Here is a 113,285-nt window from a genome sequence, read left to right as displayed (position 1 = left end):
TCCAGCTTTCCGGCCTGATCCTGCTGGTCGCGATGATCGGCGCCATCGTGCTGACGCTGCGCAACAAGCCCCAGGCCAAGCGCCAGGATATCGGCAAGCAGGTCTCCCGCATGGGCAGCGTCAACCTGCGCCAGGTGCGCAGCGGCGCCGGCCTCGCGGAACTCGGCATCGAGCGTCCGCCGGTGGATGCGCCGGCCGAGAAGCCGAAGCCCATCGCACATGACCACGCCCATGGGGGGCACCACTGATGCTGGCCATCGGCCTTGCGCACTACCTGACGGTGGGCGCCATCCTGTTCGTGCTGGGGGTGCTCGGCATCTTCCTGAACCGGAAGAACATCATCGTCATCCTGATGTCGGTGGAGCTGATCCTGCTGGCGGTGAACCTGAACCTGGTCGCCTTCTCGGCCCAGCTCGGCGATCTCACCGGGCAGATCTTCGCCATGCTGATCCTGACGGTCGCCGCCGCCGAGGCGGCCATCGGCCTCGCCATCGTCGTCATCCACTTCCGCAACCGCGGCACGATCGAGGTGGACGACGTGTCCACCCTGAAGGGCTGAGCCCATGTATGTCGGCGCCATTTTCTTCCCGCTGCTCGGGGCCTGCATCGCGGGCTTCCTGGGCCGCTGGATCGGCGACAAGCCGGCCCAATGGGCCACCGTGTTCTTCATGGCGCTCGCGGCCGTCTGCGGCTCCGCGGCCTTCATCGATGTGGCGCTGGGCAGCGCGCCCGGCGTCGTGCCGCTGTTCACCTTCATCGATGTCGGTGGCTTCGAGGTGTCCTGGGCGCTGCGCTACGACACGCTGAGCGTGGTGATGGTGGCCATGGTCACCTTCATCTCGACGCTGATCCACCTGTATTCCGTGGGCTACATGTCGCATGACGCGACCATCCCGCGCTTCTTCGCCTATCTCTCGCTGTTCACCTTCATGATGCTCATGCTGGTGACGGCCGATAACCTCGTGCAGCTGTTCTTCGGCTGGGAAGGCGTCGGCCTCGCGAGCTATCTTCTGATTGGCTACTGGTATGAGAAGGAAAGTGCCAACCGCGCGGCGATGAAGGCCTTCATCGTCAACCGCGTCGGCGACGTGTTCTTCATGCTCGGCCTGGCGCTGACCTTCTGGACCTTCCAGTCCGTCGAGTTCGAGACGATCTTTGCAGGCATCGAGGCGGCGCAGGGGCAGACCTTCCTCGGCCTGCCGGCCTTTGAAGTGATCGGCGTGCTGCTGTTCCTCGGCGCCTGCGGCAAGTCGGCGCAGATCGGCCTGCACACCTGGCTGCCGGATGCGATGGAGGGGCCGACGCCGGTTTCCGCGCTGATCCATGCGGCGACCATGGTGACGGCCGGCGTCTTCCTGATGGTGCGCATGTCGCCGGTGCTGGAATATGCGCCGACCACGCTGACGGTCATCACCATCGTGGGCGCCACCACGGCGATCTTCGCGGCTACCATCGGCTGCGTGCAGAACGACATCAAGCGCATCATCGCCTATTCGACCTGCTCGCAGCTCGGCTACATGTTCTTCGCGGTCGGCGTCGGCGCCTATCAGGCGGCGATGTTCCATCTGTTCACCCACGCCTTCTTCAAGGCGCTGCTGTTCCTCGGCGCGGGTAGCGTGATCCACGCCATGTCGGATGAGCAGGACATTCGCCGCATGGGCGGCATCTGGAAGAAGATCCCACTGACCTATGTGATGATGTGGGTCGGGTCGCTGGCGCTGGCAGGCGTGCCGTACTTCGCCGGCTACTACTCGAAGGACATGGTGCTGGAGGTGGCCTATGCCGCGCATAGCGGGGCCGGGATGTACGCCTTCGCCATGGGCCTGCTGGCCGCCTTCCTGACCGCCTTCTATTCCTGGCGGCTCATCATCCTGACCTTCCATGGCGCGCCGCGGGCGGACCACCACACCATGGAACACGTGCATGAAAGCCCCTGGACCATGATGGTACCTCTGCTGGCGCTGTCGGCCGGTGCGGTGATGACGGGCTACTACTTCTACGACATGTTCGTCGGCCATCATCAGACCTACTTCTGGAACGGCGCGATCTTCACCTCCGCTACCAACCAGGTGCTGGAACATGCGCATCATGTGCCGTCCTGGGTGCCGCTGGCGCCGACCGTGGTCGGTCTGTCCGGCATCGCCCTGGCCTATGTGATGTACATGTTCGCGCCGAAGCTGCCGGCGATGCTGGCGAATGCGCTGCCGGGCGTGCACCGCTTCCTGCTCAACAAGTGGTATTTCGACGAGCTGTATGACGCGATCTTCGTCCGCCCGGCGATGCACCTCGCCCGGGTGTTCTGGAAGACCGGCGACACCCGCATCATCGACGGCATGCCGAATGGCGCGGCGTCCCTGGCTGTCGGGGTCGCGGGCGGTGCGGTGCGGCTGCAATCCGGCCGGGTCGCCAGCTACGCCTTCACCATGATCATCGGGCTTGTCCTGTTCGTGAGCCTCATCCTGGTCGGAATGCCCCGATGAACACCGCCGGTTTCCCCTTGCTGAGCCTCGTCACCTTCCTGCCGCTGGCCGGCGCCCTCATCATCATGATGGTGCGGGGCGAGGAAGCGGTGGTCGCCCGCAATGCCCGCTGGACCGCGCTCTGGGCCAGCCTCATCACCCTGGCGCTGTCGCTGCTGCTCTGGACCGGCTTCGACCAGTCCACGGCGGAGTTCCAGTTCGTCGAGCAGGTGGACTGGCTGCCGGAATATGGTGTCGGCTACCACATGGGTGTCGACGGCATCTCGGTGCTGTTCATCCTGCTGTCGACCCTCCTGACGCCGCTCTGCATCCTGGCCTCGTGGGAGAGCGTGCAGACCCGCGTGCGCGAATACATGGTCGCCTTCCTGGTTCTGGAAGCGATGATGATCGGCATGTTCGCGGCGCTGGACTTCGTGCTGTTCTACATCTTCTTCGAAGCCGTGCTGATCCCGATGTTCCTCATCATCGGCATCTGGGGCGGGGCGCGGCGCGTCTATGCGGCGCTGAAGTTCTTCCTCTACACCCTGGCGGGCAGCCTGCTGATGCTGCTGGCGATCCTGGCGGTGTGGTACGAGGCCGGCACCACCGACATCCCGACGCTGATGGAGACGGCCTTCTCGCCGCGCATGCAGTTCTGGCTGTTCCTGGCCTTCTTCGCCTCCTTCGCCGTGAAGGTGCCGATGTGGCCGGTGCATACCTGGCTGCCGGATGCACACGTCGAAGCGCCGACCGCAGGTTCCGTCATCCTGGCGGGCGTGCTGCTGAAGATGGGCGCCTATGGCTTCCTGCGCTTCTCCCTGCCGCTGCTGCCGCAGGCCTCGGCCGACTTCGCGCCGCTGATCTTCGCGCTGAGCGTGATCGCGGTGATCTACACCTCCCTCGTCGCCTTGGCGCAGGAGGATATGAAGAAGCTGATCGCCTATTCCTCGATCGCCCATATGGGCATCGTCACGCTGGGCATCTTCACCTTCACGGCGCAGGGCCTTTCCGGCGCGCTGTTCACCATGCTGAGCCATGGCGTCGTCTCCGGCGCGCTGTTCCTCTGCGTCGGCGTGCTCTACGACCGGGTGCATTCGCGCGAGATTGCCCGATACGGTGGCGTGGCGAAGATCATGCCGGCCTATGCGCTGGTCTTCATGGTCTTCACCATGGCGAGCGTCGCGCTGCCGGGCCTTGCCGGCTTCCCGGGTGAGCTTCTGGTGATCGTCGGCGCCTTCAAGGTGAACCCCTGGGTGGCGCTGGGCGCCTGCATGGGCATGATCCTCGGTGCGGCCTATGCGCTGTACCTCTATCGCCGCGTCATCTTCGGGAAGATCGTGCGGGAGGATCTGAAAACGCTGCTGGATCTCAGCCCGCGCGAATACGCCACCTTCGCCCCGCTGATCCTGCTGACCATCTGGATGGGGGTCTATCCCTCCTCCTTCCTCAACTTCTTCGAGGCGACCGTGGCCGCGCTGGTCGCGCGCCATGAAGCCGCCCTCGGCGCCGCGCGACTGGCTGGGATGTGATGAGCCCGATGAACTGGACCCTTGCCACGCCCGAGATCGTCCTCGGCATCGCCGGCCTGCTGATCCTGGCCGCCGGCGTGATCCCGAAGAAGGAGACCTTCTTCCCCGTCTCCATGGCCGTGATCGGCGCCTTCGTGCTGACCGCGGTGCTGGTGATCGGGCAGGGGGAGGGCACGGCCTTCCTCGGCCAGTATGTCTCCGACGCCTTCAGCCGTTTTGCGAAAGTGCTGATCCTGCTGGGCGCGGCGCTGGGTGTGGTGCTGTCGCTCGACTTCAACGAGAAGGCGGGCATCGGCCGCTTCGAATATGCGGTGCTGATGCTGTTCGCGACGATGGGCATGCTGGTCATGGTCTCGGCCAATGACCTGATGTCGCTCTATATCGGGCTCGAACTGCTGTCGCTCTCGCTCTATGTCATCGCCGCTTTCGACCGCGACAATCCCCGCAGCGCCGAGGCCGGCCTGAAGTATTTCGTGCTGGGCGCGCTGGCCTCCGGCCTGCTGCTCTATGGCTCGTCGCTGGTCTACGGCTTCGCCGGCAGCACCAACTTCGACCAGTTGGCGGATGCGCTGGCGGGCGGCACGGTGGGCCTTGGCGTCGTTGTCGGGCTGGTCTTCGTCCTCGCCGGGCTGAGCTTCAAGATCTCCGCGGTGCCCTTCCATATGTGGACGCCGGACGTCTACGAAGGTGCGCCGACTCCGGTCACGGCCTTCTTCGCCACGGCGCCGAAGGTGGCGGCCATCGCGCTGCTGATGCGTGTGCTGGCCGGCCCCTTCGCCGATCTGGCGGCGCAGTGGTCGCAGGTGATCTGGGTGGCCTCGGTCGGCTCCATGCTGCTGGGCGCCTTCGCCGCCATCGGCCAGCGCAACATCAAGCGGCTGATGGCCTATTCCTCCATCGGCCATGTCGGCTACGCGCTGATGGGCCTGGCGGTCGCCAGCGATATCGGGCTGCGCGGCGTGCTGGTCTATATGGCGATCTACATGGTGACCTCCGTCGGCACCTTCGCCGTGCTGGTCGCCATGCGCCGCAAGGGCCGGGCGCTGGAACAGGTGGACGACCTGGCGGGCCTTGGCCGCACCGATCCGGCGATGGCCATGTGGATGGCGGTGTTCATGTTCTCCATGGCCGGCATCCCGCCGCTCGCCGGCTTCTTCGGCAAGCTCTACGTCTTCCTGGCGGCCGTGCAGGGCGGCTACTGGGTGCTGGCCGCGGTGGGCATCGGCACCTCCGTCGTCGCGACTTACTACTATCTGCGCATCGTCAAGGTGATGTATTTCGACGCGGGCGATGAGGCGCTGGATGCCCGCCCGGCCGGCCTGACGGTGGTGATGACGGCGACCGGCATCCTGACCGTGCTGTTCTTCCTGTTCCCGGCGCCGATCATCGCCGCCGCCCAGGTGGCGGTCGCGGCCCTGGCGGGATGACAGTATCCGTCGCGCCACCGGCCGGGTGGCGCCTGCGCGTCCATGAAAGCTTGTCCTCCACCTCCGACTTGCTGAAGCAACTGGCCGAGGCTGGGGAGCCGGAGGGGCTGGCGGTGCTGGCTCGGCGGCAGTCGGGCGGGCGCGGCCGGGATGGGCGGGTCTGGGAAAGCCCGGTGGGCAACCTCTACTTCTCCCTGCTGCTGCGGCCCGGCGGGCCGGCGCGGGATGCGGGCAAATGGGCCTTGCTGGCCGCGCTGGTGATGGCTGAAGGCGTCGCCCCCTTCACCCCAAACCCCGCCGAGCTGCGCCTCAAATGGCCGAATGACGTGTTGTTGGGGGAGGCCAAGCTGGCCGGCGTGCTGTGCGAAAGCGCGGCGACGCCGGCGGGCGAGCTGGATTGGCTCATCATGGGTATCGGCGTGAACCTGGCCGCCCCCCCCGCATTGCCGGACCGCCCCACCGCCAGCCTGGGTGCCATCCCGCCCGAACAGGTGGCAGTGAGCATGCTGTTCGCGCTGGAACGGCTGCGGGGGCTATGGCGCGTGGAGGGTTTCGATGCCGTGCGCGCCGCCTGGATGGCACGCGGCCCGGCCCTGCAGGCGCCGCTGACGCTGCGCGGCGGGCGTTCGGGCCATTATGCGGGCCTCGCCGAGGATGGCAGCCTGCTGCTGGCGACGGAGGGCCGGGTGCAGGCCGTGACCACGGGCGAAGTCGCGTATCGGGAGGCGGGCTGAAAGACATGCTGCTGGCGGTGGATGCGGGCAATACCAATGTCGTCTTCGCGGTGCATGACGGCACCGAATGGCGGGGCCGCTGGCGCATCCGCACGGATGCCGAACGCACCTCGGACGAATACGCCGTCTGGCTGCTGACCCTGCTTCAGCATTCGGGCCTCAAGCCCTCCGACATCACCCGCTGCGTCATCGGCACGGTGGTGCCGGCGGCGCTCTACAATCTGCGCCGCCTGTCCCGCGAATGGTTCGACTGCGAGCCCCTGGTGGCCCGCGCCCATCTCGACTGGGGTTTCGATATCCGCGTCGATGCGCCGCATGAGGTCGGTGCCGACCGGCTGCTGAACGCGCTGGCCGCCCACCACACCTATGGCGGGCCGCTGATCGTGATCGATTTCGGCACGGCCACCACCTTCGACGTGGTGGGCCGGGACGGCGCCTATCTCGGGGGTGTGATCGCGCCCGGCATCAACCTGTCGATCGAGGCGCTGCACCGCGCTGCCGCCCGTCTGCCGCGCATCGGCATCGGCCGTCCGCAGGCCGTGGTCGGGCGGAATACGGTGGCCGCCATGCAATCCGGCATCTATTGGGGCTATGTTGGTCTTATCGAAGGCATCGTGGCCCGCATCCGGGCGGAGCAGGAGGAGTATCCGGTCGGCGATCTGAAGGTCATCGCCACCGGGGGACTCGCCCCGCTTTTCGCCGAAGGCACGACCGTGATCGAGACGACCGACCAGGATACGACCCTGGATGGCCTGCGCCTGTTGGCGGCACGCAATCCCGCCCCCATCTTCACCCGAACCGCGCGACGCGACGACCCCTGAGCCACCCCGCCTGGCGCCCTGCATGGCGACGGGCAGCCGGCGGCAGGGTCGGGCGACGCGCCCCGAGACGACGAACGCTGTATCAAGACTGGAACAAGAAGAATGACTGGTGACCTGGCCTTCATCCCGCTCGGCGGGACGGGGGAAATCGGACTCAACTTCAACGTCTACCGCTGTGATGGCGCCCTGCTGGCGGTGGACCTCGGCCTCGGCTTCGGCGGATCGGAGCATCCGGAGGTCGAGGTGATGGTGCCCGACCCGGCCTGGCTGGCCGAGCGGCGGGACAAGCTGGTGGGGCTGGTGATCACCCATGCGCATGAGGACCATGTGGGCGCCGTCGCCCATATCTGGCCGAAGCTGCGCTGCCCGATCTATGCCAGCCCCTTCACCGCCTCCGTCCTGCGCCGCAAGCTGGGCGAGGCGGGGCTGGGTCAGCAGGCGGAGATCATCACCATCCCGCTCGGCGGCCGCTGGCAGCTTGGCGTCTTCGACCTGGAATTTTTGCGGGTCGCCCATTCCATCGTCGAGCCGCAGGCGCTGGCGATCCGGACCAAGTACGGGACCATCCTGCACACGGGCGACTGGAAGCTGGACCCCAATCCGCTGATCGGCCCGCCGACGGATGAGGCCGCCTTCGGGCGCCTGGGCGATGAGGGCGTGCTGGCCATGGTCTGCGACAGCACCAATGCCATGGTCGAGGGCCACTCGGGCAGCGAGGCGGAAGTCCGCCGCAACCTGGCGGCCCTCATCAAGGGGCTGAAGGGCCGCGTCGCCGTCTCCTGCTTCTCGACCAACCTGGCGCGCATCGAATCCATCGCGCTGGCGGCCAAGGGCGCCGGGCGTCAGGTGGCGCTGTTCGGGCGGTCCTTGCGCAATGCCGATGCCTCGGCGCGGGAATGCGGCTATCTGCGCTCCATCGCGCCCTTCCTGTCGGAAGACGATGCGGAGGATGTGCCCGACAACCAGCTCCTCATCATCTGCACCGGCAGCCAGGGGGAGCCGCGTTCGGCGCTGACCAAGATCGCGGGCGACACCCATCCGCATATCTCGCTGGGGGAGGGGGATTGCGTGATCTATTCCTCCCGCATGATCCCCGGCAACGAACGCGCCATCCTGCGGGTGCAGGACGAGCTGTCGCGCGCGGGGGTCAAGGTGATGACGGCGGATGACCACATGGTCCATGTCTCCGGCCATCCGGCGCGGGATGAGCTGAAGCGGCTGTACCAGCTGGTCCGCCCGAAATACGCCATCCCCGTGCATGGCGAATGGCGCCACATGAACGAGCACGCCAACCTGGCCGAGAGCCTGGGCGCCATCGCCTATGTGATCGAGGATGGCGACGTGCTGCGCTTCGCCCCGGGCAAGCCGGATGTGGTGGAAAGCGTGCCTGTCGGGCGGCTTGCCATCGACGGCGACCGGTTGTTGCGCCTGGACGGCGATGTGCTGGCGGCGCGGAAGAAGATGCTGCTGAACGGCGTCATCGTCGCCTCCTTCGTGGTGGACGGCAACGGCCGCGTGCTGGGCAAGCCGCAGGTCTCCGCCCCCGGCCTGTTCGAGGAGACGGGGGAGGAGCCGGGGCAGATCGCGGCCGACCTGGTGCGCGCGGTGGCCGAGATGCCGGGCAATCTGAAGCGCGAGGACGGGCTGCTGCGGGAAGCCGCGCGCACCGCCGTGCGCAAGGCCGTGGGGCGCCGGCTGCGCAAGCGGCCCTCGGTCGAAGTGCATCTGATGCGGGTATAGGGACGCTCCCATGGGCTGGTTCACGGGCGTCATCGTCTATCTGCTGATCTGGTGGACGGCGCTGTTCATCGTGCTGCCGATCGGCACGAAGCCTGTGGACCTGCCGCCGGAGGATGGCGGCTGGCGCGGTGCGCCGGAAAAGCCGCTGCTGCTGCGCAAGCTGGCGGGCACCACGATTCTGGCCGCGATTCTCTGGCTCGGGGTCTTCGCGGTGATGGAAAGCGGCTGGGTGAGCTTCCGGGATGGCTGGTGGGCCTATACCGGCCCCGGGAGTTCGGCGGTGCTGCCGGGACGTCCTGCACAAAATTAAGGCGGCAAACCCGCCTCCCCGCGGGTGCCGCCCTAAAAAAAGGCACATTAGTTTTGGAAGCCTGTTTTTTGGCTTCCGATAGCGGCGATTGCTGTTGTGCCGCCTTGGGTGCCGAGGCCAATCTAGGTTCCAGAGAGAGGTTGATCCTCTCTCTGCCGTGTGACTGGCGTTTCCTCCCTAAACTCGGGCCGTACCCTCACGGGTGCGGCCCTTCTTTTTTACTCCGGTGACGGATCGGTGCAAGCACTTTCTTAAGGGGCGAAGCATTTTTCCGCTCTTTCCTTACCCAAGGGGCGGGCTGCGCGTATTTTTATTGCTGCGGTGCAGCAGGGCACGCATTGCATCGCACAAATGACCCAGATGGCTGGCGCCAGGGCCCCGGGAACATTAGGTTCCCCCTCCCGTCCCTCTAGGAGCCGCCACTTGCGCCTCTCCCGCGCCTTCCTGCCCACCCTGAAGGAAACCCCGGCCGAGGCGACCATCGCCTCGCACCGCCTCATGCTGCGCGCCGGGCTGGTGCGGCAGACCAGTGCCGGCATCTATGCCTGGCTGCCACTGGGCTGGCGCGTGCTGCAGAAGATCGAGCAGATCGTGCGGGAGGAACAGGACCGGGCCGGCGCCCAGGAAATCCTGATGCCGACCATCCAGTCGGCCGAGCTCTGGCGTCAGTCCGGCCGCTACGACGCCTATGGGCCGGAAATGCTGCGCCTGCGCGACCGGCATGACCGGGAGATGCTGTTCGGCCCGACCAATGAGGAGATGGTCACCGACATCTTCCGCGGATTTGCGAAAAGCTACCGGGACCTGCCGCGCAACCTCTACCACATCCAGTGGAAGTTCCGGGACGAGGTGCGGCCGCGCTTCGGCGTGATGCGCGGGCGCGAATTCCTGATGAAGGATGCCTATTCCTTCGACGTCACCAAGGAAGGCGCCCAGCACAGCTACCGCCAGATGTTTTTGGCATACCTCCGCACCTTCGCCCGGATGGGCCTCAAGGCGGTGCCGATGCGCGCGGATACCGGGCCGATCGGCGGCAACCTGTCCCACGAATTCATCATCCTGGCCGAGACCGGCGAGTCCCAGGTCTTCGTCAGCCAGGACCTGCTCGACATGAACGCGCTGGAAGGCGCGCCGGACTACAATGCGGACCTGGCCCCGGCCGTCGACGCCTGGACCAGCCACTACGCCGCCACCGAGGAAATGCACGACCCCGCCGCCTGGGAACAGGTGCCGGAGGCCAAGCGGGTCTCCGCCCGCGGCATCGAGGTCGGCCACATCTTCTATTTCGGCACCAAATATTCCGCGACCATGGGCCTTTCGGTGCAGGGCTCGGACGGCAAGCCGGTGGTGCCGGAGATGGGCAGCTACGGCATCGGCGTCTCCCGCCTGGTCGGCGCGACCATCGAGGCGAATCACGACGAGGCCGGCATCAAATGGCCGGATGCGGTCGCGCCTTTCAAGGCCGTGGTGATCAACCTGAAGCAGGGCGACGCCGCCTGCGACGCGCTGAGCGAGCGGATGTATGCCGCGATCCCGGAGGCGCTGTATGACGACCGCGCCGAGCGCGCCGGCCCGAAATTCGCGGATGCGGACCTGATGGGCCATCCCTGGCAGGTCGTGATCGGCCCGCGCGGCGTCGCGAACGGCGTGGTGGAGCTGAAGCGCCGCGCCACGGGCGAGAAGATGGAAGTCTCGCCCGAGGATGCGTTGAAGAAGATTCTCGGCTGAACATGTTCAACGCCTTCGAACGCGCCATCGCCTTCCGCTACCTGCGCGCGCGCAAGGGGGAGCGCTTCGTCTCGGTCATCGCGATCTTCTCCCTGGTCGGCATAGCGCTTGGCGTCGCCACGCTCATCATCGTGATGTCCGTGATGAACGGGTTCCGGATCGAGCTGCTGGGTCGCATCCTGGGGCTGAACGGTCATCTCGGCGTGCATGGCATCGAGCGGCCGCTGTCGGATTACGACGCCATCGCCGGGCGCATCCGCGCGCTGCCCGGCGTGGTTTCCGCCACGCCCATCGTGGAGGGCCAGGTGCTGCTGACCAGCGAGGCCGGCGGTGCCTCCGGCGGCCTGGCGCGCGGCATCAAGCCGGAGGATCTGCGCGCGCGGGGGCTTGTCGCCGAGAACATCATGGAAGGCTCGCTGGCGCGCTTCACCGGGGATGACGCCATCGTGGTCGGCACAAGGCTGGCCCAGAAGCTGCGCATCGGCATTGGCGACAAGCTGACGCTGGTCTCGCCGCAGGGGCGCACCACGGTCTTCGGCACGGTGCCGCGGGTGCGCGCCTATACCGTCGTCGCGCTGTTCCAGGTGGGGATGCAGGAATACGACAGCAGCTTCGTCTTCCTGCCCATGCCGGCGGCGCAGACCTTCTTCCAGACCGGCGACGCGGCCAGCCAGATCGAGGTCTTCGTGCAGGACCCGACCGGGGTGCGGGCGGTGACGCGGGACATCCGCACGGCGCTTCAGGGCACGCCGGTGCGCATCGTCGATTGGCAGGATGCCAATTCCAGCTTCTTCGCGGCGGTGCAGGTGGAGCGGAACGTGATGTTCCTGATCCTGACGCTGATCATCATCGTCGCCGCCTTCAACATCGTCAGCTCCCTCATCATGCTGGTGAAGGACAAGGGGCGGGATATCGCGGTGCTGCGCACCATGGGCGCCACGCGCGGCTCCATCCTGCGCGTCTTCCTGCTCTGCGGCGCCTCCGTCGGCGTGCTGGGCACGCTGATCGGCTTCACCGTGGGCCTGGTCTTCTGCCTGAACATCGAGGGCATCCGACAGGCGATCCAGTCCCTGTCGGGCACGGAGCTGTTCAATGCGGAGGTCTATTTCCTGACCCGCCTGCCCGCCGTGGTGGATCCGAAGGAGGTGATGCAGGTGGTTGGCATGGGCCTCGGCCTGTCGCTGCTGGCGACGATCTATCCGAGCTGGCGCGCGGCCAAGACCGACCCTGTGGTGGCGCTGCGCAATGAGTAATACTGCATCGTTGGAACTGCGCTCGGTCACCCGCCGCTTCAAGACGGAAGCCGGCGTGCTGGAGGTGCTGTCCGGCGCCGACCTCACCCTGGTGGCCGGCGAGATCGTGGCGCTCGTCGCCCCCTCCGGCACCGGCAAATCCACCCTGCTGCATCTGGCCGGCCTGCTGGAAAAGCCGGATGCGGGGGAGGTCTATTTCGCCGGCCAGGCCGCCGGCACGCTGGGCGACGATGCGCGCACCGCCATCCGCCGCACCGGCATCGGCTTCGTCTACCAGTTCCATCATCTGCTGCCCGAATTCTCGGCCATCGAGAACATCGCCCTGCCGCAGATGGCCAATGGCGTGGCGAAACCCGCGGCCGATGCGCGCGCGCGCGAATTGCTCGCCGATTTCGGCCTGGAGGGGCGGGAGCAGCATCGGCCCGGCAAGCTCTCGGGCGGCGAGCAGCAGCGGGTGGCCATCGCGCGCGCGCTGGCCAACCGCCCGCGCGTGCTGCTGGCGGATGAACCGACCGGCAATCTCGATGTCGGCACCAGCGACCGGGTCTTTGCCGAATTGCTGGAAGCCGTGCGCGGGCAGGGGATGGCGGCGCTGATCGCGACGCATAATCCCGAGCTGGCGCGGCGCATGGACCGTGTGGTGACGCTGCGGGATGGCAAGGTGGTGGCGGGCTGATCCTGCCCTGTCTGTTTCATGGCGTTTCGTTCACTGCCCTGTCATCGGACGTCCAGAATTGATCCGTTCATGATCCCGGACTGATCGACGGCCATCTCGCCGGCGAGTCGGCGGGGCACGGATTTGAAGCTGGTCCAGGACTATCAGCGCTTCTCCTTCATCGGCCTTTCGGCCTGGATGCATGGCGCGGCGCGCGCGGAACGGCCGCAGCCCATTGTCGCCGAATTGCCGCCCGATCTGCGCGCCGAACTCATCGCCCGCCTGACGCCGGTGGCGGAACGGCTGGAGGCGGCGCGGCTGGACGCCGTGGCCAATGCCGATGCGCAGCTTCGCGTGCTGCTGCCGGGCGCCGTGGCGGTCGGGCTGTTCTTCGGCCTGTCGGGCGGCTCCGTCATCGCCTTCCTGCTGGTCAGTCTGCTGCTGCTGGTGCTTGCCTTCCTGCTGGTCGATGGGCGCACCGCCACGCAATACCGCGCAGCGGCCAAGGGCCAGGTTACCGGCCTGATGGCCAGCTTCCTCTCCGGCTTCCGGTACGAGCCCGATGCGGCGCTGGGTCCGGCGGCGGTGGATCGCTGGAAGCTGCTGCCGGAGGTGCGCGGCGTCGTCGTCGAGGACCGGCTGCTGGGCCATCGGGATGGCCGCCAGGTCGCGATCTCCCGCCTCACCATCACCCTCGGCCCGCCCAGCCGGCGCAAGGCCGCGAATGATGGCGTGAGGCTCGCCGTGACGGCGGTGGAGATGGACCTGCCCTGGCGCACGACAGGCGGCGCGACGGTGGCGATCGGCCGCGACAGCGGGTCGGAGCTGCGCGGCGCGCCGCGGGCGCGGCACGGGCTGCGGCCTGCTCCGGTGGGCGATGCCACTTTCGACGAACGCTATCTGGTGCATGCCGAGGAGCCGCGTCTGGTCGCGCCGGATCTCAACGCCGGGGTCCGCGCCGGCCTGCCGCGGGTCGAGGCGGAATGCCGCAGCGGTACCATCCGTCTCGCCCAGTTGATGCCCGGCGCCCAGGGAGAACGCCCGATGCTGAGCATCCAGGCCGGCTATGCCGTGGTGCTGTTCCCGCGCCCGCTCGACGAGCCGGTGCTGGAGCCGGGGCCGCATTGGCGGAAGCTGGATCTGGAGGCGACGCTGACCGCCTTCGCCTCCGACCTCGCACGGCTCAACCACATGCTGGGCTCGGCCATGGCCCTGCCTTTCGGGAAACAGGAGACTGCGCCTTGAAAGCCCGCTTCGCCCTTGCTTTGCTCGCCGCCCCGCTGCTGCTGGCCGCCCGGCCGGTGGCGGCCGAAAGGGTCAGCGTGCTGGTCTTCGATGCCTCCGGGTCCATGTGGAACCGGCTGGAGGGCAACCGCACGCGGATCGAGGTGGCGCGGGAGGTGGTGGGCGACTACTTCACCCGCCGCGACGCCGCGGTGCCGCTCTCCGTCATCGCCTATGGCCACAACCGCCGGGGCGATTGCCGGGATATCGAGGTGGTGGCGCCGATGGGCCGCGCCCCGGGCGCCGCCCTTTCGGACCGCCTGCGCCGCCTGGTGCCGCGCGGCATGACCCCGCTGACCGAGAGCCTGCGCCAGGGCCGCGCCCAGATCCCGGACACCGCTGAATCCGCCGATATCATCCTGGTCACCGATGGGCTGGAAACCTGCGAGGGCGACCCTTGTGCCCTGGCCGCCGAATTCGCCGCGGAGGGGATCGCGATCCGCGCCCATGTGGTCGGCTTCGGCCTGACGCGGACGGAGGTGCAGGCGCTGTCCTGCATCACCGAACAGACCGGGGGGAAGCTGTTCGAGACGAATTCCGGCGCCGAACTGGCCGAGGCGCTGCGCGAGGTCAGCCTGCCCACGCCCGCGACACCGCCGCCAGCCCCACCCCCCGCGCCGGCGCGTGAGGCCGCCTTCGACATCCAGGACAAGGCCGAGGCCGGCTTCACCTATCGCATCCGCTGGCGCGGCGAGGCACGCTTCGTGGATTACATGGGTTTCGTGCCGCGCGGCGCGGCGCGGGGGGTCGTCGGCCCCAGCTACGGCGTGATCGGCGGCGCGGACCGGCGGCCGAACAACCCGGTGGGACGCCAGGCGCCCACGCAAATTGGCGAATACGACCTCATCATCCGCGCCGCGAATGGCGCCGTCATCGCCCGCCAGGCGGTGGAGGTGGTGGCGCCGAATATGGGCTTCGAGCCGGTGGGCTCGGTCGCGCCCGGCAGCCGCGTCGTCTTCCAGTTCCGTGCCCCGAACCGGCTGGAGGAACGGGTGGTGATCGCCCGCCCCGGCGACCCGCCGAATCAATATGGCGACGACTGGGCCTTCGCGCTGGCCAGCAATGGCCGGCGCCAGCTTCGGGTGCCGACGGAGCCCGGCGAATATGAGGTGCGCTACATCAATGCCCGCCGCACCGAGGTGATGTTCGCCCGCCGCTTCGGCGTCGGCGTGCCCTTCGAGGATGCGGACACCACCAGCGTCGCCGCGCTCGCCGCCCAGGCCGCCACCGCCACCCGCGCCGCGCCCGGCCAGGACGCGATGCCGGAGGTCGAGGTCACCTTCAACCTGCCGGAGGGCGTGCCGCCCGGCCCCGTCACCTGGTCCGCCGTGCCGCTCGACCCCGACCTGCCGCCCGAGGCCTGGGCGCCGCAGGCGCCGAGCGCGCAGGGGCGTGGCCGCTTCCTGCCGGGTCGCTACCGGGTGACCGCCATTGCCCCCGGGGAGGTGACCTTCGAGGCGGAGGTCACCATCGCCCCCGGCGCGCCGGCCAGCTTCACCATCCCGGTCGTGCCGGTGGCGGAGGAACGCCATGGCTCAACCCTGACCGGCCCCTGGCAAGTCTTCCTCATCACCCCGCCCGCGGTGCCGCAATCGCCGGTGCCGATGCTGGGCCTGCAACTGGCGCGGCAGACGCCGGATGGGCCGGTGACCGGAAACTGGACCGCCCGACCCTCCCTGCTCGGCGTGCAGCGGGCTGGCGAGACCGGGCCGGTGCAGAGCGGCAGCCTGGCGGCGGATGGGCTGCTGCGACTCAGCTTCAGCCCGGCGGCCCCACCGGGCGGGGAATTCCTGCTCTCCGTCCGGCCCTATGGCATCGGCTATGCCGGCTCGCTCTCGGTCGGCGGGCAGGGGGTGCGGGTGGCGCTGTGGCCGGCGGATCACGATCTGCCGGAGCTGGGGCCGCTGCGGGCGGCGCTGCATGGCGCGGGGCCGTAATACCAGCGGACCGGTCTCTTGACCGGTCCGAGCGGCCGAATGGCCGCCGCCGCTAATGCGGCGAAGCCAAGGAAACCGGAGGTTTCCGCGTCACGCCGCAGGCGTGCCTCCGGCACGACCGTATGAGGGCGGCCCGGAGCGGTCACGCGGAAGGGCCGTTGGAATGAGGCCGCTATCCCCAGGCGCCCCGATGGGGCGCCTCCGCCTCCGCCTCCAGCAGCGGCCCCACCACCTCGATGGGCCGTTGCCCGGCGGCGAAGACGTCGCGGCAGGGCAGGTCCATGGTCAGGTTCTCGGGATGCGGGCCGATCAGCGCCTTCAGGCGACGTTCCGACAGGCCATAGACCACGCGGCCGATGCCGGCCCAGTAGATGGCGCCGGCGCACATGGCGCAGGGCTCGGCGCTGCTGACCAGCGTGGCGGTGGCGCGGGCCTCGGGCGGCAGTTCCCGGCAGGCGCGGGTGGCCAGCAGCCGCTCGGCATGGGCGGTGCCGTCGCCATGCGGCCAGCCCGGCACATGGAAGCCGTTGCCCTGTTCCATCAGCACCCGGCCTTCGGCATCGGCCAGCAGCGCGGCGAAGGGGTGCTGGCCCGAGTCGCGCACCGCCGCCGACAGCGCGATGGCGCGGCGCAGCAGGGTTTCATCATCCGTCATGCAGACCCCCATCTTGCGTGGTAGGAACCGGGCATGAGCTCCTTCGTCCATCTCCACACCCATTCGGCCTATTCCCTCAGCGAGGGTGCGATCAAGGCGGAAAAGCTGCCGGCGCTGGCGCGGGCGGCGGGGATGCCGGCGGTGGCGCTGACCGATTCGGGCAATCTGTTCGGCGCGCTGGAATTCTCCCAGGCCTGTTCCGGCAAGGGCATCCAGCCGATCATGGGCTGCCAGTTGTTCCTGTCCCGCGCCATCACGGATGAGGGTGGGCGGAGCAACGATCCCTCGCGGCAGCGGCCGGACCCGATCGTGGCGCTGGCGCGGGATGCGGCGGGGTTCGACAATCTCCAGCGGCTGTCCTCCGCCGGCTATCTCGGCAGCGATGTCTCCGGCCTGCCCTGCATCTCGCTGGCCACGCTGGACGCGCATCGGGCGGGCATCATCCTGCTGACCGGCGGCACCACCGGGCCGCTCGGGCGGCTGCTCTCCGAGGGCCGGCGCGACGCGGCGGCGAAGCTGCTGGCGCAGCTCAGGGACATCTTCGGCCCCGACGACCTGGTGGTGGAATTGCAGCGCCACGGCCTGGCCATGGAGAAGATGGTGGAGGCCGGGCTGCTGTCTTTGGCCGACGAGGCCGCGCTGCCCATCGTCGCCACCAACGATGTCTATTTCGCCGAGGCCAGCATGCACGCGGCCCACGACGCGCTGCTGTGTATCGCCGAAAGCCGCGTGATCGCGGAGCCCGACCGCCGCCGCGTCACCGCCGAGCACTTCTTCAAATCCGCCGACGCCATGCGGAAGCTGTTCGCCGACCTGCCGGAGGCCTGCGACAATACCCTGGCCATCGCCCGGCGCTGCGCCGTGATGGCCGAATCGAAAAAGCCCGCTCTGCCGGTCTGCCCCAAGGTGATGCCGGGCATGACGGAGTCGGAGACCGTCGCCACCATGGCCAAGCGCGGCCTGGAAGGCCGGCTGGATGTGCTGGGGCTGGAGGCGGCGGCGCGCGCGCCCTATCGCGAACGCCTCGACTACGAGCTCTCCGTCATCGAGAGCATGGGCTTTTCCGGCTACTTCCTGATCGTCGCCGACTTCATCCAATGGGCCAAGGCGCAGGGGATTCCGGTGGGGCCGGGGCGTGGTTCGGGCGCCGGTTCCGTCGCCGCCTGGGCGCTGCTCATCACCGACCTCGACCCGATGCGCTGGGGCCTGCTGTTCGAGCGCTTCCTGAACCCCGAACGCGTCTCGATGCCGGACTTCGACATCGACTTCTGCCAGGACCGCCGCGACGAGGTCATCGACTATGTCCGCCGCGAATACGGCCTGGACCGCGTCGCCCAGATCATCACCTTCGGCAAGCTGCAGGCCAAGGCGGCGGTGCGCGACGTCGGCCGCGTCATGGGCCTGCCCTATGGCCAGGTCGACCGCATCGCCAGCCTGATCCCCTTCAACCCGGCCAAGCCCGTGACGCTGGCCCAGGCGATCGAGGGCGAGCCGAAGCTGCAGGAGATGCAGCGCGGCGACGAACAGGTGCACCGCCTGCTGGAAGTGGCGCAGGAGCTGGAGGGGCTGTACCGCAACGCCTCCACCCACGCCGCCGGCGTCGTTATCGGGCGCGAGCCCTTGGTCGATATCGTGCCGCTGTATCGCGACCCGCGCAGCCCGGACCTCATCACCCAGTACTCGATGAAATATGTCGAGCAGGCCAGCCTGGTGAAGTTCGACTTCCTGGGCCTCAAGACGCTGACGGTTCTGCAGCGCGCGGTGGAGCTGCTGAAGGGGCAGGGGGTCACCATCGACCTCGACACGCTGCCGCTGGATGACGCCAAGACCTACGCCATGCTGGCGCGCGGCGATGCGGCGGGCGTGTTCCAGTTCGAAGGCCAGGGCATGCGCGAATGCCTGCGCATGATGCGCCCCGACCGCTTCGAGGATCTGATCGCGGCGGTGTCGCTGTACCGGCCGGGTCCGATGGCCAATATCCCCGCCTATTGCCAGCGCAAGCATGGCGAGAACTGGGCGGCGCCGCATCCGAAGATGGCGGAGATAGTCGGCGAGACCTACGGCATCCTCGTCTACCAGGAACAGGTCATGCAGATCAGCCAGGAGCTGGCCGGCTATACGCTGGGCGGCGCCGACCTGCTGCGCCGCGCCATGGGCAAGAAGATCCGCTCCGAGATGGAGGCCCAGCGCAAGATCTTCGTCGAGGGCGCGACGAAGAACGGCGTTCCCGACGCGAAGGCGGGCGAGATCTTCGATCTCATGGAGAAGTTCGCCGAATACGGCTTCAACAAATCCCACGCCGCCGCCTATGCCCTGGTCAGCTACCAGACCGCCTGGCTGAAGGCGAACCATCCGGTCGCCTTCCTCGCCGCCTCCATGTCGCTCGACCTCGGCAATACCGACAAGCTGGCGGGGCATATGCAGGAGGCATCCCGCCTCGGCATCGCCGTGCTGCCGCCGGACATCAATCGCAGCGGCGCCGAATTCCGCATCGAGGCGAAGGAGGACGGCACACCCGCCATCCGTTTCGCCCTCGCCGCCGTGAAGCGCGTCGGCATGACAGCGATGAAGGAACTGGTGGCCACCCGCGACGGCACATCGCCCTTCGCGTCGCTGTCGGATTTTGCCGGCCGCGTCGATCCGAAGCTGCTGAACAAGATGCAGCTCGAAAACCTGGCCCGGGCCGGCGCCTTCGACAGCCTGGAGCCCAATCGCGCCCGCATGGTCCAGGGCATGGAGTTCGTGCTTCGCGCCGCGCAGGAAGCCGCCGAGCGCCGGCTGAATCCCACAAGGGACATGTTCGGCGCCGAGACCGCGCCGCCCCCGCTGCGCCTGCCGGAGGCCGAGGACTGGCCGGAGCTGGAACGCCTTTCCTATGAGGCGGAGGCGGTGGGCTTCCACCTCTCGGCCCATCCGCTGGACACCTACAAGCGCGTGCTGACCAAGCTCGGCGCCGTCTCCTCCGCCCGCATCACGGAGAAGGCACAGGCAGGCGCGGGGCGGATGCGGCTGGCGGGCACCGTGGTGGCGGTGAAGTCAGGTCGTACCAAGTCCGGCAACAAGATGGCCTGGGTCCGCTTCTCCGACGCCGAGGGCAGTTTCGAGGTCACCTTCTTCAGCGAGACCCTGGCGCGTGCCGACGGCATGCTGACCGAGGGCACCGCCCTGCTGGTGACCACCGAGGTGCGGCTGGATGGCGACACCGTGCGCCTGACGGCGCAGGAGCTGGAGCCGCTGGAGAAGGTGGCGCAGTCCCAGGGCCAGGGCATCCGCCTCTGGCTCGACCAGAGCAGCGTGGTGGAACGGATACGGGAGATGCTGGGCCGGGAAGGCAAGGGCCGCGGCGAGGTGCGGCTGGTGCCGATGACCGGCCCGGGGCAGGAGGTGGAGATCGTCCTGCCCGGCCGCTTCAACGTCTCCCCACGGCTGATGCAGGCGATGAAGGTGCTGCCCGGCGTGTCCGACGTCGCGGAGCTGTAGCCGCGCGGCCTGCCCTCGGCTACCAATGCAACGCCCGCAGGAGGGGGCCTATCCTGTCGCACGGCCAGCATCCCTTGCTTGATCTGTCACCCGATCGCCGCGCCGCCGCGCTGATCGAATCCGCTTTGCTGCATGCCCAGGCGGCGCGGATGCGGGAAGTGGCGGCGCCTTTCCTGGCGCGGCTCGACCCCGATGCCCGCCTGTTCGGCGAATATCTGGTGGAGGAAGTCGCGCGACTTTCCGCTCAGGTGGAAGCCCTGGCCCAGCTTCGTGAGGCCGATGCGCTGTCGCGCGAGGCGCGGATGCGCATCGACCCGCTGCGCTTCATCCCCGCCGAGCGCCAGCACGCCGCCGCCGAGGGCGAGGCGGTGCCGGAGGCGGGACCCGTCGCCCTCGATGTGGCCGCTGAGGATTTCATCGGCTTCGGCTGGTATCCGGCCGAGGTGACCGATACCGGCGCGCTGCGCTGGTCCGGCCCCTCGCGCTGCGCCACGGTGCAACTGCCGGCGCTGGGTGGCGGCCCGCTGCGCGTCACTTTGGCCCTGCGCGCGCCATTCGGCGCGAAGCTCGACCTCTCGCGGCAGGATGTCTTCCTGGACGGGTTGAAGCTCGACCTGGAACAGATGGCGCAGGAGGGGGCGGTGGCCACCTGCCAGGGCGTCGCCATCCTGCCCAACCTGCCCGCCGGCGCGCGGTTGACGCTGCTGCTGCATGGCGAGCGCTACACCGACCCGGCGACCGGGCCCCTGCGGGATACGCGGACGCTCGGCCTCGGCCTCGGCTGGCTGCGGATCGAGCGCGCGGCCTGAATGACGCGGCGCATCCTCGTCACCGGCGACCTGCTGCGGCCGCAGGACAAGGCCTTCAAGCCCTCCCAGAACGGCAATATCCAATGGTTCCACCGCCTGGTGCGCCGGCCCCTGGCGGCGGCCAGCGGGCTGCCGGTGCAGGCGCTGCTCTGGGATGAGCCGGACCTCCCGCCACCAGGCGGGGATGTGCAGGGCTTCGACACGCCGGGCTTCTATGCGGCGGCCGGCGCCGTGCCGGATGTCCAGGGCTGGGTCGGGCTGTTCGACGCGCCGGACCTGCCGCGCGATGCCCTGGCCATGATGGCCGCGCCCTTCGCCGGCGTCGCGGCCGTGGTGGGGTTCGAGCTGACGGAGCTTCAGAAGCGCCTGTTCACCTGGCTCGGCCTGCCCTGGATCGATGTGAACATCCACCCCTACCGCTTCGGCCCGGATGTGCTGTTCGCCATTCAGACCGACCATCCGGAGATCCTGGCGCGGCTGCTGCCGCATCATGCCGAGGACCATGTCTTCGAGCCCTGGGCCGACCTGCTTGCCGCCACCGCGGTGAAGATGCCGCCGCGCCAGCCGATCACGGCATCCCATCTGCTGGTCGGCCAGACCCAGGTGGACCGCGCGCTGATCCGCGATGGCCGGCTGCGGGACCTGTCGCATTTCGCCGCGCAACTGCATGCGGCGATCGGGCCGGAGGGTCCGGTGCTCTACAAGCCGCATCCCTACAATGCGGATGGCTTTGGTCTGCACCAGGTGGGCCTGCGCCTGTCCCGGGTGCAGGAGACGCGGGAGAATGTCTATGTGCTGCTGGCGCAGGACAGGCTCCGCAGCGTCGTCGGCGTCTCCTCCTCGGTGGTGGCGGAGGCGCGGTTCTTCGGCAAGGAAGGCATCTTCCTCGGCACGCCGCCGATGCGCATCGCGCCGCGCCGCGCGGACCTCGCGCCGGGGCGGCATGCCAGCGTGGTGGATGCCTGGCTGTCGGCCGATTTCTGGCGCGACCTGCTGGCCCCGGTGCTGCCGGTGACGGCGGCGGACTACCGCCGCCCGGTGCTGCCGCCGAATGCGCTGCGCACCTCCCTGCGGCAGTTCTGGGGCTGGGACGAGATCTTCTTCCAGCTGCCCTGGGATCTGGCGCAGGGGCGGGCGCAGGCGCGGGGCTAGACGGCCCCTTCGGTTGGTTCCTGCCCACTGAAGAAGGGCAGGAAGGCGCCGAGGATCAGGTCCGGCCGCTGCTCCGCCGGATAATGCCCGGTCGGAATCGCCCAGCCGCGCAGGTCCGGCGCCCAGGGCGTCCAGGCCTCCATCACCGCCAGGTGCCGGCCGACATGGCTGTTGCTGCCCCAGAGCACCAGCACCGGGCAGGCAATGTGCTTCTTGCCGAAATCGGCGCGGTCCATCTCGTAGTCCAGCGTCACCGTCGCGCGGTAGTCCTCGCAGACCGCGTGGATCTGCTCCGGCGTGGTGCAGCGGGCATATTCGGAAAAGGCCTCGGGCGCGAAGATGGAAAGCCCGACGCCTTTCTTGTTCAGCTTGTAGTTGATGTAATAGTCGAGGTCGGCGCAGAGCAGCTTCTCGGGGAAGGGCGCCTTCTGCGCCATGAAGAACCAGTGGTAGCTCTCCAGCCCCCAGCCCAGGGTGATGTTGGAGAGTAGGTGCCAGGTCGGCACGATGTCCAGTGAGGCGAGCTGCGTCACGCAATCCGGATGGTCGAGCGCCATGCGGAAGGCCACCCGGGCGCCACGGTCGTGCCCGGCGACGCCGAATTTCGCGAAGCCGAGGGATCGCATCACCTCCACGCCATCCTGCGCCATGGCGCGGAAGCTGTAGGCGGCGTGGTCCTCGCCACCCTCGGGCTTGCTGCTGTCGCCATAGCCGCGCAGGTCGATGGCGACCACGGTGAAGCGCTTCGCCAATTCGGGCGCCACCTTGTGCCAGCTTACATGCGTCAGCGGATTGCCGTGGATGAGCAACAGCGGCGGGCCGGCGCCGCCGATGGCGGTCATGATCTCCGCGCCGGCGGTGCGGATGCGCTGGTGCCGGAAGCCGGGCATCAGGGCGGCCGCCACGGGGCTGGGCGGCTGCGCCGCGGGGGTGCTGGCCGGCTGCGAGTCTTGGGACATGGATGGTTCCTCCGCCGGCAGGCTTGGCCGGCGGGGCAGCAGGGTCAAGGTTCCAGCGATGGATTTCATGGAGATCGCGCGGCGTTCCGACGAGCCGGATCGCCTGGGATTGTCCACTCCTGAGTGGTCGGGCGATGATCCGGGATATCGGTATGGGAGATGTCGATCGTGCGGGACGATAGTCGGGACGAGCCCCTGTCCCCCCCCCCGCTGCGGGCGCCGTCGATCTGAACGCGATCGGTCTCAAGCACGGCAGCGACAAGTCCTCACGTATCCATGACTATCTCCGGACCTACGAATTCTTCCTGCGGGATCAGCGCGAGGCAGAGATCGAAGTTCTGGAAATCGGCGTCAATGACGGCGCCTCCCTGAAGACATGGGCGGAGTATTTCCCCGCCGCCCGCATCATCGGCGTGGACCGTGACCCTGCGCACAGCCGCCATGCCTCCGATCGTGTGCGGATCGAGATCGGCAATGCGGGGGATGCGTCGTTCCTGCTGAAGCTGGCGGGTTCTGCGCGTCCGAACGTTATCCTCGACGATGGCACGCATCTCTGGGCAGAGCAGATACTCGCGCTGCGCATGCTCTACCCGGTGCTGCTGCCCGGCGGACTCTTCATCATCGAGGACATTCACACGAGCTTCGGCGATGCGCATCGCAAGCGCTATGCGGGCGGCGCCGCATTCTCCGCCTTCGATGAGGTACGAAGGCTTGCGGAAGGACTGACCGGAGGCGCTCTCGTCACGGAGCCGCCGAAGGATGAGTTTCATACTTACTTCAAGGCCACCGCGGAGATGGTGGTATTTCTGCGGAACGCCGTCATCATTCGAAAAGCGCCGCAGGCACCCCGTCCCCGGCTGCCTGCCAAGCTGCGACTACGGCATCTGGCGCAAGCCGTGCCGGATACACGCGACTTGGACTCAGGAGGCGCCTATACGCGTATCACGCCACGCATCTTCACCGCGCCCGCAGTCATCGTTCGCACCATTTCGGCGCAGAGCGGGCAGATTGTGGAGCCGCCAAAGGCGCAAGTCGCCAGCTTGCAGAATTGTGTCATCCTGGGCGATGGCGTGGTGGTCACCCGGAAAGGCGTCATCATCCGGGAAAGCCTGATCAACCAGCAGCAGGCGCTGCGTTTCGCAGGCTGCTTCCGCCCGAGCCCGAAAGCCGGATTCGCCACGTTGGAGGGCTCACCCGGTATTCGTCCCCTACCGGCCGATACGACCCATGTGCTGCTCAAGCAGCGCTGGGACTCGAATTACGGACACTGGTTGGTGGAGAGTTTGCCGCGGCTGGACCTGGTGCGAGAGATCGCCGACCTCACCCGGTGCCACTACATCGTCCGCAAACACATATCCGAACAGATGCGCCAGGTCGTGCTCGACAGTCTTGCGATCTACGGCATCACCGAAGCACAGGTGATCTTCGCGGATGATTCCCCGCTTTCGGTCCCATCCCTGATCTACCCGGCGCCGCTGACCGTACAGCCCTGGGTCAAGGCGCCTCGCGTGGTTCGCACGCTGGAGCGATTGGCAGCCGAGGCGATCGGCCCGGTGCCTCCGGGTGAGCGGCGGCTCTATGTGCAGCGCAGTGGCCCGCTACGACGAAAGATCCTTAACCAGGATGAGGTGATGGCCATGCTGACCCCCCTCGGATACGAGGTGGTCTCGCCCGAGGCGATGACGCTGCGAGAGCAGATGGCGCTGTTCGCCTCGGCCTCTCATATCGTCGGCAACCTTGGCGCCGCGCTCACGAATATCGCCTTCGCACCCGCCGGGGTCCGGTTGCTGGCGCTCACCACCGAATTCATGATGGATGACTTCTTTTACGACCTGATATGCCACAAGCGTGGCGCGTACTGGAGCCTGCATGGCAAGGCGGATCGGCCACAACTCGGCATGCAATCCGACTTCACCATTGATCTGGCGGCGCTGAGGCCGTTGCTGGACCAGTTCGACGGTCTGGGTTGAGGCAGGACAAGGCGAGGCGACACCTTTCGCGCCAGCGTCGCCAGTCCATCGGCGCGTATAGCCCACTGACCAGCATCAGCTCCGCTGTCGTGCCATGCCCGTCGCCGCATCGAGCGCCGCGAGGAATTCCGCGCGGCCCATGACATCGCGGATGCTCGCGCCGAGCGCGGCGCGCAGTTCCGGGTCGGTCGCCTGCACCATCACCCGCGCCAGGTCGACCGGCGCGGCGCGCTTGAAGTGCAGCCCGTCCACATCGCGCAGCACCTTCTCCGCCATGCCGCCGATGTCGGAGACGATCAGCGGCGTGCCGGCGCGCCGCGCCTCCTGGATCACCACCGGCGAATTCTCCCACCAGATGCTCGGCACCACCACCCAGCCAACGCTGCGCATCAAATCCACCGCATCGGTCGGGTCGTAGCGGCCGGCGAAGGTCAGGCTGGGGCCGGCGGCCTCCACCATCGTCTCCAGCGTCGGGAACAGCCGCAGCACATCCTCCCGCTCCGCGCCGAACACCGTCAGCACGATGTCCGGATTGCCGCGCAGCGCCATTGGCAGCGCCCGCAGCAGAACGTCGAGCCCCTTGAAGGAGGTGGGCTGGCCGAAGAAGCCGAAGCGATGCGCCATGGTCGCGGCATCGGCGGGCAGGCGCGGCTGGTCGAGGATGGCATCGCCCAGGTAGTTCTCCACCACCGGGTCGTGCGGTGCGGTCAGGCCCCAGTCGCGGTAGCGGGCGCGGATGAATTCGCTGGGGTGGATCACCGCATCGAAGCGCGACAGCACCGAAAGCAGCGTGGCCTTGCGATAGGCGAAGCGTTCCAGGGTCTGGTCCGGGAAGCAGGCCAGGCAGCGCAGCGGCGATTCCTTGCGGCACAGCTCCCGCGACCTGGTCTTCACCATCTGGCCGTGATGCAGGCAGATGGCCAGCATCTCATGGGTGGTCAGGACGAAGCGCGCCTTCGGCCGCGCCTGCATCAGCGCATCGATCAGGTCGATGCCCAGCCGCCAGTAGTGGTGGAAGTGGTAGACCTCGCAATCCAGCCCGGCGAGAAAATCGACCAGCACGCCACGCTGGAACGGGTCGTCCCAGGCCAGCCGGTCCTCCGCCATGCCGGCGAAGGAAAAGACGTATTCGCCCTCGCCGAAGGGCATCACCGTCTCGATGTCATGGGTCTCGGCATAGAGCGTGCCGATCTCGCAGGCGCCGACGAACAGCACGTCCCGCCCCGCATGGCGCATGGTCTCGAATTGTCGGTACGCCGCCAGCTCGCCGCCGCCCTTGGAGAATTCCGGATGGGAATGGGCGACGATGCAGACCCGGCCGGCCGGGTTCCTGGCCTCAGACATGCGCCGCCAGCCCTTCCGTCCTCAGGCCCTGCGTCTTCAGGCCCGCCGTCCATAGCCGCGCCAGATGGGCGTTCACCAGCTCCGCCGCATGCGGGCTGCTCCAGCCGCGCGGCACCGGCAGGAAGGCGGCCTCCCCGGGCCTGTGCCGTTCCAGGCGCAGCAGCCGGACCAGCGAATCCTCCAGCCCCGGCTCGCAGCCGGCCGCGCCATGCAGTGCCAGCAGCCGCGCCAGGTCCGCGGCACCGAGGGGGCGGGAAAAGGCCTCCGCCGGACGGCCCCTCGCCACCGCCTCGGCGAAGCGCGGCGCCTCCACCACCAGCACCGCGGCGACACCGCCGGCCTGGCGCAGCGCGGCCACGGCGGCCGGCCCGACCAGGACCGGCAGGCGGCCGCGCCGCAGGAAGGCCTGCGCCACCTCCTCCGCCGCATCGCCCAGGATCAGCAGTTGGTCGCAGCGTCCCTCGAATTCCGGGGCGGTGACCTGGAGCAGCCGGGTTGCGACCGGGTCGTCGGCGCCCAGGATCAGGCCGATGCGCGGCAACTGGCCGCCTGCATCCGCATCCTGGGGGCACTGGGCGGCGAGGCTGGCCAGCATAGGCTCGAAGGCGGCTTCCCGCCGCGCCGTCAGCAGCCGCAACAGGCCCAGCGCCTCGGTGCTGCCAGCTTCCCCCGCTTCCGCGAGAAGGGTTGTGCGGCAGACCGCATCGAGCAGATCCGGCACCGTCGCGGCGCGCGGCCGGCAGCGCAGGAGATGCACCTCCTCCGCCCCCATCCGCAGCTGCAGCACGACTTCCAGCGCCGACAGCCGGTCGAGCCAGGCGGGGTCGATGCGCCCATGCAGCACCAGGGCCTGAGGCAGCGCGGCCGCATGCCCATCGAACAGCGGCAGCGCCACGGCGCGCGACGCCAGCGGGCCAGCCCCTGGCAGCAGCCCGACCAAAGCGAGTTCCAACCGCGCCTCGGGCGGGAAAGCCGCGCCGCCGCGCACGACCACCAGTATATCCCCGCCGAGGGAATGCAGCGCCTCCGCCTCCTCAACGCCGGGCAGGTTCTCCACGGTCCTGCCGCGCACCGGATGCAGGCGCGCCATCCATTCGGCGAAGGCGCCCAACGGGGCACCGCCCAGGGTCATCAGGCTGGCCAGCGCGGCATGGGTGCCGGCGTCGCGCAGCAGGGCGAAGCCCAGCGCCGGCGGCTGATCGGCCAGCAGCTTTGCCAGCCCCGATGTGCCGGCCGCCTCCGCGGTCTCGAAGATATGTTCGACGCTCTCCGCGCTGGCGGACCCCCCACCGGCACGCAGGACCAGGCGGGGTGACTTGGGCACGCGGTCGGCGATCAGGGAGAAGCCATGGGCCGGCGCGGCGCCCGAACCCTCCGTCCCGTGCTGCGCGGGCAGGGGGTAGAAGGCGCCATGCGCGATCGGGCAGGCGGTGTCCCCCTCCATCAGGGCCAGCTCCGCACCGACCGCCGCCGGAGCGCTGGCCCGGCCGAGGAGCAGGCAGCGGCCATCCGGCAGGGGGATGAGGCATTTCAGGCTGAGTTGCAGACCAACCTCCAATGGGGCGCACGCCCATATGTCACACCTGCCGGGTGGTCGCCCCCCGACAGGTTGTCCCAACCTGGCAGGACCGGGACGGGCCTTGGCCTGCCATCTCGCGCCGTCCTGGCCCGACCACAACGCGTCCAGACCGGTTCTTGCCAGACCTGTTCTTGGAGGCCAGACCTTTTGTTGGCGGCCAGACCTCCGGCATGTTCCGTGGACCGGGGCAATTTATGCACCGCTTCCCGGTCCAGGCCAAGCAATGGTCGGCCGCCAGCAACAGGCGGATCCCATCATCCCGGAACCGGGCGGCGCCGGGCGCGGGGGATCAGCCGGCGCCCCAGGCGATGAAGCTGCCATTGCGGAAGCCGCCCTGCGCCTTGCCATAGGTGAAGGGCGCGCCCTCCGGCGTCTCCACCCGGCCGCCGGCCGCCTCCAGCACCGCCTGGCCGGCCGCCGTGTCCCATTCCATGGTCGGGCCGAAGCGCGGATAGACATCCGCCACCCCCTCCGCCAGCAGGCAGAACTTCAGGGAGGAACCGATGGCGCGATGCTCGCCGATCGGCAGCCGGGCGAGATAGGCCTGCGTCTCCGGGTCCATGTGCGACCGGCTGGCCACCGCGGTCCAGTCCGCCGCCGGGCAGGGCCTTGCGCGGATCGGCCGCCAGGCGGCGCGGGCCGGATCGGCACCGGGCGGCAGCGTCGCCATGGCCGCGCCCAGGCCGAGCGCGCCGCGCCAGATGCGGCCGAGGGCGGGCGCATAGACCACGCCGCAGACCGGCCGCCCGTCCTCGATCAGGGCGATGTTCACCGTGAACTCGCCGGAGGGGCCAAGGAATTCCCGCGTGCCGTCCAGCGGGTCGACCAGGATGAAGGGCGCGCCCGGTGGTGGCGCCCTGCGCTGCGCATCTTCTTCCGACACCACGGCGATGCCGGGGGCGGCGGCGGGCAGGGCGGCGGCGATCACCGCCTCCGCCGCCAGGTCGGCCTCGGTCAGTGGAGATCCATCGGCCTTGGCGGTCACGTCATGCGGCCGGGCGCGCACCTCCACGATGCGCGCGCCAGCCTCCGCGGCGATGGCGGCGAAGCGGGCCAGCAAGGGGGCGTGATCGGTCATGGTCGTGGGGCTCCCGTCGGTCGCCGCGCATCTTGCCCCGGCAAGGCCGGCCATGGGATAGCCGAACGACAAGATTGGGTCAGACGGACCAGATGACCGACACGCCTCGCCACGCCGCCTCCCGCCAGGACGTCGAACAGCGCGGCCTGCTGCGCTTCCTGACCTGCGGTTCCGTCGACGACGGCAAGTCCACGCTGATCGGCCGCCTGCTGTTCGACAGCCGCCTCATCATGGAAGACACGCTGGCCAGCATCACCAAGGACAGCCGCAAGCACGGCACGCTGGGGGAGGAGGTGGACCTCGCGCTGCTGGTCGATGGGCTGGAGGCGGAGCGCCAGCAGGGCATCACCATCGACGTCGCCTACCGCTTCTTCGCCACGCCCCGCCGCAGCTTCATCGTCGCCGACACGCCGGGGCATGAGCAGTACACACGCAACATGGCGACCGGCGCGTCCAATTCCGACCTCGCCATCATCCTTTGCGACGCACGCCGCGGCGTGCTGACCCAGACGCGGCGCCATGCCTATATCTGCTCCCTGCTCGGCATCCGGCATGTGGTGCTGGCGGTGAACAAGATCGACCTGGTGGGCTTCGACCAGGCGGTCTTCGACCGCATCACCGGCGATTTTTCCCATTTCGCCGCCGGGCTCGGCTTCCACACGATGCAGCCGATTCCGGTCTCCGCCCGCTTCGGCGACAATGTCTCCTCGCTCTCCGGCAACACGCCCTGGCATCGCGGCCCGACGCTGATCGCGCATCTGGAACAGGTGGAGCCGGAGGCCGAGGCGGCGTCGCGGCCCTTCCGCTTCCCCGTGCAATGGGTGAACCGGCCGAACCAGGATTTTCGCGGATTCGCCGGCACTGTCGCCTCCGGCCGCGTGGCGCTGGCCGATCCCGTGGTGGTCGCGGCCTCGGGCAAGGCCAGCACCGTCGCCCGCATCCTCGGCCCCGATGGCGACCAGCCGGAAGCGGTGGCGGGGGAGGCGGTGACGATCTGCCTGGCCGATGAGGTGGACGTGGCCCGCGGCGACGTGCTCGCCCCGCCGGCCGAACGCCCCGCCGTCACCGACCAGTTCGCCGCCCATATCCTGTGGATGGACGAGGAACCGCTGCTGCCCGGGCGGCAGTACCTGATGCGCGCCGGCCATCTCTGGACGCCGGTCTCCGTCACCTCCATCCGCCACCGCGTCGATGTGAACACGCTGGAACATCAGGCGGCGCGGCGGCTGGAGCTGAACGAGATCGGCTTCTGCAACCTTTCCGCCGCCCAGCGCGTGCCGCTCGACCCCTATGCCGAGAACCGCCAGACCGGCGGCTTCGTGCTGGTGGACCGCTTCAGCAACCGCACCGCCGCCGCCGGCATGGTCAGCTTCAGCCTGCGCCGCGCCACCAATATCCACCAGGAGGAATTCCTGGTGGACAAGGCGGCGCGCGCCGCGCTGGACCGGCAGAAGCCGCGCGCCATCTGGTTCACCGGCCTGTCGGGCTCCGGCAAGTCGACCATCGCCAAGCTGGTGGAACAGGCGCTGCACGCCGAGGGCCGCCACACCTACACGCTGGATGGCGACAACCTGCGCCACGGCCTGAACCGCGACCTGGGATTCACCGATGCCGACCGGGTGGAGAACATCCGCCGGGTGGGAGAGGTGGCGAAGCTGTTCGTCGATGCCGGGCTGATCGTGCTGTGCTCCTTCATCTCCCCCTTCCGCGCCGAGCGGCAGATGGTGCGGGAGATGATGGGCACGGAGGAATTCATCGAGGTCTTCGTCGATACCCCGATCGAGGCCTGCATCCGCCGCGACCCCAAGGGGCTCTACGCCAAGGCGATCGAGGGCACGATCCGCAACTTCACCGGCATCAGCAGCCCCTATGAGGCGCCGGAACATCCCGAGCTGCGCGTCGAGACCGAAGGCCAGACCCCGGCCGAGGCGGCGGAGCAGGTGCTGGCGCATCTGCGCGGCCTGATTTCCGACTGATCCGAAGCCAAGCGAGGCCTGCCACCGATGTCGATGCCAATGTTGTTCGCGGGTCTGACCAGCGACTACCTGCGGGCGGCGCGGCTGGACCAGGGCCCCTGCATCTTCGTGCATGTGCCGAAGACCGCCGGGACCTCGCTGCGCGCCGAACTCGCCGCGATCCTGCCGCCCGACATCAACATCCATGTCGACTACACGGATACCACGCGCAGCTTCAGCGATCGCATCGATGATGCGGTGGAGCGCTTCCTGGACCAGGCCGGGCCGCGCGGCATCCGCTTCGCCTCCGGCCATATCCTGGCCCGCCATGTGGCCCGCATCGCGCAACGCCTGCCCCAGGCGCGCTTCATCACCCTGCTGCGCGACCCGGTGGCACGGGTGGTGTCGGACTATCGCCACCAGCGATCCGCCCGCCACCCGGGCTTCGAGGCCTTCCGGACCCGGGTCCCGACGCTGGAGGCCTATCTCGACCTGCGCTGGGAGATGGACAAGGCGGCCGTGCACCTGCTGCCGCGGGACATCCTGGTGAAGCGCGACGCCGCCGCCGCCATCGCCCATGTGATGGATCGCTTCGCCTTCGTCGGGGTTCAGGAGATGTATGACCTGAGCTTCCGCACCCTCACCACCCTGGCCGGGTCGCCCCGCACGCCGCGGCTGCGGGCCAATGTGAACACGGATGACGATGGCGGGGAGGTGGTGAGCCCGGAGCTGGCCGACCGCATCCGCGCGCTGAACCCGCTGGACTGCGCGCTGCATGACCATGTGGCGCAGCGGCTGCGGGCCGCCGCGCCGGCCCTGGTCCCGGCCCTGGTCACCGCATGACCCCGCTGCAGGCCTTTTTCGCCGGTGATTTCGAGCACTGGATGGCCTGCGCCACGCCCGCGCCGCCGCTCTGGCTGTTCGTGCACGTGCCGAAGACCGCCGGCTCCTCGCTCTCGGCCGAGTTGGCGAAGGATCTGGCGCCCTATCGCAGCCTGCATATCGATCATCTGGACCGCGGCCGCCCGGCGATGCAGCGCTACGACGTCGCGGTGGAACAGGCGCTGGACGCCTATCGCCTCGCCCCCTTCCGCTTCGCCTCCGGCCATGTGCAGCAGCGCCAGGTCGTGCGGCTGGCGCAGGGCGTGCCGGGGACCCGGCTGTTCACCATGCTGCGGGACCCGGCCGCGCGGCTGATCTCCGACTATCTCTACCAGCGCTCCCGCATGCATCCCCTGTCGGAGGAGGTGCGGCGGCGCGTGCCGGATTTCGACGCCTTTCTCGACCTGCCCGGCCAGCGCAACCGGGCCGCGCGGCACCTGGTGCCGAAGGCGATCCTGGATGCCGGGGATGCCGCCGCCGCCATCGCGCATGTCGAGGCGCATTATGCCTTTCTCGGGTTGCAGGAGCGCTACCCGCTGGGCTTCCGGGCCCTGACCCGGCTGCTGCTCGGCCAGGCCCGCGGCCCGGCGGCGCGGCTGCGGGTGAATGAGGAAGGCGCGGAGGAGCGTGTCGGCATCACCGCGCGCCTCTCCGACCCGAAGCTGGTCGCGCGGATGACGGCATTGAATGGCGTGGACTGGGCGCTGCACCGCCACTTCGCCGCGCGCTGGGATTCCGTGGCGGCGCGGCTGGCGAGCTGGCTGGGCTGATCAGCCTGGCCCGACGCTCGGGCGTTGTGGCGCGCCGCGGGTGGCATCCACCGCGGCGGACATGATGCGGCCACGCTCGGCCCAATTGTCGTGCTCTTCCGGCGGCAGGCCGGCCACCCGGGCCGCGTGGCGTGCCAGGCCCGGCAGCAACTCCATCAGCGCGGCCAGCATGGCGCGGTCCTGGGCGGAGGTGAGCTTGCTCATCGCCTCCGCCGTGCCCTGGGTCTCCACCCGCCAGAAGGGGCCGTACTGGTCGCTGCCGCCATGCGGCCAGGCTTCGAACATCGCCGGCCAGCCCTTGATGCGGCGGAACTCCAGCCCGACGGTGCCGCGGCGGTCGAACAGTTTCAGCCGCGCCTCCCGCCACACCCCGGCCGGCGCCACCAGCCCGGTCAGGCTGAGATCGATGTGCTGGTAGGAGCCATCGGTATTCGTCGTGTGCTGGTGCAGCTTGATGTCCTGGAAGTCGGCCCCGCCGGGTGCCATTTCGCCGGCCACGACAGGCACCGCGACGGGCGGCGCCATGGGCATGACGGCGGCCGGCGCTGGTGGCGGCAATGGGGCGCCGGCCTCGCCACCCAGCAGCGGCGGTGGAGCGGCGGGGGGGTTTGGCGCCGGTCCCGGCAGGCCGATGGCCAGTGGCGCGGCCTCGATCGGCGCGGGCGGGGCGTCGCCGGGCAGGGGCACGGCCAGGCGCAGGGGCTGGGTGGCCGCGGCGAATGCCGAGGCGCCAAGTCCCGGCGGCGGGCGACGTGGCACACCCGCGGCGCCCGCCATCAGCGCCAGGGTTGAAACCTCGACCGCCAAGGGCGCCGTGCCGGTGTTGCGCAGCACCAGCGTCAGCCAAAGCCCGCCACCCAGATCCGCGGGAAGCGGCAGGCTGATGCGCAGCGCTCCGTTGGGATCGGCCAGTCGCCAGCCGGAATCGCGCCCCGCGCCCCCCTCCGGTCCCGCCTGGAGGCTGGCCCGCAGGCTGGAGGGATCGCCGAGCCGGCAGGTGAGTTCGGCCAGGGCCAGGTCGGCCGCGCCGGGCGACAGGCTTGGCGGCTGGAGCGTCGCGGTCGCGCCGGGCTCGATGTCCAGCATCATCCGTGGCGCCTCGGATCCCGCTGCCACCATGCGCTGGCTGGCCCCGGACAGCGACGCCGCCTGCATCGCCTGTGGCGCCAGTGGCATGGCGACGCCCGGCACCAGCGCGTGCAGGTCGCAGGCCGCCCAGTCGAAATGGCGCGGCAGCACCAGGTGATGCAGCTCCGCCACCTCGGCGCGGAGCGCCAGCGGCGCGGTGGCGCCCAGGCCGCCGGCGGACAGTACCAGCGTCTCGCCGCTCGCCGTCTCCACCGCCACATCCAGCACGGCCTCCGCCGGGCCGGGCGGGGCCGGGCGCGGCAGGTCCAGCGCCAGCCAGCCGCCCTGGACCTCATCGCCGGGCACCACCCAGGCGGCGAGCACCCGGCCGGCGGCGAGCAGGCGCACGCGCAACTGGCTGGCGGCCGTGGCGCGGGCCGCGGCGACATGCAGTGCGATGCTGGCCAGCCCTTCCGCCGGCCGTCCGAAATGCTGGGCGATGCGCTGCGGCAGCGACGCTTCCTGGGGGACCGGCGGCAGATCGATGAGCATCCTGCGGGCGGCGGGCGGGCGGCTGCCGGGGGCACCCAGCAAGGCCAGTCGCTCGGCCCGCAGATCGGCCATCGTCTGCACCAGCAGCGCCATCAGCCCGGGCATCGGATCGTGCCCGATGAGAGGGGGAATCCCGAAGGGCAGCCCGGCGACAAGGGGCGCCGCCGCATCCCCATCCGGGGCCAGGATGGCCAGCGGCCGCAGGCCCGGGGGCAGCGGCACCGCTGCCCCCGGGGCGGCGCCGTCGAGGCGCAGGACGCCGTTGTCCGGACGCAGCACGGCCAGGGGCAGGGCCTCCAGCCCCGTCATCCCGGGGGCCGCGACCACGGTCGGATGTCCGGCGGCGAGGCTGCCCCTCGCGGCGTCATCGATGAGGAAGGCGGTCATGCGGTCGTCTCCGGTCGATGGGCTTTGTGCCGGGCGGCGGCGGCGCGCAGCAGGCCGAGCCATTCGGGCAGGATGCGATCCCAGGACCTGCGGGCGGCCTCGTCCCGGGCCAGGCGGACACGGCGCGCGGTGGCGGCCGGGTTGGCCAGCACCTCCCGCGCCGCCGCGGCGAAGGCCTCGGCGCTGGCCTTCGGCACCAGCCGCGCCAGGCTGCCAGCCTCGTCCCCGAAGCCCTCCAGCGCCGACTCCGTGGCGATGACGGGGCATTGCGCCGCGGCGGCTTCGAGGAAGACCAGCGGCAGCCCCTCCAGCACCGAGGGCAGCAGCAGCGCATCGGCGGCCTGGTACCAGGCGGTGGGGTCGGCGAGGTGGCCGAGCATCCGCAACCGCCTGGCCGGATCGACCGCCGCCCGGCGGTCCAGCGCGGCGCGCAAGGGACCGCTGCCGGCACAGGCCAGCACCATGCCGGCATCGGCGGCGATGGCGGGCAGCAGATGCGCGCCCTTGGCCTGTTCCAGCCGGCCGACGAACAGCAGCAACGGCGCGCCCGGCGCCAGGCCGAGCGCGCCCCGCAAGGCGGCGCGCACCATCGTGACGTCCGCCCGGGGCGGGGTGGGTGCCGGATTGTCGATCTGCGCCACGCTGCCCGGTGGCAGGTCGAAGATCCGTTCCGCACGTCGGGCACCCGGGTCGGAGACGGCGCACCAGCCGGCATCGGCGGCGGCGATGTCCGGCAGTGCGTCGGCGATGCCGAGCGGGATGGCGCCATCCGGGGCCAGATGCAGCACCACCAGTCGCGGCAGATGCGCCGCGGCGCGCAGCAGGCCGATCCCCGCATTCGGCCAGGGCAGGGGCAGCAGCACCAGGTCCGGCGCGACCTCCGCGATCAGGGTCGCCGCCGCCGCCTGCTGTCGCGCGCCATTGTCCTCGGGCGCCACGCCATCCTGCCAGCCGATCGCCGCGGCGCGAAGAACCGCGCGGTCATGGCCCGCCGGCATGGCGGCGCGGAGCGCGGGATGGAGCGCGGGCTCCGCCGCCAGGGTCACCCGCAGTCCCGGCTGGCTCGCGAGGCGGGCCGCGAGCTGCGCGCTATGACCTTCGGTTCCGCCGAAGCGGGTGGAGGGCAGGGGCAGCAGCAGATGGGTGAGCCGGTTCATGTGCCCCCCGCTGCGGCCTGGCCGCCAGGCATGGCCCCGGGACCCCTATCGCCTTCTGACGTTCCGTTCACGATGGTCGAAGCTCTACAGTATGAGCAGCCCGGATGGAATTGCCGGGGTCGCATCGCGATGTCCTGAGGCCGGCATTGCCGCGCGGCGGTTTCGGCAAGCTTGGGGCGGTCCCCGCCAGGCCTGTCGCGTCACGCGGCCGGACCCGCCGCGACCGGATTCGGCATTGTCGGGGCTGAGGCCGCGAGCGGAGCCTGTGGCATGGGGCGGGCCACGCCGCGGGCCAGGCCCGCCAGGCTGCGCATGGCCGGCGCCAATGCCGCCGGACCGAAATGCCGCCGGCCGAAGGCCAGCGCCGCATCCCCCATGCGCGCCCGCCTTGCCGTGTCCAGGACCAGCTCCGCCAGCGCCGCGACGAAGCCGCCACGATCCGATGCCAGGTGATAGGCGGTGCCGGCCCCGCCGGAGATGCCGTACAGCGCTTCCGCCGTCAGCACGCTGGGCAGGCCGTGGCAGAGGTATTCGACGGTCTTGATCTTCAGCCCGCCGCCGTAGAACACCGGGTTCACGCCGATATCGAGGGTGGCGAGGAAATCCTCCGGCCGTTCCACGCTGCCATGCAGGACGACGCCCGCGCGGCCCACCGGCATGGCGGTGCAGACCTCGCCCGCCACATGCAGTTCCGCCCCGAGCGGCGCCACGGCCGGCCAGACCTGGTCCAGCAGCCAGGCCAGCCCGTCCCGGTTCATCGGGCTGTCGCCGCCGATGAAGCCGATGCGCAGCTTGTCATCGCCGTTGCCGGACGCGCGGCGGCCCGGCGGCAGCACATGCGGCGCCATCAGCACGCGGTTCGGCAGCAGCGCCTCCAGCCAGCGGAACTCCTCCTGCTGGATGGCCAGGATCAGGTCGAAGGCGGAGAGGATCTGCAATTCCTCCGCCGCGCCGATCTGGATGAAATGCCGGCGGCCGAAATGGTCGAAATTGCGAACCCGCGTCGACATGATGTCGTGGGTATCGATCACGGTCATCACCGGCTGGGTGATGGCGTGGCGCAGCCAGGACAGGCGGATGTATTCGAACACCACCGCATCGGGCGGGTGCGTCGCCAGGTGCTGCGCGAAAATTGGCAGGGCGGAGGCGATGGTGGAGCGCCGCTCGAAGGGCGTCATGCCGCGCGGCAGCTTGGCATCCGGCGTCGGTGGCAGGGGGCCGGTGGGAAACAGCCGGGCGCGGCCACCCAGCAGCGCCTGCGCCTGGGCCCGCTCCGCCTCCGACATGCTGCCGAGGAAGAACAGGTCGAGGTCCATCTCCGCCCGCGCGGCGCGGGCCAGGGCGGCGATGCGGGCGTGGTTGCCCAGCCGCTCCTCCCAGAAGCGCAGGTCGGTGACCAGCAGGGTGCGGGGACGCAGCGCCGCGTGGCGCAGCGCGGCAGGGCTGGCCAGGCGCCGCTGCTCAGCCGCGACCTGGGTCGCATAGCGGGTCCACAGCCGGGCGGAGTCCTCGGCGATGCGGGCGCGCAACGCCGGCTCCGCCACCGCGCGCATCGCCAGGGCGGCCAGCGCGCGGGCATCGGCGGCGGCGTGCCAGGCGGCCTGCGGCTCCAGCCCCGCGAAGGCCTCCGCCGTGCCGATCACCGGCCGGCCGCGGGACAGCGCCTCCACCGTCTTGATCTTCAGCCCGGTGCCGCCCTCATGCGGGTTCACCACCAGGTCGACCTGGGCATAGAGGTCGTCCGGGTCAGCGACGAGTCCAAGCGGCACAAGGCCGGGACCCGCCACCAGATGCCGCGCCGCGCTGCCGGCGACGCGGATCTCCGCCCCGGCGGCGGCCAGGGCCGGCAGGTCCAACGCCGCCAGGAAACGGTCCAGCGCGCGGGTGTTCATCGGATTGGCGCTGCCCAGGTAGCCGATCACGAATCGGCCATCCGGGGCGCGCGGCGGCAAAAGCGGGCGGTCGCCGGCCGGGATGTGGCCGAGGGTCAGCACTGGCGCGGGGCTATAGGCCTCGAAGGCCTGGCGCTCCTCCTCCTGGATCGCCAGCACCAGGTCGGCACGGGCGAAGCCGCGCGCCTCCTCCGCCTCCGTGGTGAAGAAGAAGGAGGGGGCGAGGCCGATGGCGCGCAGGTGATCGTCCCGCCCGCCGAACTGGTCGTGCGTGTCCAGCACCTTCAGCACCGGGGCGGGGAAGCGCAGGTTGGGCTGGGGGAAGAAGGTGAAGGCGCGGCTGAGGAAGACGTATTCCACCAGCACCATGTCGAAGGCCGGGCGCCGCGCGGCCAGTGCCACCAGCGCCTCCTCCAGCGCCGGCTGGATCCAGTCGTCCAGGCCGAAGCGCCCGCCGAGGCTGGGTTTTTCCAGGCCGCGATCATGCGGAACGAGGATCAGCTCATCCCAGTCCCGCCGCATGGAATCAAGATGTTCCGCCGCGACCTTCTCACGGTCCAGCAGGCAGAGCGTGATGCTGTGGCCGGCGGATTTCAGCCCTGTCAGCACGGCATGGATGCGCGCGCGGTTGCCGGCATCCTGCGGATGGCTCGGCGTGGGGGAGACGACCAGGATTCGCATGCGGGCGGGCTGTCTCCGGATTGTCTGGTCTCGGTATAGGGGGCGCAGGATAGGGGCCGGACCAGGATAGGGAAGGGGCCAATCGCCGGGGTTGCGGCGCGGCGGCGGCTGGGGCATATCGCGCCGGCCGGTCCGGGGTGATCCCTCGGGGCGGCAAATTCGCACGCGATGCACCTTCCGGGGGTCCCACCCCGAAGGTCCGGTCCCCACCCCGCGGTCTCACGGGCGGGGGCGGCAGCGCGGAGGCTCAACCGGACCACTGGAAGTCAAAGGATCCGCCCCATGGCGATGCCCGACGTTACCCTGCGCGGCCTGCTCGAAGCCGGCGTGCATTTCGGCCACCACACCCGCCGCTGGAACCCCCGGATGGCGCCCTACATCTTCGGCGTGCGCAACCAGGTCCATATCCTGGACCTGCAGCAGACCGTGCCGATGATGGACCGCGCGCTGCGCGCCATTCGCGACGTGGTGGCCGCCGGCGGCCGCGTGCTGCTGGTCGGCACCAAGAAGGCGGCGGCGGAATATGTGGCGGAAAGCGCCGCGCGCTGCGGCCAGTACTATGTGAACCACCGCTGGCTCGGCGGCATGCTGACCAACTGGAAGACCATCCAGGGCAGCATCAAGCGCCTGAAGCAGATGGAAGAGCAGCTGGCCGGCAACATCCAGGGCCTGACCAAGAAGGAAGTCCTGATGCTGACGCGGGAGCGCGAGAAGCTCGACCGCGCGCTCGGCGGCATCAAGGACATGGGCGGCCTGCCCGACATCATCTTCGTCATCGACACGGTGAAGGAGAAGCTGGCGATCGAGGAGGCCAACAAGCTCGGCATCCCCGTGGTCGCGGTGCTGGACAGCAATGCGGACCCGATCGGCATCGCCTATCCGATCCCCGGCAATGATGACGCGATCCGCGCCATCCACCTGTATTGCGACAGCGTCGCCGGCGCGGTGCTGGATGGCATCTCCGCCGAGCTGGGCTCCTCCGGCGCCGATCTCGGCGCGCGTGAGGACCTGCCCGCCGAGGCGCTGCCGGACATCAGCGAAGTGCTGCCGGAAGAGGTCGCGGCCGAAGTGACCGCCGAGCTGGCGGCCGAAGCCGCGCCTGCCCCGGTGGCGGAAGCCGAACCGGCGAAGGACGCTCCGGCGGCCTGACATGCGGCGCCCCCGCCTGGCGGGGGCGGCCCGGGCCGGATGCGCTGTGGCCATCCGGCCCCTGATATCCTGATGCCGCCCCGGCGATGACCCGGGTGCGGCCGTGACTCGTAGGACGGGGACGATCGAAATGGCCGAGATCACCGCGGCGATGGTGCGCGATCTGCGCGAGAAGACCGGCGCCGGCATGATGGACTGCAAGAAGGCGCTGGTGGAAGCCGGTGGCGACATGGAAGCGGCCATCGACTGGCTGCGCAAGAAGGGCCTTTCGGCCGCCGCCAAGAAGTCCGGCCGCGTCGCCGCGGAAGGCCTGGTGGGCGTCGCCTCCGGCCCCACCGTCGCCGCGATGGTCGAGGTGAATGCCGAGACCGACTTCGTCGCGCGCAACGACAGCTTCCAGGCTTTCGTGTCTGAAGTTGCGGGCCTTGCCCTGTCGGTGGGCGACGATATCGAGGCGCTGAAGGCGGCGACCTATCCGGGCACCACGCACTCCACGCAGGAGGAGCTGACCCGCCTGATCGCCACCATCGGCGAGAACATGACCATCCGCCGCGCCAAGGTGCTGCGGGTGCCGTCGGGCACCGTCGCCACCTATATGCACAATGCGGTGAAGCCGGGTCTCGGCAAGATCGGCGTGCTGGTCGCGCTGGAGGCCGAGAGCGAGCTGGAGGCCCTGGAATCCCTGGGCCGCCAGATCGGCATGCATGTCGCCGCGACCCGCCCGGATGCGCTGGACGTCTCCGCCGTCGACCCCTCCGCGCTGGAGCGGGAGAAGGCGGTGCTGCGCGAGCAGGCCGCGACCTCCGGCAAGAAGCCGGAGATCATCGAGAAGATGATCGAGGGCCGCATCCGCAAGTACTACGAGGAAGTGGTGCTGCTGGAGCAGGTCTGGGTGCATGACGGCGAAAGCCGGGTGAAGGAAGTGGTGAAGAAGGCCGGCGGCAAGCTGACCGGTTTCGCCCGCTTCCATCTGGGCGAGGGCATCGAGAAGGCGGCCAGCGACTTCGCCGCCGAGGTTGCCGCCGCCGCCAAGGGCTGATCGCCCGCCTGCGGTAGGGGCAGGTCCGCCACAGTGGCGGGCCGCCCTGGAAGCAGTGCGTCGGCGCGTGAGGGCCTCCGGGCCCAGCTGTGAGGCAGGCGCTGCCTTCGCCTTGCGGCTGCCATCATGCGCCGCTTATGTTGCGCCACGTTAGCCAACGGGATTCCCGGGACAAAATGAGCAGACCTCCTCTCTACAAGCGCGTCCTGCTCAAGCTGTCCGGCGAAGCGCTGATGGGCGACCGCGACTATGGCCTCGACATCGCGGTGCTGAAGAACATCGCGGCCGATATCCGGGACGTGACGGCGCTGGGCGTCGAGGTCTGCATGGTGATCGGCGGCGGCAATATCTTCCGCGGCGTCGCCGGCGCCTCCGCAGGCATGGAGCGCAGCCAGGCCGATGCCATGGGCATGCTGGCCACGGTGATGAACGCGCTGGCCATGCAGAACTGGCTGGAGAAGCTGGGCGTGCCGACCCGGGTGCAATCCGCCATCCCGATGGCCAGCCTCTGCGAGCCCTTCATCCGCCGTCGTGCCATGCGGCACATGGAGAAGGGCCGGGTGGTGATCTTCGCCGCCGGCACCGGCAACCCCTTCTTCACCACCGACACCGCCGCGGCATTGCGCGCCAATGAAATGGGCTGCGAGGCGCTGCTGAAGGGCACGCAGGTCGATGGCGTCTATTCCGCCGATCCGCGCAAGAACCCGAATGCGGAACGCTATACGACGATCACCTATCTCGATGTGCTGTCCCGCGACCTTGCTGTGATGGACGCCGCGGCGATCAGCCTGGCGCGGGAGAACAAGCTGCCGATCGTCGTCTTCAACATCCACGAACCAGGTGCCTTCACCGCCGTCATGCAGGGCGAGGGCAAGTTCACCACCGTGATCGATCCATAGACCGCTGTTTGACGCATTTTCCGAACTGTCAGGCCTATTCGCCCGACCTTAAGATGCTAGCGATTGTTTGCCGCATTTTCCGAGTCGTCTGGCGCATCCGCGTGACTTGAAAGTGCTTGAGAGGGAATCCGGGCATGGCCGCCGACTTCGCCGAGTATAAGCAGGAGCTGCAGCGCCGCATGGACGGCGCGCTGGAGTCGATGAAGAAGGAGTTCCAGGGCCTGCGCACCGGTCGTGCCAGCCCCGCGCTTCTGGAGCCGATTCGCGTCGAGGCCTATGGCAATGTGCAGCCGCTGGTGCAGGTCTCCAACATCTCGGTGGCCGGCCCCGGGCTGCTTTCCGTCCAGGTCTGGGACAAGTCCGTGGTCAAGGCCGTGGAGATCGCCATCCGCGATTCCGGCCTCGGCCTCAATCCGATGACCGAGGGTCAGGTGGTGCGCGTGCCGCTGCCGCCGCTGACCACGGAACGCCGCAACGACCTGGTGAAGACTGCGGCGAAATACGCCGAGGCGACGCGGGTCGCCATGCGCGGTGTGCGGCGCGACGCGATGGAGACGGTGAAGGGCTGGGAGAAGGACAAGAAGTCCGAGGTCAGCCAGGACGACGCCAAGCGCTGGACCGACGAGATCCAGAAGCTGACCGACCAGAGCATCAAGACGGTCGATGCGACGCTGGCGGAGAAGGAAAAGGACATCCGGACCAGCTGATGTCAGGCGCTGCGGCTGGGATGGGCGGGCGATGAGCGCGGCAGCCAGGCCGCTGGACGGCGGCATGACTGAAGCCCGGCCGCAGGCGGGGCAGGACGGGCCGGCGCCGCCGCGCCACATCGGCATCATCATGGACGGCAACGGCCGCTGGGCCACCGCCCGCGGCCTGCCGCGCGCGCTGGGCCACAAGGCGGGGGCGGAGGCGGCACGCCGGACCATCGAGGCGGCGGCGGTCGCCGGCGTCGGCTGGCTGACATTGTTCGCCTTCTCCTCGGAGAACTGGCAGCGGCCGGTGGAGGAAGTGCGCGACCTGACCGGGTTGATGCGCGTCTACCTCCGCGCCGAGGTCGGCACCCTGGTCAAGGAGGGCATCCGCCTGCGGGTGCTGGGGGAGCGGGAGCGCTTCGGCCCCGACACCGTGCGCGCCATCGCAGCGGCCGAGCAGGCCACCGCCCCTGGCACGCGCATGAACCTGAACATCGCCCTGTCCTATGGCGGGCGGGGCGAGATCGTCGCCGCGGCGCGGGAAGCCGCTCGGCGGGTTGCCGCCGGCACGCTCGACCCGGCGAAGCTGGACGAGGCGCTGTTCGCCGGCATGCTGTTCACCGCCGGCATGCCGGACCCCGACCTCATCATCCGCACCAGCGGGGAACAGCGCATCTCCAATTTCCTGCTCTGGCAATCGGCCTATTCGGAATTCGTCTTCCAGGACGTGCTCTGGCCGGATTACGGCGCCACGCATCTGGCGGCCGCGATTGGCGAATTCACCCGCCGCGACCGGCGCTTCGGCCTGCGGATCGCGTGACGCGGCGGACCCGGGGATGACGGAGCAAGCCGGCAAGGCCGACGCGAAACGCTGGATCGATCTGCGCAAACGGGCGCTCTCGGCCGCCGTGCTGCTGCCGGCGGCGCTGGCCTGCATCTGGTTCGGCGCGGAGAGCTTCACGGCCATGGTGGCGCTGGCCGTCGCGGTGCTGGCCTGGGAATGGGTGCATCTCTGCGGCCGTCGTACCCGGGTCTTCCCCGGCCTTTCCGTGCCGCTGGTGGTCTTCGCCGCCGGTGCGCTGGCGGTAATGGAACAGGTGCGGCTGGGCCTTGTGGTGCTGCTGGCCGGCTTCGCCGCGACCTGGATCGGCGTGGCGCTGCGCGGGCGGCGCTCCGGCGTCACGCAGCCGGCGCGGCGGCTGGCGCTCGGTGTTCTGTATATCGGGCTGGCCGGGCTGGCGCTGATCGAGTTGCGGCATGACAGTGAGGCCGGGCGCGGCAATGTGCTGTTCCTATTCGTGGTGGTCTGGGCCTCCGACATCGGCGCCTATATGGCCGGGCGGGCCTTTGGCGGGCCGAAGCTCGCGCCCGCGATTTCCCCCAACAAGACCTGGTCGGGGGCGCTTGGGGGGCTGGCCGCCGCGCTGGTCTTTGGTGGCGCCTGCGCGCTGGCCTTCACGCCTGGCGCAGCGCCGGCCGCCATCGCCGCGGTGGCGCTGCTGCTGAGTTGCGCCTCGCAGGCCGGGGACCTCTTGGAATCCGCCATAAAGCGCCATTTCAACGTCAAGGACACATCCTCTCTCATCCCCGGCCATGGTGGGCTGCTGGACCGGCTGGACGGGGTGCTGGCGGCGGCGCCCGTGGCGGCACTGCTGACCTATATGCTGGGGCAGGGGCGGCCACTTTGGGGATGGGGCTGGTGACGCGTTCGGTAACGATCCTCGGCAGCACCGGCTCGGTCGGCCGCTCCACCATGGCCCTGCTGGATGCCGCGCCGCCAGGGGATTTCCGGGTGGAGGCGCTGGTCGCCAACCGGGATTTTTCCGCGCTGGCCGAACAGGCCCTGCGCCATCGCGCGCGGCTTGCCGTGGTCGCCGATGAAGGCGCCTATGCGGATCTGAAGGCGGCGCTCGCGGGCAGCGGCATCGCGGTCGCGGCGGGGCGGGCGGCGGTGGAGGACGCGGCCGCGCGGCCGGCGGACTGGACCATGGCCGCCATCGTCGGCGCCGCCGGGCTGCGATCGACCCTGGTGGCGCTGGCCCGCGGCGGCACGCTGGCGATCGCCAACAAGGAAAGCCTGGTCTGCGCGGCGGAGCTGGTGCTGGCGGTCGCGCGCCAGGGCGGCGCCACCCTGCTGCCGGTCGATTCCGAGCACAACGCCATCTTCCAGGTCCTCGATGGCCAGGATCCGGCGGGGGTGGAGAAGATCATCCTCACAGCCTCCGGCGGCCCTTTCCGGGAGTGGAGCCGGGCGCAGATGGCCGCCGTCACCCCGGAACAGGCGGTGCGCCATCCGGTCTGGTCGATGGGCGCCAAGATCAGCGTCGATTCGGCCACCATGATGAACAAGGGGCTGGAGCTGATCGAGGCGGCGCGCCTGTTCCCGGTGCCGGAATCGCGGATCGAGGTGCTGGTGCATCCGCAATCGGCCGTGCACGGCCTGGTGCAGTTCCGCGACGGCTCGCTGCTGGCGCAGCTCGGCACGCCGGATATGCGCACGCCCATCGCCCATGCCCTGGCCTGGCCGAAGCGGCTTCAGGTGGCCATCCCGCGCCTCGACCTCGCCAGCCTCGGCCGGCTGGATTTCGCCGCGCCGGATCCGCTGCGTTTCCCCGCCCTCCGCCTGGCGCGGGAGGCCTTGCAGGCGGGGGGTGGCGCGCCGACTATATTGAATGCGGCGAATGAGGTGGCGGTGGGTCTGTTCCTGGACCGCCGACTCGGCTTCCTCGACATCGCCGCGGTGGTGGCGGAGACGCTGGAAGGCCTCATGGCGCCGCGAGCCGAGACGCTGGAGGATATCCTGGCGCTCGACCAATCTGCGCGGCATGCGGCGCTGGGCCACGCCCTGGGGCGCGCCGCGGTAGGCTGAGGTTGTCCGGGTCCCGGCGACCCGATTGAAGATCAAGGCGCCTGGCGCCGCTGGAGACCGTCTTGGACATCCTGCCCGAACCCTTTCGCACCATCCTGTCCTTCATCGTCGTGCTCGGCGTGCTGGTCTTCTTCCACGAGCTTGGCCACTACCTCGCCGCCCGCTGGCGCGGCGTATATGTCGAGCGCTTCTCGGTCGGCTTCGGCCGGGCGATCGCCACCGGGACCGACCGGCAGGGCACCGAATGGCGCATCGGCTGGCTGCCGCTGGGCGGCTATGTGAAGTTGCACGGCCAGGAACAGCCGGAGGATGTGCCGGACGAGGTGCGCGCCACCTGGCGCCCCGGCCAGACCTTCCATGAAAAGTCCGTCGGCGACCGCGCCATCGTCGTCGCCGCCGGCCCGCTGGCCAATTTCGTGCTCGCCGCGCTGATGTTCGGCGCCTTGTACATGACGGTCGGCCGCCCCGCGGCCACCACTGCGATCGGCACCGTGCAGGAAGGCTCCGCCGCCGCCAGTGCGGGCCTGTTGCCGGGCGACCGCATCCTGGCGCTCGATGGCCAGCAGGTGACCCGCTTCGAGGAGGTGCAGCGCCACATCCAGCCGCGTGCCGGCACGCCCGTGGCGGTGACGGTGCAGCGCGAGGGGCAGGAGCGCGTGGTCACCGCCACGCCGGCGGCGCGGACCAGCGGGGAGACGACGGTGGGCGTGCTCGGCGTCGGTGCCGCGGCCACCGAATTCCAGCGCCTCGACCCCTTCAGCGCGCTCTGGGCCGGCACGGTGCAGACGGCGGATATCACGAAGCAGACTTTGGGCGCGGTGTGGCAGATGATCGCCGGCGGCCGCGGGGCGGAGGAACTGGGCGGGCCGCTGCGAATCGCGCAGATGTCCGGCCAGGTGGCCGAACTCGGCATCGCCAGCCTGATCTCCTTCATGGCGGTGCTGTCGGTGAATCTGGCGCTGATCAACCTGTTCCCGATCCCGGTGCTGGATGGCGGGCACCTGATGTTCTACGCGGCGGAGGCAATCCGCGGCCGGCCGCTGCCGCCACGCGCGCAGGAATATGGATTCCGCGCCGGATTCGCGCTGCTGATCACGCTGTTCGTCTTCGCCACCTGGAACGACCTGTCGCAGCTTGGCGTCGTTCGCTGGGCGACGAATCTTTTTGGGTGATCGAACGCACCAGCCCAAACCCGTTTTGAAACAGCGGGTTACCTGACCGGGACCGCAGCCCGCGTGAAGAAGAGTGACTGCGCGGCCCGATTTGCCGTGGTTCGGCCGCTTTTGGGCGCGACTGTGATCCTCACCAACCGGGGTCATGGGACGCCGGGGGTGGCGGCACCCCGACCGCTCGGGTAGTCTCCGCCGCCTTACGCAGCCCCCCGGGGAATACACCACTTGGTCGCCAACCGGCTTCTTCTGCTCGCTGCCACCTGCCTCGTCCCGGTCAGCCTCGCGCTGGATGCCGTGGCGCAGACCCGTGGGCCGCGCGCCCCCGCCGCCGCCACCGCCCCGGCTTCCGGGGTGGTGCGTGGCATCGACGTCACCGGCAACCAGCGGATCGAGGCGGAAACCGTCCGATCCTACATGCTGTTGCAGCCGGGCGACCCCTTCGACGCCGACCGGCTCGACCGCAGCCTGCGCACGCTGTTCGCCACCGGCCTGTTCCGGGACGTGGCGGTGGCCCGCGACGGTGACCGGATCCGCGTGACGGTGGAGGAGAACCCGATCGTCAACCGGGTGGCCTTCGAGGGCAACAGCAAGGTCTCCGACGACGTGCTGACACCGGAGGTGACGCTGCGCGCCCGCGCCGTCTTCACCCCGCAGGCCGCCCAGGCCGACCGCCAGCGCATCCTCGACCTCTATGCCCGCCGCGGCCGCTTCGCGGCGCGGGTGGAGCCGAAGATCATCCAGCTCGACCAGAACCGGGTCGATGTGGTGTTCGAGATCACGGAGGGCGAAGCGGCGCTGGTCAGCCGTATCAGCTTCGTGGGCAACACCGCCTATTCCGACCGCCGGCTGCGCGACGTGGTGGCGACGCGGGAGCAGGCCTGGTACCGCATTCTTTCCACCTCCGACATCTACGACCCGGAGCGGCTGAATTTCGACCGCGAGCTGCTGCGCCGGTACTACCTGCGCCAGGGCTATGCCGATGTGCAGATCACCGGCGCGGTCGCCGAGCTGGCGCCGGATCGCAGCGGCTTCTTCGTGACCTATACGATCGACGAGGGGCCGCGCTACCGCGTCGGCAAGGCGGAGATCACCAGCACGCTGCGGGGCGTCGAGCCCGAATCGCTGCGCCGGGAACTCTCGGTCAGCGAGGGCGACTGGTATGATGGCGATGCGGTGGAGCGCTCGGTGGAGGCGCTGTCCGATGCGGTCGGCCTGCGCGGCGTGCCCTTCGTCGAGGTGCGGCCCAGGGTCGCCCGGGACCGGGAAAACCGGCGCGTCGATGTGACCTTCGAGATCGCCGAGGGCACCCGCGCCTATGTCGAGCGCATCGACATCACCGGCAACAGCCGCACCGCGGATCGCGTGATTCGCCGCGAATTCCGCATCGCGGAGGGCGATGCCTTCAACGCCGCCCAGGTGCGGCGCTCGCGCCAGCGCATCCGCGACCTCGGCTATTTCGGCGGTGCCGAGATCAATGTGCAGCCCGGCTCCGCACCGGATCGTACGGTTCTGCAGACCACGGTGACGGAACGCCCGACCGGCGAAATCTCGCTGGGCGGCGGCTTCTCCACCGATGCCGGCCTGCTGACCGACTTTGGCGTGCGGGAACGCAACTTCCTCGGCACCGGCATCGATGCGCGCCTGCAGACCCTGCTGGCGCAGCGCCGCACGCAGGTTGACTTCTCCGTCACCGATCCGGCCTTCCTGGACCGCAACCTGGCGGCCGGCGTCGATCTTTTCTACATCACCCGCGACCTTCAGGACACGTCGAGCTATTCGGAAAAGCGCGTCGGCGTCGTGCTGCGCGCCGGCTACGAATTCAACGAGCGGGTCCGGCAGAACTGGTCCTACAGCCTGGTGCAGCGCGACGTCTTCGACGTGCAGGCGGATGCCAGCCGCTTCATCCAGGAACAGACCGGCGTGACCCTGCTGTCGCAGGTCGGCACCACCCTGTCCTATGACGTGCGCGACAGCCGGATCGAGCCGCGCAGCGGCTTCATCGCGCGCATCGGCACGGATGTTGCGGGCCTCGGTGGCGATGTCGCCTATGTGCGCTGGCGCGGCGACGTGGCGGGCTATGTGCCGCTGGAACGCTATCTCGGCAGCTCGGACTATGTGCTGGCGCTGCAGGCCGGCGTCGGCCTGCTCACCCCCTGGGGCGACCGGCCGGAACGAATCATCGACCGCTTCTTCCTGGGCGGCGACAATCTGCGCGGCTTCGCGCTGGCCGGTGCGGGGCCGCGCGATACCTCCAACAATTCCTCGGACGATCCGCTCGGCGGGCGCCTGATCTGGACCCAGACCACCGAGCTGCGCTTCCCGTTGCCGCTGCCCTCCGAGATCGGGCTGATCGGCCGCGCCTTCGTCGATGTCGGCTCGCTGTCGCGCACGCCGGTCTCCGGCCCGGGCGTGCAGGATGACACCTCGCCCCGCGTCGGTGCGGGTGTCGGCATTTCCTGGCGCACGCCGGTCGGTCTGATCAACATCGACATCGCCCAGGCGGTGGTGAAGGAGTCCTACGACGAGACGCAGCTCGTGCGTTTCGGCTTCGGCACCCGCTTCTGAGCACTATTCGGGATTATCGACCCATGCGTCTGCGCCATTTCCTCGCGGCCTCCCTGCTGTTCGCCCCTCCGTTGCTGCTGATCGGTCCGGCCTCCGCCCAGCAGCAGCAGGGCCAGCAATGGTTCGTGCCGCCGGCGCAGGGACAGGCGCAGCAGCAGCAGCGCCCGGCACAGCGGCCGCCCGCCCAGCGCCCGGCCCAGGCGCCGGCGGCCGGCCAGCGCACACCGGCGCCGGTCATCGCCATCGTGGATATCCCCGAGGTGCAGCGCCTCTCCGCCGCCTTCAACCAGGTGCGGGAGGAGATCGAGCGGCGCCGCGCCAAGCTGAACGAGGATCTCCAGCGCGAGCAGGGCCGGTGGCGGGAGGAGCAGCAGGCCCTGGCCGCCGCCCGCGCCACCGCGCCGCCCGAGCAGCTTCGCCAGCGTGAGCGGGAGTTGCAGGAGCGGATCACCGATGCGCAGCGGATCTTCCGCGACCGGTCGCGGGCCATCGACCAGGCGGCGCAGGCCGGGCTCCAGCAGATCGAGCAGGCGCTGGGGGCCGTCATCCGGCAGGTCGCGGCCTCCCGCGGTGTGAACATCGTGCTGCCGCGGCCGCTGGTCATCTTCAACGACAGCGGCTTCGACCTGACGGATGAGATCTCCGCGCAGATGAACCGCGTGCTGCGCAGCGTGAACCTGCCGGCCGAGGGCGCGGCGCCGACCGAGGCCCCCGCCGCCGGCGCGCCCGCCGCCGCGCCGGCCGGCGATGCCCCTCCGCCGCCGCCGCCGCCCGCCCCGGCAGCGCCCGCGCGACGGAACTGAGCCAATGGCGGCGGATCCCCGCTTCTTCCCGGCGGGGTCCGCGCTGACCCTGGCCGAGGCCGCGACCCTGGCCGGTGGCGAATTGCGGGGCGGCGATGCCGCCCTGCGCATCACCGGTGTCGGTCCCCTGCAGGCCGCAGGCGCGGCGGAGGTCAGCTTCCTCGACAACCGGCGCTACCTGCCGCAGGCGCTGGACAGCCAGGCGGCGGCCATTGTCATCGCACCGGAACTGCTGGCGCGGCTGCCCGAGGGGCGGGTCGCGATCGTCACGAAGCAGCCCTATCTCGGCTTCGGGCGCATCGCCCGGGCGCTGCATCCGGTGCCATCGGCACGGCCGGGCATCCACCCCACCGCCGTCATCGATCCCACCGCCCGCATCGGCGCCGGCAGCGAGATCGGCCCCTTCGTGGTGATCGAGGCGGATGCGGAGATCGGGCCGGGCTGCATCATCGGCCCGCATGCCGTGATCGGCGCCGGCGTGGTGCTGGGGGAGGGTTGCCGCATCGGCGCCCATGCCAGCCTCAGCCACACCATCGCCGGCCGGGGCGTGGTGCTGCACCCCGGGGCGCGCACCGGCCAGGAAGGCTTCGGCTTCGCGGTCACCCCGGAAGGCCGGTTCGAGACCATGCCCCAGCTTGGCCGCGTGATCCTGGAGGATGCGGTGGAGGTGGGCGCCAATGCCTGCGTCGATCGCGGCAGCCAGACGGATACGGTGCTGGGCGCGGGCACGCGCCTCGACAATCTGGTCCAGATCGGCCACAATGTCCGCACTGGGAAGGGTTGCGTATTGGTCGCCCAGGTCGGCCTCGCCGGCTCCACCCATCTTGGCCATGGGGTGCAGATGGGCGGGCAGTCCGGCACCGCCGGTCATCTTGAGATCGGTGACAGGGCCCAGATCGCGGCCCAGTCCGGGGTGATGTCCGATGTTGGGGTAAGCGAGGTGGTTGGCGGGTCGCCGGCCTGGCCGATGCGGGAGACCCTGCGTGCCTTCGCCACCCTGCGCCGCCTGGCCAAGCCTGCCGGCCGCCCGGGCTGACTGCGCCCCAGGTCGATTTTCATTCGATTTTCAGTGGTGCCAACGGAAGACAGGACGATGGATTCGAGCCCCGAGAACACACCGGCCGCAACGGTGGAACCCTATGACATCGCCCGCATCATGCAGGCGATCCCGCATCGTTTTCCCTTCCTGCTGGTCGATCGGGTGGTGGACATCGTCCCCAATGTCTCCGCCGTCGGCATCAAGAACGTCACCATCAACGAGAATTTCTTCCAGGGCCATTTCCCGCAGCACCCGGTCTTCCCGGGCGTGCTGATCATCGAGAGCATGGCCCAGACCGCCGCCGTGCTGGTGGTGGAAACGCTGGGACCCTCGGCGCAGGGCAAGCTGGTCTATTTCATGACCGTGGACAGCGCCAAGTTCCGTAAGCCGGTGGTGCCGGGCGACCAGATGCGCGTGCATGTCGTCAAGGAAAAGCAGCGCGGCAACATCTGGAAGTTCACCGCCGAGGCGAAGGTGGACGGCAAGGTGGTGGCCGAGGCGTCCTACGCCGCCATGATCCTCGACAAGTGAGCGAAGCCGTCCTCCAGGTGGATGCCGAACCCATGCCAGCCTTCATCCACCCCGCTGCCCATGTGGCGGCCGGGGCCCAGATCGGCGCAGGCTGCCGCATCGGCCCGGGCTGCGTCGTCAGCGCCGAATCGGTGCTGGATGAGGGTGTCGAACTGGTCGCCCATGTCGTGCTGGATGGCCGGGTGCATCTCGGCGCCGGGGTGAAGGTGTTTCCCTTCGCCACCATCGGCCTGCCGCCGCAGGACCTGAAGTACAAGGGCCAGCCGACCTCCGTGGTGATCGGCGCGCGGACGCAGATTCGCGAACACGCCACCATCCATCGCGGCAGCACCGGCGGCGACGGCGTCACCCGGATCGGCGCCGACGGGCTGGTGATGTGCGTCGCCCATGTCGGGCATGACTGCCGCATCGGCGATGGCGTGATCCTGGTGAACAACGTGATGCTCGCCGGCCATGTCGAGATCGGCGATTTCGCCGTGGTGCAGGGCGGCGCCGCCATCCAGCAGTTCGTCCGCATCGGCCGCATGGCGATGGTCGCCGGCATGTCGGGGGTGGAGCGCAACGTGCTGCCCTATGGCCGCGCCAAGGGCTATCGCGCCAAGCTGGCGGGTCTCAACACCATCGCCATGCGCCGGCGCCTTGGCCTCAGCAAGGAACAGGTGGTGACGGTGGCGCGCGCGGTGCACGACCTCTATCGCGGCGGCCGCCCGGATGAGGCGATCGCGGCGGTGGCCGCGGCCCATCCCGGCAATGCGCTGGTCGAGGAAATGCTCGCCTTCGCCCGCAACCGCGGCCGCCACGGCCTGATCCCCTTCGGCCGGGTGACGGAGGAGGACGAAGGCGGGGAGGCTTCGTGACGGCGCCGGAGCCGCTCGGCCTGATCGCCGGCGGCGGGGTGATGCCGCTGCGCGTCGCCGATGCCGCCAGCCGGGCCGGACGCCCCGTCTTCGCCGCACTGATCGAGGGCTTCGCCGATCCGCGCGATTTCACGGCCTGGCCGCATGAGGTGGTGCGGCTGGGTGCCGTCGGCGCGCTGTTCGCGGCGCTGCGGCGCAACCGCGTGCGGCAACTGGTGCTGGCCGGCCGGGTGAAGCGCCCCTCCTTCCTCTCGCTGCGGCTGGATGGGGAAGGGGTGCGGCTGGCGGCCAAGGTGGGCCGCAAGGCGATCTTCGGCGGCGACGACGCGCTGCTCCGCGCCGTGGTCGATGTGCTGCGGGAGGAGGGCTTCGATCCCCTCGGCGCCCAGCAGGTGTTTGCCGATTTGCTGATCGAGGGCGGCTGCCCGACCCGCGCCCGGCCGGATGCCGATGCCATGGCCGATATCCGGCGCGGCATTTCCGTCGCGCGGCAGCTTGGCCAGGCCGATGCCGGCCAGGGCTGCGTGGTGCAGCAGGGGCTGGTGCTGGCGGTGGAGGCCATCGAGGGCACCGATGCCATGCTGGCGCGCTGCGCCGATCTGGCGCGGGAAGGCCCGGGCGGGGTGCTGGTGAAGCTGGTGAAACCCTCCCAGAGCAAGCTTGTCGACCTGCCCGTGATCGGGCCGGACACCATCCGCGCCGCCGCCGCCGCCGGGCTGCGCGGCGTGGCGGTAGAGGCGCGGAACGGTCATGTCGGCACCATCGTTCTCGACCGCGACGTCACCATATCGGAGGCCAACGCCGCGGGGCTGTTCCTGCTGGCGATGGATGCCGACCAGGTTTTGAACCAAGGAGAGAACGCATGAGCCAGGGCTCGCTGCTGCACACCATGATCCGCGTCGGCAATCTCGACCGCAGCGTGGATTTCTACACGAAGCTGCTCGGCATGAAGGAACTGCGCCGACGCGACGTGCCGGACGGCAAGTACACGCTGGTCTTCGTGGGCTATGCCGAGGAATCGACCGGCGCCGCCGTGGTGGAGCTGACCTACAACTACGGCACCGAGCAGTATGAGATGGGCAACGCCTTCGGCCACCTGGCCGTCGGCGTGCCTGACATCTACGCCACCTGCGACAAGCTGCGCGCCGGCGGGGCGAAGATCACCCGGGAGCCGGGACCCGTAAAATTCGGCACCACGGTCATCGCCTTCGTCGAGGACCCGGACGGCTACAAGATCGAGCTGATCGAGCGGAAGTAGCCGCCGGGTCATGGCGATCCTGACGCCGCTGGAGGATGCCCTCGCGGGCATGACGGATGCGGCGCGGGCGCTGGCGGGGCGGGAGAGGGTGCGACTGGCCGTCACCGGCCTTTCCCGGGCTGGCAAGACGGTGTTCCTGACCTCCCTGGTGGCCAATCTCCTGGCGGCCGGGGCAGGGGTGAATACCCTGCCGGCCTTGGCCGCCGCCTCCGGCAACCGGCTGCGCCGGGCGCGGCTGGTGCCGCCGGGCATCGAGGCGACGCCGCGCTTCGACGCGGCCGCGCATCTGGAGGCGCTGGCCGCCGACCCGCCGCGTTGGCCGGAACGCACCGAGGACCTCTCCACCCTGGAGATCGCGCTGGACCTGGCGCCGGCCTCCTGGCTCGGCCAGGCGCGCGGCTGGGTGGCGGGGGAACGCCGCGTCACGCTCGAACTGCTGGACTATCCGGGCGAATGGCTGCTGGACCTGCCGATGCTGGACCAGTCCTACAGCGACTGGTCGCGCCAGACCCTGTCGCGGTTGCGGCAGGGGCGGCGGGCCGCGGCGGCGGCGGATTTTCTGCAATTTGTCGATGCGCTGCCGGCCCAGGCGCGGGATGACGAGGCGCTGGCCCGGCAGGGCTTTCGTCTGTACCGCGCGGCGCTGCTGCGCTGCCGGGACGAGCTGGGTTTTCGTTTCCTCCAGCCCGGGCGCGCGCTGAATCCGGGGCCGCGCGGGGAGGCGCCGCTGCTGTGGTTCTTCCCGCTGCCGAGTGGGGAGATGGGCGATCTTGGCCGGCTGCTGGCGCGGCGCCATACCGCCTATCTGGCGGATCAGCGCACCGCCTTCTTCGAACCCTTCTTCCGCCGCTTCCGCCGCCAGGCCGTTCTGGTGGATGCGCTGGGCGCGCTGCATGCCGGGGAGGAAGCCTTCGACGACACCGCCGCGGCGCTCTCGGCCATCGCCCAGGCGCTGCGGCGCGGCGGCGGCTGGCTGAACCTGCTGACCGGGCAGGGCGTGCAGCATGTGGGCTTCGCCGCCACCAAGGCGGACCATGTGCCGGCCGGGTCGCGCGACGCGCTGGTCGGGCTGCTGGGCGATCTGATCGGGCCGGGCACGGCGGGGCCGGGGGCGGCCACCACCTCCGTCCACGCCATCGCCTCCCTCCGCTGCACCCAGGACGACATGGCCCGCGTCGATGGGCGCGATGTGCAGGCGGTGCGCGGCGTGCTGCTGGAAGGCGGGCGCAGCGCAAGGATCTATCCCGGGGAGGTGCCGGACCGCCGACCGGGTCACGATTTCTGGCGCAGCGGCGAATTCCGCATGCCGGTCTTCCGCCCGCCGCGCCTGGCCGGTGACGGGCTGGCCGGGATGCCCCATCTCGGCCTGGACCGGATGCTGGCATCCCTGATCGGAGACCTGCTGTGAGCGATGCGCCGCGCGGCCCGCGCATTCTGACGGAGGAGTCGCTCGCGCCCGCGCCGCGGCTCGATTTCGGCTGGGACCAGGCCGTGGCGCCAGTGGCCGTACCGCCGCCACCACGCGGGGCCTGGTCGGCGGTGAGCCTGGCTGCCGGCGGCATTGCCGTGCTGCTGCTGGGCCTCTCCGCCATCGATGTCGGCGGCTATGTCGCGGACCAGTTCATCCGGGCGCCCTGGCTTGGCTGGCTGACGCTGGGCGTGGCCACGGCCGGCTACGGGCTGATCGCAGCCGCCTTCCTGCGCGAACTGCGCGGCCTGGCCGGCCTCGGCACGGTGGAGCGCGGCCGGGCGGCGGTGGCGCGTGGCGATTTCGCCGCCAGCCGCGCCGCCGTGCTGGACTGGGCGGCACGCCTGCCGGAGGCGCAGGCCATGCTGCCCGCGCTGCGCAAGGCGCCGGACCTGCCGACACTGTTGGCGCTGCTGGAGGCCGGGCCGCTGGCGACGCTGGACCGCGCCGCCGTCTCCGCCGGCCGGGCCGCCGCGCTGCAATCCCTGGCGGCCACCGCCATCGTGCCATCCCCGGCGCTGGATGGGTTGTTCATTGCCTGGCGCGGATTGCGGCTTGTGCGGGAGGTGGCGGCGATCCACGGGCTGCGGCCCGGCCTGCTCGGCACGCTGAAGCTGCTGCGGCGGACCCTGTTCGAGGCGGGGGCGGTGGCCGCCGCCGATGTCGCCATCAATGCGGCGGTGACGGCGGTGACGACCAACCCGCTGGTCGCCTCCGTCGTCGGCGATGCCGCGACCGGGGCGGTGGCGGCGCGGCGGATGCTGCTGCTGTCCCGGGCCACGGCCCGCGCCTGCCGGATCGTGGTGCCGCGCTGAGCGATGGGCCGGGCACGAACGCCGCCGGGTGAAGGCCGGCGTCGTGCCTGGGGACCCTGCCGGGTCAGATCGCGGCTTCGGCCGCCGCCGTGATGCGCGCCAGCGACTCTTCCCGGCCGAGCGCCACCAGCACCGCGTCGATGGGCGGGCTCTGCGTGCTGCCGGTCAGCGCCACGCGCAGCGGCTGTGCCACCTGGCCGAGCTTGACGCCCTTCACCTCGGCATAGTCGCGCAGCCATTGCTCCAGATCCGCCCGCTCCCACGGCGCCGCGGCCAGGAATTCCGCCAGATTGGCGAGGCGCTCGCGGGCCTCGGGCGTCAGCAGCGCCGCGGCCTTCGCATCCGGCTCCGGCGCGCCCTCGGCCACCGCGAACATCGCCGCGTCGGCCAGTTCCAGCAGCGTCTTCGCCCGCGCCTTCAGGTCGGGCATCAGGGCGCGGATTCGGGCCGCGGCATCGGTGCCGAAGCCGATGCCGCGCTGGCTGTAGCGGGCCATCACCTCCCGCAGCAGGCGGTCGTCATCCGCCTCGCGGATATAGACGCCGTTCAGATGGGTCAGCTTGGTGTAGTCCATGCGGGAGGCGGCGCGGCCGACATCCTTGAGGTCGAACAGCTCGATGGCGCGGTCGCGCGGGATGATCTCCTCATCCCCATGGCCCCAGCCGAGGCGCAGCAGGTAGTTGCACAGCGCCTCCGGCAGGAAGCCGCGCTCGGCGAATTCCAGCGCACCGACGGCGCCATGGCGCTTGGACAGCTTCGCGCCATCCGCGCCATGGATCAGCGGGATATGCGCGAAATGCGGCCGGAACCAGCCCATCGCGTCATAGACCATGCACTGCCGAAAAGTGTTCGTCAGGTGGTCGTCGCCGCGGATGACATGGGTGATGCCCATGTCGTGGTCGTCCACCACCACGGCATGCAGATAGGTGGGCGTGCCGTCGGAGCGCAGGATGATCATGTCGTCGAGTTCGGACGCCGCCACGCGCACCTCGCCCTGCACCAGGTCGGGCACCACCGTCTCCCCCTCCCTCGGTGCCTTGATGCGGATGACGGCGGGAAGCGCCGGCGCATCCTTCGGGTCGAGGTCGATCCAGCGGCTGCCATCGTATTTGAAGGGGCGCTTGCTGGCCTCCGCTTCCGCCCGCATCGTCGCCAGCTCCTCCGGCGTGTCATAGGCGAGATAGGCCTTGCCGGCGGCCAGCAGTTCCCGCGCCACCTCGGCATGGCGGGCCTCGCGGCTGGTCTGCAGGACGGGGGGCTCGTCCGGGCTCAGGCCAAGCCAGTCCAGGCTTTCGAGGATCTGGTCCACCGCCTGCTGCGTGCTGCGCGCCTTGTCGGTGTCCTCGATGCGCAGCAGGTACTGGCCGCCATGGTGGCGGGCGAACAGGTAGTTGAACAAGGCGGTGCGCGCGCCACCGATATGCAGATAGCCCGTGGGCGAGGGCGCGAAGCGCGTGCGGACCGACATGGTGTTCCGTGTCCTGGACAGGGGAGTGATGGCCTGCCTGTCTAGCGCGGATCGCCCTGGCCGCCAAAGCGCGGGCGACAGGTCTCCGTTGCGGTGGCGGCAGGATGACCCCACCATGGGTTGAGATGTCCCTGGCCATTTCCCCCTCGGTGCCCGGCGGCGTGGCCGCGCGGGTCGCGGCCGCGCTGGCGGGGCTTGCCGGCACGCAGCATGGCCGCTTCGCGCCCTGGCTGGCGGTCGCCATGGGCATCGGCGTGCTGTGGTATTTCAGCCTGGCGGAGGAGCCGGTGACGCAGCCGCTCTGGCTGGTGCCGCCCCTGGTCGCGCTGGCCCTGGCACTTGCACGGCGCTGGCCGCTGATGGGCTGGGGGGTCGGGCTGCTGGCCGCGCTGCTGCTCGGCGCGGGCCTGGGCGCCTTCCACGCCACCCGGCAGCCCGCCGCGCTGGCACTGCCCTTCGGCGCCGTGGTGGTGGAGGGCGTGGTCACGGTGGTGGAGCGCCTGCCGGAGGGTCGCCGGGTGACGATCGGCGCGCCGCGCCTCGATGACGGGCCGCCGCTGCCGCGCCATCTGCGCCTGCGGCTGCGCGCCACCGATCCGGCCGAGCCGATGCCCGGCGACCGGATCCGCCTGCGCGCCCTGGTGCGGGAGCCGGGGTCGCCGGTGGTGCCCGGCGGCTACGACTTCCAGCGCGCCGCCTGGTTCTCCGGCCTCGGCGGATCGGGCTTCGCGCTGGGGCCGGCGGCGCTGTCGCCGGGCCCGGCCGGCACAGCCTGGCTGGCCGGGCTGCGGGTGCGGCTGGAGCGGGAGGTGGCGGCGGCGATCCCGGGCGCGGCGGGTGCCGTCGCCGCGGCGCTGATGACCGGCACGCGCAGCGCCATTCCGGCCGCCACCATGGCGGCGATGCGCGATTCCGGGCTGGCGCATCTGCTCGCCGTCTCGGGCCTGCACATGACCATCGTCATGGGGCTGGTCTTCGCGGTGCTGCGCTTCAGCCTCGCGCTGGTCCCCTTCCTGGCGCTGCGCCTGCCGGTGAAGGCGCTGGCGGCGCTGGGCGCCCTGGGGGCGGGGGCCTTCTACATGCTGCTGACCGGGGCGCAGGTGCCGATGCAGCGTTGCCTGGCCATGGCCGCGCTGGTGACGCTGGCGCTGCTGGCCGGGAGACGGGCGCTGACGCTGCGCGCCCTGGCCATCGCGGCCGCGCTGGTGCTGGCGGTGGCGCCGGCGGAGCTGCTCGGCCCGTCCTTCCAGATGTCCTTCGCGGCGGTGCTGGCGCTGGTGGCCGGGCATGACGCGTTGCGGCCCGCCCTGGCGCGGTTGCGCGGCCGGCCGGCCTGGTGGCGCCGGCCGATGCTGTTCGGGCTCGGGCTGGTGCTGACCTCGGCTTTGGCGGGGGCGGCCACGGCACCGATCGGGCTGCACCATTTCGGACGGCTGCAACTGTTCGGCATCCTGGCCAATGCGGTGGCGGTGCCACTGACCTCGCTGTTGGTGATGCCGGCGGGGCTGGTCGCCATGCTGGCCCTGCCGCTCGGTCTCTCGGAATGGCCGCTCCGGGTCATGGGCTGGGGGGTGGAGGGCATCCTGCTGGCGGCGGGGACGGTCGCCGGCTGGCCCGGCGCGGCGCCCGCGCTGCCGCCGCTGCCGGCATGGGGCTTGGCGCTGGCGGGCATCGGCTTCTGTTGGCTGTGCCTTTGGCGGGGCGCGCTGCGCCTGCCGGCCGTACCGGTGATCCTGGCCGGGCTGGCCGGCGGCCAGCTCAGCCCGCCGCCGGACCTGCTGGTCTCTGCCGATGCGCGGCTGGTGGCGCTGCGGACCGGGGAGGGGGTGTATCTGCACCGCCTGCCCGGCGCCCGCGCCTTCGTGCGGGAGAACATGCTGCGCGCTCTGGGCGCGGAGACAGGGCAGGACCTGCCGGACCGGGGGGAGGTGGCCGGCGGCGCCATTGCCTGCACGCCCGGCGCCTGCCGCTTCCGGCCGCATCCGGATGGCGTGGGGGCGCTGCTGCTGCGGTCGCCGCCAATGCCGCGCGGCCAGCGCAGCCCGTCCCTGGCGCCGGGCGACGCCTGCGGCACGGTCGCCATGATTGTTGCGGTGGCACCGGTGGCGGGGCGCTGCGGTCCAACGCTGGACCGTTTCGACATGTGGCGGGATGGCGCCCAGGCGGTCTGGCTTCAGCGGGAAGGCGCGACACGCCGCAGCGACCGCGACTGGCGCGGCGACAGGCCCTGGGTGCCGGCCGAACCGATGCCGGGGCGCCCCGAAACATTGCCGATTGCGTCTCTCGATCTTGTGATCGATTAACCTTCCTTGAACTTTCACACGACAGAATGCGTTCAGATCGAGGCCCGAGAGGAGGAAACAGGAAATGACCGCGGCCATCATGCTCTGTGCCGGGCTGGCCACGGGCGCCACGGCGATGGCTATCTGGCAACGCCTGAACGCCTGGCGTGCGAGCCGTGCCCAGGAATGGGACCCCTATTGAGGCCTCAATAGCGACGCAGCAGGCCCACCAGCTTCCCCTGCACCCGCACGCGGTCCGGTCCGAAGATGCGGGTTTCGAAGGCCCGGTTCGCGGGTTCCAGCGCCACGGAATTGCCCCGTCGCCGCAACCGCTTCAGCGTCACCTCCTGGTCATCCACCAGCGCCACCACGATCGCGCCGTTATCGGCCGTGTCGCCGCGCCGGATGATGACGGTGTCGCCATCCAGGATGCCGGCCTCCATCATCGAATCACCCGCCACTTCCAGCGCGTAATGTTCGCCGCCGGCCAGCAGCGCCGCGGGCACATCGACCATCGCGGTATCCCGCGTCGCCTCGATCGGCATGCCGGCGGCGATGCGGCCATAGAGCGGCAGGGCGACCGATCCCGCCTCATTCGCCGGCTTCTGCACGCCGGCGAGACCCGGCGCGAAATGCCCGCGGATGACATTGGGTGTGAAGGCCGGCTGTGCGGCCGCGGGCGGCGGGGTTTCCGCGGCACGGCGCGGCGCGACATTCTCCGGCAGCCGCACCACTTCCAGGGCGCGGGCGCGATGCGCGCGGCGCTTGAGGAAGCCGCGCTCCTCCAGCGCCGTGATCAGGCGATGAATGCCGGACTTCGACTTCAGCCGCAGCGCCTCCTTCATCTCCTCGAAGGAGGGGGAGAAGCCGGTCGCGCGCAGATGCTTGTCGATGAACATCAGCAATTCGTGCTGCTTGCGCGTGAGCATGGCTTTCTCCAGCACCGGCCTCCGGGGCCAGTGGACCCCGAACAAACAAGCAACCGGTATGGATGTTCTATGTAGGTTCCCGGCGGGACGTCAAACGTTTTCCGCCACTTCCGACGAAAATCGGGACAGAAACGGTTCTCAGATCCCGAACTGGCCGAGCGGAATGGCCGGCACTTCCGCCCCCTCCGGCAGCGCCGGGGCCAGGGCTCGCCTGAGAATCAGCGCCTCCGCCCGCGCCAGGTTGGCCAGCATCGAACTGTCCTGCTGCGGGAAGGGGGTGGCGACGGTGTGGCCGGCCGAATCGATGCGCAAAGTGGCCCGCAGATGGTCGAATCGGCGGTCATTGGCCGGCAGCGCGGCGCCCGCGCGCACCAGGATGGTGGGTGGCGCCGCGGCCGGCAGCCCCGAAAGCACCGCCAGCGCCGGCAGCAGGAACTGCACGCCGCAGACCAAGGCGGAGACCGGATTGCCCGGTAGCCCCAGCACCGGCGTCGCACCCAGCCTGCCCCAGATCAGCGGCTTGCCCGGCCGCATGGCAATCTTCCAGAAGTCCAGGCTGAACCCGTCTTGGCCGAGCGCCGCCTGGATCAGGTCGTGCTCGCCCACGCTGGCGCCGCCCGTGGTCACCAGCAGGTCGCAGCCCCGCGCCGCCGCCGCGGCCGCCGCGATGGCGTCCCGGTCATCCGCCACGATCGGCAGCACCAGCGGATCGCCGCCGCCGGCCCGCACGAGGGCCGCCAAAGCATGGGCATTGGAGCTGACGATGCCACCGGGCGGAATCGGCTCGCCCGGCAGGGCGATCTCGTCGCCGGTCGCCAGGATGCCGATGCGCGGCCGGCGATGGACCGCCAGCCAGGGATGGTTGCTGGCCGCCGCCAGGCCAATGTCGCGCGCGGAAAGCCGCCGGCCTGCAGGCAGCAGCGCCTCGCCTTCAGCAAAATCCAGGCCGCGGCGGCGAATCCAGCGGTTCGGCTGCACCGCCTCCCGCACCTCGACCGTGCCCTCGGACTCCGTCGCATCCTCCTGAAGCAGGATGCCGTCGGCCCCCGCCGGCACGAAGCCCCCCGTGAAGATCCGAACCGCCTCGCCCGGCCCGACCTGCTGGTCGAAGGGATGCCCGGCCGGCGCCGCCCCGATCAGCCGCAGCCGGGTGCCCAGCCCCGCATCGGCGGCGCGCACCGCATAGCCGTCCATGGCCGAGACATCCGCCGGCGGCTGGGTCAGCCGCGCCAGCACGGGCCGCGCCAGGACGCGGTTCCAGCCCTCCGCGAGCGCCACCGTCTCCGCCGCGGTGGGGCGCAGAGCCTCCAGGATGCGGGCGCGCGCGTCTTCCAGCGGGATCATCAGGTCGCCTCGTAAACTCCGGATTTTCCGCCGGATTTATGTACCAGCCGTATCGCCTCGATGCGCATGCCGCGATCGGCGGCCTTGCACATGTCATAGATAGTCAGCGCCGCCACGCTGACCGCCGTCAGCGCCTCCATCTCCACCCCGGTCTGGCCGGTGACCTTGGCCAGGGCCTCGATCTCCACCGAATCCGGCTCGGCGATGCTCAGATCCACCGTGACCTTGCTCAGGGCCAGCGGGTGGCACAGCGGAATCAGGTCGCTGGTGCGCTTGGCCGCCATGATGCCGGCGATGCGCGCGATGCCCAGCACGTCGCCCTTGCCCACCGTGCCCTGCCGGATCAGCGCCAGCGTCTCCGGCGCCATAACCACCCGCCCACGCGCCACGGCGATCCGGTGGGTGGCCGCCTTGTCCGAGACATCGACCATGGCCGCCGCGCCGGCGGCGTCGAAATGGGTCAGGCGGGGTTCGGTCATCAGATGGCGTTGATGAGTTCGCGGGCCGCCGCCGTCACATCCGCCTGGCGCAGCAGATGCTCACCCACCAGCAGGCAGCGGGCGCCGGCGCGGCAGATGCGGCGCACATCCTCCGGCGTGCGGATGCCGCTTTCGCCCACCGGGATGCGGTCGGCGGGGATCTGCGGGATCAGCTCATCCGAGGTGCCAAGATCGGTCACCAAGGTCTTGAGATTGCGATTGTTCACGCCGATCAGCCGTGTCTCCAGCGCCAGGGCGCGCTCCAGCTCCCGCTGGTCATGCACCTCCGCCAGGATGGCCATGTCGAGCGACCGCGCCACATCCTCCAACTCATGCGCCTGCTCGTCGCTCAGCGCGGCCAGGATCAGCAGGATGGCATCCGCGCCCATCGCCCGGGCCTCGAAGACCTGCCAGGGATGCACCATGAAATCCTTGCGCAGCACCGGCAGGGAACAGGCGGCGCGCGCCTGGACCATATGGCCGAGATCGCCCTGGAACCATGGCGCGTCGGTCAGTACGGAGAGGCAGGCGGCGCCCGCCGCCTCATAGGCCCGCGCCAGCTCGGCCGGCTCGAAGGGCTCGCGGATCAGCCCGCCGGAGGGCGAGGCGCGCTTGATTTCGGCGATCAGCCCGACCCGCCCATCGGCCACGGCGGCGCAGAGCGCCCCGGTGAAATCGCGCGGTGGGGCGGCGTGGCGGGCCTGGCTCTCGACCTCGGAGAGCGGCATGGCCTCCGACCGCTGGCGCACCTCCTCATATTTATCGGCCAGGATGCGGGCCAGTGTGTCGGAAATGACGGGGGCGGAAACATTCATACGGGCGATGACTCGGATACGGGGGGAGGCGCCGCGGCGGCGCGCAGCCGGTTCAGCACGGTGAGCGCCGCGCCACTGTCGATGGCCTGGGCGGCGATGGGCACGCCGGCGCGGATGTCGTCCACCCGGCCCGCCACGACAAGGGCGGCGGCCGCATTCAGCAGCACGCAATCGCGATAGGCGCCCGGCGCACCCTCCAGCAACGCCAGCAGCGCCGCCGCATTCTCCGCCGGATCGCCGCCACGGATGGCCGATTCCGGCGCGCGGGGCAGTCCCGCCTCCTCCGGCGTCACCTGGAATTCATGAATGCGCCCGTCGCGCAATTCCACCACCTGGGAGGGGCCGGCCAGCGTCAGCTCGTCGAGGCCCATGCCATGCACCAGCCAGGCCCGTTCGGTGCCCAGCCGCGCCAGCGTCTCGGCCATCGGGCGCAGCCATTCGGGGGCGAAGGCGCCGGTCATCTGCCGCGTCACCCGGGCCGGATTGGCCAGCGGTCCCAGCAGGTTGAAGATGGTCCGCGTGCCGAGTTCCATCCGCGGCCCGGCGGCGTGGCGCAGCGCCGCATGGTGGCGGGGCGCCATCAGGAACACCATGCCGGCCTCCGCCAGCACCCGCGGCAGCGCCTCCAGCGGCGTTTCCATCACAGGGATGCCCAGGGCCGAGAGCGCATCGGCCGCCCCCGAGCGGGAGGACAGCGCCCGGTTGCCATGCTTGGCGACCTTCACCCCGCAGCCGGCCACGACCAGCGCCGCGGCGGTCGAGATGTTCAGCGTGCCGGCGGCATCCCCGCCGGTGCCGACGATATCCATGGCCCCCGGCGGCGCCTCCACCGCGATCATCCGCGCGCGCATGGCCCGGACGGCGCCGGTCATCTCCGCCACCGTCTCCCCGCGCACCCGCATCGCCATCAGCATCCCGGCGATCTGCGCCGGCGTGGCCTCCCCGGCCATGATGAGGCCGAAAGCAACCTCCGCCTCGCTCTCCGCCAGCCGCTCCCCCGCCGCCAACCTCGCCAATATCTTTTTCATGCTGCCGCGGTCGTGGCTGGGAAGGTGTTTCTGCGGGTGGAGAGGGCGAGGAAGTTGCGGAGGATGTCGTGGCCGTGGTCGCTGGCGATGCTTTCGGGGTGGAATTGCACGCCCCAGATGGGCAGGTCGCGATGGGCCAAGCCCATGACCAAGCCGTCCGACGTGCGCGCGGTGGGGATCAGCGTCTCGGGCAGATCCTCCACCACCAGCGAATGGTAGCGCGTGGCGCGGAACGGGGAGGGGACGCCGGCAAAAATATCGGTGCCGCCATGGGTCACATCCCAGACCTTGCCATGCACCGGCTCCGGCGCCCGCACCACCCGCGCGCCAAAGGCCTGGCCGATGGCCTGGTGGCCGAGGCACACCCCCATCAGCGGCAGGCGCCGTTCCGCCGCCGCCGCGATCAGGTCGAGGCAGATGCCCGCCTCATTCGGCGTACAGGGGCCGGGCGAGAGCACGATGGCCTCCGGCTGCAAGGCGAGCGCGCCCTCCACCGAGAGGGAATCATTGCGCCGAACCTCAACCACCGCTCCAAGGTCGCCCAGGAAGTGGTAGAGATTGAAGGTAAAACTGTCGTAGTTGTCGATCAGGAGGATCATGGTTCCGTGACTTTTGTCCCGGAACGCCCGGGAATCAAGCCGTGTGAGCCTCGCCGTCGCCCGACGGGGTTCCGCAGGCCGCGCCGCCGCGCCTAACCTTTCGCCACAAGAAGAGTCGGGATGGGGTGGGGAAGATGCGGATTCACGAAATGCTGCGCCGGCTGCTGCCGGCCTTGGCGGTCGCCAGCCTGGTGGCCCTGCCGGCCATCGGGGCCGATCTGCCGGACCGGCCGGTGCGCATCCTGGTGCCCTATGCGCCCGGCGGCACCAGCGACATCGTTGCCCGCGTGCTGGCGGAGGCGGCTTCCGCCCATCTGCCGCGCGGCGCGGTGGTGGAGAACAAGGCCGGCGCAGGCGGCAATATCGGCGCGGCGGAGGTGGCGCGCGGCCCCACGGATGGCACGCTGCTGCTGCAATGCGCCTTCGGCCCCTGTGGCGCCAATCCGGCGCTCTATGCCAATCCGGGCTACGACCTGCTGAACGACTTCGCCCCCGTCATCCTGACCGGCGCGGTGCGCAATGTGATGGCGGTGCGGCGCGAGTTGCCGGCGCGGAACGTCACCGAATTCCTGGCGCTGGCCCGCAGCCAGAGCGGCGGGGTCAGCTTCGGCTCCTCCGGCGTCGGCGCCTCCAACCACCTGGGTCCGGAGCTGCTGCGCGCGGTGACGGGGATCGAGATGGTGCATGTGCCCTATCGCGGCTCCGGCCCCGCCATCACCGACCTTGTGGCCGGGCGGATCGACGTGTTCTTCGACAACCTTCCCTCCATCCTGCCGCATCTCCGCGCCGGCACGGTGCGGGCCCTGGCGGCGGTCAGCGCCGAGCGTCTGGCCGAACTGCCGGATGTGCCGACCTTCGCCGAACAGGGCGTGCAGGGCATGGCCATCGATAGCTGGTTCGGCTTCATGGCCCCGGCCCGCACGCCGCCGGCCGCCATCGCCGCGCTGAACGCCGCCTTCAACCAGGCCCTGTCCGACCCCCGCGTGCGGTCCCGCATGGCGGAGCTTGCCGTGGCGCCGCTGGGCGGTACGCCGGAGGCGATGGGGACGCATGTGCGGGCGGAAGTCGCCCGCTGGGCCGATGTGGTCCGCCGCCAGGGAATCCGCGCCGAATGACACCCTCGACCATCACCTGCGTCCGCACCCTGCGGGTGCCCGAACGCGCCAATATCCTGTGGGTCGAGATCGAGACGGCGGAAGGGCTGACCGGCCTCGGTGAGAGCTTTCGCGGGGCGGCGGCGGTGGAGGGCCAGATCCACGAGCTGGTGGCCCCCTACCTGCTGGGCCAGGACTCGCGAAACATCGAGCGAATCCATCGGCATCTGATGACGCCCTATGTCGGCTTCGGCGCTTCTTCCGCCGAGATGCGGGCGGCCTCGGCGGTGGATATCGCGCTCTGGGACCTGATGGGGCAGCGGCTGGGCGTGCCGGTGCATGAGGCGCTGGGCGGGCTGAGCCGCGACCGCATCCGCGCCTACAACACCTGCGCCGGCTACGACTACAACAGCGCCCGGGACCGGCGGGATGTGCGGGCCGGGGAGAATGCGGTCGGTCCCTATGACGACCAGGTGGCCTTCATGCAGCGCGCCGACGAGTTGGCGCATTCGCTGCTGGAGGAGGGCTTCACGGCCATGAAGATCTGGCCCTTCGACGTCTATGCGCCGGCCTCCGGCGGCCAGGTGATGAACCTGGAAGACCTGAAGAAGGGCATGGAACCCTTTGAGAAAATAAGAAAAGCCGTGGGCGACAAGATGGAGGTGATGGCGGAGCTGCACTCCATCTTCTCGCTGCCCGCGGCCACCCGCATCTGCCAGGCGCTGGCGCCGATCCAGCCCTTCTGGGTGGAGGACCCGATCGGCAAGATGGACGACACGGCGGCGCTGGTGGAATTGCGGCGCGCCGTGCCCGGCATGCCGATCTGCGCCAGCGAAACCCTGGGCGGCAAGGTCGCCTTCCGCGACCTGCTGGTGGCCGGCGCCACCGATGTGGTGATGGTGGACCTGACGTGGTGCGGCGGGCTGACCGAAGCTCGGAAAATCGCGGCGTTGGCCGAGGCCTGGGCGCGGCCCGTCGCGCCGCATGACTGCACCGGCCCGGTGACCCTGGTGGCCAGCCTGCATTTCGCCCTGCATGCGGCGACGGCCATATTCCAGGAGGTGGTGCGGGCGACGCTGGCGACCTGGTACCGCGACCTGGTGACGGAACTGCCCCGGCTGGAGAAGGGCTTCTGCCTGCCGATGCAAGGGCCGGGGCTGGGGACGAAGCTTCAGCCGGATACGCGCAAGCGCGCGGCGGTGCGGGAAAGCCGGGCGTAGCGTCGCGTTTCCCTTCCCACGTCACCACGACCAGCCCCATCACGGCGGCTGGTCACCATGGCGCATCAGTTTCCATGCGAATGATGCGCAGGGGCTGGGGGGCGGCGCCTACCGCATCGGCACGGCAGAGACCGCATTGTAGGGCGAGCCATCGATCAGCCGGGTGGACCAGGCCAGATAGACAACCGCGTTGCGCTCCTCATCGACGAAGCGGTGCACGCGGGTTTCCTTGAAGAACAGGCTGGTGCTGCTTTCGAACACCACCTCGCCACGCTCCCCGCGCCGGGCGCCGGGTTGCACTTCCACAGGGCCGGTCGCGGTGCAGTTCAGGGCGAAGCGGGCCGGGTCCTCGGCCACGCCCAGCATGCCGGAAAGGCCGCCGGTGCGGGCCTGGCTGATGTAGCAGGACACGCCGCGCACCTCCGGATCGGTGAAGCGCTCCACCACCACGCGGTGGCTGCGGGTCAGGCCGAGATTGGTGATGGCCGTGTTCACATGGCCGATCTCCCGCGTCTCCTCGGCGATGGCGGGGGTGGCGGCCAGCAGCAGCAGGCAGGCGAGCAGGCGCTTCATCGGTCGTTTCCTTCAATCGCCGAGCGCGATTCCCTCACGCCTCGGATCGGCCGCGCCGAGCATACCGCGTGGCGTTACGCGGATGGCGGTCAGGCCCGAATTCATCTCTCGCACATCGACGCGATGGCCGCGGGCTTCCAGCGCCGGGGCCAGCGCGGCGGCCGGCGTGCCGGCCTCCAGCTCCACCGGCCCGGTGCCGGCGACGCCGATGCGCGGCAGGGAGAGCGCTTCGGCGGGCTCCAGGTTCCAGTCCAGCATCGCAACCAGCGACTGCGCCACATGGCCGATGATGCGCGCCCCGCCGGCCGAACCCAGCAGCAGCAGCGGCCGCCCGCTGGCATCCAGCACGATGGTCGGCGACATGGAGGAGCGCGGCCGCTTGCCCGGCTCCACCCGGTTCGCCACGGCGCGGCCACCCACCTCCGGCACGAAGCTGAAATCCGTCAGCTCATTGTTCAGCAGGAAGCCCTGGACAAAGACCCGGCTGGCCATCACTGCCTCGACGGTGGAGGTCATGGAGACGGCGTCGCCAAAGCCGTCGATGACCGCGATATGGGTCGTGCCGGACTCCTGCTCCGCCGGCTGCGGCGCGAGGGCGGCCTGGCGCCAGCGGGGATTGCCGGGGCGCGGCTCGGCCAAGGCGCGGTCGCGGTCCAGAAGCTGCGCGCGCAGGGTGAGATAGGGCGCCTCCACCAGCCCGCGCAGCGGCACGCGGACGAAATCGGCATCGGCGAGATACAGGTTGCGATCGGCGAAGGCGAGGCGCCCGGCCTCGGCCAGCAGATGCGCCGCATCGACGCCGTTGGGGTCGAGGCCTTGCAGGTCGAAATGCTCCAGCACGCCGAGGATCTGCGCCACGGCCACGCCGCCGGAACTCGGCGGGCCGAAGCCGCAGATGCGCCAGATGCGATAGGGGGTGCAGAGCGGCGCGCGGCGCTGCGGCGTGTAGCCGGCGAGGTCCGCCGTGGTCATGCTGCCGGGATTGGCATGCCCCTGCACGGCGGCGGCGATGGCCTCCGCCACCGGCCCCTCATGCAGCGCGGCGGCGCCCTGTTCGGCCACCAGACGCAGCGTATCGGCCAGGGCCGGGTTGCGCAGGCGGTGGCCGGCGGGCAGGGGGGTGCCGTCGGCGGCGAAGAAATAGGCCCGCGCGCCGGGGTCGCGGCGCAGCGAATCGGCATTGGCGGCGATGGCGGCGGCCATGCGGGCGGGGACGGGGAAGCCCGCCTCGGCGAGCGCGATGGTCGGTGCCACCAGCCGCGCCCAGGGCAGGCGGCCATGCTCGCGATGCGCCGCCTCCAGCATCCGCAGCAGGCCGGGCACGCCGACGCTGCGACCGCCCTCCATGGCGGCGGCGAAGCGCATCGGGCTGCCATCGGGGTTCAGGAACAGGCCTGGCGTGGCGCCGGCGGGCGCGGTCTCACGCCCATCCCAGGCCTCGATCGCCTGGGCTTCCCCGTTGTAATGCAGCAGCAGCGCGCCGCCGCCGATGCCGCTGGCCTGCGGCTCCGTCAGTGTCATCATGACCGCCGCGGCGATCGCCGCATCCAGCGCGCTGCCGCCATCGCGCAGCACCTGCCGGGCGGCCTCGCTGGCCGGGGGGCTGGCGGTGGCGACCATGTGGCGCTGGGCCGGCTGGGCGAGGGCCAGGCCGGGGAGCAGGAGAAGGAGCAGAAGGATGCGCATGAGATCCACCATCAGCCGGCACCGAGCCTAGGCCATGCGTGATGCGACCGCCACGCGCCGTGCCTCTGAAGCACGGGGCCGGCATGCGGAAGGGCGGGCGGAGGCAGCGCTGGCGGCGGAAGGTTTCGTGACGCTCGCCCGAAGGGTCCGCACGGGTGCGGGGGAGATCGACCTGGTGGTGGCGCGGGGTGGGCTGCTGGTCTTCGTCGAGGTGAAGGCCCGCGCCACGCTGGGCGACGCCGCCTTCGCCCTCGGCCCGCGCCAGCAGGCGCGGCTGATGGCGGCGGGCGAGGCCTGGATGGCGGCGAATCCGGATCAGGGCGCGGAGGGCGTGCGCTTCGATGTTCTGCTGGTGGATGCGGCGGGGCGGGTGCGCCGCATCGCCGATGCGCTGCGGGCGGGCTGAGCCATGCCGCTCGCCTTGACCCTGCGCTTCGATGCGGCGGCGGAAGCCCGGCTGGCGCGCTTCGAGACCGCCCTTGCCGCCGCAGGCTTCGCTTCCGCCAGCCGGCAGACCGGCTATCCGCCCCACATCACCCTGCTGCGGGTGGAAGACGCGGCGGCAGAGCCGGTGCTCGCCGAGCGGCTATCCGACCTGCCGCGCCTCGCCGCGACGCTGATGCTGTCGGGCTTCGGCCTGTTTCCTGGCCCGCCGCCGATTCTGTTCCTCGCGCCCGTGGTCACGCCGGGGCTGCTGGCATTCCAGGCCGCGCTGGTGGCGGCGCTGCCGGACGTGGAGGTCCACCCGCATACCCGCCCGGGCGCCTGGGTACCGCATGTGACCCTGGCCGAGGGCGCCGCGCCGGCGCTGGCGGCGGCGCTGGAGGCCTGGGACGGGCCATGCCCGGTCACGCCCGTGGCGGTGGAGTTGGTGCGCTTCCCGCCCGCCCGCGTGTTGGGTCGCGGCCCGCTATAGGGCCATGTTGTCCAGCAGCCGCACATCGCCCAGCTTCGCCGCCGCCAGCAGCCGGCCCGGGCCGGATTCCCAGGGGCGCAGCGTCTCCGGCTGCACGAGGTCGAGATAGTCGGGCGCGAAGCCGGCCTCCCGCAGCGTGGCCATGCCATGCGCCAGCGTCGGCGCCAGCGGCGCGCCGCCGCGGATCGCGCCAAGCACGGACTGCATCACCCGCGGCAGCGTCGGCGCCACCGCGCGTTCCGCCTCGCTGAGGCGGACATTGCGGGAGGACATGGCCAGGCCATCCGCCTCCCGCACCGTGGCATGGGCCTGGATCCGGATGGGCAGGTCGAGATCGGCGACGAAGCGGCGCACCACCTGCAATTGCTGCCAGTCCTTCTCCCCGAACACCGCCACATCGGCGCCGGTCTGGCTGAACAGCTTGGTGCAGACCGTCGCGACGCCGCGGAAATGGCCGGGGCGGGCGCTGCCCTCATAGCCCTCCGCGGGGCCGGCGACCTCGACCGTGGTGGCGGCGCCGTCCGGGTACATGGTCGCCACCTCCGGCATCCAGACCAGGTCGCAGCCGGCGGCTGATAGCTTGGCGAGGTCGCCGGCCTCGTCGCGCGGATAGCGGCTGAGGTCCTCACTCGCGAGGAATTGCAACGGGTTGACGAAGATGGACACGGCCACGGTTTCCGCCGCCTGCCGCGCCGCGGCGACCAGGGCCAGATGCCCCGCATGCAGCGCCCCCATGGTCGGCACCAGCGCCAGCCTGCGGCCATTCTGGCGCGATTCCGCGCTGGTTGCGCGCAGGGCGGCGAGGTCGCGGATGATCTTCATGGCCTGGCCCTTTCCCGGATCGGCCCCTCGATTGCGGGAGGCCGGGCGCCAGGGCAAGCCCATCCGCCGCATTCCAGGAACATCGCGGCGGCATGGCGGGCGGATGACAGGCGGGTCAGCTTCGCCCTACCGTCCCATCTCAAGCAACGGAGGAGACGCCGGGATGCGGTTGCGGGGATGGCTGGTCGGCCTGGTGCTGGGCCTGGGGCTGGCGCCGGCCGCGGAGGCCAATCAGATATGGAGCAGGGTCAGCGGGCAATGGACGGTGAAGCTGTTCCAGGCCCAGGGCGACCGCGCCTGGTGTTCCTGGGACACCCGCTTCCAGACGTCCCGCCGCACCGTCTCCTTCATGCTGAACAATCGCGGGCTGCACCTGTTCATCGGCGCGCCGGACATGCGGCTGGACCGGCTGCGCGGGCAGCGGGCGGCGGTGGTGGTGGGCGGGCAGGCCTATCCTGTGACCTTCACCTTCGGGGATTTCAACGCGCGCACCAATCTGGGTGGCGCCGCCGGGGTCATCACCGCCGAGTCCCGTGCCATGCGCGGCTTCATCGAGGCCTTCGCCCGGGCGACCTCGGCCGAAATCCGCTTTGCCAGTGGCGTCAACTGGGCCGTCGGCCTGCGCGGCACCCGGGCCAGCCTGGCGCATATGGCCGCCTGTGTTTCCGAGATGCGCCAGCGCAATGGCGGCGGCTTCGATATGGACCCCAGCGCGAGGGACCCCGGCGCGTTGGACCCAAGCGCGCGCCCGGTGCCGCCGGGTGGAGGGCTGGACCCGACAGCGCCGGGGCCGGGACCCGATCCTGTGCCGGCGCCGAGGCCCGCACCGGGCCTGGGCCAGCCCAAGGGGTAGAGTCCTACCCGCCCCGCCCCGGCATGCGGTGCCGGAAGGCCAGCGCCTCCGCCACATGGGCGCGGGCCACCTGGGCGGCGCCGGCGAGATCCGCGATGGTCCGCGCCACGCGCAGGCTGCGCACCTGGCCGCGTGTGGACAGGCGCAGGCGGGTGGCGGCGGTCTCCAGCAGCGCCAGGGCTTCCGCCTCAGCCAGGGGCTGCAATGCCTCCCACTCCGCCTCCGCATTGCAGCGGGCGGCGGTCTGGCCCTGGCGGGCGCGCTGGCGGTCGCGGGCGGCGGCGACGCGGGCGGCGACCACCTCCGTCCGCTCGCCGGGCGGGGCGCGGGTGAGTTCGGCGGGGGAGATCGGCTGCACCTCGATGGTCACATCCATGCGGTCCAGCAGCGGGCCGGACAGGCGCTGCTGGTAGTCCTGGCCGCAGCCCGGCGCGCGTGCGCATTCGCGCACCGGCTCCCCGAGATAGCCACAGCGGCAGGGGTTCATGGCGGCAACGCATTGGAAGCGCGCCGGATAGGTCACATGGGCATTGGCGCGGCTGATGGTGGTGCGGCCGGTTTCCATCGGCTGGCGCAGCGCCTCCAGCGCCGCGCGGGGGAATTCGGGCCATTCGTCGAGGAACAGCACGCCAAGATGGGCCAGCGAAATCTCCCCCGGCCGCGCCCGATGGCCGCCGCCCACGAGGGAGGGGACGGAGGCCGAGTGATGCGGGTCCCGGAAGGGCGGGCGCTTCAGCAGCCGGCCCTCCACCAGCATGCCGGCCACCGAATGCACCAGCGAAATCTCCAGCGCCTCGGCCGGGGTGAGGTCTGGCAGCAACCCGGGCAGCCGCGCGGCGAGCATGGATTTGCCGGCCCCCGGAGGTCCCACCATCAGCAGATTGTGGTTGCCGGCCGCCGCGATCTCCAGCGCCCGCTTGGCGCTTTCCTGGCCGCGCACCTGGCTGAGGCAGGGGCCGGCCCAGGGACCATCCTCCAGCACCGGCGGCACCGGCTGGGCCAGGGTCTGGATGCCCCGGAAATGGTTGATGAGGGAGGGGAGGTCGGGCGGTGCCAGCACCTGGATGCGCCCGGCCCAGGCGGCCTCCGGCCCCTGTGGCGCCGGGCAGACCAGCCCCAGCTCCCGCGCCGAGGCGGCCATGGCGGCGGGCAGCACGCCGGCCACCGGCGCCAGCGCGCCGTCCAGCCCGAGTTCGCCCAGCGCGGCGAAGTCGTGCAGCTCATCGCGCGGCAGCACATCCATGGCAGCGAGGACGGCGATGGCGATGGGCAGGTCGAAATGGCTGCCCTCCTTCGCCAGGTCGGCGGGGGCCATGTTCACCAGGACGCGCTTGGGTGGCAGCGACAGGCCGATGGCGGTCAGCGCCGCACGCACCCTTTCGCGGGATTCGCCCACCGCCTTGTCGGGCAGGCCGACCACCAAAAAGGCAGGCAGGCCTGGGGCGATCTGCACCTGGACCTCGACGGGAACAGCCTCGATGCCGGCGAAGGCGAAGGTCTGGATGCGGGCGATGGAACTCACGCATCCAGGGTTGATTCTTTTCGGTCCTAAATCAACCGCCCCAGCCGGTCAGGAAGCGTTCCAGCAGCGTCCCCAGCAGATCGACGTTGTAGCCGCCCTCCTGGATGATCGCCGCCGGCAGGCCGGCGCCCGAGATCATCCGCCCGGCCTCGGCAAATCCATCCGCGGTGACACTGAGAAAATTCAGCGGCTCGTGCTCGCTGGCATCGAAGCCGAGCGAGACCACCAGCGCATCCGCGCCAAAGTTCTGGATGGCGGTCAGGCCGGTGCCGATCGCGGCGAGCCAGGGCGCATCGCCGCTGCCCTGGGCCAGCGGCAGGTTCAGGTTGCAGCCGATGCCCAGCCCCCCGCCGCGTTCCCCTGCATGGCCCACATACCAAGGGTAATAGCCGGAGGGGTCGCCGTGGACGGACACGGTCAGGACGCTCGGCGAATCCCAGAAGATGCCCTGGGTGCCGTTGCCGTGATGGCTGTCGATGTCGAGCACCGCGACGCGGGCAGCGCCGGCGCGCTTCAGCGTCTCCACCGCGATGGCGGCGTTGTTCAGGTAGCAATGGCCGCCGGCGCGCGCGGCGTAGGTGTGGTGGCCCGGCGGGCGGCACAGGGCATAGGCGCTGCGGCCGGCGCTGGCCTCCCCGGCCGCGGCGATGGCGCAGGCGGCGGCGCCGATCGAGGCCTCCCAGGTGCCGGCGCTGATCGGGCAGCTCGTATCCGCCGTGTACCACCCGACACGGCCGACCAGCCCGGTTGGCACGGGCGCGCCCTGGGCCAGCATTTCCGGGCTGGGGTGGATATTGGCGACGACCTCCGCCCCCGCATTCGGCAGCGCCTGCCATTCCGCATGCGAGTCGCGGAGGAAATCGAGATAGGCGGCGGGGTGCACCGCCTCCAGCGCCGCGCGGGAGGCGGGCGGGGGCGTGGCGGGATCGAGGCCGAGGCGCCGCAGCCCTGCGAGCAGGGAGGCGGCGCGCCCCGGCACCTCGAAATTCGCGCGGAGCTGGCCGCGCTGGAGGAAGAAGCGCGGCGCGTGCAGGGCCTGGGCGGGATCGGCGAAGCTCTTCATGGCGGGAACGGTAGGGGTGCCGGTGCGCGCTTGTCCATGCGCGCTTGTCCATGCGCGGCTGGACAGCCGGCGCGGAAGCGGCTCGACTCCGCCGCAACATGGCTGAGGTATGCATGACACTCGACCCGGGCGCCCGCCGCGCCATCCTGGATGCCTGTGACGCGCTGCGCGGGGAGGGTGAGCAGGGGCTGATGCGCCTGGTGCGCTGCCCCTCCACCCTCGGCAACGAGGCCTCCGCCTTGAACGAGATGGCGCGGGTCTATGAGAGTCTGGGCCTCACGCCGCAGCGCGTGCCGACGGACCCCGCCGCGCTCGCCGGCCATCCCGGCTTCTCGCCGCCGCTGATCGGCTATGAGGGGCGCGACAATGTCGTGGCCGTTCACCGGCCGCGCGCCGTGAAGGGACGGTCGCTGGCCTTGCAGGGCCATGTCGATGTGGTGCCGGAAGGCGCCGAGGATGAATGGACCACGCCGCCCTATGCGCCGGAGATTCGCGGCGGCCGCATGTATGGCCGCGGCGCCGGCGACATGAAGGCCGGTATTCTTTCGTATGTCACCGCCTTCCGCGCGCTGAAGCTCGCCGGGCTGCAGCCGGCGGCGGAGGTGCAGATGCAGTCGGTGATCGAGGAGGAATGCACCGGCAATGGCGCGCTGGCCTGCATGCTGGCGATGCCGAAGACGGATGCCGTCATCATCCCCGAGCCCGGCCCCGGCCTGCCGGCGATGTACAGCGCGGAGGTCGGCGTGGTCTGGGCCTGGGTCACCGTCACGGGGCGGCCTGCGCATGTGCGGGACAAGCAGGCGGGTGTGAATGCGGTGGAGGCGGCGATGTCCATCTGGACCCGCTTCGAAGCCTATGAGCGCGACATGAATCGGGGCGAGCTGATCCATCCCAGCTTTCGCGGCGTGAACCACCCGGTGAACGTCAACCTGGGCACCTTCACGGGCGGCGAGTGGAATTCCTCGGTGCCGACGCGCGCCACGCTCGGCCTGCGGGTCGGCGTGATGATGGGCAATACAGCGGCCAGCGTGCGTGCGGATATCGAGCGCATCGTGGAATCGGCGCGCGGCGATGGCGCGCTGAAGGGCGCCAAGGTGAAGCTCGAATTCAAGGGCTTCATGGCCGATCCCTGCGTCTTCGACATGCAGGCGGAGATCGTGCAGGCGTCGATGACGAACTTTGCCGATCTCACCGGCCATGAACTGCGCAAGTATCCCGCGACCGGGCTCACCGATGGGCGCTTCTTCGCCCTGTACCAGGACACGCCCGTGGCCTGCTTCGGGCCGGATGCGCAGGACATCCACGGCATCGACGAAAGCGTCGGCATGGATTCGATGCACGACATCACCCGGACCATCGCGATCACCATGGCCGAATGGTGTGGCGTGGAGGCGTCAGCATGACCAGCAATTTCAAACCCTCCGGCGCCCGGCTGTGGGACAGCCTGATGGAATTTTCTCGAATTGGCGCCACGGCCAAGGGCGGCAACAATCGGCAGACGCTGACGGATCTGGACGGGGAGGCGCGGGCGCTGCTGCAACGCCAGGCGGAGGCGGCGGGCGCGACGCTGGTGCTCGACCGCGTCGGCAACATGGCGCTGACGCGGCCGGGGCGCGATCCGTCGCGCAAGCCGGTTGCCATCGGCAGCCATCTCGACACGCAGCCTACTGGAGGAAAATTCGACGGCGTGCTGGGCGTGCTGGTCGGCCTCGAAATCCTGCGCGCGCTGGAGGAGGCGGGGATCGAGACGGAGGCGCCCGTCATGCTCATCAACTGGACCAATGAGGAAGGCGCGCGCTTCTCCCCGCCCATGATGGGCAGCGGCGCGGCGATGGGCATCTTTCCGGAGGCCGAAGTGCTGGCGAAGACCGACAGCGCCGGCGCCGTATTCGGCGCGGAGCTTTCGCGAATTGGCTGGGCGGGGTCGGCCGATCCCGCCGTCTTGCAGGAGCTCGAAGCCTATTTCGAGGTGCATATCGAGCAGGGGCCGCAACTCGAAAAGCTCGGCCTGGATATCGGCATCGTCACCCATGCGCTCGCGCAGCACTGGTTCGAGGTGACGGTCACCGGCGAGAACGCGCATGGCGGCAGCGTCATGGCCGGGCGGCGCGACGCCATGATGGGGGCGGCCGAGATGATCCTCGCCATCGAGAAAGCCGCGCTGTCGGCCGGCGCGCGTGCCACGGTCGGCCGCCTGACCGTGCATCCGGACAGCCGCAACGTGGTGCCGGACCAGGTGTGGTTCAGCCTGGATACGCGCCATGACGACGAGCACAAGCTGGCCGCCCTGGCGGCGGTGCTGCGTGGGGAGGCGGCGGCGATCGGCGCGCGGCGCGGCGTGACGGTGGCGGTGGAGGACTTCTGGATCTCGCCCGCCACGCCCTTCGCCACGCCGCTGGTGGACCGGCTGCGGGACTCGGCCGTGGCGCGGAAGATCGCGTATCAGGAAATGCCGACCGCCATCGGCCATGACGCCGTCTATTGCGCGCGGCGCGTACCGACGGTGATGGTCTTCACCCCCTGCCATGGCGGCATCAGCCACAACGAGGCGGAGAGCATCACGCCGGAATGGGCGGAGGCCGGGCTGCTGGTGGTGGCCGATGCGGTGCTGGCGACGGCGGGTGTGGCGAAGCGCTAAAAACCATTCAGGCTGCGCGAACTGGCTGCCAGTTTGGCAACCAGTTCACCGCTGATTGGCCTGCTGGCCGAGAAGGTAACCCCGGTCTTGGTGGCCTTGAGCTTCTCGGAAGCGATCTCGTCGACATGGGCGGCGATGGCACCCGCGTCGACATACAGTCCACATTGCCTGGTGAATGCCGCATAGCCCGCGATGATTTTGTCTTCGATCTGAAAGCCGGGCATGTCGTACTTGATGACTTCCTCGGCGTCCGGCAGGGCCTGCGATAGCTGTGCACGCAGCGCGACCAGCGCGGCGCGGAACGGCGCCGGTGCGGCGGCAATATAGGCGTCGTGCCCATCCGTCTTCGTCATGCCGGCAGCGTCCCTCTCAGCCTTTCCGGGGGCAACGCGTGAGGCGCCGGGTGGTTTGGGACCTACTCCCTCCCAAAAAACCCCAGCACCGCCGCGTTGAAGGCCTGCGGCTGCTCCCACTGCGCCGCATGGCCGCACTCGGACAGAATAACCAACTCACTTCCGGGAATCGCCCGCGCGAAGATCCGGAAGACGGAGGGCGGCGCCCACAGATCGGCATCGCCGCCGATCAAGAGAACCGGTGGCACCAGCCGGCCCAACCCGGAAATGTCCAGCCGGTGCATGCGGCGCTGCTCCTGCCGCTTGCCCGGAATCGCCGCATGTTCCAGCGCCAGCCAGGCGGCGGTGCCCTCGGGGTTCGCGGCGCGGTAGCTCGGCCCGACCTCGCGGAAATGGCCCGGCATCTGCGCGAAGCCGGCGGGCCGCAGGCTGGCGCTGAGCGCGGCGTAGTCCGGATCCTCCAGCCCCATATGGGTGCAGGCCAGTACCATCCGGCCGACACGCTCCGGAAAGCCCAGCGCGAAATCCCAGGCGACGATGGCGCCCGCCGCGCAGCCCACAAGATGCGCCCGCGCCAGGTCCAGCGCATCCATGAGAATCGCCAGGTCCTCGGCCGCGCAGCCGGGGTCCTCGGTGGCGGGGGACCCCAGATGGCTGCGCCGGGAATAGGCGATGACGCGATAACCCGCCGCCGCCAGCACCGGCTGCTGATAGGGCCAGACCGCATGGCTGCCGGTGCCCGGATGCAGCAGGATCACCGCCGGCCCGTCGCCGCCCGTGTCCCAGCAGGCCAGGCTGCCGCCCGGCACGGGCACATCGCGCAGCGGGGCGGGCACCTGCGTCGGCAGGGGTTGGCGCAGCGCATCGTCGGACATCGGCATTCTCCTCGAATCGCCGCGCAGCATGCCGCAGCCCGGCCCGCCTTCCCACTCAGCCTTGGGGCTGGCAGGCTTCACGCCTCGCTGTTCGGAGTTCTCCAAGCCCATGCGCATCGCCATCGGCGGCTTCCTGCATGAAAGCCATTCCTTCGCCCCGATCCCGACGCGCTGGGCGGATTTTCTCGCGCCCGGCGGCTGGCCCGCGGTGCAACGCCCGGCGACATTGCTGGACACGCTGCGCCCCTCCGCCGTGCCCGCCGCCGGCGCCATCCGCGTGGCGGAGGAAGCGGGCGTCACCATCGCCCCGCTGTCCTGGGGTTTTGCGAATCCGGCCGGCCCGGTCACGGCGGAGGCCTTTGAGCGTCTCGCCGCGCTGATCTTCCACGACCTTCAGGCGGCACTCGATGAAGGGCCGCTGGATGGCCTCTATCTCGACCTGCACGGCGCCATGGTGGCGGAGCATTTTCCGGATGCGGAAGGCGAACTGCTGCGCCGCGCGCGCGCGATCCTCGGCCCGGACGTGCCGATCACCGCCAGCCTCGACCCGCATTGCAACCTGACGGCGGCGATGGTGCAGCATGCCGACGCGCTGGCGCCCTTCCGCACCTATCCGCATGTCGACATGAAGGAGGCCGGCGCGCGGGCCATGCAGTTGCTGTTCGACCGCATCGCGCTCGGCCGGCCCTTCGCGAAGGCGTTCCGCCAGTTGGACTACCTGATCCCCATCACCGGGCAATGCACGCTGGTGCCGCCGATGGCCGATGCCATGGCGGCGCGGGCGGAGATCGCGGCGCGCACGGGCGTCGCCGAACTCGGCCTGTGCTTCGGCTTCCCCTATGCCGACTTCGCCGATTGCGGCGCCGGCTTCGCCGCCTTCGCGGCCGACCAGGACAGCGCCGATGCGGCGGCGGAGGCGCTGCTGGCCGATCTCGCCGCGCGCGAATCCGCCTTCGCGCCGGATATCCATGAGGCCGATGCCGGCGTCGCCAAGGCCATCGCGCTGGCGATGACGTCGGATCGCCCGGTAGTGATGGCGGATACCCAGGACAATCCCGGCGGCGGCGGCCATGGCGACACCACGGGCCTGCTGGCGGAACTGATCCGCCAGAAGGCGGAAGGCGCCGTGCTGGCGCTGATCAACGACGCCGAAAGCGCCGCCGCCTGCCATGCGGCCGGGGAGGGGGCGGTGGTCACGCTCAGCCTCGGCGGCAAATCCGATGGCGCGCCGCTGGCCGTCACCGCGCGGGTGCTGACGCTGACCGATGGCCATTTCACCTGCACCGGCCCGATGGCCGGCGGCAATATCGCCGACCTCGGTCCCACGGCGCTCATCAGCCCGCAGCCGGGCATTCGCGTGATTGTCACATCGCGGAAGATGCAGGCCTATGACCAGGCGCTGTTCCGCCATGTCGGCATCGAGCCCTCCGCCCAGCGCATCCTGGCGCTGAAATCCAGCGTCCATTTCCGCGCGGATTTCCAGCCGATCGCGGAGGCGGTGCTGGTGGTCGCCGCGCCCGGGCCAGTGGTGGCCGATCCGGCAACGCTGCCTTTCACCAAATTGCGCCCCGGCCTGCGGCTGCGGCCGGGGGACAATCGCAGGACCCTGTAACGGCAACGGGACTGGCGCCTGGGGCGGTGCCCGCCTATGAAGCGGGCGCACCCCGCTGGAGGCGACCTCCCCGTTGCTCAGCCAACTCCGACCCCTTGGGGGCGCCACACGCGTGCCGATTCGCATCGAGCGAATCGCGCACCTTCCCGATGATTTCGAACAATTGGCGGCCGATGCCCTCGGTGACGGACAGCGTATGCTGGAAGTGCTGCGGGAGGACTGGCAGCAGGATGCGCTGCGTTTCGAGGGCGCAGGCCAGGCGCTGTTCGCCGCCTATGCGGGTCCGGCGCTGCGCGGCATTTGCGGGCTGACGGCGGACCCCTACCTGCCGCAGGACCATGTCGGACGGGTGCGCCGGCTCTATGTGCTGCGCCCGGGGCGAAGGGGCGGAGTCGGTCGGGCGCTGCTGGATGCGGTCGCGCTCCAGGCCGGCGCCTTCTGCTATGCGCGGCTGCGCGTCAGGGCGCCGGTTTCTGCCTTCGCCTTCTATGAGCGCTGCGGCTTCCTGCGCGCGGTGGGGGAGAAGTCCGCCACCCATGTTCTGCCGATGATCGGGGTTTAGGACCTGTGGACAGTTGGGTTGCGGGCGCGTCCGGCGGTGCTTTTCCGCGCTGGGTTCGTCAGCCATGCTCGCCGATGGATAGCCATCGGCTCCGCTGGCTTCCTTCCCAGCACGAAAAACCCCTCGCCGGCCGCATCACGGCCCCAACTGTCCACAGGCCCTAGCGCGAGGCCCGGCTCAGTTCCGCTGCATCTCCAGGAAGGCCAGGACCTCCGCCGCCGTGGGGATCGGCGCGACGGCGCCATAGCCGGTGGTGGACAGGGCGGCGGCGGCATTGGCGTAGCGGGCCGCTTCCCACACATCGTCGCCGGCCACGATCCGCGCCATGAAGGCGCCGGCCAGCGTGTCGCCCGCGCCGGTCGCATCCACCGCCCGGACCGGAAAGCCCAGCACGCGCGCCCGGCTTTCCCGCGTCGCCACCAGCAGCCCCTCCGCCCCCAGCTTCAGCAGCACCAGCGGGCAGAGCCGCAGGTAGAAATCCGCGATCGCCTCCGCATCCTTCAGCCCGGTCAGCAGCACCGCATCGTCATAGGAGGGGAAGACCATGTCGGCCATGCCGACCGCGGTATGGATGCAGGCGGAGGCGCGGCGCAGCGGCCATAGGCGCAGGCGCAGATTGGTGTCGAAGGACACGCTGACCCCCGCCTTCCGCGCCACCTGGATGGCGTGGAAGGCGGCGTCGCAGGCGCTTTCGGAAATGCCGAGGCTGATGCCCGACAGATGCAGGATCCGCGCCTGCCGGATCGCCTCCTCCGGCACGTCCCGCACCCGCATGCGGCTGGCGGCGCTGCCCTTGCGGTAGAAGGTGAAGTCGTGGCCCTGTGGCCCGTGGCTGACGAAATAGATGCCCGTCGGCGCCTCCGGGTCAGTCTGCACGCAGGCGGTATCGACGCCTTCCATCGCCCAGAGCTCGGCGAAGCTCTGGCCGGGCCGGTCCTGCCCCATATGGGCGATCATGCCGACCTCCGCGCCGCTGCGCGCGGCGGCGATCGCGGCGTTGGAGGTGTCGCCACCATGCCCCTCCAGGTACAGGCTGCGGCCATCGGGGCCGCCGGGCTGCTGGTTGAATTCCAGCATGGGCTCGCCGAGGCAGAGAATGTCGGGCATGGCGGTCAGCCTCCTCAGGCCTGTTGCAGGCCGAGCACGTCGCGCGCCGCGGCCTCCACCGCGGCGCGGTCGCCGCGCGCCAGCAGCGCCTCATCCACCAGCCGGCCGCCGATGCCGACAAAGGCGGCGCCGGCCGCCAGGTAGTCCGGCGCGTTGCGGGCATCGACGCCGCCTGTCGGGCAGAAGGCGACATCCGGGAAGACCGAGCGCAAAGCCTTCACATGGCCGGGGCCGCCGGCGGAACTGGCCGGAAACACCTTCACCACATCGGCGCCGGCCGCCAGCGCGGCGCGCACCTCGGTCGGCGTCATCGCCCCGAGCATGGAGGCCGCGCCGGCCGCCCGCGCCGCCGCCGCGACCTCCGCATCGACCCAGGGCGAGACCAGGAAGCGCGCCCCGGCGGCGAGGCAGGCCTCCGCCGTCGCGCGGTCCGGCACCGTGCCGGCACCGATGGTCAGCGCCGGGTCGGCGGAGAGCGCGCGGATCAGGCCGGTGGCGTCGGGCACCGTCATGGTGATCTCGAAGATGGTCAGCCCGGCGCCGCGCAGCCATTCGATGGCGAGTGCCGCCAGTCGGGAATCCGTGGTCCGCACCACGGGAATGACGCGCGCCGCACGCAGCATTGGCAGAAGAGGATGGGTCGTCATGGCTGTGTCTCCCGGTTGGCTGGCGGCTTCACGGCGCGATCCGCCGCTGCTGCAAGGCGGCCTTCATGCGCCCCAGCCGCTCCCCCGCCGCCGGCGGCGAGAGCAGTGCGGCGGCGACGGACAGCGCGTCGCCCAGCACGAGGTGCGCGAGGCGGGAGACCATGGGCGTGTGCAGCGCCGTATCCTCATCCACCTCGCAGCCGATCACGAGCGTGGCGTGGCTGGCCAGAGGCGATCCCGGATGGGTGAGGGCGATGACGGTGGCGCCGGCGGCGGCGGCCAGCACCGCGACCTCCACGATCTCCCGGCTCCGCCCGGTATGGGAGATGCAGAGTGCGACGGCATCGCCATCCAGCGTGGCGGCGGCCATGGCCTGCATGTGCGGATCGGCGCGGGCGACGACGCCGCGGCAGATGCGGAACAGCTTGTGCGCCAGGTCCTGCGCCACGGCGGCGGAGGCGCCATAGCCCCAGATCTCGACCCGGGCGGCGCGGACCAAGGCGAGGGCGGCGCGCTCGATCGCCGCCACATCCATGCGGTCCCGCACCTCGCCCAAGGCGAGGATGGCGGTGTCGAAGACGGCGCTGGCGGCTTCCGGCACCGGGGTGCCCGGACCGATTCGGCGGTGCATGCGGGTCGTGCCGACACCCTCCGCCCGCGCCAGGGCCATGCGCAGATCGGCGAAGCCATCGAGGCCGAGGGAGCGGCAGAAGCGGATGACGGTGGGCTCGGAGACCCCGGCATTGCGCGCCAGGGTGGCAAGGGTCGCGTTCATGGTCGCCGCCGGATCGGCGGTGACCAGTTCCGCAACCTTGCGTTCGGCCGGGCTGAGCCGGTCCAGCAGGTGGGCGATCCGGTCGCGCACCCTGTCCTCCGTTGAATTGTAGCTTTACTACAATCCGCCGGAGCTTGGCGGCAAGCGCCGTTTCGGCGGAAGCCTCAATTCACCCGCATCATCGCATCGGCGGTGGTCTGCAGGCGCAGCGCGGCCTCGCGGGCCAGCGCGGTATCCTCGGCCGTGTCATGCAGGCGGTCCTGCAAGGCCTGGGTGCTGTCGCCAAGGCCGGCGACGGCGGTGCCGAGGGCGGAAAGCTCATGCCGGAAGCTGGCGATGGCGGCCCGCTGCTCGGCGAGTGCGGCCTCCAGATTGCGTAGTGCAACGCGCAAACGGCGCTCGGCGCTGTTCGGGAAAGGAAGGATCGCGGCATCGCCCTGGGGCAGGCTGGCGAGGGTCGATTCATCTTGGCGCATGGATTGCCTCCAAAGCGGGAAGGTATTGCCAGGACCTTAACAAATCCAATTATTAACACAACACAAATTTTTTTGAGACCGTTCATTGCGCGCCACGATTTTGCCATGATTGGGCGTGCCCCAGGCGCGAGTCGCCCCATCATCAACGGTTTCGTTGGTGCCACGCGGGCGCTACATCACCACCTCGCCCCGCATCCGGAGAACATGAACGAGATGGCCATCGGCCTCGAAGTGCTGCTGATCCTGCTGCTGGTCCTGCTCAACGGCCTTTTCGCGATGAGCGAGTTGGCGATCGTCTCCTCGCGCCGCATGCGCCTCAGCGCCATGGCGCGCCGCGGCCACAAGGGTGCCACGGCGGCCCAGGCCCTGGCCGATGATCCGCAGCGCTTCCTGCCCACCGTGCAGGTCGGCATCACCCTGGTCGGCATCCTCGCCGGCGCCTTCGGTGGCGCCCGCCTGGCCGCGGTGCTGGCGGAAGTGCTGGCGCAAATCCCGATGATCGGCACGGCGGCCGGGGAAGTGGCCTTCGCCCTGGTGGTGATGGCCATCACCTATCTCAGCCTGATCCTGGGCGAGCTGGTGCCGAAGCAGCTCGCGCTGCGCAATCCGGAACGCGTCGCCGTGCTCGTCGCGCGCCCGCTTTCCAGCCTGTCGAAGATCACCAGCCCGGTGATCTGGCTGCTCTCCAACTCCTCCGCCTTCGTGCTGCGCCTGTTCGGCAAGCACGATGTCAGCGCCAACCAGATCACGGAGGAGGAGGTGAAGGCCGTGGTGGCGGAAGGCGCGACCTCCGGCGCCATCGAGGCCGAGGAGCGCCAGATGATCGAGCGTGTGCTGCGCCTGGCCGACAAGCCGGTGCGTGCGCTGATGACGCCGCGCAACGAGCTGGAATGGCTGGACCGCACGGCCTCCCCCGAGGATATCGCCGCCCGCCTGCGCGCTTCCTCCGTCACCCGTTTTGTCGTCGCCGACCGGCGGGTGGACAATGTGGTTGGCGTGGTCGCCGCCAAGGATCTGCTCGACCAGTTGCTGGAAGGCGCGCCGATGTCGGTGGCGCGTGCGCTGCGCCAGGCCCGGGTGCTGCCGGACACGCTCTCGGCGCTCGATGCGCTGGAACGGCTGCGCGGCGACCCGATCGGCATGGCGCTGGTGATGGACGAATATGGCAGCTTCGAGGGGGTGGTCACCGCCTCCGACCTGCTGGAGGCCATCGTCGGCGAGCTGGGCGCGCCGCAGCACGATTCCGACCATCCGACCGTGGTGCGCCACGACGGCAGCCTGCTGCTGGAGGGGATGATGCCCTCCGACGAATTGAAGGCGCGGCTCGACCTGCCGGATCTGCCGCAGGAGGGCACCTATCATACCGTCGCCGGGCTGATGCTGGCGCTGCTGCAGCGCATCCCGAAGGAGGGAGACCGCATCTCCTGGTCCGGCTGGCGCTTCGAGGTGGTGGATATGGACGGCCGCCGCGTCGACAAGGTGCTGGTGGCGAAGGAGGAGATTCCCTCCTTCTGACGCATCTGTCCTAACGCATGGGGGGCCGCGCTCAGATGCTCTGACCGCCCGAGACCTCGATGCGCTGCGCATTGACCCAGCGATGGTCCGGGCCGAGCAGGCTGGCGACCATCGGCCCGATGTCGTCCGGCACGCCGACGCGGCCGAGCGCGGTCATCGCCGCGAATTCGCGGTTGAGGTCCGGCATGTCGCGCACGGCGCCGCCGAGGAAATCGGTCTCGATGGCGCCGGGCGCCACGGTATTCACCGCGATGCCGCGCGCCCCGAGCTCCTTGGCCATATAGAGGCTGAGCACCTCCACCGCGCCCTTGGCCGCCGCGTAGGCGGAGAAGCCGGGGAAGGAGACCCGGGTGAGGCCGGAGGAGAAGTTCACGATCCTCCCGCCATCCGCCAGCAGGGGCAGCAGCGCCTGGGTCAGGAAGAACACGCCTTTGACATGGGTGGCAAACAGCGCGTCGAACTGCGCTTCCGTGGTCTCCGCCAGGCTGCCCATCTCGCCCTGGCCGGCATTGTTCACCAGGTGGTCGAAGCTGTCCCGGCCCCAGATGTCGCGCAGCGCGGCGCGCAGGGTCTGTGCGAAGCCGGCGAAGCCCGCGATGTCGGTGACGTCGAGTTGGAGCGCGACGGCGCGGCGGCCCAGCGCCTCGATCTCGGCCACGACCGCCTGCGCGGCCTCGGCCCCGCCGCGATAGGTCAGGATCACGTCGCCGCCCCGGCGCGCGAGGCTGATGGCGGTGTTGCGGCCGAGGCCGCGGCTGGCGCCGGTGACGAGGGTAATGGCGGGCATCGGAAGGCTCCATGCAGTGGGTGATGTGGCGGCCCGAGATATGCCGTTGCCCGGCCATCGCGACTTGCCCGATGCTCGCACAGTCTTGCCTGATTCTCCCGATCTGCTCCGCCGATGCGCCGGTATAGGTTCCTGATCGTATGGATGGCTTGCCCGAAGATGCGCGCCGGGCCTAGGGTCCCAGGATGATCGACAGCCTGGTCGCGGCCGCGCGGTCGCATGCGGAGCGCCATGGCCGGGACGGCATCGCGCGGATCGCGATGCCCGGCCTCACCGTGCTGCGCGAGATGCAGCCGACGGCGCTGCAATACGCCATCTCCAACCCCTTGGTCGCGATCGTGCTGCAGGGGGACAAGCGCGTGACGATGGGCGGCAGCAGCTTCGACTTCGGCGCGGGGGAATCGCTGCTCATCACGGCGGATGTGCCGACGGTCAGCCAGGTGACGCGGGCCTCCGCCCGCATGCCCTACCTGTCCCTGGTCGTGGACCTCGACCTGGCGATGATCGCGGCGCTGGTCTCGGAGATGGGCCCGGCTCCGGGCCAGGCTGGCCGGAAGGTCTCGGTGGATGCCACGGAAGCCGAGGTGGCGGAGGCGGCGCTGCGCCTGATGCGCCTGCTGGAGCGCCCGTCGGCCCTGCCCATCCTGGCGCCATCGCTGATGCGGGAGCTGCATTTCTGGCTGCTGTCGGGCCGCCATGGCGGGGCGATCCGCGCGCTTGGCCTGCCGGACGGGCCTGCGCGGCGCATCGCCCGCGCCGTCGCCGTGATCCGGGCGGGTTATGCCGGTGTGCTGCGGGTGGAGGCACTGGCCGAGGCGGCGGGGATGAGCCTTTCCGCCTTCCACGCGCATTTCCGCGCGGCCACCAGCCTGACGCCCCTGCAGTTCCAGAAGCAGCTGCGCCTGATCGAGGCGCGGCGCCGGCTGGTGTCGGAGGGCGATACGATCGCCCATGCGGCCTTCGCGGTGGGCTATGAGAGCGTGCCGCAGTTCACCCGCGAATATGGCCGGCTGTTCGGACAGCCACCCGGTCGGGATATCCGGGCGCTACGCGCCCGCCCGGAAGAGGCTACTTCCCGGCATGCGCCTTGGCGATCGGCGCGATGAACTGCGGCTCCGTGTCCCAGGGGAACAGGATCCAGGTGTCCTGCGACACTTCCGTGATGAAGGTGTCCACCGTCGGGTTGCCGGCGGGCTTGGCATAGACCGTCGCGAAATGCGCCTTCGGCAGCATGGCGCGCACCAGCCGCGCGGTGGTGCCGGTATCGACCAGGTCGTCCACCAGCAACCAGCCCTCGCCCTGGCTGTCCAGCGCGGCGGCGGGGGGCTTCACCACCTGGGGCTGGCCACGATGCTCCTCGTCATAGGTCACCACGGACACCGTCTCGATCAGCCGGCAATCCAGCTCGCGGGCGATGATCGCGGCCGGGATCAGGCCGCCCCGGGTGATGGCGACCATGCCTTTCCAGGGGCCAAGCTCCACCAGCCGCCAGGCGAGGGCCTTGGCGTCGCGGTGCAGCTGGTCCCAGGTCACCGTGTAGTAGCGCGGCGCCATTCTCTCATTTTCCTGCAGGCATAGGGTTGGTCAGAACATCCGCCCGCCGTCGGGCGCCTTCAGATCAGGCTTCAGCAGCACCACCGCGCCATTTTCATCCGGCACGCCGAGCACGAGGATCTCGCTCTCGAAGCCGCCGATGCGGCGGGGCGGGAAGTTCACCACGGCCATCACCTGGCGGCCGATCAGCCGGTCCGGCGAATAATGCACGGTGAGCTGGGCGGAGGAGGTCTTCACCCCGATCCCCGGGCCGAATTCGACCCACAGCTTGATCGCGGGCTTGCGCGCCTCCGGAAAGGGCTGCGCATCGATGATGGTCCCGACGCGGATGTCGAGCTTCTCGAAATCGGCATAGGTGATCTGGTCCATGCCCATTCCTACAGTGTGGCGTGGGGGCGGGGAAGGGCGGGTTGCTGGGTCTTGCGCGATCCGGGCGGCCGGCGCATGGGCTGGGGCATAAGCATGCGTCCGAGGAGGCCTCAAGATGCTCCCTGTCACCCCCAGCTTCCGCCTGGATGGGCTGCGCGCCCTGGTCACCGGGGCCAGCAAGGGCATCGGCCGCGCCGGCGCCGTGGCCCTGGCCGCCGCAGGCGCCGATGTGGTGCTGGCCGCCCGCAGCCTGGATGAGTTGGAGGAGACGGCGACCGCAGTCGGGGAGGCCGGCCATGCCGCCCGCGCCGCGCAGCTCGACGTGACGGACCGGGACGCGGTGCGCGCTTTGGTCGAGGCCTCGGGCCCCTTCGACATCCTGCTGAACAATGCCGGCACCAATATCCGGGAGCCGTTCCTGGACGTGCCGGATGAGTCGCTGGACCGGCTGCTGGACCTCAACATCCGCGCCATGTTCACCGTGGCGCAGGCCGTGGCCAGGGGCATGGCCGAGCAGGGCAAAGGCGGCGCCATCATCAACCTGTCCTCGGTCAACGGCCATGTCGCCGGCGCCAATCGCAGCGTCTACACCGCCACCAAGCACGCCATCGAGGGGCTGACCAAGGCCATGGCCTTCGAGCTCGGCCCCAAGGGCATCCGGGTGAATGCCGTGGCGCCCGGCTTCGTCGAGACGCCGCTGACCCAGGCCTTCCTGGCCGATGAGAAAATCCGCACCAGCCAGATCCGCCGCATGCCGCTCGGCCGGATCATGACGGTCGAGGACATCATGGGCGCCATCGTCTTCCTGGCCAGCCCCGCCAGCGCCATGGTCACCGGCACCAGCCTGGTCATCGATGGCGGCTTCCTGACCCAATAGGGCCTGGCTTGCCCCCCTCTGTCTTGCCGGGCGGCCGCTCCGGCGTCAAAACACTGTCAACAATTCGCACAGGTCACCCAGCATGAAGCGCGATTTCCACGCCCCCGGCCGCAGCGCCGTCTATGCCGCCAATGGCATGGCCGCCACCTCCATGCCGCAGGCGACGCTCGCCGCGCTGGATATCCTGCGGTCGGGCGGCAATGCGCTGGATGCGGCGATCGCCGCCTGCGCCGTGCTCGGCGTGGTGGAGCCGCAATCGACCGGCATCGGCGGCGACTGTTTCTGTCTGTATGCCCCGGCCGGCACCGGCAAGGTCATCGCGCTGAACGGCTCCGGCCGCGCGCCGATGGGTGCGACGCCGGAGGCGCTGCGGGCGGCGGGGCTGACGGCGATGGTGCCGACCTCCGCCCATTCGGTGACCGTGCCCGGCGCGATCTCGGCCTGGGAGACGCTGAACAAGGCGCATGGCCGCAAGAGCCTGGAGGAAATCCTGGCGCCGGCCATCCGCTACGCCGAGGAAGGCTTTTTCCTGTCCGGCCGCGTCTCCGTGGATTGGGAGTCCTCGGTCGGCAAGCTGGCGAAGCACCCCGGCGCGGCCAGATACTTCCTGAAGGACGGCGCGGCGCCGAAGCTGGGCGACAAGTTCACCAACCCGATGCTCGGCGCCACCATGCGCGCCATCGGCAAGCATGGCGCCAAGGCCTTCTATGAGGGCGCCATCGCGGCCGACATGGTCGCGACCCTCCGCGCCGCCGGTGGCACCCATACCGAGGCGGATTTCGCCCGCGGCGCCACCGTCGCCGAATTCGTCGACCCGATCAGCCGGGCCTGGCGCGGCATGGAGGTGTTCCAGTGCCCGCCGAACGGCAGCGGCCTGCTGGTGCTGATGATCCTCGGCATGATCGAGAAGCTCGGTACCGTCGAGCAGGGCCCGCTCAGCGTCGAGCGCTTCCACCGCCATATCGAGGCCGCGCGCCTCGCCTATCGCGACCGCGACGCCTTCCTGGCCGATCCGTCCCAGGTCGAGGTGCCTTTGGCGAAGCTGCTGTCCGAAAACTACATCACCGACCTGGCCAAGCTGATCCGCGACGAGAAGGCGATGGCGGAACTGCCGGAGGCCGGCCATGCCGACTGGCAGAAGCACAAGGACACGGTCTACCTCTCGGTGGTCGACCGCGACGGCAATGCCTGCTCCTTCATCAACTCGCTGTTTGAGGGTTTCGGGTCCGGAATCTTCGCCGAGAAGGCCGGCGTCATGCTGCAGAACCGCGGCTTCGGCTTCCGCCTCCAGGAAGGTCACCCGAACTGCATCGCGCCGGACAAGCGCCCGATGCACACCATCATCCCCGGCATGGTGATGAAGAATGGCGAGGCGATCATGCCCTATGGCGTGATGGGCGGGCACTACCAGCCGATGGGCCAGTCCATGTTCCTGGCCAACCATTTCGAATACGGCCTGGACGTGCAGGAAAGCCTCGATGCGCCGCGCCTCTTCCCCTACCAGGGCAAGGTGCAGGTGGAGCGCGGCATCCCGGCCAGCGTCATCGACCGGCTGAACCGCCTGGGCCATGAGGTGGCGCTGATCGACAAGCCGCATGGCGGCGGCCAGGCCATCCTGATCGACCGCGCCCGCGGCTGTCTGGTCGGTGGCTCCGACCCGCGCAAGGATGGCTGCGCGATGGGCTACTGAGTCACTCAAGTTCAACGCCACATTCCTGCTGGTTACAGGTTTCGCGAAGTAGGTTGGCCTGTTGGGACTCAGAGTCCGGACGTGAAGTGCGTCCGGACAACAGCGACAAGATGAGCGTTGCCAGGAGGAGGAGTTCGCGCACCAGCGCTATCACGCTCCGGGCCTTTGCCCAGACGTCGGGCTTAGTCACCGCCTTGAGGACTGGCTTGCTGGATTTGCGGTTGTGCTTGGGATTCGGGGCACTCATCGGGACCACCTTTCGCTTGGGTGGTCGTCCAGATACTCTGTGACCGCGTGCAAAAACTCGATGCAATAATCAATGGCAAACGAGAGCGGTGGCCATTGAGCCGTCAAGAAGATACTTGAAAGCACAGGGCATACAGATACTTAGTGGTCTACACGGAAATTTGATGTCTGCCATTCATTGCTTAATCGATTTGGTAAGCGGTGAGTGCGGCGAATCGGGAGTTTTTTGATCTTGACCGAACCCTGCGACTTCACTGCCGTCGAAGCCCGCCGCCTGATCGGTATCCGCAAGCTCTCGCCGGTGGAACTGCTGGAAAGCTGCCTCGGCCGGATCGCGGCGGTGAATCATGCGGTGAATGCGGTCGTGGCGCTCGATGAGGACCGCGCCCGCGCCGCCGCCAAGGAGGCCGAGGCGGCCGTCATGTCCGGCCAGAAGCTGGGCCCGCTGCATGGCCTGCCGATCGGCATCAAGGACCTGGAGGAGACCAAGGGCCTGCGCACCACCTGGGGCAGCCCGATCTTCAAGGACCATATCCCGACGCGGGATGAGGCGATGGTGACGAACATCCGCGCGGCGGGTGCCATCGTCACGGCCAAGACCAACACGCCCGAATTCGGCGCGGGCGCCAATACGCGCAACATCGTCTATGGCGCCACGGGCAATGCCTTCGACCCGACGCGCTCCGCGGCCGGCTCCTCCGGTGGCTCCGCGGTCGCGCTGGCCTGCGGCATGTTCCCGATCTGCTCGGGCAGCGACACCGGCGGCTCGCTCCGCAATCCGGCCGCCTTCAACGGCATCGTCGGCTATCGGCCCTCGCCCGGCCTGGTTCCGGCGGAACGGCGCGGCCATGGCTGGTCGGCGCTGCCGGTGCTCGGCCCGATGGCGCGGACGGCCACCGATGCGGCGCTGCTGCTCTCGGCCATGGCGGATGACGATGCGCTGGACCCGCTGGCCTATACCCTGCCGGGCCGCCGGGTGCGCGGCGGCGACCGCGACCTGTATCCGCCGATGGGCGTCGACCTCGGCAGCCTGCGCGTCGCCGCGACGCCCGATTTCGGCTTCGCGCCCACCGAGCAGCATATCCGCCGCGTCTTCGCCAGCCGCGTCGCCGCGCTGAGCCCGCTATTTGGCCGGGTGGAGGAAGCCACCCCCGATTGCCGTGGCACCGACGAGGCCTTCGAGATCCTGCGCGCCGCCAGCTTCATCGCCAGCCATGCCGAGAAGGTGCGGACCCGGCCGCAGGATGTCGGCCCCAATGTCATCGCCAATGTGGAGGAGGGGTTGCGCTACAGCCTGGCCGACTATGCCCGCGCCGCCAGCGAGCAGACCCGCATCTACCGGATCTGGCAGCAGTTCTTCCAGGACCACGACGTCATCATCAGCCCGGCCATCACCATCAGCCCGCGTCCCTGGACGGAGCTGTATCCGGCCGAGATCGACGGCCAGCCGACCCGCACCTATTTCCACTGGCTGTCGCTGGCCTATGCGGTGACGCTGGTGGGCCATCCCGCCATCAGCCTGCCGCTGGGCGTGGATGAGGCCGGCATGCCCTTCGGCCTGCAGATCGTGGGTCCGCGCGGTGGCGACGCCAAGGTGATGGCGGTGGCTGCCGCCATCGAGGCCGCCGTGGCGGGCGATGCCAGCCTGATGCGCCCGGTGCCGGACATCGCGGCGCTGAAGGCGGCGCCGCCGATTTCCGGCATGCCGCATTTCCGCACCTGGGGCTGATCCCAAGCTGGGGCTGAGGCGCCCCAGGCCCTTTCACCAGCGGCGGTAGCCGCGATTGTAGCCGCCGCCGTAATAGGGCCGCGAATAGCCATAGGAGGGGCGGCCGTAATAGCCGCCGCGATGGCCGTAATGGCCATGGTTGTTGTTGTTGTTCGCCGAGGCGATGGCTGCAACGCCCAGCGCCGCGCCCGCGCCGAGGGCGATGGAGGCGGGGACGTTCACCGACCCGTCCGGATTCTGGCAGGCGCCGACCATCAGGGCGGAAGCGAGGGCAAGGGCAGGAAGTACGCGCATGGTGTGATTCCTCCGACGCCTTGCAATATGGTCATCTTCCACGGCGGGCGAAGGGCCACTTTGTGTCGCGGGTGGGGCGGATGTTTCGAATGGTTTCGAGTCCCGCGCCCCCTTGCCCCCCGGTTCAGCCCTTGCCGCTGGAAAAGGCGTTGAAGGTCTGAAGGGTGTAGGTGTCCTTCACCCCCGGCACGCTCTGCACCCGCTCCACCACGAACAGGCCGATATCCTGGTCCGGTTCCAGGTAGAATTTCCCCAGCAGGTCGTACTGCCCGCTGGTGGAGTGCATTTCCGACAATTCCGGAATGCCATCCGCCATTTCCCGCGCCACGCGATAGGCCTGGCCCATCTCGCATTTCACCATGACGAAGATGGCACGCATCGGCTTCACTCCTGCCCCTGAGGGCGGGAGATTGGCGCGGCGCGGGCCTCTCGGGAAGGGGTGCGGCGGAAGGCATGACATTTGCATGCCAGGGGCATGCATTCGTCGACGACAGCTTGTAAAATTCCGGATCGTGGGTCATCTGGCGAGCGGGCCATCCCGTCGCCGTGATCTCGCTGTCGGTGACGAAGGGTAACGGAGTCTTTCCCGGCGGATGGCGCCGGGGGAGAAGCAAGCCTGGCGAGAATCGGGGTCGCATGCGCACATCCTCCCAGCTCGCCGTGATGGCCCTGATCGTCGGGGCCGGAGCGGCGTGGCACATCTACGGCGAGCAATTCGGCCTGCCTCGGCCGCTGGCCCTGGTCGGGCTGGAAGCGGCCGCGCCGACGGCACAGCAGCGCGGCGGCCCGGGTGGTCCGGTCGGCGTCGCGGTCGCACCGGTTCGGACCGGGCAGGTGGTGGACCGCACCGAATCGGTCGGCACCGTCCGGGCGCGCAACGCGGTGACCATCACCGCCAAGGTCGGCGGCATCGTCACCAATATCCGCTTCGAGGAAGGCCAGCGCGTCGCCGCCGGCGACCAGCTCGTGGACCTGGAGGCGGCGGCGCTGCGCGCGGAGCTGGACCAGGCCCGCGCCCAGTATGACGACGCCCGCAGCCAGGCCGCCCGTGCCCGGCAGTTGCAGCCGGGCCAGTCGATCGCCGCGCAGCGCCTGGAAACCCTGGAAGCCCAGGCCCGCCAGGCCGAGGGCCGGGTGCGCCAGACCGCCGCGAGGCTTGAGGAAGCGCGCATCGCCGCCCCCTTCGCCGGCCGCGTCGGCCTGCGCCAGGTCAGCGTCGGCGCCCTGGTGCAGCCGGGCACGGTGGTGACCACGCTGGACGACATCGCCAAGGTCCGCGTGGAATTCTCGGTGCCGGAGGTGTTCCTGGCCCGGGTGCGTGTCGGCAGCACGGTCACCGCCCGCAGCGCGGCCTTCGGCGACCGCGCCTTCACCGGCACCGTCTCCGTCATCGACACCCGCATCGACACCACCACCCGCACCGTCCGCGTCATCAGCGAATTCGACAATGCGGATGAGGCGCTGAAGCCCGGCCTGTTCATGACGGTGGAGCTGGTACTCGCCACCCGCACGAATGCCCTGCTGATGCCGGAGGAGGCGATCGACCCGCTGGGCGACCGCAGCTTCGTCTATGTCATCCGCGACAACCGTGCCAAGCGCGTGGAGGTCCGGCTGGGCCAGCGGCTGCGCGGCGAGGTGGAGGTGCTTTCGGGCGTCGAGGCCGGGGAGCCGGTGGTGGTGCGCGGCATCCAGCGCCTGCGCAACGACGCGCCGGTGCGCATCACCGAGACGATGACCCGCCCAACGTCCTGATCCCCGCCTGATCCGGGCCTGATCCTCGGATCGGCGCCCGGATCGGTGACAGAACGCCTCCGTTTTCAGCAGCCTGCCATTCCGGGACGCCAGCGATGCGGCCCGTGCCAGGACAGCCCAGGGAAGCCGTGCGATGGTGCTCTCGGACGTTTCGATCAAGCGACCGGTCTTCGCCATGGTCATCAGCCTGATGCTGATCGTGCTCGGCCTCGCCGCGCTGATGAAGTTGCCGATCCGCGAATATCCCGCGATCGACCCGCCGGTGGTCTCCATCACCACCACCTATCTCGGCGCTTCCGCGGGGGTGGTGGACACCCAGATCACGGAGATCATCGAGGCGGCGGTGGCGGGGATCGAGGGCATCAAGGTGATGACCTCCTTCTCCCGCGACGAGCGTAGCCAGGTCACCATCGAATTCCAGCTCTCCCGGGATGTCGATGCCGCCTCCAACGATGTGCGCGACCGTGTGGCCCGCGCCCTGGCGCGGCTGCCGGACCAGGCGGATACGCCCGTCGTGCAGAAGGTGGATGGCGATGCGCGGCCGATCCTCTGGGTGGCGCTGACCTCCGACCAGCTCAACGGCATGGAGCTGACCGAGGTCGCCCGCCGCCGCTTCGCCGACCAGCTCGCCATCGTCGAGGGCGTGGCCCAGGTGCTGGTGCTGGGCGAACGCAAGCCGTCGATGCGCATCTGGCTGGACCGCCAGGCGCTGGCCGCGCGCGGCCTGACCGTGCAGGACGTCGAGGATGCGATCCGCCGCGAGAATATCGAGCTGCCGGGCGGCCGCATCGAGGGCACGGCGCGCGAGCTGACGGTGCGCACCGACACCCGCATCAGCCATCCGGACCAGTTCCGCCAGGTGGTGCTGGCGCGTTCCGGCGGCGGGCAGGTGCTGCTGGGCGATGTGGCGCGGGTGGAGGTGGCGCCGGAGGATACGCGCGGCGGCTATCGCATCAACGGCCGGCCGGGCGTCGGCCTCGGCATCCTGCGGCAGTCCACCGCCAATACGCTGTCGGTCGCCGATGGCGTGAAGGCGGAGGTGGAGCGCATCCGCGCCTCCATCCCGGACGGCGTCGAGGTGGTGATCGGCTATGACGAGAGCACCTTCATCGCCCAGTCGATCTATGAGGTGCAGCACGCGCTGATGATCGCGCTGATCCTCGTGGTCGTCGTGATCTTCTTCTTCCTGCGGTCCTGGCGCGCCACCATCATCCCGGCCGTCGCCATCCCGGTCTCCATCATCGCCTCCTTCATCGCTCTGTCGGCGCTGGGCTTCTCGCTGAATGTGCTGACCCTGCTGGGGCTGGTGCTGGCGATCGGCCTGGTGGTCGACGATGCCATCGTGGTGCTGGAGAACATCCACCGGCGGATCGAGGAGGGGGAGGCGCCGCTGCTCGCCTCCATCCGCGGCGCGCGGGAGATCGCCTTCGCGGTCATCGCAACCACGCTGGTGCTGATCGCGGTCTTCGTGCCGCTGTCCTTCATGGGCGGCAATACCGGGCGGCTGTTCACCGAATTCGGCTTCGCCCTGGCGGCCTCCGTGCTGTTCTCCGGCCTCATCGCGCTGACGCTGACGCCGATGATGTGCTCCAAGCTGCTGCGCGCGCATGAGGGCGATAGCCGGCTGGTGCGCTGGACCGAGCCCTTCTTCCTCGGCATGAACTGGCTGCTGCGGACCACCCTGCGCCGGGCGCTGGCCGCGCCGGTGCTGACCATGGGCGCCGTCGCGGCGCTGACCGGGCTGGCGGTGCTGCTGTTCGCCATCCTGCCGAAGGAATTCGCGCCGACCGAGGATCGCGGCGTCATCATCATTCCGACCACCGGCCCCGAGGGTGCCTCCTTCACCTATACGCAGGAGCATGTGGAGCGGGTGGAGCGGGTGCTTCAGCCCTTCGTCGACAATGGGGAGATCGCCTCCCTGTTCGCGACCGTCGGCGGCTTCCAGCGCCCGGCGCAGGCCAACCAGGCCAATATCTTCATGCGCCTGGCCCCCTGGCATGAGCGGTCGCGCAAGCAGCAGGTGATCGCGGCGGAGATGATGCCGGGGCTGCTCGGCATTCCCGGCGTGCGGGCCTTCGCCCTGAACCCCCCCTCGCTCGGCCAGCGCGGCTTCCAGCCGCCTGTGCAGTTCGTCATCGGCGGCACCAGCTACGATACGCTGGTGGAATGGCGCAACGCCTTCCTGGAACGTGCCCGGCAGAATCCCCGCCTGCTGAACCTCGACAGCAACTACCGCGAGACCAAGCCCGAAATCCGCGTCGAGATCGACCGCCGCAAGGCCGCCGAGCTCGGCGTCTCCATCCAGTCCATGGGCCGCACCATCGAGACGATGCTGGGCTCGCGGGAGGTCGGGACCTATGTCCAGGGCGGGCAGGAGTACAAGATCCTGCTCCAGGCGCGGGAGGAAGACCGCGCCAGCCCCTATGACCTGCAGAACATCTTCGTCCGCACCAGCAATGGCGGCGCGCTCGGCCTGATCGCCGGCGCCGGCTCCTCCCAGGGTGGGCTGGTGCCGCTGTCGAACGTGGTGACGCTGTCCGAACGCGCCCGGCCGCAGAGCCTGGCGCGGGAGGATCGGGTGCGCGCCATCACCATCAGCGCCTCGCTCGCCCCGGGCTATACGCTGGGCGAGGCGCTGGCCTTCATGGAAGGCGTGGCGCGGGAGGTGCTGCCGCCGGAGGCGCGCATCAGCTATCGCGGCCAGAGCCTGGAATTCAAGGAAAGCTCCAGCGCGCTCTACGTCACCTTCGCCATGGCGCTGCTCGTGGTGTTCCTGGTGCTGGCGGCGCAGTTCGAGAGCTTCATCCACCCGCTCATCATCCTGATGTCGACGCCGCTGGCCGTCACGGGTGGTCTGCTGGCACTGCATTTCACCGGGCTTTCGCTGAACATCTTCAGCCAGATCGGGCTGGTGCTGCTGATCGGGCTGATGGCGAAGAACGGCATCCTGGTGGTGGAATTCGCCAACCAGCTTCGCGACCGTGGGCTGACGGTGCATGACGCGGTGCTGGAGGCCTCCGTCACCCGGCTGCGGCCGATCCTGATGACCTCCATCGCGACCGCCTTCGGTGCCCTGCCGCTGGCCATGGCGACGGGGGCGGGGGCGGAAAGCCGGCAGGCGCTGGGCGTGGTGATCGTCGGCGGCGTGACCTTCTCCACCTTCCTGACGCTCTATGCCGTACCGGCGCTGTATCTGCTGCTGGCGCCCTTCACCAAGCCGATCGGCGCCATCGCGCAGAAGCTGGCGGAGCTGGAAAACGCCCAGCGCGCGCCGCACCACCCGGCCCCGGCCGAATGACCTCGCGGGGGACGGGCGGAGTAGGCGCGGGCGTCCTGCCGGGCTAAATCCCCCGGGAAGATTTCCTGGGGAGAATCCGGCGTGGCGCATGCGGCAGTTCAGCATTCCGATGGCATCGAGGCCCGCACGGGCGGGCAATTGCTCGCCGATGCCCTGGTCGCCAATGGCGCGACCCATGTCTTCGCCGTGCCCGGCGAGAGCTACCTCGACCTGCTGGACGGGCTGTACAACCAGCGCAACCGCATCGAGCTCGTCACCTGCCGCTTCGAGGCCGGCGCCGTCCATATGGCGGAAGCCCATGGCAAGCTGACCGGCAAGGCCGGCGTCGCCATCGTCACCCGCGGCCCCGGCGCCTGCCATGCCGCCATCGGCGTCCATGTCGCCTTCCAGGACAGCACCCCGCTGGTGCTGCTGGTCGGCCAGATCCCGATGAACGAGACGGACCGGGAGACCTTCCAGGAGGTCGACTACCGCCGCTTCTTCGGCCCCATCGCCAAGTGGGTGACGCAGATCGACGAGGCGGCGCGCATTCCGGAACTGATGGCCCATGCCTTCGATGTCGCGACCAGCGGCCGGCCCGGCCCGGTGGTGGTGGCGCTGAGCGAGGAGATGCAGAAGGACCTTGCCAAGGTGCCGGATATCGGCCCGGGCGCGGTGATGCCCGCCCATCCGGCGCCGGCCGCGCTGGACCGCATGATGGAGATGCTGGGCAAGGCGGAACGCCCGCTGGCGATCCTCGGCGGCAGCGGATGGACGCCGGACGGCAAGGCCGCGATCCGCGACTTCCTGGTGGGTAACGACATCCCCGTCTGTGTCTCCTTCCGCCGGATGGGGCTGTTCGATGGCACTTCCGCCCATTATGCGGGCGATCTCGGCGTCGGCGCAGATGCCGGGCTGGTCGCCAAGGCCCGCGAATCCGACCTTATCCTGGCCTTCGGCACGCGGCTGGGTGAGCCGGTGAGCCAGGGCTACACCCTGTTCGACTTCGCCGGGAAGCAGCCGATCATTCAGGTCCACCAGGACCAGGCGGAGATCGGCCGCGTACATCGCGTGGCGCTCGGCATCACCGCCGATGTCAACGCTTTTGCGGCCGCCGCCGCCGCCCTGCCGCGCATCGCCCAGCCGGCCTGGGGCGCGTGGCGCAAGGCCGTGCGCGCCGCGCGGGAAGCCCAGGCCAAGCCGCCGAGCTACGACGGTCCGCTGAACCTCGCCATCGCCCTGCAGGAACTCGAAAAAGTCCTGCCGGCGGATACGATCTACACCTCGGATGCCGGCAACTTCGCCACCTGGCCGAACCGCTTCATGCATGTGCGGGAGGGCCAGGACTTTCTCGGCCCGACCAATGGCGCCATGGGCTATGGCATCCCGGCCGCCATCGGCGCCGCCATCACCCACCCGGATCGCACGGTGGTCTGCTTCGTCGGCGATGGCGGAGCTTTGATGACCGGCCAGGAAATGGCGACTTGCTTCCACCACAATGCGGCGCCGATCATCCTGGTCTTCAACAACGGGATGTACGGCACCATCCGCATGTACCAGGAGCGCACCTATCCCGGCCGCGTGTCCGGCACCAAGCTGACCAACCCCGATTTCGCGCGATTCATCGAGGCCTTCGGCGGGCATGGCGAGGTGGTGGAAGCGACCGACGAGTTGGTGCCGGCCTTCCAGCGGGCCAAGGCGAGCGGCAAGGCGGCGATCATCGAGGTGCGGATGAACCCGGAACAGGTGACCAACCGCGCCACCATCGAGCAGCTTCGGGCGCAGGCCCAAAAGGGCTGATCCAATAGGGCTGAGCCAAGTCCCTATTCCATGAAAAAGCCGCCAGGGTGTCACCACCCTGGCGGCTTTTTCATGCGTAGCGTCGCGGGTCACCGCCCGACGGCGTAGCCCTGCATGCCGCGCGGATTGGCGCCCGCGAAAAGCTGGCCGTCCTCCTCCTGCCGCGCGCCGCTGAGCCGGCCCTCGGACCATTCGCCGCCGACATCCACCACATGGCCGCGCGCCATCAGCATCCGCGCCACCTCCGGCGCGTAGCGGCCTTCCAGCACGGCCTTGCCCGGGCGGGCCACGCGCGGCCAGAAGCTGCTAGGCCAGTGCTCCGTGTGGAAGGAAGGCGCGTCGATCGCCTGCTGGATGTTCAGCCCGTGGTCGATCATGCGCGACAGCATGATGGGCTGCCACTGGTCCTGCTGCTCGCCGCCCGGCGTGCCGAAGGCCATCCAGGGGCGACCCTCCTTCAGCACCATGGCCGGGGACAGCGTGGTGCGCGGCCGCTTGCCGGGCTTCAGCCCGTTCGGCAGCGACTCATCCAGCCAGAACATCTGCCCGCGCGTGCCCAGGCAGAAGCCCAGCCCCGGCACCGCCGGCGAGGACTGGAACCAGCCGCCGGAGGGTGTGGCGGAGACCATGTTGCCCTGGTTGTCGATGATGTCGATGTGGCAGGTATCGGCGCTGGAAACGCCGAGCCGCGCCACGGTCGGCTCCCCGGCCCCCGGCGCGCGGGTCAGCAGCGCCACGCGGCTGGCGGCGTCCTGGTCCACCCAGGGGGTGGTCATGCCGGGCAGGGTGCCGGGGCGGAGTTCCAGGCTCGCCGCATCGCCGATCAGCTTGCGGCGCTCGGCGGCGTAGTCGTCGGACAGCAGGTGGTGGATGGGGACATCGACGAAATCGGGGTCGCCGTAGAAGGCCTCCCGGTCCGCGAAGGCCAGCTTCATGCATTCGATGACGGTATGGGCGAATTGCTCGCCCAGCGGGTCCATGGCGCCGACATCGAAGCCCTCCAGCAGCGCCAGCGTCTGCAGCATCGCCGGCCCCTGGCTCCAGACGCCGCATTTCAGCACGGTGTGGCCGCGATAATCGCGCCGCAGCGGTGCTTCCTGGCTGGCGCGCCAATGCGACATGTCATGCGCCGTCAGCACGCCCTTGTGGCGCTCGCCGGAAGAATCGAGCAGCGCGTCCTTGGCGAAGAACTCGCCGATGGCCTCGGCGACGAAGCCGCCATACCAGGCGTTGCGCGCCGCATCGATCTGCGCGACCCGGTCATGGCCCGCCGCCTCCGCCTCCCGCAGCACCCGTTCCCAGGTTTTCCCCAATGTGGGGTTGGCGTAGAGGCCGCCGGCCACCGGGCCGCCGTTGCGCAGCCAGATTTCGGCGGAAGTCGGCCATTCGGATTCGAACAGCGGCTTCACGGTGTTCAGCGTGGCGACCACGCGGGGCACGTAGTGGATGCCGCGATGGGCATAGCCGATGGCATAGGACAGCACGTCGCGCAGCGACCAGGTGCCGTAGTCGCGCAGCATCAGCGCCCAGGCATCGAAGGCGCCGGGGATCATCGCCGGCAGGAAGCCGGTGCCGGGGATCAGGTCGAGCCCCAGCTCCCCCTTCACATGGGCGACGGTCAGCCCGGCGGGCGCCACGCCCTGGCCGCAGATCACGCGCTGCGCGCCGGCCTTGGCGTCATGGATGATGATGGGGCAGTCGCCGCCCGGGCCGTTCAGATGCGGCTCCGCCACCTGAAGCGTGAAGCCCGCGGCCACCGCGGCATCAAAAGCATTGCCGCCCCGCTCCAACACCGCCATCCCGACCTGGGAGGCGATCCAGTGGGTGGAGGCGACAACGCCAAAGGTGCCGGCGATTTCGGGGCGCGTCGTGAACATTCGGGGTATTTCCGTCTGGCGCTTGAGATCGGCGATAGGCGCAGGCAGAAGCGTCACGGTCAATATTGCGGTGCGCAAGAAGCATGCTGGTGCCAGTGGTCGGACCCTCCGGGGCGGGCAAGGATACGCTGATGGCGGGCGCGCGCGCCGCGCTGGAAGGCGATGCCCGCTTCCTCTTCGCCCGCCGCTGCATCACCCGCCCTGCGGAAGCGGGTGGCGAGGATCACAGCCCGATGACGGAGCCGGAATTCGAGGCCCTGCGCGAGGCCGGCGGCTTCGCCTTGTGGTGGCGCGCACATGGGCTGCTCTACGGCATTCCGATGGCCGCGGCGCAGGCGCTGGAGGAAGGCCGGGTGGTGGTGGCCAACCTGTCCCGCACCGTGCTGGCAGAGGCGGCCGCGCGCTACCCGCTGCGCATCCTGAACATCACCGCGCCGCTGCCGGTGCTGGCCGCGCGGCTGGCGGCGCGGGGGCGGGAGGATGCGGCGGATATCGCCTCCCGCCTGGCGCGGGAGGCCGCGCTGCCCCCCGGCCTGCCGGTCGAGACCGTGATGAATGACTCGACCGTGGCTGAGGGCACCGCGCGGGTGCTGGCCGCGCTCAACCGAGCAGCGGCAGACGCTCGGCCAGCAGGAAGGGCGCACCCGGCCCCGCCTGGGTGAACAGGCACAGCTCCGTCACACGCCGGGGCAGGGACGGGGCCTCGCCCAGGAAGGCGGTGACGGCGGGGCGCACCACCTCCATTTCCGCGTCGTTCAGGCGGCGGGAGAGGGTGACGTGGAACCACCAATCCTCGAACACGTAGTGGTAGCCCCAGCGATGCAGGTTTTCGCGCTGGCGCTCCGTCAGGCGTTCCGGCCTGCGGCGGGCGATTTCCGTCTCGGTCGGCGGCACGCGATGGGCGTCGAGGCCAGCGACGCAGGCATCGGCGAAGGCCTGCAATTCCGGCGAGCGCTCCGTCTCCAGCAGCGCCAGGAAGCCGTGATGCTCGGCGACCTGGAGCGGCGGCAGGGCGAAGGGCCTGGTGCGCAGCGCCAGCGCCATCGCGTCCTCGCGCAGCGCGGCCCAGGAGGTGGCGATGCGGAAGGGCGGCTTCACCGTGGCATGCAGGCCATAGCCGCGGGCATCGCGGGTGATCTCGGCGATGTCGAGGCCGGGAAGGGTGGGCTGCGCCAGGGTGGCGCCGGTCTCGGTATCCCGGCCCAGCCATTGGGAGCCGAGGCGATGCAGCGGGTCGTCGATGCGCGGCGCCCAGTAGATGGCGGCGCGCATCACGCGATGCGCTCACCGGCCCGCCACACCTTGCGAACCACCGCATGTCCTTCATGCGGCCGGATCTGCACCAGGTCGGCGCGCAGCCCCGGCTCCAGCCGCCCACGATCGGTGAAACCCGCCATGCGGGCGGCCGTGTCGGTGATCATGGCGATGGCCGCCGGCAGCGTCGCATGGCCCTGGCCGGCGGCGAGCCAGGCGGCCTCGACCATGGCGGGCGGCACATAGTCGCTGGCCAGCACATCCACCGCCTGGTCATGCATCAGGTCGGACACCGCCACATTGCCCGAATGGCTGCCGCCGCGGACGATATTGGGCGCGCCGGCGATCACCTGCACGCCGAGCTTCTTCGCGGCCTGCGCGGCTTCCAGGGTCACCGGGAATTCGCTGATGGTGATGCCATCCGCCGCGTTGCGGGCGATGCCCTCCGGGCTGTCATCGTCATGGCTGGCCAGTGGCAGCTTGCGATGGGCGATGCGATCCAGCAGCCAGCGACGGTTCGGCTCCAGCAACTGGGCGCGCTGTTCCAGCAGTTCGGTGATGCGCTTGTCGACCTGCTCGGCCGTCTTGCCGTTGCGGATGCGCATCTGCCGGTAGCGCTCCACGTCCCGGTACTGCCCGACGCCCGGGGAGTGGTCCATGAAGCTGACCATCCGCACCAGCGGATGGTCGGCCGCCATCTCCACCAGTTCGCGCATATCGGCGGCCGGGATTTCGCAGCGCAAATGGAGGAAATGGTCCGACTTCAGCAGGCCGGTGCCGGCCAGCGCGTCCAAGTCCTTCACACCCTCCACGAAGGTCTGGGTGCGACCGACATCGAAGCCGAGGTCGCCGAGGCACAGCGCATCCAGCACCGTGGTCACGCCGGCCGCCGCCGTCTGGCTGTCATGCGCCAGCATGGCGGAACGCGACGGCCAGCGCGCCGTCGCGCGCGGCTGCACCTGGCGTTCCAGATTGTCGGTATGCACATCGACGATGCCGGGGATCAGATGGTCCCCATCCAGGTCGATGGCGCCGGGGGCGTGGCTGCGGCCGGGCTGGATTTCGGCAATGCGGTCGCCGCGGATCACCAGCGTGCCATGCAGCACCTGGTCCCGCAGGATGAGCTGGGCATTGGTGAGGATCATTTCGGGATTCATGCGGCGTCCTGGATTGGCAAAACCTCGAACAGGCGATCGGCCACCTGGTCGCGGATTTCGGTGTCGTGGAAGATGCCGATCAGCGCCGCGCCGCGGGCCTTGGCCTCCGCCATCAGGGCCACGACGACCTGCCGGTTGACAGGGTCGAGGCTGGCGGTGGGCTCGTCCAGCAGCAGCACGGGGTAGTCCGCGGCAAAGCCGCGCGCCAGGTTGATACGCTGCTGCTCGCCGCCGGAGAAGGTGGCGGGCGGCAGGTTGTGCAGCCGGGCAGGCAGGTTCAGGCGGGTCAGCAATTCGGAAGCGCGGGCCTGCGCGGCCTCGGCCGGCACGCCGCGCGCGCGCAACGGCTCCGCCACGATGTCGCGGGCGCCGATGCGGGGGATGACCCGCAGGAACTGGGAGACGTAGCCCAGGGTCTCCTGCCGGATCTCCCGCACCAGCCGCGGGTCCGCCGCTGCGAGGTCGACCATCGCGCCGCGATGGCGGATCAGGATGCGACCCGCGCCGGCGCCGTAATTGCCGTAGAGGCAGCGCATCAGCGTGGATTTTCCCGCGCCCGAAGGCCCGGTCAGCGCCACGCATTCACCCGGCGCCACGCTGAAATCCACGTTGTCCAGCACGGGGATGCGGACATCGCCTTGCAGGAACAGACGAAAAACCTTGGAAAGGCCCTCGGTGACCAGGGAGTGGTTCATGCCGCCAGCACCGAACTGACCAGGAGTTGCGTATAGGGGTGCTGGGGATCGTCCAGCACCCGGTCGGTCAGCCCGCTTTCCACCACCACGCCGTGCCGCATCACCAGCATCCGATGCGCCAGCAGCCGGGCGGCGGCGATGTCATGCGTCACGATCAGCACGGCGAGGCCCAGATCCGCCACCAGGGCGCGGATCAGGTCCAGCAGCCGGGCCTGGACCGAGACATCGAGGCCGCCGGTCGGCTCGTCCATGAAGACCAGCTTTGGGAGTGTCACCAGGGTCCGCGCGATCTGCAAACGCTGCTGCATGCCGCCGGAGAATTTGGCGGGGACCTCGTCCATGCGGGCGGGGTCGATCTCGACCCGGGTCAGCCAGTGGGAGGCCTGTTCGCGGATGTTGCCGTAGTGGCGGGCGCCGGTGGCCATCAGCCGCTCACCGATATTGCCGCCGGCCGAGACCGCCATGCGCAGCCCGTCGCGCGGGTTCTGATGGACGAAACCCCATTCCGTGCGCATCAGGCGCCGCCGCGCGGCCTCCGACATGCCCAGCACGTCCTGGCCGAGATAGGAAACCTCACCCCCATCCGGGCGCATCAGACCGGAGAGGACCCGGAGAAGCGTGGTCTTGCCGCTGCCGGATTCGCCGACGATGGCGACGACCTCTCCGGGATGGATTTCGAGGTCCACGCCATCCAGCGCGGCGATGCGGCCGAAGCGGAGGGTGAGGTCCCGAGCCGTCAACAAGGGGGCGTTCATTCCGCCGCCTCCTTCATCGCCTGCCGCTCGGCGCAGAAATCCGTGTCGGAGCAGACGAAGATGCGGCCGCCGACGTCATCCGTCAGCACCTCGTCCAGGTAGGTGTCGCGCGAGCCGCAGAGTTCGCAGGCATGCGGCGCGCGGATCGGCCGGAAGGGATGGTCGTCGAAGTCCAGGCTTTTGACCGAAGTGTAGGGTGGCACGGCATAGATGCGCTTCTCCCGCCCCGCGCCGAACAATTGCAGCGCCGGCATCCGGTCCATCTTCGGATTGTCGAAGGCCGGAATGGGCGAGGGCGACATCAGGTAGCGACCATTCACCATCACCGGGTAGCTGTAGCTGGTGGCGATGTGGCCGTGGCGGGCGATGTCCTCATAGAGCTTCACATGCATCAGCCCGTAATCGGCCATGGCATGCATCCGCCGCGTCTCCGCGATGCGGGGTTCCAGCCGGCCCAGCGGTTCCGGGATCGGCACCTGGTAGACCAGGATCTGATCCTCCCGCAGCGCGCGTTCGGGGATACGGTGGCGGGTCTGGATGATGCTGGCCTCCGCCGTGCTCTCGGTCGTCGCGATGCCGGCGGTACGGCGGAAGAAGGCGCGGATGGAGACGGCATTGGTGGTGTCGTCGCTGCCCTGGTCGATCACCTTCAGCACATCGGCCGGGCCGAGGATGGCGGCGGTCACCTGGATGCCGCCCGTGCCCCAGCCATAGGGCAGCGGCATCTCCCGCGATCCGAAGGGCACCTGGTGGCCGGGGATGGCGACGGCCTTCAGGATGGCGCGGCGGATCATCCGCTTCGTCGACTCATCGAGATAGGCGAAGTTGTAGCCGCTCACGATGTCTTCTCCACCGAAGCACGCATCGTGCGCACGCTTTCCAGTTCCGACTGGAAATCGACGTAATGCGGCAGCTTCAGATGCTCGACGAAGCCGGTGGCCTCGACATTGTCGCAATGGGACAGCACGAATTCCTGCTGCTGCGCGGGGGAGTCGGACGCCTCGCCGAGCTCCGGCGCGCGCAAAGCGCGGTCGACCAGGGCCATGGACATGGCCTTGCGCTCGCCATGGCCGAAGACCAGGCCATAGCCGCGGGTGAATTGCGGCGGCTCCGTGCGGCTGCCCTTGAACTGGTTCACCATCTGGCATTCGGTGACGGTGATGTCGCCGAGGTCGATGGCGAAGCCCAGCTCCGGCGGGGTGAATTCGACGGCCACCTCGCCCATGCGGATCTCGCCGACGAAGGGGTGGTTGCCGCCATAGCCGCGCTGGGTGGAATAGCCGAGCGACAGCAGGAACCCCTCATCGCCGCGCGCAAGCGCCTGGAGGCGCAGCGGCCGGTCGGCGGGGAAGGAGAGCGGTTCGCGGGTCAGGTCGCCCGGCTCCGCCTCGATCGAAGCCTCCCGCTGCATCAGCCCTTCGCGCGCCAGCATCTCGGTCACGCGCGGCGTGGCCTCCGCGCTCGCTTCGGCCTCAGGCGGCCCGCTGCGCGGCCCGCCCGCGGCAGCCAGGGAAAAATCCAGAAGGCGGTGGGTGTAGTCGAAGGTCGGGCCGAGCACCTGGCCGCCGGGCAGATCCTTGTAGGTGGCGCTGATGCGGCGCTGGATGGCCATGCGGTCGGTGTCCAGCGGCAGGCTGGCGCCGAAGCGGGGCAGAGTGGTGCGATAGGCGCGCAGCAGGAAGGCGGCCTCGATCAGGTCGCCCTTGGACTGCTTCACCGCCAGCGCGGCGAGTCCCCGGTCGTGGCAGGACCCCTCCGCCATCACCCGGTCTACCGCCAGGCCGAGCTGTTCGGCGAGCTGGGCCGCGGTGATCTCCGGCAGGCTGGTATCGCCACGGCGGGTTTCATCCAGCCAGGCATGGGCTGCGCCGATGGCGCGCTCGCCGCCCTTGGTCGCGACATACATGGCTCAGCCTTCCTCGATCGCGACGCTGCGCGGCAGAGCGGCGATGACATCCCCGGCGCAGAGGATGACATCCACGCCGCAGGGCGCGCGCAGGCGATTGGCGGCCCAATCGGCCAGGAAGCCTTCGGGCGCGCCGGCGACGCGCAGGCGATGCAGATGCTCGATGCCAGGGCCGGTCAGCCGCCAGCCGGCGCCTTCCTCCAGCGCCGATACCTCCAGGATCAGGGTGGCGCCACGTTCCGGTTCTTCCTCGTTCCCCGGCGAAAGGGCGCGCAGCGGCGCATTCAGTACGAAATCGGCGGCGCCCACCTCAGCGAGCGGCGCGCCGCAATGGAAGCGGACCCAGGCCTCGGCCTCTGCCCCCGCATCCAGGCAGAGCGGCGTGGTGGCATCCACCAGGGTCAGCAGCAGCGCTGCGGCGGCGGGGGACAGGCCAGGCGGTGCCTCCGGCGGCACCGGCAGGCGCTGCACCAGGCCGGGACGGCTCATCGCCTGGAGCACGGCGCGAAAGGCGGCCTGACCGTCGAGGACCGGGTCGGCGAAGCCGGGGAAAGTGGTCATCGCATCTGGGTCATGGTGAAGAACTCCACGCGGGTGGCCGCCGCGCGCCGGGCCTGGGCGTCGCGCCGCGCGGCCTGGGCCTCGGCCAGCGGGGCGATCACCGCCGCTTCCAGCGCCGGGCGCCGGGCCGGGTTCTGCATCAGCGCATCGACCAGCGCCGCCAGCTCCGCCTGCCTTGCATCGCGACCGGCGACATAGCCATGGCCGACGACGCCATCCTCCAGCCGCAGGCTGCAGCGGGTGACGGTCATCTCGCCGAGGTTGAAGGGCGCGCCATCGCCGCCGGCGCGGCCGCGGACCATCACCAGCCCGGTTTCGGGCCCGCGCAGCCGGCGATGTGGCGGCGGTGGGGGCAGGGCATCCAGGCGCTCGGCGATTTCCGCGGCTTGGGCCCTGGCCAGGATGGACATCCAGCGGCGCCGTGCGGGAGGATCGGAGGGAGCGTTTGGGGTATCGGTGGGGCTGTCGGTCATGGGATGCTCTATTTGTCTAGACGACTAGTCGTCTGCCCCGATAAGGTCAAGCAAAACTCGCATGAAGCGAGCGGAAGAGGTTTGAAGTTTCCATGACGCATCACACGGAGCAGGGCGGCAGCCGCCATGAATGACGATCCCCAGGCGGGGGACCCGTTGCCCGGTATTCCACTCGCGCGCGGTGAGGGTGTGGCGCTGTGGCGCCAGATCGCCCAGCGGCTGGAGCGTGACATCGCCGGCGGCACCCACCCCCCCGGCGCCCGGCTGCCGACAGAGGCCGAGTTGGCCGGGCAATACGGCGTCAACCGCCACACCGTCCGCCGCGCGATGGAGGAGCTGGAAGGCCGCGGGCTGGTCCGCATCGAACAGGGCCGCGGCAGCTTCGTGGCGGAGGATGTGGTCGATTACCGCCTCGGCCCGCGCACCCGATTCTCCGAGATCATCCGCCGGCAAAGCCGCGAACCCGGCGGGCGCATCCTGCGCATTCAGGAGATGGCGGCGGAGACCGGGCTGGCGGAACAGCTCGGCATCAGGCGCGGCCGGCCGGTGGTGGTGGTGGAGCGGCTGGGCCTGGCCGATGGCCGGCCGCTGGTGCTCGGCACCCACCATTTCCCGGCAACCCGCTTCGGCCGGCTGCCGGAGCTGCTGCGCCAGAATCCCTCGATCACCGATGCGCTGGCCGCCTGCGGCGTGCCGGATTACCGCCGCCGCGTCACCCGCATCACCGCCCGCATGCCGAGTGCGGAGGAGGCGGAACTGCTTCAGCAATCGCGCAACCGGCCGGTTCTGGTGACGGAGGCGATCAACACCGATCCGGAAGGCGAGGTGGTGGATGTCTCCACCGGTCGCTACGCCGCCGGACGGGCACAGCTTGTGGTGGAATCCTGATGACAGCCTGGTTGATCGAGCGCGGCACCGCGCTGCTGGACGGCGCGTTGCGGAAGGCGCCGGTGGCGCTGGCCGATGGCTTGGTGGCGGAGGGCGTGCCAGAGGGCGCGCGGCGCTTCGACGCCGAGGGGCTGCTGGTGCTGCCCGGGCTGGTGGACGTCCACGGCGATGCGCATGAGCGGCAGATGCAGCCGCGCCCCGGCATCGGTTTTCCGCACGCGCTGGGGATGCGCGATTCGGCGGCGCAGTTGCTGGCCGCTGGCATCACCACCGCATGCCTCGGCGTGACCCTGTCCTGGGAGCCGGGCCTGCGCGGCATCGCCGCCTGGCGGGCCACGCTGGCGGCGGTGGAGGCATTGCGCGGGCAGGGCGGCTGCGACCTGCGCATCCATTGCCGGCACGAGGCCGACAATCTGGAGGTGATGGAGGAATTGCTGGCCGACATCGCCGCCGGCCGCGTCGCCCTGCTGGCCTTCAACGACCACACGCCCGGCATCGTCAAGCGCCTGCCGGATGCCGCCAAGGCCGCCGCCTATGCCCAGCGCGGTGGGGTGAAGGTGGCCGAATTCGCCGCTTTGGCAGAGGCCGCCATGGCCCGGCGGCCGGAGGTTCCCGCCGCCCAGGCGCGCCTCGCCGAGGCAGCCCGCGCCGCAGGCATCCCGATGCTGAGCCACGACGATGCGACGCCGGAAGCCCGCGCGGCCTTCCGGGCGCTGGGTGCGAAGGTCTGCGAGTTCCCGATGTCCGAAGCGGTGGCCCAGGCGGCGCGGGAGGCCGGGGAGCATGTGGTGATGGGCGCGCCGAATGTGGTGCGCGGCGGCAGCCATATGGGCTGGGGCTCGGCGGCGCCGATGGCCGAACAGGGCCTCGTGACCATCCTGGCCTCGGACTACTACTGGCCGGCGATGCTGGAAGCCGCCTTCGTCATGGTCGGCCGCGGCGTGCTGGACCTGCCGGCCGCCTGGGCGCTGGTCTCCACCAATCCGGCGGACGCGGCGGGGCTGGAGGACCGGGGGCGGATCGCGCCCGGGCTGCGGGGGGATGTTGTGGTGGTCGATGCGGCGCGGCGCGCGCCGGTCGCCACCTTCTGCGAGGGTGAATTGGCCTGGCTGGCGGCGGAGGCGGCGGGGCGCGTGGGCTAGCCCCGGCTGCCGGGCGCAGGAGCCGGCAGCCGGCAGCCGGCAGCGGGTTGCGCGGCATGGCCCGCGCGACGCCAGAAGTATCTTGTATCCTAGAATACCGAAGCTAGGCTGCGCGATCACTGGCCCAGCATGGCCGGCGCCGTCGCGCGCGCCGGACCCTGGAATCCCCACGACAAGCCAAGGAGGCCAGAATGTCCCAAGCCGCGCAGCAGCCGACCCGCCGGACCCTGCTTGCCTCCGCCGCCCTGCTCGCCGCCGCGCCGGCCGCGGCGCAGCCGGCCTGGAAACCCTCCCGCGACGTGCGGATCATCTGCGGCTTCGCCCCCGGTGGCGCCGGCGACATGATCTGCCGCCTGGCGGCCGATTCGCTCCGCGCCCAATGGGGCCAGTCCGTCATCGTCGAGACGCGCTCCGGCGCCGGCGGCATGATCTCCGCCGAGGTCTGCGCGCGGGCGGCGCCCGATGGCCATACGGCGGTGCTCGCCACCATGGGCATGCTGACGATCTCGCCCAACCTGCCGGGGATGACCCTGCCGATCGCGGTGGAGCGCGACCTGACGCCCATCGCCGCCGTCGCCGGCATCTACAAGATCCTGATCGCCTATCCGGAGGCGCCCTTCCGCACGGTGCCGGAGCTGATCGCGCGGGCGAAGGCCAATCCGGGGGCGATTGCCTATGGCTCCTCCGGCGTCGGCTCCAGCCCGCATCTGGCGGCGGAGCTGTTCGCCCGCATGGCCGGCGTGGCGTTCACCCATGTGCCCTATCGCGGCGGCGCCCCGGCGATGACCGACCTGATGGCCGGGCGGATCGCCTTCATGATCGGCAATATGCCGGACTTCCTGCCGCAGATCCGCGCTGGCGCGCTGCGTGGCGTGGCCTTCGGCGGCGGTTCCGCGGCGCCGGACCTGCCGGACCTGCCGCTCATCAAGCATTGGTTGCCGGATTATGACGTCAGCAACTGGTTCGGCTTCTGTGGCCCCGGCGGATTGCCGCCGCAGATCCTGACGGCCTGGAACGTCGCGCTGCAACAGGCGCTGGCCGATCCGCAGGTGCGCGCCCGCATGACCGCCAGCGGCATCCAGATCCTGGGCGGCCCGGTCAGCGAGTTCCAGGCGCGCATCGCGCGCGACGGCCAGCGCTGGAGCGAGGTGATCCGCGCGGCCGATATCCGTGCCGGCTGATTTCGCACCCTCCGCCGAGGAGGTGCGCGCGCAGCTGGCCGAATTCCGCGCCCGCCGCGGCTATCTGAACTTGAAAGGCGGGGTTTCGTAACGCTCCGGAACATGCATGAATCTGCCCGGTTTTGCGTTTTGTTGGAGAAAGCGGTGCGGTCTGGATCATCTGGCTATGGCGAGGCTCTGCGTAGCGGCACGGCGCTGACAAGCGTGCCGCGTTCTTCCCCGGTGCTGGTCTCGGCCGCCTTCGCGGCCGTGTGCGGCCTGGCGGCACCGGCCGCCGCGCAACCGGTCTGGATCGGACCGGGTACGGATTTCAACACCGGGGCGAACTGGAGCACCGGCATCGTGCCGGATGGCGGGGGGGCCATTTTCCAGAACACCGGGCCGACCAGCCTGTCCACCAGTGTCAATACGACCTTCGATGGCATCACCTATGCGGCCGGCGCGCCGACCTACACGCTGACCCTCGGCGACTTCGCGCAGTTTTCCGCCAGTGTTGTGAACAACTCCGGCGTCGAACAGATCATCGTTGTCCCCACCGGACAGACGCTGTTCATGCAGGGTTCGTCCGCCACGGGCACCAACGTCACCTACCAGCTCGTCGGCCAGATGTCGCTTGGTGACACCTCCCCGGGCGGGGAGTCGCGGTACGTCATCACGAACCGGCTCGTGCTCATGGGCGATGCGCGCAGCCTCACACTGGGTGCACTCAGCGGTACCGGCCTTTTGCAGAGCCTGACCGCCAACGACATCACCGCTCGCGTCGGCGGGCTCAATACCAATGACACCTTTTCCGGGCAGATCGTCCAGAGTCAGGCCGGCCTGATCCTTCTGGAAAAGGTCGGCACCGGCACGCTGACCCTGACGGGCGCCAACAGCCACACCGGCGTCACGACCATCACCGCGGGTACCTTGCAGGTGGGCGATGGCGGTACCACGGGCACGCTGGGCAACGGCGCGGTGGTGAACAATGCGGCGCTGGTGTTCGACCGTTCCGATACAGCGCTCGTCAGCAACGCCATCTCCGGCAGCGGCACGCTGACACAGGAGGGGACGGGCAGGCTGGTCCTGAACGGCGCCAATACCTATTCCGGCACCACGACCATCACCGCGGGCACCTTGCAGGTGGGCGATGGCGCCGCCGCGGGCACGCTCGGCAGCGGATCGGTGGTGAACAATGCGGCGCTGGCCTTCGACCGCAGCGATGCCGTGTCGGTCGGCAACCTGATCTCCGGCAGCGGCACACTGGCGCAGAATGGCAGCGGCGTGCTGACCCTGACCCGCGCCAATACCTATTCGGGTGGCACGACCATCAATGCTGGCACTCTTGCGCTGGATGATTTCGGCGCCCTGGGCACCGGCCTTGTGACCCTGGATGGCGGAACGCTGCGCGGCAATGTCACGGGCACGCTCAGCAACAACCTCGCTGTCGCCAACACCGGCCAGGGCACGGTCAGCGCGTTGACGGGCCAGACGGTGACACTCACCGGCCAGGTCCAGCTGGGCCAACAGGCCGGGCTCGTCTTCGGCAGCCTGGCCGATGCCGGCACCATCATCGCGCAGTTCAATTCGATTTCCCTCGATACTCTGTCGCGGCCCTCTCTGCGGATTGCTGGCGGTACAGTGGTCAGTGGCAATGGCAACATTGCCCAGCTCAGCGCCTTGGCCACCACCACCACGATCGATGCCGGCGCCACCTTCGACCTGAACGGCAACACACCGACAACCAGCTTCGCCATCAACGACCTGCGCGGCGCCGGGCGGCTGACGAATACGGGCGTCACCTATATCCGCGCGGGTGATTTCGCCGGCGAGATCGCCGGCACGGCGCAGTTGGAGAAAATCGGCGCGGGCACGCTGATCCTGACCGGCGCCAATACCTATTCCGGCGGCACGACCATCACGGGTGGCACGCTGCAGGTTGGCAGTGGCGGCACCACGGGCGGGCTGGGCGGCGGCGCGGTAGTGAACAATGGCACGCTGGCCTTCAGTCGCAGCGATGCGGTGACGTTCGGGGATGTCATCTCCGGCAGCGGCACGCTGACGCAGGCGGGCGCGGGCACGCTGATCCTGACCGGCGCCAATACCTATTCCGGCGGCACGACCATCAATGCCGGCACGCTGCAGGTGGGCAATGGCGGCACCACGGGCACGCTGGGCAGCGGCGCGGTGGTGAACAATGCGGCGCTTGTGTTTGATCGCAGCGATGCCGTGACGGTCGGCGGTGCCATTTCCGGCAGCGGCACGCTGGCGCAGGACGGCGCGGGCGCACTGATCCTGACCGGCGCAAACAGCTATTCCGGTGGCACGACGATCCAGACCGGCACGGTGCAGGTGGGCGATGGCGGCACCAGTGGCACGCTGGGCA

The 113,285-nt window shown here is 70.0% G+C and carries 101 protein-coding genes (1 of these 101 running past the window's edge); 61 read left to right on the top strand and 40 right to left on the bottom strand.

From position 1 onward, the window contains the following. The 14 genes from JJQ90_RS25390 to JJQ90_RS25325 form a co-directional block, all read left to right on the top strand. Window positions 1-248 carry the 3' end of an NADH-quinone oxidoreductase subunit J gene (locus JJQ90_RS25390; protein ID WP_216879100.1) on the top strand. It extends 442 nt beyond the left edge of the window, so only the last 248 of its 690 coding nucleotides appear in the window; the start codon falls outside the window, past its left edge; the stop codon is at window positions 246-248. Then, entirely contained in the window at window positions 248-559 is a 312-nt protein-coding gene (nuoK, locus tag JJQ90_RS25385) for an NADH-quinone oxidoreductase subunit NuoK (RefSeq protein WP_216879099.1), read from the top strand. The genes JJQ90_RS25390 and nuoK overlap by 1 nt, the downstream gene beginning before the upstream one ends. A 4-nt stretch (window positions 560-563) precedes the next feature. After that, on the top strand, window positions 564-2,480 hold the full coding sequence (nuoL, locus tag JJQ90_RS25380) for an NADH-quinone oxidoreductase subunit L (protein ID WP_216879098.1): 1,917 nt from the start codon (window positions 564-566) through the stop codon (window positions 2,478-2,480). Next, window positions 2,477-3,988, top strand: coding sequence for an NADH-quinone oxidoreductase subunit M (locus JJQ90_RS25375; protein WP_216879097.1), 1,512 nt, complete (start codon window positions 2,477-2,479; stop codon window positions 3,986-3,988). The genes nuoL and JJQ90_RS25375 overlap by 4 nt, the downstream gene beginning before the upstream one ends. Window positions 3,989-3,996: 8 nt before the next feature. Continuing rightward, on the top strand, window positions 3,997-5,415 hold the full coding sequence (gene nuoN / locus JJQ90_RS25370; protein WP_216879096.1) for an NADH-quinone oxidoreductase subunit NuoN: 1,419 nt from the start codon (window positions 3,997-3,999) through the stop codon (window positions 5,413-5,415). Beyond that, a complete protein-coding gene (locus JJQ90_RS25365) occupies window positions 5,412-6,149 on the top strand; it encodes a biotin--[acetyl-CoA-carboxylase] ligase (RefSeq protein WP_216879095.1) in 738 nt (245 codons plus the stop codon). Before nuoN ends, JJQ90_RS25365 begins: the two co-directional genes overlap by 4 nt. Before the next feature lie 5 nt (window positions 6,150-6,154). After that, window positions 6,155-6,970 carry a type III pantothenate kinase gene (locus JJQ90_RS25360; RefSeq protein WP_216879094.1) on the top strand — a complete coding sequence of 272 codons (816 nt, stop codon included), beginning with the start codon at window positions 6,155-6,157 and terminating at the stop codon, window positions 6,968-6,970. Between the two features lie 102 nt (window positions 6,971-7,072). Next, a complete protein-coding gene (locus JJQ90_RS25355; RefSeq protein WP_216879093.1) occupies window positions 7,073-8,710 on the top strand; it encodes a ribonuclease J in 1,638 nt (545 codons plus the stop codon). Between the two features lie 10 nt (window positions 8,711-8,720). Continuing rightward, on the top strand, window positions 8,721-9,020 hold the full coding sequence (locus JJQ90_RS25350) for a DUF1467 family protein (protein WP_216879092.1): 300 nt from the start codon (window positions 8,721-8,723) through the stop codon (window positions 9,018-9,020). Window positions 9,021-9,443: 423 nt separating this feature from the next. Continuing rightward, on the top strand, window positions 9,444-10,748 hold the full coding sequence (gene proS, locus JJQ90_RS25345; RefSeq protein WP_216879091.1) for a proline--tRNA ligase: 1,305 nt from the start codon (window positions 9,444-9,446) through the stop codon (window positions 10,746-10,748). Between the two features lie 2 nt (window positions 10,749-10,750). After that, on the top strand, window positions 10,751-12,001 hold the full coding sequence (locus tag JJQ90_RS25340; protein ID WP_216879090.1) for a lipoprotein-releasing ABC transporter permease subunit: 1,251 nt from the start codon (window positions 10,751-10,753) through the stop codon (window positions 11,999-12,001). After that, window positions 11,994-12,677 carry an ABC transporter ATP-binding protein gene (locus JJQ90_RS25335; RefSeq protein WP_216879089.1) on the top strand — a complete coding sequence of 228 codons (684 nt, stop codon included), beginning with the start codon at window positions 11,994-11,996 and terminating at the stop codon, window positions 12,675-12,677. The genes JJQ90_RS25340 and JJQ90_RS25335 overlap by 8 nt, the downstream gene beginning before the upstream one ends. Before the next feature lie 123 nt (window positions 12,678-12,800). Then, the gene (locus JJQ90_RS25330) at window positions 12,801-13,901 is read left to right on the top strand and encodes a hypothetical protein (protein ID WP_216879088.1); all 1,101 of its coding nucleotides are present in this window, start codon (window positions 12,801-12,803) and stop codon (window positions 13,899-13,901) included. Then, the gene (locus tag JJQ90_RS25325; RefSeq protein ID WP_216879087.1) at window positions 13,898-15,877 is read left to right on the top strand and encodes a vWA domain-containing protein; all 1,980 of its coding nucleotides are present in this window, start codon (window positions 13,898-13,900) and stop codon (window positions 15,875-15,877) included. The genes JJQ90_RS25330 and JJQ90_RS25325 overlap by 4 nt, the downstream gene beginning before the upstream one ends. A gap of 172 nt (window positions 15,878-16,049) precedes the next feature. Here JJQ90_RS25325 and JJQ90_RS25320 read toward each other — a convergent pair whose 3' ends face one another. Next, a complete protein-coding gene (locus tag JJQ90_RS25320) occupies window positions 16,050-16,532 on the bottom strand; it encodes a nucleoside deaminase (protein ID WP_216879086.1) in 483 nt (160 codons plus the stop codon). A gap of 33 nt (window positions 16,533-16,565) precedes the next feature. Here JJQ90_RS25320 and dnaE point away from each other — a divergent pair, with 33 nt between their 5' ends. From dnaE to JJQ90_RS25305, 3 genes are all read left to right on the top strand, one after another. Continuing rightward, window positions 16,566-20,012: a DNA polymerase III subunit alpha gene (gene dnaE, locus JJQ90_RS25315; RefSeq protein WP_216879085.1), complete on the top strand. Its 3,447-nt coding sequence runs from the start codon at window positions 16,566-16,568 to the stop codon at window positions 20,010-20,012. Between the two features lie 74 nt (window positions 20,013-20,086). Then, complete coding sequence (locus JJQ90_RS25310; protein WP_216879084.1) at window positions 20,087-20,821, top strand: hypothetical protein; 735 nt, start codon at window positions 20,087-20,089, stop codon at window positions 20,819-20,821. Then, the gene (locus JJQ90_RS25305; RefSeq protein WP_216879083.1) at window positions 20,822-21,973 is read left to right on the top strand and encodes a hypothetical protein; all 1,152 of its coding nucleotides are present in this window, start codon (window positions 20,822-20,824) and stop codon (window positions 21,971-21,973) included. On the opposite strand, the gene JJQ90_RS25300 is transcribed toward JJQ90_RS25305, so the two are convergent. Continuing rightward, window positions 21,970-22,932: an alpha/beta fold hydrolase gene (locus JJQ90_RS25300; RefSeq protein ID WP_216879082.1), complete on the bottom strand. Its 963-nt coding sequence runs from the start codon at window positions 22,930-22,932 to the stop codon at window positions 21,970-21,972. The genes JJQ90_RS25305 and JJQ90_RS25300 overlap by 4 nt on opposite strands. Window positions 22,933-23,345: 413 nt before the next feature. Here JJQ90_RS25300 and JJQ90_RS25295 point away from each other — a divergent pair, with 413 nt between their 5' ends. Beyond that, the gene (locus tag JJQ90_RS25295) at window positions 23,346-24,902 is read left to right on the top strand and encodes a glycosyltransferase family 61 protein (RefSeq protein ID WP_216879081.1); all 1,557 of its coding nucleotides are present in this window, start codon (window positions 23,346-23,348) and stop codon (window positions 24,900-24,902) included. A 75-nt stretch (window positions 24,903-24,977) separates the two neighbouring features. On the opposite strand, the gene JJQ90_RS25290 is transcribed toward JJQ90_RS25295, so the two are convergent. The 3 genes from JJQ90_RS25290 to cysQ all read right to left on the bottom strand — a co-directional run bounded on the left by JJQ90_RS25290 (window position 24,978) and on the right by cysQ (window position 28,903). Next, window positions 24,978-26,246, bottom strand: a complete 1,269-nt coding sequence (locus JJQ90_RS25290) for a glycosyltransferase (RefSeq protein WP_216879080.1) — start codon at window positions 26,244-26,246, stop codon at window positions 24,978-24,980. Beyond that, on the bottom strand, window positions 26,239-27,804 hold the full coding sequence (locus JJQ90_RS25285; RefSeq protein WP_216879079.1) for a hypothetical protein: 1,566 nt from the start codon (window positions 27,802-27,804) through the stop codon (window positions 26,239-26,241). Before JJQ90_RS25285 ends, JJQ90_RS25290 begins: the two co-directional genes overlap by 8 nt. Window positions 27,805-28,114: 310 nt before the next feature. Continuing rightward, window positions 28,115-28,903, bottom strand: a complete 789-nt coding sequence (gene cysQ / locus JJQ90_RS25280) for a 3'(2'),5'-bisphosphate nucleotidase CysQ (RefSeq protein WP_216879078.1) — start codon at window positions 28,901-28,903, stop codon at window positions 28,115-28,117. 92 nt (window positions 28,904-28,995) lie between these two features. On the opposite strand from cysQ, the gene cysN reads away from it, so the two are divergent. Genes cysN through JJQ90_RS25265 form a run of 3 tightly spaced genes read left to right on the top strand, consistent with a single transcriptional unit; the run spans window position 28,996 to window position 32,510 of the window. Beyond that, window positions 28,996-30,879: a sulfate adenylyltransferase subunit CysN gene (gene cysN / locus JJQ90_RS25275; RefSeq protein WP_216879077.1), complete on the top strand. Its 1,884-nt coding sequence runs from the start codon at window positions 28,996-28,998 to the stop codon at window positions 30,877-30,879. Window positions 30,880-30,918: 39 nt separating this feature from the next. Next, window positions 30,919-31,701 (top strand): sulfotransferase, encoded by a 783-nt coding sequence (locus JJQ90_RS25270; protein WP_216879076.1) that lies wholly within the window; start codon window positions 30,919-30,921, stop codon window positions 31,699-31,701. Further along, window positions 31,698-32,510, top strand: coding sequence for a hypothetical protein (locus JJQ90_RS25265; RefSeq protein ID WP_216879075.1), 813 nt, complete (start codon window positions 31,698-31,700; stop codon window positions 32,508-32,510). Before JJQ90_RS25270 ends, JJQ90_RS25265 begins: the two co-directional genes overlap by 4 nt. On the opposite strand, the gene JJQ90_RS25260 is transcribed toward JJQ90_RS25265, so the two are convergent. From JJQ90_RS25260 to JJQ90_RS25250, 3 genes are all read right to left on the bottom strand, one after another. Continuing rightward, window positions 32,511-34,517, bottom strand: coding sequence for a DUF6212 domain-containing protein (locus JJQ90_RS25260; RefSeq protein ID WP_216879074.1), 2,007 nt, complete (start codon window positions 34,515-34,517; stop codon window positions 32,511-32,513). Further along, entirely contained in the window at window positions 34,514-35,674 is a 1,161-nt protein-coding gene (locus tag JJQ90_RS25255) for a glycosyltransferase family 4 protein (protein WP_216879073.1), read from the bottom strand. Before JJQ90_RS25255 ends, JJQ90_RS25260 begins: the two co-directional genes overlap by 4 nt. Before the next feature lie 200 nt (window positions 35,675-35,874). Beyond that, entirely contained in the window at window positions 35,875-38,247 is a 2,373-nt protein-coding gene (locus tag JJQ90_RS25250; RefSeq protein ID WP_216879072.1) for a glycosyltransferase, read from the bottom strand. Between the two features lie 282 nt (window positions 38,248-38,529). Between JJQ90_RS25250 and rpsB the strand changes: the two genes are divergently transcribed. The 17 genes from rpsB to JJQ90_RS27585 all read left to right on the top strand — a co-directional run bounded on the left by rpsB (window position 38,530) and on the right by JJQ90_RS27585 (window position 55,403). Then, on the top strand, window positions 38,530-39,396 hold the full coding sequence (gene rpsB, locus JJQ90_RS25245) for a 30S ribosomal protein S2 (RefSeq protein ID WP_216879071.1): 867 nt from the start codon (window positions 38,530-38,532) through the stop codon (window positions 39,394-39,396). 130 nt (window positions 39,397-39,526) lie between these two features. After that, window positions 39,527-40,435, top strand: coding sequence for a translation elongation factor Ts (tsf, locus tag JJQ90_RS25240; RefSeq protein ID WP_216879070.1), 909 nt, complete (start codon window positions 39,527-39,529; stop codon window positions 40,433-40,435). Window positions 40,436-40,611: 176 nt separating this feature from the next. Beyond that, a complete protein-coding gene (pyrH, locus tag JJQ90_RS25235; protein ID WP_216879069.1) occupies window positions 40,612-41,334 on the top strand; it encodes a UMP kinase in 723 nt (240 codons plus the stop codon). Window positions 41,335-41,468: 134 nt separating this feature from the next. Then, window positions 41,469-42,041, top strand: coding sequence for a ribosome recycling factor (gene frr / locus JJQ90_RS25230; RefSeq protein ID WP_216879068.1), 573 nt, complete (start codon window positions 41,469-41,471; stop codon window positions 42,039-42,041). Window positions 42,042-42,105: 64 nt separating this feature from the next. Beyond that, complete coding sequence (uppS, locus tag JJQ90_RS25225; protein ID WP_216879067.1) at window positions 42,106-42,846, top strand: polyprenyl diphosphate synthase; 741 nt, start codon at window positions 42,106-42,108, stop codon at window positions 42,844-42,846. Window positions 42,847-42,862: 16 nt separating this feature from the next. Beyond that, entirely contained in the window at window positions 42,863-43,729 is an 867-nt protein-coding gene (locus JJQ90_RS25220; RefSeq protein WP_216879066.1) for a phosphatidate cytidylyltransferase, read from the top strand. Then, complete coding sequence (dxr, locus tag JJQ90_RS25215; RefSeq protein ID WP_216879065.1) at window positions 43,717-44,895, top strand: 1-deoxy-D-xylulose-5-phosphate reductoisomerase; 1,179 nt, start codon at window positions 43,717-43,719, stop codon at window positions 44,893-44,895. The genes JJQ90_RS25220 and dxr overlap by 13 nt, the downstream gene beginning before the upstream one ends. 62 nt (window positions 44,896-44,957) lie before the next feature. Further along, the gene (gene rseP / locus JJQ90_RS25210; protein WP_216879064.1) at window positions 44,958-46,067 is read left to right on the top strand and encodes an RIP metalloprotease RseP; all 1,110 of its coding nucleotides are present in this window, start codon (window positions 44,958-44,960) and stop codon (window positions 46,065-46,067) included. A gap of 225 nt (window positions 46,068-46,292) precedes the next feature. Then, window positions 46,293-48,632, top strand: coding sequence for an outer membrane protein assembly factor BamA (gene bamA, locus JJQ90_RS25205; RefSeq protein ID WP_216879063.1), 2,340 nt, complete (start codon window positions 46,293-46,295; stop codon window positions 48,630-48,632). 23 nt (window positions 48,633-48,655) lie between these two features. Next, window positions 48,656-49,435, top strand: a complete 780-nt coding sequence (locus JJQ90_RS25200) for an OmpH family outer membrane protein (protein WP_216879062.1) — start codon at window positions 48,656-48,658, stop codon at window positions 49,433-49,435. A gap of 4 nt (window positions 49,436-49,439) precedes the next feature. Beyond that, window positions 49,440-50,471: a UDP-3-O-(3-hydroxymyristoyl)glucosamine N-acyltransferase gene (lpxD, locus tag JJQ90_RS25195; RefSeq protein ID WP_216879061.1), complete on the top strand. Its 1,032-nt coding sequence runs from the start codon at window positions 49,440-49,442 to the stop codon at window positions 50,469-50,471. 57 nt (window positions 50,472-50,528) lie between these two features. Continuing rightward, a complete protein-coding gene (gene fabZ, locus JJQ90_RS25190; RefSeq protein WP_216879060.1) occupies window positions 50,529-51,005 on the top strand; it encodes a 3-hydroxyacyl-ACP dehydratase FabZ in 477 nt (158 codons plus the stop codon). After that, window positions 51,002-51,862 (top strand): acyl-ACP--UDP-N-acetylglucosamine O-acyltransferase, encoded by an 861-nt coding sequence (lpxA, locus tag JJQ90_RS25185; RefSeq protein ID WP_329959519.1) that lies wholly within the window; start codon window positions 51,002-51,004, stop codon window positions 51,860-51,862. The genes fabZ and lpxA overlap by 4 nt, the downstream gene beginning before the upstream one ends. After that, window positions 51,859-52,728: an LpxI family protein gene (locus tag JJQ90_RS25180; protein WP_216879059.1), complete on the top strand. Its 870-nt coding sequence runs from the start codon at window positions 51,859-51,861 to the stop codon at window positions 52,726-52,728. The genes lpxA and JJQ90_RS25180 overlap by 4 nt, the downstream gene beginning before the upstream one ends. Then, the gene (gloA, locus tag JJQ90_RS25175) at window positions 52,725-53,120 is read left to right on the top strand and encodes a lactoylglutathione lyase (RefSeq protein WP_216879058.1); all 396 of its coding nucleotides are present in this window, start codon (window positions 52,725-52,727) and stop codon (window positions 53,118-53,120) included. Before JJQ90_RS25180 ends, gloA begins: the two co-directional genes overlap by 4 nt. Window positions 53,121-53,130: 10 nt before the next feature. After that, window positions 53,131-54,528: a YcjX family protein gene (locus tag JJQ90_RS25170; RefSeq protein ID WP_216879057.1), complete on the top strand. Its 1,398-nt coding sequence runs from the start codon at window positions 53,131-53,133 to the stop codon at window positions 54,526-54,528. Further along, window positions 54,525-55,403 carry a DUF697 domain-containing protein gene (locus JJQ90_RS27585; protein WP_216879056.1) on the top strand — a complete coding sequence of 293 codons (879 nt, stop codon included), beginning with the start codon at window positions 54,525-54,527 and terminating at the stop codon, window positions 55,401-55,403. The genes JJQ90_RS25170 and JJQ90_RS27585 overlap by 4 nt, the downstream gene beginning before the upstream one ends. 64 nt (window positions 55,404-55,467) lie before the next feature. Here the strand turns inward: JJQ90_RS27585 and gltX are convergent, their stop codons facing one another. Beyond that, window positions 55,468-56,871 carry a glutamate--tRNA ligase gene (gene gltX, locus JJQ90_RS25160; RefSeq protein ID WP_216879055.1) on the bottom strand — a complete coding sequence of 468 codons (1,404 nt, stop codon included), beginning with the start codon at window positions 56,869-56,871 and terminating at the stop codon, window positions 55,468-55,470. Between the two features lie 125 nt (window positions 56,872-56,996). On the opposite strand from gltX, the gene JJQ90_RS25155 reads away from it, so the two are divergent. After that, on the top strand, window positions 56,997-59,174 hold the full coding sequence (locus tag JJQ90_RS25155) for a ComEC/Rec2 family competence protein (RefSeq protein WP_216879054.1): 2,178 nt from the start codon (window positions 56,997-56,999) through the stop codon (window positions 59,172-59,174). A 185-nt stretch (window positions 59,175-59,359) separates the two neighbouring features. Here JJQ90_RS25155 and lexA read toward each other — a convergent pair whose 3' ends face one another. From lexA to JJQ90_RS25125, 6 genes are all read right to left on the bottom strand, one after another. Next, entirely contained in the window at window positions 59,360-60,082 is a 723-nt protein-coding gene (gene lexA / locus JJQ90_RS25150) for a transcriptional repressor LexA (protein WP_216879053.1), read from the bottom strand. Window positions 60,083-60,220: 138 nt separating this feature from the next. Then, the gene (locus tag JJQ90_RS25145; protein ID WP_216879052.1) at window positions 60,221-61,426 is read right to left on the bottom strand and encodes a molybdopterin molybdotransferase MoeA; all 1,206 of its coding nucleotides are present in this window, start codon (window positions 61,424-61,426) and stop codon (window positions 60,221-60,223) included. Then, window positions 61,426-61,905: a cyclic pyranopterin monophosphate synthase MoaC gene (gene moaC / locus JJQ90_RS25140; protein WP_216879051.1), complete on the bottom strand. Its 480-nt coding sequence runs from the start codon at window positions 61,903-61,905 to the stop codon at window positions 61,426-61,428. The genes JJQ90_RS25145 and moaC overlap by 1 nt, the downstream gene beginning before the upstream one ends. Continuing rightward, on the bottom strand, window positions 61,905-62,720 hold the full coding sequence (gene trpC / locus JJQ90_RS25135) for an indole-3-glycerol phosphate synthase TrpC (RefSeq protein WP_216879050.1): 816 nt from the start codon (window positions 62,718-62,720) through the stop codon (window positions 61,905-61,907). The genes moaC and trpC overlap by 1 nt, the downstream gene beginning before the upstream one ends. Then, the gene (gene trpD / locus JJQ90_RS25130; RefSeq protein WP_216879049.1) at window positions 62,717-63,748 is read right to left on the bottom strand and encodes an anthranilate phosphoribosyltransferase; all 1,032 of its coding nucleotides are present in this window, start codon (window positions 63,746-63,748) and stop codon (window positions 62,717-62,719) included. Before trpD ends, trpC begins: the two co-directional genes overlap by 4 nt. Continuing rightward, on the bottom strand, window positions 63,745-64,347 hold the full coding sequence (locus JJQ90_RS25125) for an anthranilate synthase component II (RefSeq protein ID WP_216879048.1): 603 nt from the start codon (window positions 64,345-64,347) through the stop codon (window positions 63,745-63,747). Before JJQ90_RS25125 ends, trpD begins: the two co-directional genes overlap by 4 nt. 134 nt (window positions 64,348-64,481) lie before the next feature. Between JJQ90_RS25125 and JJQ90_RS25120 the strand changes: the two genes are divergently transcribed. Together JJQ90_RS25120 and JJQ90_RS25115 are read left to right on the top strand one after the other, a co-directional pair. Further along, window positions 64,482-65,462: a Bug family tripartite tricarboxylate transporter substrate binding protein gene (locus JJQ90_RS25120; protein ID WP_216879047.1), complete on the top strand. Its 981-nt coding sequence runs from the start codon at window positions 64,482-64,484 to the stop codon at window positions 65,460-65,462. Beyond that, window positions 65,459-66,661, top strand: coding sequence for a mandelate racemase/muconate lactonizing enzyme family protein (locus JJQ90_RS25115; RefSeq protein ID WP_216879046.1), 1,203 nt, complete (start codon window positions 65,459-65,461; stop codon window positions 66,659-66,661). Before JJQ90_RS25120 ends, JJQ90_RS25115 begins: the two co-directional genes overlap by 4 nt. Before the next feature lie 108 nt (window positions 66,662-66,769). Here JJQ90_RS25115 and JJQ90_RS25110 read toward each other — a convergent pair whose 3' ends face one another. Together JJQ90_RS25110 and ggt (JJQ90_RS25105) are read right to left on the bottom strand one after the other, a co-directional pair. Then, on the bottom strand, window positions 66,770-67,234 hold the full coding sequence (locus JJQ90_RS25110) for a CreA family protein (protein WP_216879045.1): 465 nt from the start codon (window positions 67,232-67,234) through the stop codon (window positions 66,770-66,772). 12 nt (window positions 67,235-67,246) lie between these two features. Next, a complete protein-coding gene (gene ggt / locus JJQ90_RS25105) occupies window positions 67,247-68,920 on the bottom strand; it encodes a gamma-glutamyltransferase (RefSeq protein ID WP_230410982.1) in 1,674 nt (557 codons plus the stop codon). Between the two features lie 34 nt (window positions 68,921-68,954). Here ggt (JJQ90_RS25105) and JJQ90_RS25100 point away from each other — a divergent pair, with 34 nt between their 5' ends. Continuing rightward, the gene (locus JJQ90_RS25100; protein ID WP_216879043.1) at window positions 68,955-69,326 is read left to right on the top strand and encodes a YraN family protein; all 372 of its coding nucleotides are present in this window, start codon (window positions 68,955-68,957) and stop codon (window positions 69,324-69,326) included. A gap of 3 nt (window positions 69,327-69,329) precedes the next feature. After that, window positions 69,330-69,836 (top strand): 2'-5' RNA ligase family protein, encoded by a 507-nt coding sequence (locus tag JJQ90_RS25095; RefSeq protein WP_216879042.1) that lies wholly within the window; start codon window positions 69,330-69,332, stop codon window positions 69,834-69,836. On the opposite strand, the gene panC is transcribed toward JJQ90_RS25095, so the two are convergent. Then, a complete protein-coding gene (gene panC / locus JJQ90_RS25090; RefSeq protein ID WP_216879041.1) occupies window positions 69,831-70,658 on the bottom strand; it encodes a pantoate--beta-alanine ligase in 828 nt (275 codons plus the stop codon). The two genes, JJQ90_RS25095 and panC, sit on opposite strands and share 6 nt — an antisense overlap. Before the next feature lie 163 nt (window positions 70,659-70,821). Here panC and JJQ90_RS25085 point away from each other — a divergent pair, with 163 nt between their 5' ends. Next, window positions 70,822-71,511, top strand: a complete 690-nt coding sequence (locus JJQ90_RS25085; RefSeq protein ID WP_216879040.1) for a hypothetical protein — start codon at window positions 70,822-70,824, stop codon at window positions 71,509-71,511. Window positions 71,512-71,515: 4 nt separating this feature from the next. Here the strand turns inward: JJQ90_RS25085 and JJQ90_RS25080 are convergent, their stop codons facing one another. Together JJQ90_RS25080 and JJQ90_RS25075 are read right to left on the bottom strand one after the other, a co-directional pair. Then, a complete protein-coding gene (locus JJQ90_RS25080; protein ID WP_216879039.1) occupies window positions 71,516-73,033 on the bottom strand; it encodes a YifB family Mg chelatase-like AAA ATPase in 1,518 nt (505 codons plus the stop codon). 31 nt (window positions 73,034-73,064) lie between these two features. Next, a complete protein-coding gene (locus JJQ90_RS25075; protein WP_216879038.1) occupies window positions 73,065-74,096 on the bottom strand; it encodes a histone deacetylase family protein in 1,032 nt (343 codons plus the stop codon). A gap of 113 nt (window positions 74,097-74,209) precedes the next feature. Here JJQ90_RS25075 and JJQ90_RS25070 point away from each other — a divergent pair, with 113 nt between their 5' ends. After that, a complete protein-coding gene (locus JJQ90_RS25070) occupies window positions 74,210-75,499 on the top strand; it encodes an ArgE/DapE family deacylase (protein WP_216879037.1) in 1,290 nt (429 codons plus the stop codon). Beyond that, window positions 75,496-76,734, top strand: a complete 1,239-nt coding sequence (locus tag JJQ90_RS25065) for a M20 family metallo-hydrolase (RefSeq protein WP_230410981.1) — start codon at window positions 75,496-75,498, stop codon at window positions 76,732-76,734. The genes JJQ90_RS25070 and JJQ90_RS25065 overlap by 4 nt, the downstream gene beginning before the upstream one ends. On the opposite strand, the gene JJQ90_RS25060 is transcribed toward JJQ90_RS25065, so the two are convergent. Together JJQ90_RS25060 and JJQ90_RS25055 are read right to left on the bottom strand one after the other, a co-directional pair. Further along, window positions 76,731-77,087, bottom strand: a complete 357-nt coding sequence (locus JJQ90_RS25060; protein ID WP_216879035.1) for an iron chaperone — start codon at window positions 77,085-77,087, stop codon at window positions 76,731-76,733. The genes JJQ90_RS25065 and JJQ90_RS25060 overlap by 4 nt on opposite strands. A 62-nt stretch (window positions 77,088-77,149) precedes the next feature. Continuing rightward, window positions 77,150-77,962 carry an alpha/beta fold hydrolase gene (locus JJQ90_RS25055; RefSeq protein WP_216879034.1) on the bottom strand — a complete coding sequence of 271 codons (813 nt, stop codon included), beginning with the start codon at window positions 77,960-77,962 and terminating at the stop codon, window positions 77,150-77,152. 109 nt (window positions 77,963-78,071) lie between these two features. Here JJQ90_RS25055 and JJQ90_RS25050 point away from each other — a divergent pair, with 109 nt between their 5' ends. Together JJQ90_RS25050 and JJQ90_RS25045 are read left to right on the top strand one after the other, a co-directional pair. Continuing rightward, window positions 78,072-79,574, top strand: a complete 1,503-nt coding sequence (locus JJQ90_RS25050; protein ID WP_216879033.1) for a M81 family metallopeptidase — start codon at window positions 78,072-78,074, stop codon at window positions 79,572-79,574. A gap of 112 nt (window positions 79,575-79,686) precedes the next feature. Beyond that, on the top strand, window positions 79,687-80,136 hold the full coding sequence (locus JJQ90_RS25045; RefSeq protein ID WP_216879032.1) for a GNAT family N-acetyltransferase: 450 nt from the start codon (window positions 79,687-79,689) through the stop codon (window positions 80,134-80,136). A gap of 177 nt (window positions 80,137-80,313) precedes the next feature. Here the strand turns inward: JJQ90_RS25045 and JJQ90_RS25040 are convergent, their stop codons facing one another. The 4 genes from JJQ90_RS25040 to JJQ90_RS25025 all read right to left on the bottom strand — a co-directional run bounded on the left by JJQ90_RS25040 (window position 80,314) and on the right by JJQ90_RS25025 (window position 83,141). Further along, complete coding sequence (locus tag JJQ90_RS25040; protein WP_216879031.1) at window positions 80,314-81,243, bottom strand: sugar kinase; 930 nt, start codon at window positions 81,241-81,243, stop codon at window positions 80,314-80,316. A gap of 14 nt (window positions 81,244-81,257) precedes the next feature. Next, a complete protein-coding gene (locus JJQ90_RS25035) occupies window positions 81,258-81,890 on the bottom strand; it encodes a bifunctional 4-hydroxy-2-oxoglutarate aldolase/2-dehydro-3-deoxy-phosphogluconate aldolase (protein ID WP_216879030.1) in 633 nt (210 codons plus the stop codon). A gap of 28 nt (window positions 81,891-81,918) precedes the next feature. Continuing rightward, entirely contained in the window at window positions 81,919-82,755 is an 837-nt protein-coding gene (locus tag JJQ90_RS27580) for an SIS domain-containing protein (protein ID WP_216879029.1), read from the bottom strand. A 74-nt stretch (window positions 82,756-82,829) separates the two neighbouring features. Further along, window positions 82,830-83,141, bottom strand: coding sequence for a hypothetical protein (locus JJQ90_RS25025; protein ID WP_216879028.1), 312 nt, complete (start codon window positions 83,139-83,141; stop codon window positions 82,830-82,832). Window positions 83,142-83,354: 213 nt separating this feature from the next. On the opposite strand from JJQ90_RS25025, the gene JJQ90_RS25020 reads away from it, so the two are divergent. Next, complete coding sequence (locus JJQ90_RS25020) at window positions 83,355-84,656, top strand: hemolysin family protein (protein ID WP_216879121.1); 1,302 nt, start codon at window positions 83,355-83,357, stop codon at window positions 84,654-84,656. A 31-nt stretch (window positions 84,657-84,687) separates the two neighbouring features. On the opposite strand, the gene JJQ90_RS25015 is transcribed toward JJQ90_RS25020, so the two are convergent. After that, window positions 84,688-85,443, bottom strand: a complete 756-nt coding sequence (locus tag JJQ90_RS25015) for an SDR family NAD(P)-dependent oxidoreductase (RefSeq protein ID WP_216879027.1) — start codon at window positions 85,441-85,443, stop codon at window positions 84,688-84,690. 185 nt (window positions 85,444-85,628) lie between these two features. On the opposite strand from JJQ90_RS25015, the gene JJQ90_RS25010 reads away from it, so the two are divergent. After that, window positions 85,629-86,549 (top strand): AraC family transcriptional regulator, encoded by a 921-nt coding sequence (locus tag JJQ90_RS25010; RefSeq protein ID WP_216879026.1) that lies wholly within the window; start codon window positions 85,629-85,631, stop codon window positions 86,547-86,549. On the opposite strand, the gene gpt is transcribed toward JJQ90_RS25010, so the two are convergent. Beyond that, entirely contained in the window at window positions 86,512-86,997 is a 486-nt protein-coding gene (gene gpt / locus JJQ90_RS25005; protein ID WP_216879025.1) for a xanthine phosphoribosyltransferase, read from the bottom strand. The genes JJQ90_RS25010 and gpt overlap by 38 nt on opposite strands. A 30-nt stretch (window positions 86,998-87,027) precedes the next feature. After that, window positions 87,028-87,366, bottom strand: coding sequence for a tRNA-binding protein (locus JJQ90_RS25000; RefSeq protein WP_216879024.1), 339 nt, complete (start codon window positions 87,364-87,366; stop codon window positions 87,028-87,030). 115 nt (window positions 87,367-87,481) lie between these two features. On the opposite strand from JJQ90_RS25000, the gene JJQ90_RS24995 reads away from it, so the two are divergent. The 3 genes from JJQ90_RS24995 (at window position 87,482) to JJQ90_RS24985 (ending at window position 91,908) form a co-directional block, all read left to right on the top strand. Further along, window positions 87,482-88,243: an SDR family NAD(P)-dependent oxidoreductase gene (locus tag JJQ90_RS24995; protein ID WP_216879023.1), complete on the top strand. Its 762-nt coding sequence runs from the start codon at window positions 87,482-87,484 to the stop codon at window positions 88,241-88,243. A gap of 82 nt (window positions 88,244-88,325) precedes the next feature. Then, entirely contained in the window at window positions 88,326-89,933 is a 1,608-nt protein-coding gene (gene ggt / locus JJQ90_RS24990) for a gamma-glutamyltransferase (RefSeq protein ID WP_216879022.1), read from the top strand. Between the two features lie 478 nt (window positions 89,934-90,411). Next, entirely contained in the window at window positions 90,412-91,908 is a 1,497-nt protein-coding gene (locus tag JJQ90_RS24985; protein WP_216879021.1) for an amidase, read from the top strand. 33 nt (window positions 91,909-91,941) lie between these two features. On the opposite strand, the gene JJQ90_RS24980 is transcribed toward JJQ90_RS24985, so the two are convergent. Together JJQ90_RS24980 and JJQ90_RS24975 are read right to left on the bottom strand one after the other, a co-directional pair. After that, complete coding sequence (locus JJQ90_RS24980) at window positions 91,942-92,202, bottom strand: hypothetical protein (protein WP_216879020.1); 261 nt, start codon at window positions 92,200-92,202, stop codon at window positions 91,942-91,944. Between the two features lie 124 nt (window positions 92,203-92,326). Continuing rightward, entirely contained in the window at window positions 92,327-92,581 is a 255-nt protein-coding gene (locus tag JJQ90_RS24975) for an Lrp/AsnC ligand binding domain-containing protein (RefSeq protein ID WP_216879019.1), read from the bottom strand. A gap of 257 nt (window positions 92,582-92,838) precedes the next feature. On the opposite strand from JJQ90_RS24975, the gene JJQ90_RS24970 reads away from it, so the two are divergent. The 3 genes from JJQ90_RS24970 to JJQ90_RS24960 all read left to right on the top strand — a co-directional run bounded on the left by JJQ90_RS24970 (window position 92,839) and on the right by JJQ90_RS24960 (window position 99,031). Next, entirely contained in the window at window positions 92,839-93,954 is a 1,116-nt protein-coding gene (locus JJQ90_RS24970) for an efflux RND transporter periplasmic adaptor subunit (RefSeq protein ID WP_216879018.1), read from the top strand. Window positions 93,955-94,087: 133 nt separating this feature from the next. Next, a complete protein-coding gene (locus JJQ90_RS24965; protein WP_216879017.1) occupies window positions 94,088-97,252 on the top strand; it encodes an efflux RND transporter permease subunit in 3,165 nt (1,054 codons plus the stop codon). Between the two features lie 81 nt (window positions 97,253-97,333). Then, window positions 97,334-99,031 carry a thiamine pyrophosphate-dependent enzyme gene (locus JJQ90_RS24960; RefSeq protein WP_216879016.1) on the top strand — a complete coding sequence of 566 codons (1,698 nt, stop codon included), beginning with the start codon at window positions 97,334-97,336 and terminating at the stop codon, window positions 99,029-99,031. 89 nt (window positions 99,032-99,120) lie between these two features. On the opposite strand, the gene JJQ90_RS24955 is transcribed toward JJQ90_RS24960, so the two are convergent. Beyond that, window positions 99,121-100,908, bottom strand: coding sequence for a gamma-glutamyltransferase family protein (locus JJQ90_RS24955; RefSeq protein ID WP_216879015.1), 1,788 nt, complete (start codon window positions 100,906-100,908; stop codon window positions 99,121-99,123). A 131-nt stretch (window positions 100,909-101,039) separates the two neighbouring features. Between JJQ90_RS24955 and phnN the strand changes: the two genes are divergently transcribed. Further along, window positions 101,040-101,570 (top strand): phosphonate metabolism protein/1,5-bisphosphokinase (PRPP-forming) PhnN, encoded by a 531-nt coding sequence (gene phnN, locus JJQ90_RS24950; RefSeq protein ID WP_230410980.1) that lies wholly within the window; start codon window positions 101,040-101,042, stop codon window positions 101,568-101,570. Here the strand turns inward: phnN and JJQ90_RS24945 are convergent. Genes JJQ90_RS24945 through phnG form a run of 8 tightly spaced genes read right to left on the bottom strand, consistent with a single transcriptional unit; the run spans window position 101,509 to window position 107,709 of the window. Beyond that, window positions 101,509-102,180, bottom strand: a complete 672-nt coding sequence (locus tag JJQ90_RS24945) for a DUF1045 domain-containing protein (protein WP_216879120.1) — start codon at window positions 102,178-102,180, stop codon at window positions 101,509-101,511. The genes phnN and JJQ90_RS24945 overlap by 62 nt on opposite strands. Next, complete coding sequence (locus tag JJQ90_RS24940; protein ID WP_216879013.1) at window positions 102,180-103,319, bottom strand: alpha-D-ribose 1-methylphosphonate 5-triphosphate diphosphatase; 1,140 nt, start codon at window positions 103,317-103,319, stop codon at window positions 102,180-102,182. Before JJQ90_RS24940 ends, JJQ90_RS24945 begins: the two co-directional genes overlap by 1 nt. Next, entirely contained in the window at window positions 103,316-104,014 is a 699-nt protein-coding gene (phnL, locus tag JJQ90_RS24935) for a phosphonate C-P lyase system protein PhnL (protein ID WP_216879012.1), read from the bottom strand. The genes JJQ90_RS24940 and phnL overlap by 4 nt, the downstream gene beginning before the upstream one ends. Beyond that, a complete protein-coding gene (gene phnK / locus JJQ90_RS24930; RefSeq protein WP_216879011.1) occupies window positions 104,011-104,769 on the bottom strand; it encodes a phosphonate C-P lyase system protein PhnK in 759 nt (252 codons plus the stop codon). Before phnK ends, phnL begins: the two co-directional genes overlap by 4 nt. Beyond that, window positions 104,766-105,608, bottom strand: a complete 843-nt coding sequence (locus JJQ90_RS24925; protein ID WP_216879010.1) for an alpha-D-ribose 1-methylphosphonate 5-phosphate C-P-lyase PhnJ — start codon at window positions 105,606-105,608, stop codon at window positions 104,766-104,768. The genes phnK and JJQ90_RS24925 overlap by 4 nt, the downstream gene beginning before the upstream one ends. After that, window positions 105,605-106,675, bottom strand: a complete 1,071-nt coding sequence (locus tag JJQ90_RS24920; RefSeq protein WP_216879009.1) for a carbon-phosphorus lyase complex subunit PhnI — start codon at window positions 106,673-106,675, stop codon at window positions 105,605-105,607. The genes JJQ90_RS24925 and JJQ90_RS24920 overlap by 4 nt, the downstream gene beginning before the upstream one ends. Before the next feature lie 3 nt (window positions 106,676-106,678). After that, window positions 106,679-107,236 (bottom strand): phosphonate C-P lyase system protein PhnH, encoded by a 558-nt coding sequence (phnH, locus tag JJQ90_RS24915; RefSeq protein WP_216879008.1) that lies wholly within the window; start codon window positions 107,234-107,236, stop codon window positions 106,679-106,681. After that, the gene (gene phnG, locus JJQ90_RS24910) at window positions 107,233-107,709 is read right to left on the bottom strand and encodes a phosphonate C-P lyase system protein PhnG (RefSeq protein ID WP_268958719.1); all 477 of its coding nucleotides are present in this window, start codon (window positions 107,707-107,709) and stop codon (window positions 107,233-107,235) included. The genes phnH and phnG overlap by 4 nt, the downstream gene beginning before the upstream one ends. 126 nt (window positions 107,710-107,835) lie before the next feature. Here phnG and phnF point away from each other — a divergent pair, with 126 nt between their 5' ends. From phnF to JJQ90_RS24890, 4 genes are all read left to right on the top strand, one after another. Continuing rightward, window positions 107,836-108,597 carry a phosphonate metabolism transcriptional regulator PhnF gene (phnF, locus tag JJQ90_RS24905; protein WP_216879006.1) on the top strand — a complete coding sequence of 254 codons (762 nt, stop codon included), beginning with the start codon at window positions 107,836-107,838 and terminating at the stop codon, window positions 108,595-108,597. Then, complete coding sequence (locus JJQ90_RS24900) at window positions 108,597-109,739, top strand: alpha-D-ribose 1-methylphosphonate 5-triphosphate diphosphatase (RefSeq protein ID WP_216879005.1); 1,143 nt, start codon at window positions 108,597-108,599, stop codon at window positions 109,737-109,739. Before phnF ends, JJQ90_RS24900 begins: the two co-directional genes overlap by 1 nt. Window positions 109,740-109,930: 191 nt before the next feature. Next, the gene (locus tag JJQ90_RS24895) at window positions 109,931-110,920 is read left to right on the top strand and encodes a Bug family tripartite tricarboxylate transporter substrate binding protein (protein ID WP_216879004.1); all 990 of its coding nucleotides are present in this window, start codon (window positions 109,931-109,933) and stop codon (window positions 110,918-110,920) included. A 204-nt stretch (window positions 110,921-111,124) separates the two neighbouring features. Next, a partial coding sequence (locus tag JJQ90_RS24890; protein WP_216879003.1) for an autotransporter-associated beta strand repeat-containing protein occupies window positions 111,125-113,285 on the top strand: 2,161 nt, incomplete at its 3' end.

The organism is Falsiroseomonas oleicola (assembly GCF_019029495.1).
GTDB lineage: Bacteria > Pseudomonadota > Alphaproteobacteria > Acetobacterales > Acetobacteraceae > Falsiroseomonas > Falsiroseomonas oleicola.
The sequence above is the reverse complement of the archived record's forward strand: the minus strand, read 5'-3'. Positions and strand labels throughout refer to the sequence as shown.

Excerpts from the sequence above, each read along its gene's own strand:
- JJQ90_RS25035 (WP_216879030.1), bottom strand. The coding sequence starts at position 81,890 with ATGACGACCCATCCTCTTCTGCCAATGCTGCGTGCGGCGCGCGTCATT.
- phnN (WP_230410980.1), top strand. The coding sequence starts at position 101,040 with ATGGCGGGCGCGCGCGCCGCGCTGGAAGGCGATGCCCGCTTCCTCTTC.
- JJQ90_RS25355 (WP_216879093.1), top strand. The coding sequence starts at position 7,073 with ATGACTGGTGACCTGGCCTTCATCCCGCTCGGCGGGACGGGGGAAATC.
- JJQ90_RS25340 (WP_216879090.1), top strand. The coding sequence starts at position 10,751 with ATGTTCAACGCCTTCGAACGCGCCATCGCCTTCCGCTACCTGCGCGCG.
- JJQ90_RS25200 (WP_216879062.1), top strand. The coding sequence starts at position 48,656 with ATGCGTCTGCGCCATTTCCTCGCGGCCTCCCTGCTGTTCGCCCCTCCG.
- JJQ90_RS25015 (WP_216879027.1), bottom strand. The coding sequence starts at position 85,443 with ATGCCCGCCATTACCCTCGTCACCGGCGCCAGCCGCGGCCTCGGCCGC.
- phnK (WP_216879011.1), bottom strand. The coding sequence starts at position 104,769 with ATGAACGCCCCCTTGTTGACGGCTCGGGACCTCACCCTCCGCTTCGGC.
- JJQ90_RS25075 (WP_216879038.1), bottom strand. The coding sequence starts at position 74,096 with ATGAAGAGCTTCGCCGATCCCGCCCAGGCCCTGCACGCGCCGCGCTTC.
- trpC (WP_216879050.1), bottom strand. The coding sequence starts at position 62,720 with ATGAATGTTTCCGCCCCCGTCATTTCCGACACACTGGCCCGCATCCTG.
- JJQ90_RS25050 (WP_216879033.1), top strand. The coding sequence starts at position 78,072 with ATGCGCATCGCCATCGGCGGCTTCCTGCATGAAAGCCATTCCTTCGCC.
- ggt (WP_216879022.1), top strand. The coding sequence starts at position 88,326 with ATGAAGCGCGATTTCCACGCCCCCGGCCGCAGCGCCGTCTATGCCGCC.
- tsf (WP_216879070.1), top strand. The coding sequence starts at position 39,527 with ATGGCCGAGATCACCGCGGCGATGGTGCGCGATCTGCGCGAGAAGACC.
- JJQ90_RS24920 (WP_216879009.1), bottom strand. The coding sequence starts at position 106,675 with ATGTATGTCGCGACCAAGGGCGGCGAGCGCGCCATCGGCGCAGCCCAT.
- JJQ90_RS25270 (WP_216879076.1), top strand. The coding sequence starts at position 30,919 with ATGTTGTTCGCGGGTCTGACCAGCGACTACCTGCGGGCGGCGCGGCTG.
- JJQ90_RS25025 (WP_216879028.1), bottom strand. The coding sequence starts at position 83,141 with ATGCGCCAAGATGAATCGACCCTCGCCAGCCTGCCCCAGGGCGATGCC.
- moaC (WP_216879051.1), bottom strand. The coding sequence starts at position 61,905 with ATGACCGAACCCCGCCTGACCCATTTCGACGCCGCCGGCGCGGCGGCC.
- JJQ90_RS24995 (WP_216879023.1), top strand. The coding sequence starts at position 87,482 with ATGCTCCCTGTCACCCCCAGCTTCCGCCTGGATGGGCTGCGCGCCCTG.
- lexA (WP_216879053.1), bottom strand. The coding sequence starts at position 60,082 with ATGCTCACGCGCAAGCAGCACGAATTGCTGATGTTCATCGACAAGCAT.
- JJQ90_RS25320 (WP_216879086.1), bottom strand. The coding sequence starts at position 16,532 with ATGACGGATGATGAAACCCTGCTGCGCCGCGCCATCGCGCTGTCGGCG.
- JJQ90_RS25265 (WP_216879075.1), top strand. The coding sequence starts at position 31,698 with ATGACCCCGCTGCAGGCCTTTTTCGCCGGTGATTTCGAGCACTGGATG.
- JJQ90_RS25125 (WP_216879048.1), bottom strand. The coding sequence starts at position 64,347 with ATGATCCTCCTGATCGACAACTACGACAGTTTTACCTTCAATCTCTAC.
- lpxD (WP_216879061.1), top strand. The coding sequence starts at position 49,440 with ATGGCGGCGGATCCCCGCTTCTTCCCGGCGGGGTCCGCGCTGACCCTG.
- frr (WP_216879068.1), top strand. The coding sequence starts at position 41,469 with ATGGCCGCCGACTTCGCCGAGTATAAGCAGGAGCTGCAGCGCCGCATG.
- JJQ90_RS24975 (WP_216879019.1), bottom strand. The coding sequence starts at position 92,581 with ATGCGTGCCATCTTCGTCATGGTGAAATGCGAGATGGGCCAGGCCTAT.
- JJQ90_RS25110 (WP_216879045.1), bottom strand. The coding sequence starts at position 67,234 with ATGAAGCGCCTGCTCGCCTGCCTGCTGCTGCTGGCCGCCACCCCCGCC.
- phnF (WP_216879006.1), top strand. The coding sequence starts at position 107,836 with ATGAATGACGATCCCCAGGCGGGGGACCCGTTGCCCGGTATTCCACTC.
- JJQ90_RS25065 (WP_230410981.1), top strand. The coding sequence starts at position 75,496 with ATGACCAGCAATTTCAAACCCTCCGGCGCCCGGCTGTGGGACAGCCTG.
- JJQ90_RS25145 (WP_216879052.1), bottom strand. The coding sequence starts at position 61,426 with ATGATCCCGCTGGAAGACGCGCGCGCCCGCATCCTGGAGGCTCTGCGC.
- nuoK (WP_216879099.1), top strand. The coding sequence starts at position 248 with ATGCTGGCCATCGGCCTTGCGCACTACCTGACGGTGGGCGCCATCCTG.
- cysN (WP_216879077.1), top strand. The coding sequence starts at position 28,996 with ATGACCGACACGCCTCGCCACGCCGCCTCCCGCCAGGACGTCGAACAG.
- JJQ90_RS25300 (WP_216879082.1), bottom strand. The coding sequence starts at position 22,932 with ATGTCCCAAGACTCGCAGCCGGCCAGCACCCCCGCGGCGCAGCCGCCC.
- JJQ90_RS25070 (WP_216879037.1), top strand. The coding sequence starts at position 74,210 with ATGACACTCGACCCGGGCGCCCGCCGCGCCATCCTGGATGCCTGTGAC.
- JJQ90_RS25290 (WP_216879080.1), bottom strand. The coding sequence starts at position 26,246 with ATGTCTGAGGCCAGGAACCCGGCCGGCCGGGTCTGCATCGTCGCCCAT.
- JJQ90_RS25170 (WP_216879057.1), top strand. The coding sequence starts at position 53,131 with ATGGCGATCCTGACGCCGCTGGAGGATGCCCTCGCGGGCATGACGGAT.
- JJQ90_RS25115 (WP_216879046.1), top strand. The coding sequence starts at position 65,459 with ATGACACCCTCGACCATCACCTGCGTCCGCACCCTGCGGGTGCCCGAA.
- JJQ90_RS24900 (WP_216879005.1), top strand. The coding sequence starts at position 108,597 with ATGACAGCCTGGTTGATCGAGCGCGGCACCGCGCTGCTGGACGGCGCG.
- JJQ90_RS25335 (WP_216879089.1), top strand. The coding sequence starts at position 11,994 with ATGAGTAATACTGCATCGTTGGAACTGCGCTCGGTCACCCGCCGCTTC.
- ggt (WP_230410982.1), bottom strand. The coding sequence starts at position 68,920 with ATGCGCATCCTTCTGCTCCTTCTCCTGCTCCCCGGCCTGGCCCTCGCC.
- JJQ90_RS24965 (WP_216879017.1), top strand. The coding sequence starts at position 94,088 with ATGGTGCTCTCGGACGTTTCGATCAAGCGACCGGTCTTCGCCATGGTC.
- JJQ90_RS25060 (WP_216879035.1), bottom strand. The coding sequence starts at position 77,087 with ATGACGAAGACGGATGGGCACGACGCCTATATTGCCGCCGCACCGGCG.
- gpt (WP_216879025.1), bottom strand. The coding sequence starts at position 86,997 with ATGGCGCCGCGCTACTACACGGTGACCTGGGACCAGCTGCACCGCGAC.
- JJQ90_RS24945 (WP_216879120.1), bottom strand. The coding sequence starts at position 102,180 with ATGCGCGCCGCCATCTACTGGGCGCCGCGCATCGACGACCCGCTGCAT.
- gloA (WP_216879058.1), top strand. The coding sequence starts at position 52,725 with ATGAGCCAGGGCTCGCTGCTGCACACCATGATCCGCGTCGGCAATCTC.
- JJQ90_RS25040 (WP_216879031.1), bottom strand. The coding sequence starts at position 81,243 with ATGCCCGACATTCTCTGCCTCGGCGAGCCCATGCTGGAATTCAACCAG.
- JJQ90_RS25350 (WP_216879092.1), top strand. The coding sequence starts at position 8,721 with ATGGGCTGGTTCACGGGCGTCATCGTCTATCTGCTGATCTGGTGGACG.
- panC (WP_216879041.1), bottom strand. The coding sequence starts at position 70,658 with ATGAAGATCATCCGCGACCTCGCCGCCCTGCGCGCAACCAGCGCGGAA.
- gltX (WP_216879055.1), bottom strand. The coding sequence starts at position 56,871 with ATGTCGGTCCGCACGCGCTTCGCGCCCTCGCCCACGGGCTATCTGCAT.
- JJQ90_RS24980 (WP_216879020.1), bottom strand. The coding sequence starts at position 92,202 with ATGCGCGTACTTCCTGCCCTTGCCCTCGCTTCCGCCCTGATGGTCGGC.
- JJQ90_RS25100 (WP_216879043.1), top strand. The coding sequence starts at position 68,955 with ATGCGTGATGCGACCGCCACGCGCCGTGCCTCTGAAGCACGGGGCCGG.
- cysQ (WP_216879078.1), bottom strand. The coding sequence starts at position 28,903 with ATGACCGATCACGCCCCCTTGCTGGCCCGCTTCGCCGCCATCGCCGCG.
- trpD (WP_216879049.1), bottom strand. The coding sequence starts at position 63,748 with ATGAAAAAGATATTGGCGAGGTTGGCGGCGGGGGAGCGGCTGGCGGAG.
- JJQ90_RS25260 (WP_216879074.1), bottom strand. The coding sequence starts at position 34,517 with ATGACCGCCTTCCTCATCGATGACGCCGCGAGGGGCAGCCTCGCCGCC.
- JJQ90_RS25365 (WP_216879095.1), top strand. The coding sequence starts at position 5,412 with ATGACAGTATCCGTCGCGCCACCGGCCGGGTGGCGCCTGCGCGTCCAT.
- phnL (WP_216879012.1), bottom strand. The coding sequence starts at position 104,014 with ATGAACCACTCCCTGGTCACCGAGGGCCTTTCCAAGGTTTTTCGTCTG.
- JJQ90_RS25055 (WP_216879034.1), bottom strand. The coding sequence starts at position 77,962 with ATGTCCGACGATGCGCTGCGCCAACCCCTGCCGACGCAGGTGCCCGCC.
- JJQ90_RS24970 (WP_216879018.1), top strand. The coding sequence starts at position 92,839 with ATGCGCACATCCTCCCAGCTCGCCGTGATGGCCCTGATCGTCGGGGCC.
- fabZ (WP_216879060.1), top strand. The coding sequence starts at position 50,529 with ATGGATTCGAGCCCCGAGAACACACCGGCCGCAACGGTGGAACCCTAT.
- nuoN (WP_216879096.1), top strand. The coding sequence starts at position 3,997 with ATGAACTGGACCCTTGCCACGCCCGAGATCGTCCTCGGCATCGCCGGC.
- JJQ90_RS25220 (WP_216879066.1), top strand. The coding sequence starts at position 42,863 with ATGACGGAGCAAGCCGGCAAGGCCGACGCGAAACGCTGGATCGATCTG.
- JJQ90_RS25250 (WP_216879072.1), bottom strand. The coding sequence starts at position 38,247 with ATGCGAATCCTGGTCGTCTCCCCCACGCCGAGCCATCCGCAGGATGCC.
- nuoL (WP_216879098.1), top strand. The coding sequence starts at position 564 with ATGTATGTCGGCGCCATTTTCTTCCCGCTGCTCGGGGCCTGCATCGCG.
- JJQ90_RS25010 (WP_216879026.1), top strand. The coding sequence starts at position 85,629 with ATGATCGACAGCCTGGTCGCGGCCGCGCGGTCGCATGCGGAGCGCCAT.
- JJQ90_RS25255 (WP_216879073.1), bottom strand. The coding sequence starts at position 35,674 with ATGAACCGGCTCACCCATCTGCTGCTGCCCCTGCCCTCCACCCGCTTC.
- JJQ90_RS24895 (WP_216879004.1), top strand. The coding sequence starts at position 109,931 with ATGTCCCAAGCCGCGCAGCAGCCGACCCGCCGGACCCTGCTTGCCTCC.
- JJQ90_RS25360 (WP_216879094.1), top strand. The coding sequence starts at position 6,155 with ATGCTGCTGGCGGTGGATGCGGGCAATACCAATGTCGTCTTCGCGGTG.
- JJQ90_RS25155 (WP_216879054.1), top strand. The coding sequence starts at position 56,997 with ATGTCCCTGGCCATTTCCCCCTCGGTGCCCGGCGGCGTGGCCGCGCGG.
- JJQ90_RS25020 (WP_216879121.1), top strand. The coding sequence starts at position 83,355 with ATGGCCATCGGCCTCGAAGTGCTGCTGATCCTGCTGCTGGTCCTGCTC.
- pyrH (WP_216879069.1), top strand. The coding sequence starts at position 40,612 with ATGAGCAGACCTCCTCTCTACAAGCGCGTCCTGCTCAAGCTGTCCGGC.
- phnH (WP_216879008.1), bottom strand. The coding sequence starts at position 107,236 with ATGACCACTTTCCCCGGCTTCGCCGACCCGGTCCTCGACGGTCAGGCC.
- dnaE (WP_216879085.1), top strand. The coding sequence starts at position 16,566 with ATGAGCTCCTTCGTCCATCTCCACACCCATTCGGCCTATTCCCTCAGC.
- dxr (WP_216879065.1), top strand. The coding sequence starts at position 43,717 with ATGGGGCTGGTGACGCGTTCGGTAACGATCCTCGGCAGCACCGGCTCG.
- phnG (WP_268958719.1), bottom strand. The coding sequence starts at position 107,709 with ATGACCGACAGCCCCACCGATACCCCAAACGCTCCCTCCGATCCTCCC.
- JJQ90_RS24940 (WP_216879013.1), bottom strand. The coding sequence starts at position 103,319 with ATGAATCCCGAAATGATCCTCACCAATGCCCAGCTCATCCTGCGGGAC.
- uppS (WP_216879067.1), top strand. The coding sequence starts at position 42,106 with ATGACTGAAGCCCGGCCGCAGGCGGGGCAGGACGGGCCGGCGCCGCCG.
- JJQ90_RS24955 (WP_216879015.1), bottom strand. The coding sequence starts at position 100,908 with ATGTTCACGACGCGCCCCGAAATCGCCGGCACCTTTGGCGTTGTCGCC.
- JJQ90_RS25000 (WP_216879024.1), bottom strand. The coding sequence starts at position 87,366 with ATGGACCAGATCACCTATGCCGATTTCGAGAAGCTCGACATCCGCGTC.
- JJQ90_RS25095 (WP_216879042.1), top strand. The coding sequence starts at position 69,330 with ATGCCGCTCGCCTTGACCCTGCGCTTCGATGCGGCGGCGGAAGCCCGG.
- JJQ90_RS25305 (WP_216879083.1), top strand. The coding sequence starts at position 20,822 with ATGACGCGGCGCATCCTCGTCACCGGCGACCTGCTGCGGCCGCAGGAC.
- JJQ90_RS25120 (WP_216879047.1), top strand. The coding sequence starts at position 64,482 with ATGCGGATTCACGAAATGCTGCGCCGGCTGCTGCCGGCCTTGGCGGTC.
- rpsB (WP_216879071.1), top strand. The coding sequence starts at position 38,530 with ATGGCGATGCCCGACGTTACCCTGCGCGGCCTGCTCGAAGCCGGCGTG.
- JJQ90_RS25085 (WP_216879040.1), top strand. The coding sequence starts at position 70,822 with ATGCGGTTGCGGGGATGGCTGGTCGGCCTGGTGCTGGGCCTGGGGCTG.
- JJQ90_RS25375 (WP_216879097.1), top strand. The coding sequence starts at position 2,477 with ATGAACACCGCCGGTTTCCCCTTGCTGAGCCTCGTCACCTTCCTGCCG.